Below are 109084 nucleotides of genomic sequence, written 5' to 3' on the forward strand. Positions count from 1 at the left end.
GGGCGTGTTTCGAAAGTGGCGTCGTCCGCCCGAAGGGCGGGCCCGGCGGCGTCTGGTGCGTGCGATCGCAAGGCGGAGGGTCGCCCCGATACTGGATGTATCGGGGCGATCCCGACAACGCGGCTGGGGGTGCCCCCTCTGGGGGAGTGCGTGCCAGGCGTCGCCGGGCAGACGGGACTTTCGAAACACGCCCTAGTCTCGCCGTCTCGTTCGGGCGCTGCCGTCATCGGTACGGAGCCGTGGAAGTGCCTTCCCCGCCCCGGGCTCCGGGCTCCGGGCGGAGGGCACTTCCTCGGTGCGGAGCATCGAGTCCAGGTCGCCGGGCAGGTCCATGCAGCCGTCCCCCGGGCCGTAGCGTGGGACAGCGGCGGCGACTCCTCGACCGTCCGGCTGACCACCCTTCCATCGTCAGGCGTCCCGGGATCTTCCCGAGCGGCCGGGGTCTCGCCCCGGCAACCGGGGAGGATCCGAAACTGTGGATGTTCCGAAACCTACGTATCGTGGCACTGGACACCGTCGTTGATCGACGTGGCTCCGCATTGCTTTCCGGCTGCCTGCGCCCGGCTCCGTGCGCGGCACACAGAAGGCGGTTTCCCCCATGAGCGCCCTCGAAGAGAAGAACAAGGCTGTCGTCCTCGACGCTTTCGACACTTTGTTCAACAAGCGGGACTACGCCGCGGCCGAACGTTTCTGGTCCCCCGGCTACATCCAGCACAGCGCCCATATCGCGCCCGGGCGGGACGGGCTCTTCGACCTCGTCAGGAGCCTTCCGCCGGACCTGAGACACGAGTACGAGCTGGTCATGGCCGAGGGCGACATGGTCATGGTGCGCGGCCGCTTCTCGGGACACGCTCGGGTCGCCCCGTGGGTCGCCGTCGACTTCCTCCGCGTCGAGGACGGCGTCCTGGCGGAACACTGGGACGTCATCGAGCAGGAAGCCACCCGCGAACAGTCCCTGAGCCACCTGCCGATGTACGGCGACCACTTCCCCGAGGAGCGCTGAGATGAGTACGTATCGAGTCGCGCAGGTCACCACCCCGAACGGCACGTTCGAAATGGCCGAGCGAGAGACGTCGCAGCTGGGCCCCCGCCAGGTCAGGATCGCCGTGGAGGCGTGCGGCGTCTGCCACAGCGATGCGATCTTCGTGGGCAACGGGCTGCCGGGCCTCTCGTTCCCCGAGGTGCCCGGGCACGAGATCGCCGGCCGCATCGAGGAACTGGGCGCAGCCGCTCAGGACCAGGGATGGCAGGTCGGCGACCGGGTCGCGGTCGGCTGGTTCGGCGGCAGCTGCGGGCACTGCAAGCCCTGCCGTGAGGGTGATTTCATCGTGTGCCGGAGCCTTCAGGTCCCGGGATGGACGTACGACGGGGGATTCGCCGAGAAGGTCGTCGCGCCCGTGGACGCGCTCGCCCGGATCCCCGACGCGCTCTCGGCGGTCGACGCGGGACCGCTGGCCTGCGCGGGCGTGACGGTCTTCAACGGGCTCCGGCGCAGCTCCGCGCGGCCGGGAGATCTGGTCGCGGTGCTCGGCCTCGGCGGCCTGGGACACCTGGGGGTGCAGTACGCGGCCGCCATGGGCTTCGAGACCGTGGGAATCGCGCGCGGCGCCGAGAAGGCCGACTTCGCCAAGCAGCTCGGCGCCCACCACTACATCGACAGCACCTCCGGCACTCCGACCGCCGAGGCGCTGCAGTCCCTCGGCGGCGCCAAGGTCGTCCTGGCCACCGCGGGCAACTCCGAGGCGATCACCTCCACCGTGTCCGGCCTGGCCCCCCGCGGTGAGCTCGTGGTCATCGGAGCCGACACCGAGCCGCTCGGGGTCACCCCGGCCCAGCTCCTGCTGAGCGGCTACGTCGTCCGGGGGCACCCGTCCGGCACCTCACAGGACGTGGAGGACACCATGGCCTTCAGCGCCCTGCACAACATCCGCCCGATGACCGAGACCGTGCCGCTGGACCGCGCGGACGAGGCCTATCAGAAGATGCTCGCCGGCAAGGCCCGCTTCCGGATGGTCCTCACCGTCGGCTGACGCCCGGATCGACTCGTCACGGCCACGGCCCTCCCGATCAGGCGGTGGAGCATGCCCGGGCGGCGGAGGGTCCGCCGACGTGCCGGCGGACCCTCATGAACGACCTGGGCTGAAATCAAAGACGATGGCACCCTGAAGCAGCGGTCGGACGAAATTCTTGAACGACTCGTGTGCCGGGTCATAGAATTCCGGATCGGTGACAATGGGTTTTCCCACGTAGTAATTCCGATCTCCTTCGGATGCGAACGTCACGATGTAGCCCTGCTGCATCCCTCTCCCCAGCCCCTCTCCGCTTGACTGGGTGCCTGACTCCAGAGACGTGATGTACGGTCTGCCGTGGCGGACCGCATCGGTTCTCAGGGAACGGAACCGCCTCATCGTCTCAGCCTGTTTCTTTGCGGATGTACCCGGCTTGAATTCGAAAAGAACAATGTGCTGAACCTTGCCCGGCTTGTAGTACGCGGCAGTGAATTTCTTGGGACCGACGCGCGACAATTCCTCGCGCAGAGCCTTCGCCGCATCCGTGTCGACCTGGCTCGTCGGAGCCGGAGCGGCCGCCACGGAAGAACTCGCCTCGCCGCCTGCCGCTTCGATGCGCGCCTTCGCACATCCTGTCAGCGCGGCCATGGAAACAGCACTCGCAACGAGGAACCGGACGGTCGCAGACCGGATTTTTGTCACCATGAATGACTCTCCACCACTCGGAATTCACTTGCGGAACAGATCAGGGCAGCCCTGCCGGAGCCGTGGCTCAGGGTCACCACAAGGCCTGCCCCGCCGGCCGGCACGGAACGGCGCTGATCGCCCGGATGCGGCCGGTCATTCACCTGGACGGACAACAGCCGCCCCTCCGGCTCGCACGGCCCGTACGCCCCTCGCGCGTGCTGCCTCCCGCTCACGCGCCGGCCTGCCCCGACCGTCGAACGCGACACAGTCCGAGTGGCGCCCGGAACACCGAGCGCCTGCCACCCCGCCCGTAGGACCACGTCCATACGGGGGGGAGCGCGCACGCCTTCCACCACCACCAGGAGAATCCACCGACGACGGCTGACGCGAGCCTTCAAGTCGCCTGGCCTTCAGGCCATGAGTCTGGATGTCGAGCTCCAGGAGCTGGCTGCCCAAGAGGGACTCCACTCGGATCTGCTGCACCGTCTCGTCCACCACCCCGGCGCGCGTCGTTGCGTAGCTCTGCGGCGGGATCTGCCCATGGAGCTGATCGAGGAAATCATCGCGCTGGGCTCGGCCCGAACTCTCGCCGCCAACTCGTCGTTGCCCGCCGGGGTGAGAGAGCGACTGGCCGGACTGCCTCAGGCTGAGGTTCGGGCGGCGCTCGCCGCCAATGCGTCCGATGACCCTCCCGGCCTCCTCGTCCGGCTCTCGGAGGATGCCGATCCCGTGGTGCGCGAGTTCCTGGCGATGAACGAGCAGCTGGAACCACACATCCTCGCAAGCCTGGCTGCGGATCCGGAACCGCGGGTGCGCGCGTCGGTCGTCCAGCATTGGCGAGATGCACCCGAGCAGGTCCTTCGGGCGTGGTTGACCGACCCGGAGCCTGAGATCAGAAGGGCAGCCGTCCACGCGTACGCTCCGCCGTCGGACCTTCTGCCGGGACTGTCGGCCGATCGTGCGACCCGTGCCGCTGCGGTTCGGTATGCAGAGCCGTCAGCGGACATGGCCACCGATCCGGAGTCGGAGGTCTGGGAAGCCCTTGCCGACCATCCGGCCCTGCCCATCAGCCTCCGTGATCACTTGGCCGAGGACCCGGACATTTTCGTCCGCAATGCCGTCGCAGCCCGCGCCGACACTCCGTCCGCCCTGCGCGACGACCTGGCGACCGCACTGGAGACGGACGACCCCCGACCGAGGTGGTTCCTGGCCTTCGCCCGGCAGCCCGACGTCTGCCCAGCACCAGCTCCCACTCCCGCAGCGCGCAGTCGTGAGCAGGCGGAAGAGCTTCTGGCCGGAGCCGGTCTGTAGCTGCTTGACCTTGCCGCTGGCGGCAGGGTTGAACGATGACCGGCATGAACAGCACCGCACCGCGCAGCAGCAGGGTCGTCGCCGTCACCGGGGCCGGCACCGGGATCGGCCGGGCCACCGCCCGCGCCTTCGCCGCGGAGGGCGCCCAGGTGATCGCGATCGGACGGCGCGCCGAACCGCTCGAGGAGACCGCTGCCGGGCATCACCGGATCACACCGTTGGCCGCCGACATCACTGCCGAGGGCGGGCCCGAACGCGTCGTCCAGGCCGTACTGGAGGCCCATGGCCGATTGGACGTGCTGGTCAACAATGCCGGCATCGTGCGCGGCGGCGTTCTCGGCATGCTGGCGCCGGAGATCATCGCGTCGCAGCTTGCCACCAACCTGATCGCCCCCATCCTGCTGACCCAAGCTGCGCTACCGGTCCTGAAGAGGGCGCACGGGACGATCGTCAACGTCAGTACGTCGGTAGGGCAGCGGGCCTGGCCTGGCAACTCGGTCTATGCCTCGACCAAGACCGCCCTGGAATCGCTGACCCGCAGCTGGGCGGTCGAACTGGCACCCCGCGGGATCCGGGTCGTGGCCGTCGCCCCGGGCGCGATCGACACTCCCATGGGCGAACATCAGGGCCTGACACCGGAGCGCATGGCCTCAGTGCGGGAATGGCAGTTGGCACAGACTCCGCTGGGCCGGATCGGCCGACCCGAGGAGGTGGCCTGGGCGATCACCCAGCTTGCTGCACCGGCGGCATCGTTCGTCACCGGCGTCGTGATCCCCGTCGACGGCGGCGCGGTCGTGGCGTGATAGGAGTGGGCCGGGAGGTGGAACGGGTGCAGATCGGCGAGCTGGCCAGGACGACCGGTACGACCGCGCGTGCGCTACGACACTATGAGCAGGCCGGGCTGCTCTCCTCCGAGCGGGCCTCCAACGGCTACCGCGTCTACGGGAAGGAGGCGATCGTGCGGGTGCGCAACATCCGCTACCTGCTGGCCGCCGGACTCACCCTCGACGACGTGCAGGTGTTCCTGCCCTGCCTGGACGGCGACGTGGCTGCCGCCGAGCCCTCGGACAAGGGGCTGCGGGTCGCGCTGGAGCGGCTGGCGGTCCTCAACGAACGCATCGCGGCCCAGACCGAGGCTCGCGACCGGCTGGAAGCCGCGCTCCGGCAGAAGACCAGTGACCGATTCCGTCGCACGGCCCAACCGGTTGCCTCATGACAGAAGTTGAAGAACCGACGGGGCACGATGAGACGCCTTGAGGTGTGAAGTGGCCGTGGCGGGCCGGAGAGGGGGCGGGGGTGACGCCACCATCCGGCCGCACCATGCCGGGTTGCCCCGGCGGCCGCGCCGTCCGCGCGATGGCCGACCGGACGTCAGATCCGAACGTCCACCAGTACCTTGCCGACCGCGCGGCTCTCGGCCGCTCGGTGGGCGTCGGCGGTGCGGTCGAGGGGAAAGCGGGTCAGCGGCAGGCCGTGTTCCTCGCCGACCGGCAGCGCGCCGTCGCGCACTGCGGCGGCGACGTCCTGGGCGGCCGCGGCACGTGCCTCGGGGCCGGCGAAGTAGAGGATCAGGAACTGGAAGCGTGCGTTGAGCACCATGTTCTGCAGTACGTCCAGTTCGACCGGGGTGCCGCCGTCGTTGGCGTAGGTCGAGATCGTGCCGCGTGTTCGCAGTACGGCAAGGTCGAGGGCGAGGTTCGCGCCGAGCGCCACCTCGGCAATGATGTCGACGCCGTCCGGGGTGATCTTGCGGATGTCGGCGGCCGGGTCGCCCTCGCGGTAGTTGATCACGTGGTGGGCTCCGGCGGCGGTGGCCAGCCGTGCTTTCTCCGGGCCGCTGACCGTGCTGATCACGGTGGCGCCGGCCCATCGGGCGAGCTGGATCACCGCGTGTCCGACCGCTCCGGCCCCGCCCGCGGCGAGCACCACCTTCCCGCGAAGTGCCCCGGGCCGTAGCCGGCTCGGCCCGTCCTCGGCGACGGTGAGCGCCCGGTGCGCGGTCAGCGCGGGGACGCCGAGTGAGGCGCCGATGTCGAAGCCGACCTCGTCGGGCAGCGGCACGGCCTGTTCGGCGGGCACGACGGTGAACTCGGCGGCGGTGCCGGTGGGCCGCCCGGCGGCGGCCATGAACAGCCAGACGCGCTGACCGACCCGGCTGTGGTCGATACCCTCACCGACGGCGTCGATCGTGCCGGCGCCGTCGAGGTGCGGGGTGACCTCGAAGAAGTGTTTGGGGTGGCCGGCACCGGAGCGCGCCTGCCAGTCGGTCGGGTTGACCCCGGACACGGCGACCCGTACGCGCACCTCGCCGGGGCCGGGTTCGGGCACGTCACGGTCGACGTACTGGAGAACGTCGGCAGCGCCGTTGTCGCGATAGATGATGGCCTTCATGATCCGTCCTCGGTGTCGGACAGCGCGGGGTTTCCCGGCGGGGCTCGGCGGTTCCTGGAGTGTTCGGCGTGGGCGCGGCCGTGAGCCGGGCCGCGTGGTTCCGGTCAGCCGATGGTGACGTCGCTGGAGCGGGACTCGATGCCGTCGAGGGTGGCGAGGGCCGCGGCGTCGAGGGTGATCTCGCCGACCGCGACGTTGGCTTCCAGGTGGGCGGCGTTGGCGGTGCCGGGGATGAGCAGCACGTTCGGGGCGTGGTGCAGCAGCCAGGCGAGGCCGACCTGGGAGGGGGTGACGCCCAGGGACTCGGCGACGGCGTGCACCGCCGGCTCGTCGGTTGCCTTGGGCAGGCTGGGGAAGGACCCGCCGAGCGGGAAGAACGGCACCCAGGCGATGCCCTCGGCCGCGCACAGCCGCAGCATGTCCTCGTCGTCGCGGGAGACGAGACTGTAGGCGTTCTGGACGCAGACGACGCCGACGGGCAGGGCGCGGCGCAGGCCGTCGAGGGTGACGCTGCTCAGGCCGATCGCGCCGATCTTGCCCTCGTCGCGCAGGGCGGTCATCACCGCGAGCTGGTCGTCGAGGTCGACGGCCTGGTCCCCCTCGGGGCGCAGCCCGGGGCCGGCGTCCAGGCGGCGCAGGTTGACGACCGCGAGCCGGTCGACGCCCAGGCTGCGCAGGTTGTCCTCGACGCTGGCGCGCAGCTGCTCGGGCCGCTGTGCCGGACGCAGCGGCAGGTGCCCGCCGGGGTTGGGGTCGGCCCCCACCTTCGTGACGACCAGGACATCGTCCTGGGGGCGCAGTGCCTCGCGGATCACGTCGTTGACGAATCCGAAGCCGTAGAACTCGGCGGTGTCCACGTGGTCGACGCCCAGCTCGACCGCGCGGCGCAGCAGCGCCACGGCCTCTTCGCGGCGGTCGTGCAGGCGCTCGAGCTGCATGGCGCCGTAGCCGATCCGGAAAACGGTGCGGGCGGCTAACGAAGCGGTCAGAGTGATCATGACGCTGTCTCCTCGGTCGGTGTCCGCAAGGCGGTGTACAGCAGTTCGGCCTGGTAGAGCGCCATGACCCGGTGGGCGATCGGGGTGGCGCGCTCCCTGGCTCGGTCCGGCTCGTGGTGTTGGAGCTTCACCAGCCAGGCCGTGACGCAGTCGTGCAGCATCGCGCGCATCCGGTCGGTCATGTCGACGACGATGGCGCGGATGTCCGGGTCGGTGGTCGCCTCGCCCCAGGTCTGCACGCCGACCCGGGCCTCGGCGGGGTCGATCGCGGCGATCAGGCGGGAGAGCAGTTCGTCGGGGTCGGGTGGTGCGTCGACCGCGGCGTACTGATCGAGGACGTCGGCGCGTTTGGCGAGCACCTCGCAGGCGGCGGCCCGGACCAGGTCGGCTTTGTTGCGGTAGTGCGCATAGATCGAGCCGGTCGAGAGGCCGGACTCGGCACTGATGTCGGCGATCGAGGTCCGTTCCAGGCCGTTGCGGCTGAAGCAGCGGACGGCGGCCTCGGCGATCTGCGTACGCCTGAGTTCCTTGCGCGCGTCGGTGAGCCGAGGCACCACACCTCCCACAAAAAGAATCGCAGCTCTATTTGCGGAGGACACTAACAGAATCACAGATCTGTCAGTGACGGGTGCCTCTCGCCTACGTCATGCCGGGCGCCGGACCTCGCCCAGAACCGGGCCGCATCCCGCGGCGCCCGCCCTGCGGCACGCAGCGTCACGCCCTCGCCCCGGCGCGCACGACCAGCACACCAGCCGCATCATCGATAAGCCATTCACCAGCATGAAGTAACAGGTGTTACGTCTAATGCAGAAGCAAGTGTCACATCAGTGTGGCTTGATGCGTACGATGGGCAGTGCGAAGGGGAGCAGCCCCAGTACCGGTCGCCGACACACTGGAACCCCGCGTCGGGTTCCCGGCGACCGGGCCCGCACGTGTGACGTGTGCGGGTGGGCGAGACCTTCGGCCCGTTGCCGACGACGTATGGCGTGTCGGCGGGGTCGAAGCTGCCGCCATCCCTTTTTCGCTCGGTCGTCTCGAAGCCCCGCCGGTGCGGGAAGGCGGAACGAGACTTGTGATCCATTTCGTATTGCTGATCGTCTGCGCGGTTGCGATCTATCTCTCCTGCGAGTGGTTCGTCAACGCCGTGGAGTGGCTGGGCGAGCGCCTGAACGTGGGGAGGATGGCGGTCGGCACGATCCTGGCCGCGTTCGGCACCGCGCTGCCCGAATCGGTGGTCACCCTCGTCGCCGTCACCACAGGCGCCACCGAGGAGGCCAAGAACATCGGTGTGGGCGCCGCGATGGGCGGCCCGCTGGCGCTGGCCACCGTCGCCTACGGCGTGACCGGCGCGATGCTGCTGCTCAAGCGCCGTCGGGAGCGGGTCGGCGTCCTCGCCACCACGGGAACGCCCCCCTCGGACCCGGACGTCTGCCTGGATGCCGAAAACGTTCTGGGCAGTGAGAAGGACATGAAGCGGCTGGCCAAGGACCAGAAGTGGTTCTTGCCGATCTTCGTCGTGAAGGTGGCGCTCGGCCTCGTCGCCTTCGCGTTCAAGCCCGCTCTGGGCCTGCTGTTCTTCGCCGCCTACGCGGTCTACTTCTGGCGCGAGATCCGCGGCGGCCAGGACGAGGACGGCGAAGAGGAAGAGCTGGAACCGCTGAAGTTCCAGCCCAAGGCGGCCTCCCCCACCACTTGGGCCGTCATCGCCCAGACACTCCTCACCCTCACAGTGATCTTCTTCGCCTCGCAGCTGTTCGTGAAGCAGCTCGACGCCATCGGCCCCATGATCGGTCTGTCCGCGTCCGTGACGGCCCTGCTGCTGTCCCCCATCGCCACCGAACTCCCCGAGATCATGAACGCGGTCATCTGGGTGCGCCAGGGAAAGACCCGGCTCGCCCTGGCCAACATCTCAGGCGCCATGATGATCCAGGCGACCGTCCCCTCGGGGCTGGGCCTGCTCTTCACGGAATGGCACTTCGACGGCGCGCTCCTGTGGTCCGGCCTGATCACCATCGCGGCGATCGTCTACCTGCTGCTCACCATGCGCGCACACAAGCTCACCCCCGCACGCCTCGCCGCCACGGCCGGCTTCTACGTGCTCTTCGCCCTCGGTCTGGTCCCCATCCTGAGCTGACGATCGCTCGCGCATATCCAGCGGCCTGGGACCGCAGCGGGCAGGGACTCAGGCGGCGTTCCACCGGTGGGGGCGGGCGCCGCGCCATTCGACCCACCGGGCGTTGTCCAGGACAGGGTCGGGGTCGTCGATGCCTGCGTTCTGCAGGAAGACGACCAGGTCGTGGTCGCTGTGAGCGGTGCCGAGGATCTCGTCCCGGCCGTTCGCGCGCACCGTCACCCTCCGCCCTCCCGAACGGGAAGGAGGGTGCACGACGATCGGTGCGCGTCTGATGACCATGACATCCGCCGAGTACCCCACCGGCGCACCCGACGCACCGGCGGTGCTTTTGGCCTGACCGCCATTTCGGCGACCAGGTCCGGCATCGAGGACAGCCCGTGGGACCGGTTCGGCATGAGGCCGGCGGACGCGGACCGCCGGTCCCGCAACGTCCCTTGGGCGAGTTCCAGGACTTCTGCTCGGTCCGGGATCGTGGGCCGGGGATGGCGCAAGCCATCGCCCGGCCGCCCGCGAACCCGTGGGCATCATGGGCACGAGGTCGCGGGCGGACCCGGCCGTGCCACCGGTGTGTCTCCGGTCCAGGGACCAGACGGTTACGGGGCAGCCTCGCGAAAGAGCGCCAGAAGAGCGCCTGCCGACGGGGAATCCGCATCGAAGAACTGCACAGCCAGGGCGAGCAGCACGGCATTGACGAGAGTCAGGGGCGGACCGCGACGGACCTGGCATCCTGCGGCCCTGCCCTGCTGGCCGGTGCCGCTCGGGCCATGGTCGACGCGCAACAGGAACGAGGCGCCCCACTGTCGAGGGAACTGGCGCAGCAACTCGTCACGCAGGGCCTGCTCGCCCTGGGCCGACTGATCGAGGGGGGGTCCGATGGGACGACGTCATCCGCCGGGTCGCCGTTCCAGGAGGCAACACAGCCACAGGCCTGGAAGCCGCCCGGAACCAACTCACCGAGGCCTGGCAGGCCGCCTTCGGAGCAACCACGGACAATGAGTCCGCCAAGCCCGCCCCACGACTGGGGCCACAGCAGAGTCAGGGACCGTCACAAGGGCCGACGATCACCTGACCGCAAACTCGCCCGACGACTACTGCAACGACCGCTCACCCCATCTGCCGTCGGCCCGGAGCTTCACGCTCCCCCGCCCGAGCCCAGGCGACGGCGTGTTCACGTGCGACGCCCCCGTCCAGGTGATCGAGTCCGAGATGGTGTGCGGTTCCGGCCGACAGCCCGTCCCGCCATGACGTGCGTTGCGACCGTGGCAGCCGCGGCCAACGCGAGGCCCTGCACGACGTCGCGGGGACGCGCCGGGCGCAGCACCCCGGCCCGCCGCAGCCGGCCACGGGCCCACAGCGTGAAGGGAATGACCACCACCGGGGAGGTGGCCGAGCCCGGCGTGTATCCGCGGACCACGGCGGCCTGCGCCAGATGCACCAGACCGTGCAGCCCAAATCCGTTGAGGGCCCCCTGGTAGAAGGCGGAGCGCCCGCCGGTGCGGTACCCGTCGGCCGCCGCCGCGGCCACCACGACGGCCATCCCGGCAACCGCGGTCGCGAACTCTCGCTCGTCGACGGACTCCAGGTGCCGCCATATCCGATCCGGTACCCACGGAAACCGTCCTCGCAGCCCGGGCACCTCGGAACGCGCCCACCGCGGCACCAAGACCACTTCCTCCGCATCGTGCACTGCCCACGCAGCCAGCAACCCGAAACTCACACCCGCACCGACGCCACCCTGCCCGCCCTCAAATCCCCTCATGGACAAGCAGTCTCTCAGCACACCCGCCCCCACGAACAAGACGCAGACAACCCGCCACGACGCGGGCGAAGCAGCCACGGACCCCGGCAGCATCACCGAGAGAGGAAGACAGCCGATCGCTTTGCCAAGTCCTGTGCGTGCACGGCAGTCAGCAAGACCACGGCGCCTTGGATCAAAGTCCCCCTGCTGTTGCTGATGAACTGGGCGATGGCGTCACCGGGCTCGGAGGCATCGACGGTCGACAACGTCCAGATGATCTATTCCAGCGGGTCGGTGATCGTAGGCGATCAGCGAGCGTAGGACGGTTTGTCCGATGGCGTCGTTGTGCCGGACCGCGGCGGTCGGCGCGAGGTTGCGTTGCATGCCGCGGGCTATGACCCCTCCGGGTGTGCGCCCTCGGTGCCGTTCGAGGTGAGGCTGTCCCTTGAAGGTCTCGTTGATCGATTCGATGACCTGCCGCAGCGGCTTGAACAGGGCTGCGCCAGGCCGTTCCCGTTCACCTTTACGGACCGACCGTAGCAACTGGACTCCACATTCGGACAGTTCGGGTTCGAAACCACGGCTGAAGCAGTTCTTGTCGCCGATGAGAGTCTGTCGGGGGCACTCTCGCAGAAGCTCGCATTCGGCAGCCAGGAGGTCGAGGAGGGTCTCGCGTTCGCCGGCCTTGGCCCCGGTCAGGACGAAGGCGATGGGCAGGCCTGAAGGGTGCACACCAGGTGCGGGCGCAGGCCCCGGAAAAGGCGGCTGTGGCTGGCGCAGCAGCCGTATTCGACCCAGCCTGCCAGGTCGGAGCGTTTGACGGTCTCGCGGGAGCGGCCGCATTCCACCGGGGTGGAGTGTCTTCAGTCGTCGCATAGAGTGCTGTCGCGAGGGTGTCCACATCGTTCGTCACAAAACGATCTTGGACGCCCTCGTTCTCGTCTCCGCGGGCACCCCTCGGACCACACCACCAGGAGGAACCGGTGTCACACCCCCAGCTGCTCACCCCCGAGGAGAAGCTCGCCGACGCGAAGAAGCAGCTCAGCCTCCCGCGTATCGTCGTGATCTGTGGCTCCACCCGCTTCATGACCGAGATGACCGAGGCCGATCTGCGGGAGACCAAAGCCGGAAGGATTGTCGTCAAACCGGGCTGTGACATGAAGTCGCCGCACGAACTTTGGTCCGATCCTGTCGAGGCCGAGGCGCTGAAGGTTCGACTCGGCGATCTGCACCGGGCGAAGATCCGGCTCGCTGACGAGGTGCTCGTGGTCGGCGACTACATCGGAGACAGCACCCGGGCCGAAATCGCCTACGCCCGGTCGCTGGGCAAGCCCGTGCGGTTCACGCACCCCGAAGTCGACCCTGACGCCTGACCGCCCGCTGCCACCCCGACGACCAGGGTCGGCAGTCCGCCGCACGACCGGAGATAAGCGGTTCCCGCCACGGATGAGAAAACACGTTGGCCGACTGCCGACGAGCTGCGAGGATGCATCGGTTCCCAGGTGGAGGACATTTGTTCGTTTTCTTGTGTGCGGGGTGCGGCGCCGAGTTGACCACTCCGCTGACTCCGGTCTCACTGCCGGTCCACGCCCGTCAGAAGTACGGGAACGGGGCCCAGCTCCCGGTGCTCATGCAGTCGGGGACGTTTGCCGTGGACCCGGACCCCTGGGGCGGGCCGTGGCGGATGTGGGACGAGATCGATCCGGCCGAGGCGGAGGCACGCGGCATCTACGCGCCGGTCCACGCCCTCTCCGACAGCACACCCGGGGCGAGTCTCATCGCACCCGGTGACATCCGTGGAACCCGACTGATTCCGGAGAAGCGCGGCGGTGCCTGCTGCGGCCTCGACGGAGCCGACGGGCCCAACATGGCCTGCGAGACCTGCGGCCTCCCCGTGGCGACCAGGGTCGACGACTGTTCGCTCTGGCAGGCGGTGCGGCTCAGCTCGGACGCCGTGCACCGCGTCGCCGTCGGCGGTATACACCCCGCCCCCCTGTCCTGGGCGGAGCTGGCAGAGAAGGGGGAGGGAACGCCCCCGTTCGAGCCGATCGCCGCGTGGGGAGGACGGATGGGTTCGTACCACTACTGGTCGTGGAGTCCGCAGTGGGAGGCGGCAGCCGGCCATGCGCTCGCCCACCTGCTGGTTGCCTCCCAAGGGCAGCCGGTGGGGGTCCCGGGCGGACTGGCCACGGACGTGTTCCAACGCGCACTCGACGCCCTGTTGCCCGCCGGCCCCCCGAAGCGGCGTGCCGCCCTGGCCGGACCCGGACAGCCCTCCCCGGACGCGGGCGTCGACATCCTCCTCGTACCGGTCCACCCCCAGACAGGTCGGACCTGGACCCCCACCGGCCCGACTGCGTCGGCATACCTGGTGCCCCTCCCGCTGGGGGTATGGCTGTGGCTGGTCTCTCCCCAGCCGTACTTGCCGGTTCCCGCGTCGGGCCGCATACCCCAGGACGTCCTCCGCGACGACCCGCTCCCGCTGCTCCCCAACCGCCTGATCCGGGCCGACCGGGAAATTTTCCAGCACACCTTGGTCCGGCTACCGGCCGTCCGCAGCCCGTGGCTGCGCCCGATCCTCGAAAGCCTCCCGCAGGGTGCCTCGGCCGGCCTCCTCTTCTGACGTTGTGGCGGTGACGTCGTCAAGATGAGGCCGGTTCCGGGGGGGCATCCATTGACGAGGTTGCTGCGGTACAGGATCTGGCCGAGACCGTGCCGGAGCGTACTGATGAGGTGGTCGGAGTCAGTGAAGGCGGTGTCGATCCGGCTACTGCGCCGCAGCATGGACCAGACGCCCTCGCCGGGGTCGAGGTCCGGTGCGTGGCAGGCTGCCGCACAGTTCGCTCACCGAGATCGCGTCGTACGGCGATTCCCGCGCGTGCGCGGCCCGTACAGCCGCATGAGCGCCAAGGAGAGCGTGGTCCGCGCCGTCTGGACGCCGATCGTCGGCCGTCTCATGCGCGAGCTCGACCGGCGAAGGCGCCACGGTGTGCCGGCTCCGGCAGGTCGGGCTCAGGCCCAGCCCGGCGTCGGGGGGAGCGGCCACACCGGCGGGGTCGGTAGCGGAACGTCCGACCGCAGCCGCGTGTCCGTGCCGCGTCCGGCGAGCCAGGCGAGGATGGAGCGGCCCGAGCCGGTGACTGTGGCGCCGGATGGAGCCAGGGTCCAGGCGCGATCGAGGTCGGTGGCCTGGATGCGGGCAACCGGGAAGTCGCGTGCCGTGAGCGTGGCGATGGTGTCGTCGAGCGCCCATGTGACGTAGCCGGAAGGCCAGTCGGCTGTGGTGTAACCCAAGTCCAGGTCGACGTGGTGCGTCTCGAGTTCGCGTCGGCAGCGCTGGAGCGTGAACCAGGCGGGGTGTCGCCACCCTGCGAGCGCGGTGACCAGGGTGAACCAGCGTTCGGTCGGCATGGCTTGTGCCTCGTCGAGCAGCCGGTCGAGGCTGCCGCGCAGGTCGGCGACGAGTTCACCGGCGGAGCGCTCGGCACCCTCGCGCAGCGCACGGTCCAGAGCGGCGGCGTCTGCCCGTGGGCCGGGCTCCGTGCCGGTGCGGGCCAGTGCCAGCAGCCACCGGTAGACGTCGGCGCCGCGGGCGAGATGGGTGACGACGTGGCCGCGGCTCCAGCCCGGCAGCGCCGACGGCTCACGGGCCCGGAGGTCGGTCAACGAGCCGAGGCCGGCGCAGACGCCCGCGCCAGAGGCCCGGATCTCGTCGAGGAGGAGATCGATTTCGGCGAGTGCGCTGTCGGTGGTCCCGGTCACGGCGGCTACCTTACGGTCGGCCGACGAACGCATGTGGCCGTCCTCAGGACGCGCCTTGAACGGCGCCGGTAGCCGGGCGGCCGGGCGACGAGCGGTGCGGGTGGCAGCCGCCTCGTCCGTCTCGCCGAAGCCGCCGGCCGGGGTCGGCGAGGTGGTGGGCGCCGCCGCGAGGTGGGCCGGTGCGTCCGGGAGATCGGTACGGGGCGGTCGACGCCGGGAGGTGCAGGCGACGCTCCGCTCCAGGAGCAGCCCCCGCTCACTCGGCGGGCTCGCGGTTGTAGAGCTTCTTCGCCCATAGACAGCCGCCCAGAGCGATCAGGGCGCACCAACCGAGGGCAAGGACTGCGCTGTTGTCGATCGGGGTGCCCATCAGCAGCCCGCGCAGGGTTTCGATGAACGGGGTGAACGGCTGGTACTCGGCGAACCATTTCAGCCCTCCCGGCATCGAGTCGGTGGGGACGAACCCGCTGCCCGTCATGGGCAGGATCATCAGCGGCGTCAGCATGTTGCTCGCGGTGGCGACGCTCTTGGCGACCATGGCCAGTGCGACCGACAGCCAGGTGAGCGCGAGGATGATCATGACGAGCACGCCGATCGCGCCGAGCCATTCGCCGAAGCCCGCGGTCGGCTCGAATCCCACCAGCAGCGCGACCCCGACGACGGCAGCGATACTCAGCAGGGTCTGGATCAGGCTGCCCAGCACATGACCGGTGAGCACCGAAACCCGGGCGATGGCCATGGTGCGGAACCGGGCGACGATGCCCTCGGTCATGTCGATGGCCACCGAGATCGCCGTGCCCTGGGCCGCGGTCGCCACGGTCATCAGGATGACGCCGGGGACGACGTAGTTCACATAGGCATCCCGGCCGCCTGAGGGCCCGCCGAGGCCGGCGCCGAGGATGCCGCCGAGAACGTAGACGAACAGCAGCAGGAAGACCACCGGAACCCCGGCGGCCGTCAGGATGAGCGTCGGGTAACGCAGCATGTGCCGTAATCGGCGGCGCAGCATGGTCGCCGAGTCGGCGAAGGCGTGGGAAGCAGTACGGGAAGCGCTGCTCATCGGGCGGACTCCTGTTCCGTGACCGGGTTGCCCGTCAGGGCGAAGAAGACGTCGTCGAGATCGGGGGTGCGGACCTGGAGTTCGTCCACGGTGAGCGCGGCGTGGTCGAGCCACTCCAGCAGTGCGCGCAACGCCCGGAGATCGCCCTGGCTGGGGATCTGCAGCGTGCGTGCCTCATCGTCGCGGGATGACACGTCCAGCGTCCGGGCCGCGTGGTCGTAACCGTCCGGGTCAGCGAACCGCAGGGTGATGTGGCCGCTGCCGACCTGCCGTTTGAGCTCCCTCGGCGAGCCCTCCGCGACCAGTTTTCCCTGGTACAGCACGGCGATTCGGTCGGCGAGCCGGTCGGCCTCCTCGAGGTACTGGGTAGTGAGGAAGATCGTGACGCCCTCGTCGGTCACCAGCCGGTGGATGATCTCCCACATGGTCCGCCTGCTGCGCGGATCCAGCCCGGTGGTCGGCTCGTCGAGGAAGATCACACGGGGCCGGCCGACCAGTGTCATCGCGAGATCCAGGCGGCGGCGCATCCCCCCTGAATATGTCGCCGCGGGCTTGCGGGCCGCGTCCACCAGATCGAACCGCGCCAGCAGGTCCGCGGCACGCTGCCGTCGTTCCCGGCGGGGCAGACGGTTCAGGTCGGCCATCAACAGCAGGTTCTCCTCGCCGGTGAGGAAGCCGTCCACTGCGGAGAACTGGCCGGTGACGCCGATCGCCGCACGGACCGCGTCCGGATCCCGGACCACGTCGTGGCCGGTGACCCGCATGTCGCCGGCGTCGGCGCGGATGAGCGTGGACAGGATCTGCACCATCGTGGTCTTGCCGGCGCCGTTCGGGCCGAGCAACGCGAAGACGGATCCCGCGGGGATATCGAGGTCGATGCCGTCGAGCACCACGTGGTCGCCGTACGACTTGCGTACCGCGGTCACCGCGACCGCGGATCGACCGGGATCGGTAGTCATGGGTTTCACTCCCGTTGGTGAGATCCGGCGCCGCGCGAGCACTTTTGCCACTCACTGAAAATAACGTTGCATTCACGAAAACGTCAATTATATCTGCGCGAAGCGACAGCATAATTGCAGGTAGATGCGCCAAATCGTTGCATGACTCATGTCGGCTAATGCAACAACGCGTGTTGCATTAAGGTAGCCTCGACGCCGACAGCGGAGGACGCCCGATGCCCGGTGCCAGACTCACCCTCCAGGACCGGCAGCAGATCGCCGTGGGACTGCGCGAGGAGCTGACCTACGCCGCTATCGGCCGCCGCATCGGGCGGCCGACCTCCACCGTCATCCGCGAAGTGACGCGCAACGGCGGGCCACGCGGCTACCACGCCGAGGCGGCCCACCGGGCCGGCACACGACACGCGCGCCCGCGCAGGACCTCTTCACCGACACTGCCACCAGGAGGAGCCGGCCCCGGCGGGCGCGATCCACGGCTCGCTGACGAGGTGGACGCGCAGAGCGTGGAACTGATGATCCAGGCCGGGCTCCCACAGATGATGGCCAGGGTGCTCGCCGCGTTGTTCACCACCGACGGCGGCAGCCTCACCTCCGCGGAACTCGTGCGACGCCTGCACGTCAGTCCTGCTTCCATCTCCAAGGCCGTCGGCTACCTGGAGACCCAGGCACTCGTCAAACGCGAACGCGACCCCCGCAGCCGCGCCGAACGCTACGCCATCGACGACGACGTAGCGTTTCGATCCATCATGGCCGGCGTGCGCAACCAACGGCAGATCGCCGAGGCTTGTGGGGTCGTAGCCCGGAAACTCGGCACCACCACCCCTGCCGGCGCGCGGCTGGAGAGCACGAGCCGGTTCCTCCTCCACGTCATCGACGACCTGGCCCGCTCAGCCCAGCACTGGCACCAGGTCTGCTCCGCTTCCCCGGAGACGTACGAGACTGACGGCTGAACAGGCCACGGACGTCTGCGGTCACCTGTCGGCGCGGGCGCACCGGAGCCTGACGGCAGGTCACCGGCCCCTTTTCGGAGCCGCGTTGTCAGTGGCGGGAGATACGTTCGAGGTCTTGGAACCGCCGTTGCACGACAGGAGTGGACGATGACCGAGAGCAGTGTGCTGCCCGCGCTCAGGGTGGTGCTGACGGACGTCAACGAGCGTGTGGTGGAGGCGTGGCGCGCCGCGTTCGCCGACACCCCCGGCATCGAGATCCGCAAGGGCTCGATCCTCGACGAGGACGTCGACGCCTGGGTCACCCCTACGAACTCCCGGGGCCGGATGGACGGCGGGGTCGACGCCGTCATCAAGCGGTACCTGGGGTCCGGCATACAGGTGCGCGTCCAGCGGGCGATCCGTGACCGGTTCGCCGGACCCATGCCGGTGGGCAGCGCGGTCTGCGTCCCGTCCGGCGCGACCGTCCCCCGGTACCTGATATCGACGCCCACGATGGTGCGGTCCTCGCAGAACGTGAGCGCCACGCTGAACGTGGCGCTGGCGTGCGCGGCCGCTTTCCAGGCCGTCCACCGGCAGAACCGGAAGAAGCCGGGCAGCATCCGGTCCGTGGCGCTGGTCGGGTTGGGGGCTCAGACCGGTCAGGTGCCGGCCCGGGTGTGCGCCAATCTGATGTGGACCGGCTACACGCTCTTCCACGACCACTGGTTCGAGGACGACGACGAGCTGCGCTCCACGATCGTCGCCCAGCTCCACGGGATCGAGAACGCGCCCGTCGACCAGCGGGTGCGTATCGTGCCGCCGGCAGCCGTCACGCCCGTCGCCCCCGCGTCGGCGCCCGCAACTGCCGCTCCCACTCCCTCCTCTCCTTCTGCCACGACGAGTGAAGGCGCCTCCGCCGTGACCGGACCGACGACCGGCGTCCCGGCTGCGGGCCAGCCGTCGCAGCCCCAGCCCGATGTGAACGACCCCCTCGCCCTGACCGAGCTCTTCGACGGCGGCGGGGAGGCCTGGCTCCCGTTGCTGAAGCCGGTCATCGAGGCGCAGCCGGACGCCGCGCGGTTCATCGGGAAGGGCCGCAGCCACGAGGTGGTCCCGGTCCGCGAGCTGACGTTCCAGGCGCTCAAGCCGAACCCGCCGCACAAGTGGAAGGTCGTGGCCTTCGGCCAGAACCCGTATCCGCGGCCGGAGAGCGCCACCGGCATAGCCATGTTCGACAACACCTTCAGCGACTGGAAGGACAGTCAGTTCGGCCGGGTCGTCAGCATCAGGTGCCTGATCAAGGCGGCGGCGATGTGGAAGTACGGCATCGCCAAGAAGACCCCGATCGCCGACGTGCGGGCGCTGCTGAAGAAGCAGGACACGGTCCAGCCGCCGGAGTGGTTCCAGGCGATGCTGACGCAGGGCGTGCTCCTGCTGAACGCGTCGCTGACCGCGAGCGGCGACGGCGCGATGGGGGCGGATCAGCACACGGCGTTCTGGCGGCCGGTCGCCGAGCGGATCGTCGAGGAGATCCTCAAGGCCAAGCAGGACGCGCCCGAGGAGGACCGCGGGGTCGTGTTCGCGTGGTGGGGGGCGCACGCGCGCAGCCTGAAGCGGGTCGTCCTGCGGCTCCAGCAGAAGTACCCGGACGTCGAGGTCCGCCACCTCGACCACGCGAACCCGGCGGCACAGGGCGACATCTTCTGCGAGGGCGACCACTTCGCCCAGGTCAACGACGCACTGGCCTCGGTGGGCGCCGACGGCATCGACTGGCTGCCGAGCAAGGGGTGGAACGAGACGGCGGCCGGCGCGGGCGGGGCGGACGGGGGTGTCGCGGCGCGCATGGGCGCGTTCATCGAGTCGACCATGAACCTGCACCAGCTGTATCTGGAGCGCCTCACCAGCGTCAAGGACGAGGGCCTGGTCCTGCCCGCGATCACCGGTGTCTTCGACACTCCGCTGATGGACTTCCAGGACGCCATCGCCCCGGCCTCCGCGGTGCTGTCCGGGCTCGCCGGGCACATCCAGCGCTCGCACGACTTCGGCAAGCGGCGTGCAGACCAGTCGGCCGGGGCCGGCGTGTCCGCCGACGCGATCGCCGCGCTCCACCTCTACACCTGTGAGTCAGCCTTCTACCGCGAGATCAACAGCGTTCTGCGCTCCCCCGACCGCACCAGGGTCACGCCCTACCTGCCGTACCTGCGGCTGCTGTTCTCGGCGGTCTCGGAGCTGCCGGCCTACACGCAGCCGCTGTGGCGCGGGGTGTCGCTGGACCTTCGGGCGCAGTACCCGGTGGGCCGTACGGTGACCTGGTGGGGCGTCTCCTCGTGCACCTCCGAGCTGAACGTGGCCAGGGCGTTCCTGGGCAGTCGCGGCAAGCGGACCCTCTTCGAGGTGACGCCGGCGCGGGCGGTCGGGATCAAGAGCTTCTCCGCCTTCACCGGCGAGGAGGAATACATCCTTACGCCGGGGACCCAGCTCAAGGTGACGGAGGTGAAGAGCGAGCCCCGCGGACTGTGCACGGTCCGGCTGAGCGAGGTCACGGACGCCGATCCCGTGGTGTCCTGAACCGCTCGGCGAGCGTTGCCGCTTCTGCCCACGAAGTCGACGCCCTGCATGGTGAGGTGCAGCCTCCGGTCAGGGACCAGGGTGAGGGCTTTCCCAGCGGGGCGAGGGCGACGGCCCGGTACTCGGCGGCTGGCTGGTGCGCATCGTCCTGCCCCTCGAAGGTGAGGTGCCAGGTGCAGAAGCGGCGGCCCACGCTCCAACCGGGCCGCCACCACCAGTGATTCCGCATGGTCTCGGTGTCCGGTGTCATGGTCGAAGTCTCGTCAGGCGGAACCGCCCTCTGGCGAGAGGGCGAGATGCCGGGGAGCCGAGTCGAGGCAAAAGGCTTCGATCGCGCCGCGCAGACCTGCCCCGGACCGCTGTTCGGGGTGGTCCCCAACAACGGTCCGCTGTTGAGGTTCGTTCGTTTCGCCGGCCTCATTGACCACGAATCGAACATGACGCCACACTGTCAGGCAACGTCCCTCAACCGGAATGTGAAGTCCGGACGCTGCTCGTTGTCTCACCTGCGAAGGCTTACGTCACTGATCACAGGCGTGGCGGAGGAAGGAAGAAACTCCTTGAGCGTCGTCTTCGAACCCCGGCGGGCGCGGCTTCCTCTCGTCGGCACTATGACAACGGTCTCCTCGAACGGGCCGCACTCACAGCCTGATCTCACGGCGCCAGGTCTTGGCGCCGCTTCGTGAGCCGGGCGCGACAGGGTCGCGGTACCCGGCGCTCAAGGAGCTTCCAGCCGGGCGCGATCGTGCACACCACCGGGCCCGGGTGCTGTCACCTTCCCTGGGCGGCACGGCAATCCAGGGTTGACATGGGGCGCCTCGTCATCGAGTAAACGGAGTTGACATGCCAAGTGCGGCGAAGATGCGACGTTTCAGATCCATGCGGCGGCAGGTGAGCACGGCCGTAGCGCTGTCACTTGCCACCGCGACGGCACTTGCCGGCGGCCCGGCCCTGGCCAGTCCCCTGTCTCCCCGGGATGCTTCCGACCAGCGCATTCCGACCATCACATCCGGTGACGCGCGTTTCGAAGTCCTGTCGCCCACGCTGATCCGCACTGAGTACGCGGGCGATGGGAAGTTCACCGACGAGCCCACCTTCAACGCGATAGGCCGCACGGGTTTCGCCCGGACCGCCTACTCGTCCCGCGTCTCCGACGGCTGGCTCACCATCAAGACCGACGCGACCGAATTACGCTACAGGGTCGGATCCGGACCGTTCGATACGGACAACCTCTCCGTGCGTGAGACCGCGGGCGACAGCCCGGTCACCGCTACCCCCTGGCAGCGACTGACCTGCTCGCTCGGCGCACTGTGTGAGGCTGAGAAACTCCAACTCGACGGCGTGTCCGTTGCCGAGGACCACAGCGGCCACACCGGCGCGGGCTTCGCAGCCGGCTTCGCGGGAACCGGCAGTTCGGCAAAGGCTGACATCGATGTCAGCAGCGCTGGGACGTACGACTTCGATGTGCGTTACGCCAACTCCGTCGGCGGCGACGGAAAGAACGAGACAAGGACGCTCTCCCTCACGGTGGATGGCGCCGCGCCGCAGAGGGTGTCCCTGCCGACCACGGCGAACTGGGACACCTGGAAGCTCGTCACCGCGCAGGTGGCGCTCAGCGCCGGTCGCCATACCGTGGCGCTCACCCGGACCGCTGCCGACTCCGGAAACGTCAACGTCGACAGCGTCGCCCTGGTCAACTCCAAGGACCCGTATCCCCCGGCTTCCACCACCGCCATCACCGGCTGTCTGCTCGGCACGAGTTGCGAGGCGGAAGCAGGGCGGGTCTCCGGCAGTGCCGTAAGCGCCGATGACCATCCGGGCTATGCAGGAAGCGGCTTCGTCGCCGAGATGAACCAAGGATCCGGCGTGACCACCCACCTGGTCGGGGTCCCCGAAAAGGGCACCTATACGCTGCGGATCCGTTACGCCAACGGCACCGGCGGAGACGGGCGGCACGAAACCCGTACCGCGTCCGTTTCGTCGGGTGGCACGAACGTCCCCCTGTCGCTCCCGGCGACGGACGACTGGAACGACTGGAAGACCGCGACGGCACGCGTCACGCTGAACGCAGGCCAGGACGACCTCAGCTTCAACTGCCCGGACACGGCGAGCTGCCACGTCAACCTGGACACCGTCTCCCTGGCGTCGGCCGACGTCCCTGCTCCGCAGCCGCATCTCGCACTCGGCGGCTACCGTCGCGGTCTGGACGGTGTGACCGGCAACGGCCCCGCTCCAGTCACCACGCCCGGTCTCCTGAACAAGGACGGCTGGTACCTGCTGGACGACACCTTGTCGGCGCTGTACGACACGGCGACGCAGAAGGTCACGCCCCGGCCCTCGCACGGCGGCAACCCCTACCAGGACGGCTATGTCTTCGGCTTCGGGCACAACTACAAGCAGGGCCTGAGGGACCTGGCGACCCTGACCGGCCCGTCCGCGTTGTTGCCGCAATGGGCCTACGGGGTCTGGTACTCGGAGTACATCGACCGCACGGCAGCCGACTACCAGAACACGATCTTGCCGGCCTTCAGATCCGAGGGCGTACCCCTGGATGTGCTGGTGACCGATACCGACTTCAAAGCGGTCAACGACTGGAGCGGGTGGGAGATCGACACGGCCAAGTTCCCCGATCCGAAAGGCTTTTTCGACTGGTCCGCCAGAGAGGGGCTGCACAACACGCTCAACGTGCACCCGAGCATCCTTGCCTCCGACCCCCAGTTCGCGCAGGCACAGGCAACCGCCAAGGGCAAGTTGACGAAGGGAGGTTGTGCTCCTGCCGCTTCGGTCCAGGGCAACTGCTACACCTTCGACTTCGGCGACCCCGACCAGCTCGAGGCGTACACGGACCTCCACCGCACCATGGACGAGCAGGGCAACGACTTCTGGTGGCTCGACTGGTGCTGCGACCAGTCGCAGGCAGCGCTGCCCGGGGTCACGCCGGACGCGTGGATCAACCAGCAGTACGCCTCTCTCACCGGCCAGAGCTCCGGCCGAGGCTTCGTGCTGTCCCGCGCCTACGGCTCACTCCAGGCCGGCGGCTACAGCGGCCAGCAAGGCCTGCCGACCGGACCGTGGGCCGACAAGCGCAGCACCGTCCACTTCACCGGTGACACCTCCTCGACCTGGGGCACCCTGAAGCTGGAAGTCGGCTACACCCCAGGCGAGTCCGCCGCGACCGGGCTGGCCGCCATCACCCACGACATCGGCGGTCACAACGACACGACGGGCCTCAAGGGCTCGGAGACCTACACCGACGCAGGCGGCACGCACAGCACGCACAAGCTGCCGGACGACCTGTACGCCCGCTGGGTCCAGTTCGGCACCTTCCAGCCGATCGACCGCCTGCACAGCAACCACAGCGACCGGCTGCCCTGGCAGTACGGGCCCCAAGCGCGGCAGTCGGCGGACAAGTTCCTCAACCTCCGTGAAAACCTGGTCCCTTACACCTACTCGCTGGCCGAGGAAGCCAACCGGACCGGCACTCCCATCGTCCGTCCCGCCTACCTGGAGTACCCGGACGAGCCGCAGGCGTACGCCACCGCCGGCAGCGAATACTTCTACGGCTCCGACATGCTGGTCGCCCCGGTCACGACAGCCGGGACGACGGCGACGACCTCGGTGTGGTTCCCGCCGGGCCAGTGGACCGACTACTTCACCGGAAAGACCTACCAGGGCGGCACCACACAGGAGATCACGACCGACCTGAACTCGATGCCCGTGTTCATGAAGGCCGGCGGAATCGTTCCGACCCGCACTCATGACGCCACCAGCAACGACAAGGCTCCGCCGACCCAGTTGACGCTGACCGTCGCCTCAGGCGCGTCGGGCGAATACACCCTCTACGAGGACGACGGCTCCCCCGCCGCCACGCACCACCAGGGCCACAGCGCCACCACGACCGTCCGATACGCCGAACACCGTGGGCGCCACACCGTCTCCATCAGCGCGGCGAAAGGCTCCTTCCGCGGCCAGGTGAAGAACCGGCAGTGGACGCTGTCCATACTCGGAGCCGCCCACATGCCGGCAAAGGTCACCACGCACGAGGGGCGACTCGCCCCGAGCCAGTACCACTGGGACGCCGACACGCGCGTCCTGACCCTCACCCTGCCCCAACGCACCGTGCGCACCCCGATCACCATCACCTACTAGGTGCCGCATCGAGCGACGTTCGCCTTGTCGTGACGCGCCGCCCGGACGGTGCTCCGGGCGACGCGTTGTGCGTCATCAACCCCTGTGCAGACTCGCGAAAAGGCCGGCTTCCCGGGCCATGGTTCAAGGCCCGGGAAGCTCAGGGGGTGGTGTTCTGGATGCGACGGCCGCGTCTGTCACGGGGGGCGAAGCTGTCGCCGTAGGGAGCCGTCGAGAGGAGGATCCGGTCGGCGCCCGTCGGCGACGGCATCCTGTCGTCGTAACCGTCGGCTTCGCCGCCGACCAGGCCGCGTAACTCCTCGCCGCCCTGCAGGCCGGTGCCGGCCCAGAACCAGTGCTTGGGTGCCCGCACGACCAGCGGGGCGGGCTCGGACAGGATGCCGTTGTACTGCACGCCCAGCGGGCCTTGCTCGGCACGACCGTGCTTCTCGCAGACCTGGGAGGTCGGCTCGAACCGTCCGCTGCGGTGGAAGGTGCGCCCGTACCGGGCGGCCTTGTACTCCAGCATCGCGACGAACGCGGACCAGCCGGCGTCATGCACGGACTTGGCCAGGCGCGTACGGGTGAGCCCGGGCGGTCTCACGAGCCCGCAGGGCGTCGTTGCGGACCACCCGCGCACCCGAACGCCCGGGCCGATGCGGAGCGCCGAGGACCGTTCGGGTACAGGCGGAAGCTGTACCTCAACTGCATGTCAATCACCGCACTGCGGTCCGCTTATGACTGAGCATCAGAATACTCGTACCGGTCGACAGAAGGAGGATGCGGCGGGGGGAACGCTCCGTATCAGATGCCTGTAGTGGATCTCGTGGACGCGGTAGCCTGCAGGACCGAGGTATCTCAATCGCCGGGGGACGGTTGCATGGACAGGTACGAACTTGTTCAGGAGGAGGGCGGGGCACCGGAGAGAGTGGTGTTACCGCAGGCCCCTGCGGTCGTCGGACCGCTCCCTGCGGAGTCGGATGACGTCGACTTCTGCGGCGACGCCCTGCTGTTGCTGACCGGACCCTTCTATCCCGGGTCCACGTCCCTCACGGACGTTCCCAGCTTCGCCGTACCGCTGGACGGCGCGCTCGATCCGCAGATGCGCCTGACGGTGGTGCAACGGTCCCTGGACCAATTCCTGCGTGGCTCGCTCACCTTCGGCAATCCCCCCGTCGACCTGCTCACGCACCTTGCCGGCTCCGACGCGTTCAACGCGCGGCTGACGACGATCGTGCAGGAGGCGACGCTGCTTCCCGTGGAACTGAGCGTCACCGGCGTTCTGTTCCCGGACGGCTACGGCTCGGTGGCCGTGCACATGCGCATCGCCGACGGGTGGTCCGAGGTACGGCGGAAGCAGCTCATCGACGGCTTCGGGCCGAAGGGCCGCGACGATGTCACCGCGCGCATCAGGGACGAGCTGCTGCCGGCCCTTGCCGCGGTGTCCGACCAATGCCGACAGGGGCCGCCGTGTCCCACCGTCCTGCCCTATTTCAACCTCGCCTACGCAGGGAGCACCACCCATCCGGCTCCGGGCCGGGCGACGCTCTCCCATTCCTTACGGCACCTGGTCTACCCCCGCTCCGCCGAGCCGATCCCCTCCGAATCGACGTGGCCCGAAGAGTTCTTCTACCCCGGGTACGCCTTCTTCCTGTTGGCCTCCCGGAACCCTCAAGACACGCTCGGCCAGCTCGAGCACCTGCTGGGTCAGCTGAACGTGCACTACGCCCGGCTGGAACGCTCCGCCGACGCCGCGGAACGGATCATCCGCGAGTCGGCCCTGGACGAAGACCCCGAACTGCTCGTCGGGCTGGAACGACGGCTTCGTGCCGACTATCAGGCGTTGGTACGGCCCACGTTCAGCTACGACTTCCACGTCCTCAAGCTGCGTGACAGCGTACTGAAGGCGTGGGAGACCGAGAAGGTGCGCGAACGCACCGACACCCTGCTCGCAATGGCGCGGTACGCGGTCGAACGCAAGCTGGAGCACGCGCAGATGCGCCGGGTGAAGCGAGTCAACCAGGCCGTGACGATCGTGGCTATCCTGAGTTTCGTCCAGTGCGTGGACGCAGCGGCCAGCTTGTGGTCGATGTTCTTCGGGTAGAGGGGGGATCGTGCCGGTGGACGTGCAGATCTGCGTCGCGGACGGACTGATCTACGACGGTCTCGACTACGCCGACCGGATCGAGCAACGACTTACCCGGGCCGGCCTGAGCTGTGGACGCCTGAACCTGCCGACCGAGGCGGCCGATCCTGCCGCGCGCATCCCCCGACCGAACCTCGCCTATGTGTTCACCGGAGGCCAGACCTCTGTGCACTCGGACGCCGCCTGGATGCGCGCGACCATCACGCTGGTGCGGGAGCTCATCGCGGACACGGGCAAGCGCGACGGGGGTACCGAGGCCGCGAGCCCGGGCCCCGCGGTGATCGGCGTATGCCTCGGCTCTCAGTTGATCGCCGAGGCACTGCGTCCGGATTCGATCATCGGCAGTTCGGGCATAGAGGTCGGCCTGACCCCGGTGAGCCGCACCGGTGACGGCACCCGCAGCAGGGGCGGCGACCACGGCATCGACGTCGTGCCGTCGTTTCACTATCAGGCCATCAGTCCGCGGATCGAGGAGGTCGACGGGGTACGCATCGAGTACCGCAACGACCACACCTCCGTCCAGGCACTCAGCTTCGGCGAGCGGGTTTTCGGCTGCCAGTTCCATCCCGAGCTGACGTCCGACGACGTACGCCGCCTGATCGACTTCAACAAGGACGTCATCACCGAGTGGAACGGGGACACGGCGGCCGCGCACCGATCCGTGGAGCAGTACCAACTGCACGACGACCTCTTCGAGCGCCTGGTGATCGACCGGATCACGCGCTGAGGCCGGCGAGGCACGCCGCGCCTCGGGGAGGGGCGCTCAGCAGTCGTCCCAGGAGGCTTCCTCGAGGATGTCGGGGTCGGTGACCCAGCCTGCGTTGAGGACGAGTCGGGAGGTTCGGTGCAGTGCGAGGAATCCGAAGGGGCGGTCGAAGCAGACGCTGATCTCGCGGGCCCGGAAGGGGTGGCGCGGGATGCCGCCGGCCATTCCCGAGAAGGCGGCGACAGCCGCGGAGCGGAAACCGCGTGCGCCGAACGTCGCCGTCATGGACTGTGCGGCAGCCTCGACAGCGAGCGGCTCGGCACTTATGCCGGGGAAGTGGCCTTGCGAGGCGTCCGTCGCCGTGCGCAGGCCGAACAGGTCGGGCTGGTCGAGCAGATCGTGGTGGGCTTTGACGGTGAACGGCACGGTGGTCACGTGGAGCCTGGGTTCGCCGTCGACGCTGGGCACGCGCGTCACGGACAGCCCGGGGCCCGGGGTGCCGTAAGGGAGGTGCTCGCCGGGGACCATTGCCCGGCGGTTGTGGAGTGCGCCCGCTGCGCCGGCCAGTACCTGGCCTGCCGTTGCGTCAGGTGTTCCGAGGTACAGGTGGACGTCGATGCCATGGGTACCGATGACCTGAAGTTCGGTGAGGGGGCCGGCTGCCGTTTCCGCGATGCCAACCCGGTTCAGGAGACTGGTGGTTCGGTACAGGCTGGCCAGGTCCCTGCCGTACCAGGGTCCGGCTCCGACTTCCATCGCGCCCGAAGTGAAGGGCCGGATCCAGTCGGTACGCAGGGTCAGGGCGCTGGCCAGCACCAGCAGAGTCCTGTCGTTCACAGGGACCGGCATCACGTCGACCTGCCCTTGGGTGCACTTGGCCGCCCATGCGTCGAGGTGCAACCGGTCGCTGACGGGGTCGCCGGTGAGCTGCCCGTGCACGTCGGCGGGCAGTCGGTCCGACCAGGCCGGCTCGACGGGCAGGGTGTCGCGGGTCCACAGACCCAGGGCCGTGCCCGGGCCACGCGTCGCCCCGAGGGTGGAGAGCAGCTCTCGTGCGGCCGCTGCGGCACCGTCTGCCGGGATGCCGAGTGCGTCCGAGAGTTCCTGCCGGGCGGGACCTGCGGCACCGTCGGCGAGGAGGCCGAGCAACGGCCACACCCCGGCTGCGGCAAATACCGTGCCGTCGTCGGGCAGGGTCGCGGCCCAACGCATGGTCAGTCCGTTGATGGCTTCGACTGTGCCGTGACTGGCCATGCCTGCCCTCTCGTCACTCCCGGATCCCCGCGAGAGCAGAACCCGGAAAGTACCGACTGGTGAACGAATTGAACGTCGCGACCCCCATCCCCACGACCCCATCGCATAGCTCCCCCGTCCCCGCACCGGCCGTCCATCGAGCAGCACCCGTGACACATCGCTACGAGCGACCTCGTCGAACGACTTGGTTCGAAGTGTTACTTCGCTTCCCAGGGCTCAATCATGTGAAGGGCGTCGGCTGCGGCCGGCGACAGCACGGCAGGCTGCAGGCCCGCTAGGGGGATCCAGGTCGCCGCGTCAGTCGAACCGTCGACCTCGGCGACCGTGGACGTCCCGGACTTGAGGTCCACCGCGTAGAACAGGGCGACAAGATTCCAGTTCACGCCGCGCCGTTGAACCGCGTACGTCCGGGCGTCGAGCAGTCGAGCGGCGGCGAGTTCGAGTCCTGTCTCCTCCCGGAGTTCACGGGCCAAGGCCTCCACCGGCTGCTCGCCCGGATCGACTCCCCCGCCCGGCAAGTGCCACAGCCCTGGAGTGAAGATCGGTGACGCGTCCGACAGACGAGCCAGCAGCAACCGCTCGTTCTCCACCGCGATGGCGTATGTCGAAACACGAGTCCGCGTACCGACGTCCACGATCTCCGCCCCTCCATGTCGACTGGCCTGAGGTGAAGCCCCGACCTCGCCAAGGCCCGACCCCCGCAGTCCGTCCCGGTGATCGGAAGATGTCTCCTAGACCTTCGAGTCCGCCTTCCAGTCGCGGGCGAGGAGCCCGAGCAGCACCTCGTCCAGGAACTCGCCCATCACCCAGGCCGAGGAGCGCAGCACGCCCTCGCGGACGAAGCCGTTGCGCTCGGCGGAGCGCAGCATCGCGGCGTTGTCCGACAGCGTCTCGACCTGCAGCCGGTGCAGGCCGCGCACGACGAATCCGTAGTGGCACAGCGTCGCGACCACGTCGGTGCCGTAGCCCTTGCCGCGGGAGGACGGCAGCAGCCCCAGCCCGATGTGCGCGGTCCGGTTGTGGTTGTCGATGCCCCACAGCGTCGCCGTGCCGACCAGTGTGCCGCCCTCCAGTTCCACCACGGAGAACCGGACGCTTCCCTCGTGCGTGTCGTCCACCACGAGCCGGGGATCCTGCGAGCCGGGCGTGATCGGGCGCCACGGCCCGGCCTCGGCCCGCGAGGAGTTGACGACGTCGTCGTAGAGCTCGGTCCGCAGGACTGGGATGTCGTCCTCGTGCCGGGCCCGCAGCCCGATCTTGTTGCCTCGAAGCATGTGAGCTTCCTATCCGACCGGGCCGGCCGGCGGCAAACCGATAAGGCACTTCAACGGCCGGCCGAAGAGACGACACCCACTGCTGAACGGCCTTCGACTTCCCGGACGCGGGCGCACAGGGATTCTGCCCCTGGCTCCTGTCACCGGTCCCAGCCGTACAGCAGTGGTCGATGTCGTTGTCAGTCGATGGCCTGGTAGAGCGTGGTCCAGAAGTCGTTCATGGCGCGCGGCGCGTCCGGGGTCGACAGTCCGACCTGGGTGAGCAGGACTCCGGTGAGCTGGTTGGTCCTGTCCGCGTAGGCGGTGGTGCCGCTTCCGCCGAACCAGCCGAACTGGCCGACGGGCGAGTAGTCGTCGCGCCGGGTGCGCACCTCCATCCCGAAGCCCCAGCCGCCGTGCGCCCCCTGGCCGCACGACAGGTGGGCGAGGTTGCTGAACATGGCTTCGCGGGCGGCCAGTTGGCCGGGCGAGAGTCGGTTGGTGGTCATCAGCTCGACGGCGGCCCGGGACAGGATCCGCTGACTGCCGTGCATCCCGTGGTTCAGCAGCATCTGGAAGTAGGCGTCGAAGTCGTCGACAGTGGAGACCAGTCCGCCGCCGGCGCCCTGGAACACCGGGGGCGCGCCGGCCCTCCCCCCTGCCGCTTCGTCCCACACGACGAACTCGCCGGTCTGCGGATCGGGTCCGTACAGGGGCGGCAGTCGGTCGATCTTGTCGGCGGGCACGTGGAAGGCGGTGTCCTTCATGCCCAGCGGATCGAGGACGCGTTCGCGCAGGAACGCCTCCAACGGCTGTCCGGTGACCCTGGAGACCAGCACGCCGGTCACCTCGTTGCTGAGGTCGTACTGCCACCGCACTCCGGGCTGGTACTGCAGCGGCAGCTCGCCCAGGCGGCGCATCCACTCGTCCGGCGCGGGCGCGGGCCCGGATGCCACGCTGTAGTCGAGACGCTCGAAGGTCGCGGCCCTGATCGGGGAAGCCATCGACTCGAAGTCCACTCCGAGCCCGAACGTGGAGGTGAGCAGGTCTCGTACGGTGATCGGCCGTTGCGCCGGCACGGTGTCGTCCAGCGGTCCGTCGGGCCGCTTCAGCACCTGCCGGTCGGCGAGTTCGGGCAGCCACTGATCCACGGGGTCGTCCAGCCGCAGCCGGCACTCGTCCAGCAGGACCATCGCCGCTGCCATCGTGACCGGTTTGGACGCGGACGCCATCCGGAAGATCGTGTCCCGGCGCATCGGCGCGCCACCGTCATGACGCATCGTCCCGATCGCTTCAACGTGCGTCCGGCCGCCGCGGCTGACCAGGGCGACAAGGCCGGGAATCTTCTTGGACTCGACGTGCCCCGCCAGCACTTCGCGCAGTCGGCGCAGTCCTGCGTCGGAGAAGCCGCTGTTGCTTGTTCCCATGATGAATCTCCTGTTTCTCCTGTGCGTTCTCAGAACAACCCCGTTGGCTGTCCGGGCCCTTGGAGCGGCCGTGCGGAGAGCCTGCAGCCCTGCCCCAGGGGCAAGGTCAACCCCTGCTCGGCACCAAGGAGTTGACCGGCCCCAAAGGCCGGCGTCCCGAGCCTCGTCAGCGGTAAGGGAAAGGGCTGGAACCGGTTCGCGCTATCCTCACTCCTGTGATCGTCCGGGCTTCCCGGCCGTCGCCGTAGCGGCCGGCGAGACCTCGGCCGCCCACGACCCGGAGGTGCGCCGAGCCGATGGCAGACGGGCTCACGATCGGCCAGGCGGCAGCGTTCGCCGGTGTCACGATCAAGACCGTGCGGCACTATCACCGGCTCGGCCTGGTCGCCGAGCCGGAACGTGACGGTTCCGGCTACCGCCGCTACCGCTCGGACGAACTGTTCCGGCTGGTCCAGGTCCGGACCCTGGCCGCAGCGGGCGTGCCGCTGGCCGAGATCGGCGACCTGCTCGACGCCGATCCCCGGACGTTCGCCGCCACCCTGGACGACATCCATCAGCAGCTCACCGAACGGATCGACGACCTGACCGCGCGCCGCGACAGGCTGCGCCGTCTGGACCACGGCGACCGGGCCCTGCTGCCCGACCGGGCCTGCGCGGTCCTGGACCGGCTCGCCGAACTCGGCTTCAGCCCCGACTACGTGGCCGGCCAACGAGAAGCCCTGGTGCTGACCCAGGCGCTGGTCCCGGAGATCTTCGACCAGTTCCTGACCCGGCTCGGACACTCCCTCGACGATCCCGAGTCCGTCGAACTGACCAAACAAGGCTGGGAAGCGAGGTCCTGGGACCCGGACGACCCGCGGATCGAGGAGCTGGCCTCCGCACTGGCCGACAAACTGCTCTCCGACCGCGAACTGCTGGCCACACCAACCGGATTCCACAACCAGCCCGACGCCGCCTCCCGCTACGCCGTGGTCAACCACCACCGCGAGGACCGGTCACCGTCCATCGCCCGGCTGAACACACTGATCGAAACGCATCTGCGCGCAGCCGGCATCGCCGTGCCGCACCGGTGACAGCCGCCCGGCGGACCCGGGCGCATCAAGGTCTCCGCCGAACCCGGAACGGTTCACTCCGTCTGGCCCCGGTCATGTGAAGCAGCAATCGGCCGGCGCTTCGGGCGACAATCGGCGATCTTGAGTGCCGCGGATGTTCACCGGAGGTGACGTCGCCGCTCGGCGGGATCGCCGCGCTGAAAACTGATGGGCCGAAGGTCTCTGCGTCGACATACTGAGAGCGGCTGTCCCGTCGCCGAAGGAGACGTGCCCATGGAGGAGCCGGCGTTCACCGTGCTGGTGACCGAATCCGGGAACGGGAGACAGGAGGCCCTGAAGGCAATCCGATCGGTGACCGGACTGAGCCTGTGGCGCAGCAAGCTTCTTCTGGGCAGCGTCCCTGCGGTGGTTCTGGAGGAAGCCCCGCTCGACACCGCCCTTATCGCGGTCCGGCGGCTGCGGGAGACCGGTGTGTCCGTAGCCGTGCGCTGTACTTGGTGCGACAGGACAGTGCCCCGCGACGAGACGCTGCGCGACCCAGCCCCCTGCGCGTCCCGCTACTGGCCGGCCGCTCATTGCCAGGCGAACTCTTTGACCGGCTGCGACTGCGAGTTCTGCAGCACCTACGGACCCACCGGCCTCACCCTCTGAGGCGCAGGGTGGCCGGTGGTCTTCGCTTGACGCCGAGTCCTCGTGGTCGCAGGAGGCCAGAGCGCGCATGAGCGGTCGGCGGCGCCCGAGGCCGGCTCCCCTCATCCGACCCGAGCCCTTGGAGCCGGTCGTCTAGGCTGGCGGGGTGACTGATGGACAGGAGCAGGTGCAGCCGTCCGGAGTGTGGGCCACGGCGGTGGGGGTGGCCAGGGTGCGGGCACTGGAGACCGAGCGGGAGAACGCGCTGTTCCGCGACCCACTGGCACAGGCCTTCGCCGCCGCCGGCGGCCTGTGGCCCTCCTCGCCACCGCTGCCCGATGGTGACGAGGCGGCGCGACGGCGTCGGCTGGCCGTGTCGTTCTCCATCGTCATCAGGACGAAGTTCCTCGACGACCTGTTGCAGCAGGCCTGTGCGTCCGGGATCCGGCAGGTCGTACTCCTCGGCGCCGGCATGGACAGCCGGGCCTTTCGGATGGACTGGCCCGAGAGCACCCGGCTGTTCGAGGTCGACACCGCAGCACCACTGGACTTCAAGGCATCGGTGCTGCGCCAGGAGCGGGCCGTGGCACGCTGCGAGCGGATCACCGTCCCCGTGGACCTGCGTGAGGACTGGCCGGCCGCGCTGGCCGCCGCAGGGCACGATGCGTCGGCGCCGACCGTGTGGATCGCCGAAGGACTGCTGATCTATCTGCCCCAGGAGGCGGTGGAACTGCTGCTGGCCCGGATCGGCGCGCAGTCGGCGCCAAGCAGCAGGATGGGGCTGACATTGGGCTCGCGCGGCGTGATCGAACGCTTCGGCGCGGACGCCGCGCCGGGATCGGCGGCGTCCATGTGGGTCTCGGAAATGTCCGACGACCCGGTGGGCTGGCTGGCCGGGCACGGCTGGGAGGCCGACAGTCACACCCTGCGCGAGCGCGCCGCCGCCTACGGCCGCCCGATCGACACCCCGCCGCAGCACCAGGAGCAGCCCGGCGGACTGATCTCGGCGGTCCGCCGCTAGAACGACTCCCGGCTCTCACGCATGGTGGCCGGTCCTTCCGCGTTTGTTCCGTCTCGATCGATCTGGTCCCGGGCGGTCGGACAGTGGGTGTTGTCCCGGTTGGGCCGGTCGGCGACGCCCGCTCCCCTGGCTGGTGCGCGGGCATGAGGGAACACCCCGGGTTCGGCACCGTGCCGGCGTCGTTGCCGGGCCACAGAATGCTCACGGTGCGGGAGCCGGCCGAACGCGCTGGGGTGACCGCGGACGAGGTCCGGGTGGTGCTCGCGGGGAAGAGCCCCCACAGAGGTGCTGCTCCGACGGCTTGCGCCCGCCCTGGGGTTCCACGCTGCCGATCTGTTCGTCCTCGCAGGACGGGCGGTCCCGGAGGACCTGGCGCCGCTGGATGGGCATGGCGAAGGCGCTTGCGTTCGTGACTCCCGCGTACCCGTCGGCGGCCACCTACGACGTGTTCGCCTCCGGGCGCAAGGAGTTGGCCCCCGCTTGGTGACGGACTCCGCTGCCCTGCTGGGGGTCGACGCCCGCGAACCGGCCTTGCTCACGGGCATTGACCGCGGAGCGCGAGGAGATCCTTCGAGAGCTCCGGGAAGCGGGTGAGGACCGGCCGCAGGAACTGCTGGGCCGTGACGTCCGGCTGGTGCCCCGGGGATTCGACGAAGGCGCTGGGCACTTCCTGTACTGGCTGGTCCGGCCCGCTCCCGAGCCGGAGGAGTGGACCGTCATCCTCGACGAGGGCCGCGGCCCGCTGTGGGAGGCGACTCCTGTCTCATGCAGCCACTTTCTTCTCGACGTGGTGGCCGGTACGACGACATCGGTCTGTTTCACCAAGCTCGACGGCATCGTCGACCCTGGTGACAGGACCCGCTTCGTACCCAATGCCGAGATCCTCGGCCGGGCCCAGGTTCACCGGCAAGGAACGAGAACGACTGGGCTCGCCACCGGGTACGACGAGACCGCCGCCTCCTGAGAGGCGGCGGCCAGTCTCACGTCGTTCCTGCTCCGGGCAAGATCCGTCTGAAATCGGGCCCTACCAGTCCCCACGGCCCCCGCGGTCACCGTAGTGGTCCCTGACCACCCGGAAGCTGCCCACGACGCCGCGGTGGATGTTGATGCCCCCGGTGTGGCCCGGGCGCACCCCGTTGCTGGAGCTGTAGGGTCCGACGGTGGCGACGGGAGCGCCGTTGTCGCAGACCGCGCCGCGGAAGACCTCGACGGTCCTACGGGACTCGTTGCGGACGTTCAGGCTCCATGCGCCCAGGCCGCTGACCACGGTGATGCAGCCGTCGGGGTATGCGGAGTACGACCGCTCGTTGATGAAGATGCGGCCCTCCTCTCCCCGGTACCCGCCGTTGCCCCCGCGGCCTCGGTTGCCCCTGTCGCCTCCGTTGCCCCTGTCTCCACCGCCGCCCTCGTCACCCTTGCTGTAGTTGCCGTTCTGCCCGTTGCCGCCGGCGGGCAGGTCGGCGACAGCCGGGGCCGCCTGAGGAGCCGGAGCCGCCTGGGCGGCCTGGGCCGCCTGAGGAACCGGAGCCACGTGGGGGGCCGGGGCGGAGGCGGCCGGAGCCGAGGCGGCCGAGGCGTAGGTGATGCCGGTCGCGGCCAGAGCTGCGGCGGCCGTAACGGTGGCGGTGACCGCCTTGGAACGAAGCTTCATGTCGCTGTCTCCTGTTGCAGGGATGCCGACCCGTCAGCCGACTCGTCACCGAACTTACCCATAGCCGTCATATCGGTCATATCGAAAGATCGGCAGGGTGACGCCAATCGGGGTATTTACGGCACTTTCCGAAGCCGACACGCAGTCACATCACCGCCACAAGCAGCAGATTGACCTACGATTAACCCCTTAGGGGGATCTTTGGGTGCTGACAGCCACTCGATACCGGCGTGTCGCTACGAGTGTGGCGCGGTGAGCCGTGATAGCGGGACGCTCGCTGTGCCGAAAGCCGCCGGCCCGGCCGACCGGCAGGAGACCACCCGGCAGCCGTGAACACACCCCCGAGGCACCTGCACGCACGGCCGGAGCCCGGACGCGCAGCCCCTGGCCCGACGGGCAAGCGGCACAAGGGACGGGCCCGGGCGCCGGGCAGGCAAAGGCCGGCGCACAGGACGCCGGGGCACATCGGGAGCGGGCCGGGGGTGGGGGCATCGCCGACGAGGCCGGCCAGAGCGTGCACTGCGCCGAGGCGGACTGCGACGGATTTCGCCGAGCCGGCCGACGGCTGTGGTGCGGCGTTCGCGTGGAGGCAGGTGGCGGCCCGCAGGGCGCCGTCCGGGCCGGCTCCCGTCCTCGGACACCGCAACGCCGACATCTTCATCAGCGCACTCGGCCACGACTCCTGCCCGACCCCGAGCAGCCCGACGGACACGGGTACCGGCGCGAACCGCTACCGGCGCTTCACATGATCAGGGCATTCTTGCAGTCCCGAGGAGATGGCGGCAGGCGCGTCGGAGGTGCACGGATGAGCGTGACGTGGGCGGCGACGGCACCGGAATCGGGACGGTTCCGCGAGGTTGGGAGATGCGTGGACGTCGGAGAGTTGACGCACCGCTTCCACGAACTGCGCTCCCTCGGCCAGGGATATCTCGAAGTCGGGCTGCCAGGAGGCGAGTTCCCCCTTCTGACGCTGGGCTTCCAAGGCGATCAAGCAGTCCTCCACCTGTTCGATGCCGCTGAAGGGGTTTCCCTGCTCGTCGGTGACGGCATCGCCTCGCCGGATGCCGTGGTCGACGTCCCGATCATGGATGACCTGGCTGCGTTCGGTGGCGACTTCGTCCTGTCGGTCGATCGCGCATGGGCCCACGTGCACACCTTCATCCGGACGGGGACGCATGAGGGACTGGGCGAGTGGTACGCGTTGTGACCATGGCACGATCAGCGATCCGCAGGCCGTGGTGTCACCGAGCACCCATGCGTGGCAGTCCACGTGGCGATGCAACAACCGTCACACCCCCGCGATCGAGCAGCTGATCTCGAACCGGCGGCCGATCAGCACCTGCCGGCGAACCCCGTCAGAGGTCGTCCGGCGGGGACAGGAGCCGGCTCTGCCGACAGAGACTTCGCCATTGCGTGGGGGTGGTGCCGTAGGTCTGGCGGAAACGGCGGGAGAAGAAGGCGGGGTTGGTGAAGCCCCAGCTGCGGGCGATGGTGTCGATGGTGCGGTGCGAGTGTCCGGGGGCTGCGAGGTCGGTGCGGGCGCCCTCGAGACGGCGACGGATGATCCACTTCTCGAGACTGACTCCGCCGTCCTCGCACAGCCGGTACAGCGTCCGCACGGAGGTGCTGTGCGCCCAGGCGATCCGCTGGGGGGTGAGGTCGGGTTCTCTCAGATGGGCGCGGGCGTAGGCCAGGACCCGGGTGAGGAGGGTCTCCCGCGCGACTGCCCGGCGGGTGGAGTCGTCGCCCGCGACCGACACCACCCAGGCTCGGACGAGTTCCACGGTGGCGGAGGCGAGGGCCTCGGCTTCGGGACCGGTGTTGATCTGGTCGGCGATGCGGTGCACGCCGAGAACGTGGTTGATCAGCAGCCGTCCGACGGGACTGTGCTCGAGGGTCGGGATGGATGTGCGGATCGTCCCTTCGGGCAGGCTGAGGCGTGCGGTGTTGAACATCAGGGCCAGCGTGCTGCCGAGGCCGGACCACCAGTACTCGTATCCGGCAGGCATGTGGTGCATGGTCGCGCTGTTCGGACCGATGCGCTGCCGGTGGCCGCCCCAGGCGAATCCGCCGGTCCCCTGACGGTGGATATTGATCGCGACGGTGTCCATCGCATCGCGCCGCGCCTGCCGGAGCGAGCGGGAGATACGCATGCCCGTGCCCTGGGTGTGGAAGAGCGTCAGCGGGCCGAGGTGCCAGAGCTCGAGTCGTTTCCAGACCGCTTCCTCGGTCGCCTCCTCCTGGACGGAGGAGACGCCGCCTTCACCGGCGGCCACCGCCTCGAAGGCAGCGATCCGGTCACCGACTCGTAGATCGTTCGTGTCGAGGACGAGCACTACGCCTCCTCTTCCGGGCAGCCCCAGGACGCGAGTGTCCGCCGTCCGGAGCGCTCCGGGCAAAGATGCATGCATGCAACACGGGCATGCGTACGCACACGTCCCCTGTGACCGGAGCTGTGGCACACAGGGGACAGGCTCCGGCAGGCAGGGCAAAGCCGACTGATGCCGCCCGTGCCAGGCTCCCGTGCAAGTCCTTCGCAACTACGGGGTGCGGCACGGAGGACGGGTCGATGCGACGGGTCAATGCGGCACCCCGGCTGTCAACGGGGAGAAGCCCATGCCCTTCGTCACCACATCCGACGACGCCCAGATCTACTACAAGGACTGGGGAACGGGCCGCCCCGTCGTCCTCAGCCACGGCTGGCCGCTGAACTCCGACAGCTGGGAGGCCCAGCAACTGTTCCTGGCTTCCCACGGCTACCGGGTCATCGCGCACGACCGGCGCGGCCACGGACGCTCCGCCCAGACGTGGAACGGCAACGACATGAACACCTACGCCGACGACCTGGCCACGCTCATCGACACCCTGGACCTGCGGGATGCCACCCTGGTCGGTTTCTCCACCAGTGGCGGCGAGGTCGCCCGCTACGTCGGCCGGCACGGCACCGCCCGGCTCGCCCAGGTCGTGCTCGTCTCCGCGGTCCCACCGTTCATGCTCAAGACCGATGACAACCCCGGCGGCGTCCCGATCGAGACCTTCGACGCGATCCGGGCCGGTTCGCTGGCCGACCGCTCATAGCTCTACCGCGACCTGGCCGACGGACCGTTCTTCGGCAACAACCGGCCTGGTGCCGACGTCTCCCCCGGCATCCGAGAGGCGTTCTGGCGCCAGGGCCTGCAGGCCGGGCACCGGGGCGCCTACGAGTGCATCGCGGCGTTCTCCGCGACCGACTTCCGCACCGACCTGGACGCCATCGACGTGCCCACGCTGGTCATCCACGGCGACGACGACCAGGTCGTGCCCTTCGAGGTCGGGGGCAAGGCGTCGGCGGCCCGCGTCAAGAACGCGACGCTGAAGGTCTACCCGGGCGCCCCGCACGGCATCACCGACACCCACAAGGAGCAGCTCGGCGCCGACCTGCTGGAGTTCCTCAAGTCCTGACGGAGCAACGTCCGCGTCCGCTCCCTGGGGGCGCCCGAGCACAGGAGCCCACACATGATCTTCAGCGGTCAGCGGCCCCGCCGCCGTACCGTCGACGCGTGCCTGCTCGCCGCCGTGCTCATGGCCGGCGTGGGCGGCACGGTTGCCCCCGTCTCCGCCACCACGGCACACTCGAGCGGCACCGAGCCGACCGTCGTCCTCGTCCACGGCGTCTTCGCCGACGCCTCCGGCTGGTACCCGACCATCGCCGCGCTGCAGAAGGCCGGCTACCCGGTCATCGCTGCGGCCAACCCGCTGCGCGACCTGGGCAGCGACTCGGCCTACGTCTCCAGCATCCTCGACAGCGTCCACGGCCCGGTCATCCTGGTGGGCCACTCCTACGGCGGCGAGGTCATCACCAACGCAGCCCGCGGCCACGCCGACGTCAAGGCCCTCGTCTACGTCGCCGCGTTCGCCCCCGACCAGGGCGAGAGTGCGCTGCAACTGGCCGGCAAGTTCCCCGGCAGCAAGCTGCCGGACGCTCTGGTCACCCGCGACCACCCGCTGCCGGACGGCAGCACCGGCCAGGACGGCTACATCGACCCCGCCAGGTTCCGCGAGGTGTTCGCCGCCGACCTGCCGTCCTCCCAGACCCGGCTGATGGCGGCCGCGCAACGTCCCGGCAGCGTGGGCGGGTTGGCGGGCCCCAGCGGTGCTCCCGCGTGGAAGGACCTGCCGTCCTGGTACGTCATCCCCACCGCGGACAACGTGATCCCGGCCGCCGTGCAGCGCTTCATGGCCGAACGCGCCCACAGCCGCACCGTCGAGGTCAAGGGCGCGTCCCACGCCGTGATGATGTCCCGTCCCGACATCGTGGTCCGCCAGATCCAGGCCGCCCACCAGGCAACTCGCTGAGGAGCACACCGATGCAACCCGACACCGTCGTTCTCGTCCACGGCTTCTGGGTGACACCGCGCGCCTGGGAAGGCTGGATCGCCCACTACCAGGACAGGGGCTTCAGGGTCATCGCCCCGCCCTATCCCGGCTTCGAGGCGGAGGTCGAGGCCCTCAACGCCGACCCGACCCCGATCGAGACCGTGACCGTCCCCGCCATCATCTCCAGCCTGGAGAAGCTCATCACCGGACTGGACCGACCGCCCGTCATCATGGGGCACTCCGCCGGCGGCGCGTTCACCCAGATCCTGCTCGACCACGGCTTCGGCGCCGCCGGAGTGGCGATCAACTCGGCGCCCACCGAAGGCGTGGCCGTCGTACCGCTGTCCCAGGTCCGCTCGACCTTCCCGGTGCTCAGGACGCCGGCCAACCGTCACCGCGCGGTCGGCTTCGACTACGACCACTGGCGCTACGCCTTCACCAACACGTTCCCCGAGGACCAGGCCCACGCCACCTACGAGCGCTACCACATCCCCGCCCCCGGAGGGATCGTCTGGGGCAGCGCCCTGGCCAACATCCACCCCGGCCACACCGACACCTACGTCGACTACCACAACACGAACCGGGCACCGCTGCTGTTCTGTTCGGGCGAGAACGACCATCTCATGCCGCCCAAGGTGCAGCAGTCCAACGCCAGGCACTACAAGGCCGACGGCACCGTCACGGAGGTCACGGTCTTCCCCGGCCGCTCCCATCTGATGCCCGCCCAGGACGGCTGGCAAGAGGTGGCCGACCACGCCCTGGACTGGGCCCTCGCCCACGCCTGACCGCACCCGAGGCCCGCGCCCGGGAGAGCGCCCTCCGGCCCGGGCCCGGGAAGGGAGCCTGCACATGAGCGAGCTGCGTATCACCCACATCGGCGGCCCGACCACCCTCATCGAGACGGGCGGCTGGCGACTGCTGACCGATCCCACCTTCGACCCGCCCGGGCAGCGCTACGGCTTCGGCTGGGGCACCGCCTCCCACAAGTCCGTCGGCCCCGCCCTCTCCGCACCCCACCTGCCGCCGATCGACGTCGTCCTGCTCAGCCATGACCAGCACGGCGACAACCTCGACCGCACCGGACGCGACGTCCTGCGCACCGCCCGGACCGTCCTGACCACCCCGGCCGGCGCCCGCCGCCTCGGCCGGGGAGCCCACGGCCTCGCCCCGTGGAACGCGACCCGTCTGCACGCCCCGCACCGCCCCACCATCACCGTCACCGCCACCCCGGCTCGCCACGGCCCACCCCTGTCCCGGCCCCTGACCGGACCGGTCACCGGCTTCGCCCTCACCTGGGAAGGCCAGCGGCACGGCGCACTGTGGATCTCCGGGGACACCGTCCTGTACGGCGGCCTGCGCGAGGTGGCCGAACGCCTGACCGTGGGCACCGCGCTGCTGCACGTCGGCGGTGTGCGCTTCCCGGTCACCGGACCGGTCCGGTACACCATGACCGCCGCCCAAGCCGTCCGCCTGTGCCGCCTGCTGCGACCGCGCACCGCCATCCCGGTCCATTACGAGGGCTGGCACCATTTCCGCGAAGGCCGCGACGCCGTCGAGTACGAACTCGCCCGCGCGCCCGCCGACATCCGCGACCGCTTCCGCTGGCTACCCACCGGAACCGCCACGGACATCAGCGCCTGACCCATGGCATGGCACAACCCCACATCGCCCTCACCCACGGTTCCGCCCCTCCCGAGCTCCCTCCCATGCGGCCTCCGGACGCTCCCCTGCCGTGAGCGGTCAGCGGGGCATTGCGGTGGGACACGAAGACCTCCGTGCGGTGCAGCCCTGGAGAGCTCCATCCCGCCGGAGGTCTTCGCCATGATCAAGCCCGCCGACTGTCGACAACGCCCGTGATCAATACGCCTGGACCGTGACGACGATCTTCTTTCCGACGTGGAGCCCCTTCTCGAGATGGCGGTGTGCCTCGACGACGTCGTCGAGGGTGAACACCTTGTCGATGGCGGGCCGCAGTGCACCGAGGCGTACACCGGCGTTCAGGAAGGCCGCCATGCGCCTGACCACGACGGCGTCGAGGGTGTGCTCGAAGCTCCGGTAGCTGAAGATCGTGAGCGGTGGGCCGCTCGGGAAGGGTGTGGGCCGGGGGTCCAGGAAGCCCGCGGCGACCAGAGTTCCGCCGGGGCGCGCCGCACCGAGAAGATTCTGCTGGCCGGGGCCCATGACGACGTCGAGGACGATGTCGGCACCGGTCCCGCCGGTGTGGTGGCGGACGGCTTCGGCGACGTCCATGCGGTCGGTGGCGATGACCGCGGCGGCGCCGGCGGCGAGCAGGTCGTCCGTCCTCGCGGTGTGCCGGGTGAGGGCGATGGGCACGGCGCCGATCTGGTTGGCGATCTGTATCGCCGCCCGGCCGACGCCGCCGGACGCGGCCGTGATGAGGACGTGGTCGCCGGGCCGCATCCCCGCCTTCTCGACGAGCGCGCCGTAGGCGGTGGAGTACGCGACCCAGACAGCCGCCGCCTCCGTGATTCCAAGCGCGGCCGGCCTGGCCACGACCTGGCTCGCGGGGAGCGTGGTGTATTCGGCGTAGCTGCCCCTGGCGCTCGCGTCCGGAACGGCCGCGAGGATGACGGGATCGCCGATCTCCAGCCCGGTGACCTCGGGGCCCAGAGCGTCGACGACACCGGTCCCTTCGACGCCGAGACGGGCGTGGGGCAGGGACACCGCCGCGGGCAAGGTACCGGAACGCATCATCTGGTCGAGCGGGTTGACGGCGAACGCCTCGATCCGGACCCGTACCTCGCCGACGGCCGGCTCGACGACCGGCTCCTCGACGACGTGCATGACATCCGGTCCGCCGAACTCGTCGAACACGACGACTCGTGGCATGGTGAATCCTCCGCATCTGGTGCTGGTTTCGTTTCCCGCGAAGGACGCTACGGAGCCGCGCGTTACCTCCTGGTACCTTCGAATGTCATGCAGAACGTGGCTGGACCAGCCTTCCTCGCCGACTGCCCCACCCGCCTGGCGGTCGAGATCATTTCCGACAAGTGGGCCGTGCTCGTGCTCTTCGGGCTCAGCCGACGCCCCCGCAGGCACGGTGAGCTCGTCGACCTCATCGGCGGCATCTCGCGCAAGGTCCTCACCCAGACGCTGCGCAGGCTGCAGCAGTACGGCCTGGTCGCACGCCACGCCGAAGCGCCGCGCCGGGTCGAGTACAGCCTCACCGACCTCGGTCGCACCCTCGTCGAGCCCATCGAGGTCCTGACGAACTGGGCGAGGGACTACGGCGGGGCCGTCCTCGACTTCCAGGAGGCGGCGCAAGCCGCTGCTTCTGCTCGGCCTCGCACCACGGGTTGATCTTGGCGATTCCGTCCACGACACCGCCGCGTGGGGCGACTTGAGCCAGGAGGGGCATCGTGCCTGTCCCGGCCCACCGAGGCATCGCCGGGCTCCGTCCGGCGCGTCGAGTCGAACGGCCGTGAGGGCCGGACACGAGAATCTGCTGAGGCCGTCCGGCCTCGTGATCAAGTGCTCTTCGCCGCCGGTGAACCGGCCGGACAGAGCATGCGGGCAGCCCTGTGCGCGGCGGCGTCCGACTGCCGGGGGAGGTCGTCGGTCACGCGGTCGCCCGGGGGCCGTGGACGTCACGTGGGGCTTGTAGCTGACGCCTTCGACGGCTTGATCAGGTCCGAGACGGAGTCCGTGTTCTTCTTCAGGGTGATCGGGTCGGCGAGCCCGGTCGGCTTCTGCTCGCGCATCACTGAATTCCGGTGGCGCACCGTGCAGAATCCTGCCGCGCACCGCCTCTGAAAACGCTGCCCCCGCGCAGATGTGGCGTTCTGATTTCCGGTGGTCCCGGGTGTCTCACAGGCAGTGAGGTCGTTGTGAAGGGCTGAGGCGACCGTAGCGGGTACTCGTCCGACGCCGCCGTACCGGGCGGGGAGAAGCGAGGGCACGAGCCATGATGTCATCAATGCCGGGCACCCGCCCGCAGTCGCGCAGCGTCCGCACGGACCTGCTCGGGATTTACCTCAACGACCATCTGGCAGGCGCCACGGCCGGAACCGAACGATCCCGGTTCATGGCCCGGTCGCATCGTGATGCGCCGTTCGGCGAATCTCTGCGCGTCCTCGCGGACGAGATCGCCGAGGACCGTGCGAGCCTGCTGCGGATCATGCGGAGCCTCGGCGTGCCGATACGCCGGTACAAGATCGTGGTGGCCGGGACGGCCGAGCGGGTGGGACGTCTGAAGAGCAATGGGCGCCTGTTCCGATCGTCGCCTCTGACCTTGGTGGTCGAACTTGAGGCGCTGCGGCTGGGCGTACAGGGCAAGGAACTGGGCTGGCGTTCGCTGCGCTCCCTGGCCGAGACGGACGGGCGTCTTGACGAGCGGGAGCTCGAGGGGCTGGTCGCGCGGGCCGAAAGGCAGGCGGGCACGCTGGAGGACTTGCGTGTGAGGGCAGTCCAGGACGTGTTGCCGGCCGGCTGAGGCGGCCGTGTTCCGGAGGCTGCGCGAGCGGCCGGGTGGGGAGGCGGCCGGCGGTTGCTGTTTCACCGCAGGGACGCGTGGTTCGGTCCGGGGCGTCCACGGCCCACGAGCCGTCGGCCGGCGGGTCGGACGGCACCATCGGGGAACTCGGGACGACGAGCCCGTTCAGATGAGCTGGACGGCAGTGGGAAGGGAACATGATGTCCAACCCCCAGCAGCCCGAGCAGCGGCGCAGCCGTAAGGGCGGAGCCACACCGCAGGACAGCGGCGAGCTCAAGGCACGTCACATCGAGGAGACGGGCGAGGGCCGCGCCCATGGCACGGACAAGGGAAACAAGGGCGGTGGCAAAGGTGGCGGTGTGCCCCCGGACCAGCGGCACGATCATCCCTGAAGCAGCGGGACGGCGTGACCGTCCGAGTGGCGACGAGGAGGAGCGTTATGCCTGCCGGATCGAGTTCCAAGCGGAAACGGCAGTACGAACACGTCAAGGAGAGTGCCCAGGACCGCGGCGAGTCCGCCGGACGGGCCGAGGAGATCGCCGCGCGGACGGTCAACAAGGAGCGGGCGAGGTCGGGCGAGTCGAAGACCGCGAGCAAGTCCTCGACCGGCGACCGTAAGTCGGCTTCCCAGCGCGGCGGGCAGCGCTCGCACAGCGGTGCCCGGGGACCGACCAAGGACCAGCTGTACGAGGAGGCCAAGAAGCGCAACATCGACGGCCGCTCGTCGATGAGCAAGAAGCAGTTGCAGAACGCTCTCGGTCGGTGAGCGGGTGAGCCGGATACGCGGCGCTATGTCGTTCGCCGTAGCCCATGCGAGAACAGGGCCGACCCGATAGCGCCGTGTCCGGGCGGGCCGCGCACCGAGCCGACCGGCCTCAGGTTTTCGGAGAAGGGGCCGAGACCGCGAGAGGGCCGGGGATGATGGCGGAGGAACCGGGGGCAGCGCTGGCCCTGTTTCTGGAGCGCTCGCATACCGTCTCCCCGCCGCAGCCACCGCAGCTGGTCGACGAGGCGGCCCGTCGCCTGGGACTGGCGTCGGCGGCCGTCCACCTGGCGGATGTGCAGGAGGACCAGCTGGAGTCCCTGCCTGGTGGAGCCCCTGCCTGGCACGGCCGGGAGCCAGGGCGAGGCGCCGCCCTGGCGGTCGAGGGAACGGTGGCCGGACGGGCGGGCCTACCGGACCGTGTCGCCGCAGCTGTCGTGCCGTCGGCCACTGGCCGTGTGGCTGACGCTGGTCGATGGCATCGCCCGGATCGGCGTGCTGCGCGTCACCGCCGGCCGGCTCACCCCCGCGCAGCCGGCCACGGTGGCCGCGCCGGCCATCGTCTCCAAGAACGGATTCAGCGACCTGTTCAGCCGCACCGCCCGCCGGCGCCCGATGACCACCGCAGCGGAGATGGTGTGGGCGTTCTTGCCGCCAGTCACCCTGGGCACCGGACAGATCACCTCCAACGCCGTGCTGGAGCCCGTCTACGAGTGATGGAGCCCGTCTACGAGATCGGCGGGGACGCCTTCGACCACGGCCTGGACGACGGACGTCTGCACCTGACCGTGGTCGGCGCGATGGGTGACGACCTGGCCGAATGGCACCCGGAGCCCGAGGACACCGGTACGGAGCTGTGAGGCAACCTCTCGACAGTGGAGTGGTGGCCGACACGGCTCGCTGCCTCGCCTGGGCGCAGGTCGTCGTGGGCCGGCCTGGGGGGCCGGAGGGACGCCGGCTGTGCCCCTCCGGTCCTGTGCTCCTCACCTCATCGTCTCCGAGCTGGTCATGTGTTGGGGCTTGCCGAGCTGATGTCGCCGAGCGCGGATCGCCGGTCGAGTTCCATGGCCAGGTCACCGATCGAGATCACGCCGACCGGGTCATCTCCTTCGACGACCGGGAGACGGCGAATGGCGTGCTGCCGCATCAACGCGACGGCGCGCTCGAGCTCGTCGTCGGGGGTGACGGTGATCGGCTCCTCGGTGCACAGATCCGCCACGGTCATCTGCTGCGGATCCGAGCCCTCGGCGAGCCCGCGCACCACCAGGTCCCGGTCGCTCACCAGCCCCAGCAGGTGCTCCTCCCGCGTGACCAGGACGACGCCGATGTCCTCGTCACGCATCAGCCGCGCCACATCCGTCACCAGCGCACCGGTCTCCACGGACACCGGCGTACCGGTCATGACGTCACGCACACACTGGACCATGTCGTGTCCTCTTTCCACAGGTATCGCGATGCCATCCCCCGCTGTCGGTCCGCCGAGTACCCGCGCGCCGCCGTGCGCACGCGACCAGCCTTCCGACGGCATGTCGTAAAGCCGTTTCGGGTCCATGGGACAGGGCTCCTCGTCCGGGGACGGGCCGGCAACCTTGCCCACGACATCCGCGCCGAACTGCAGGACGCCCTCGACCGGTACGGCCCCGACCGGATCCCCGGCACGCCGCCCGATCAAGACTCGGTCCGCCGCGGGGGGGGGACTGGCCGAGCGGGTTGGACGGCGATCTTTCGGCAGGAACGAAGGAACGGGGCCGGCGGCCCCCGGGCAGACCGGGACCGGGCAGCGCTGACACCGCGGGAAGAGCGGATCGGCCTCCTGCACCGACAGGGCCAGGCCGCCCTGTCGGCTGCGCCGTCCGCTCGCGCCTCCACCCGCCCCGGCCACCGACCGGGTGAGATTGGCGCGCCAGGATCGCTTCGCCGCCCCCGCAGGGGGATGACTGTCCCTCAGGGCGGGAACCCGCCCCGGCAACGACCACTGGAAGGCGGAGCAGGCAATGGGACACGGCGGAAACATCATCGAAGAACTGATGACCGACCACCGCGAGGTCGAGGAGATGTTCAGTCGGATCGAAGCCATGACCGGCAAGAGCCAGGAACTGCGTGACCTCGTGGACGAGGTCACCATCGAGCTCGTACGCCACTCGGTCGCCGAAGAGCAGTACCTGTACCCGGCAGTCCGGGAGCACGTCGAGGGCGGCGACCGGCTCGCGGACAAGGAACTCGCGGATCACGACCGGGTCGAGAAGATCCTCAAAGAACTGGAGAAGACGGACACCGATGCCCCCCAGCGGATGCAGCTGCTGCAGCTCCTCATGGACGAGGTGTCCAGCCACGTCCAGGACGAGGAGAACAACCTCTTCCCCAGGCTGCGTCAAGCCTGTTCGCCCGAGACGCTCGACGATCTGGGCGACAAGATCCGCCGGGCCAAGGCCATGGCCCCCACCCGCCCCCATCCCTCCGCACCCGACAGCCCGGCCATGAACAAGCTCCTCGCCCCCGGTGCCGGCCTCGTGGACCGGGCCCGCGACTTCGTCACCGGCCGCGGCAAATCCTGAAACCCCCGGTCTCCGGGGCCGTCGCCCCAGCCGACGGCCCCGGAGACCGGACAGCCCATGCCGTAGACCTCACCGCTCGGCATTCCTGAACCGGAACGGACCACGCGGAAAACCCAGCCGAACGGGTACTCGGACCGAGAACCGATCCCTGTCAGAGGAAGGCAGCGGTCACGATGGCCCGTCATTCGGTTCAGCAAGGCGTACTCGTCCTCACGGTGGACGACGACCCGGGCATCAGTGGCCGGACCGCGCTGTCCGATCAGACCGGCGATCTCGTGCTGGGGCACCGACCCGCTTCTCCCGTCGTCGTCCTCCGTGAACCAGCGGCCACCGACGCGGTGGTCGGCGTCGTCCTGCGCGCCCATCGTCTGTGCAGCCGACTGGGAGTGGTGATGTCCGTGACGACTCACAGCGCCCCCGTCCGACGCTCACTCGAGGCGAACGCCGACACGGACGGCACCCGTATGGTCATCTACGCCCGCGCCGACACCGCCATCGCCACCGCGGGCGTACTCACCGTCGTGGCGACACCGGCCGTCGCGCGGCCCTGACCCGCCCGGTCGATCCTGATCACCCCCCGGGGCCCGTTCCCGGTGCTTCCCCCTCCGTGCGGAGCCGCACCACGCGCAGCGTCCGCGGGAAGCACGCTCTGCGCGGCACCGGGATGCCGCGGACGACGACCGGTGGCCCCGGCCTCGAGCGCACCGGCGGCGAGGCGTGGCGGACGTGATGAACGACCGGTTCGCGATAGCGTCTTCGCAAAGTGGGCAGACATCAGCTTGTCCGCCATGTCGCTCTTCATCGCTTTCGCTGGGACCGGCGTGCGCCCTGTGCGGCTCGGTTTCCCGGACCGGCAGGCGGCGCGACCTCGGTGCGGCTTCCGGGCTCGGCCCGGTTGAGGAGGATCATGAGCGGACCGTTGCAGCGTCTCGCCGAGGCGCCCACGCCACTCCCAGCGCCGGCACCGACGGGGCGCCGACTGCTCGGCTGGCTCTCCACGACCGATCACAAGGTGATCGGTCGTCTGTACATGGTGACGGCGTTCTGCTTCTTCCTCCTCGCCGGGCTGTTCGCCCTCGCCATGCGTGCCGAGCTCACCCGTCCCGGCATGCAGTTGATGAACCAGCACGCCTACGACCAGCTCGTCACCATCCACGGCACGATCATGATGCTGCTGTTCGCGACCCCGATGTTCGCCGGGTTCACGAACGCCGTGATGCCGCTGCAGATCGGCGCCCCGGACGTGGCGTTCCCCCGCCTGAACGCACTGTCGTACTGGATGTACCTGTTCGGTGGACTGATGGTGGTCTCCGGGTTCCTGGTGCCGGGTGGTGCGGCCGCCTTCGGCTGGTTCGCCTACGCGCCGCTCAACAGCGCGTACTACTCCCCCGGCGCGGGCGGGGACCTGTGGGTGATGGGGCTGGTGGTCACCGGCGTGTCGACCACGCTCGGCGCGGTCAACTTCGTGACCACGATCCTGTGTCTGCGCGCCCCGGGCATGACCATGTTCCGGATGCCGATCTTCACCTGGAACGTGCTGTTCACATCGATCCTGGTGCTGCCCGCGTTCCCGGTGCTCACCGCCGCGCTGCTCGCTCTGGAGTCGGACCGGAAGTTCGGATCGCTGGTCTTCGCCTCGGCGAACGGCGGGGCCCTGCTGTGGCAGCACCTGTTCTGGTTCTTCGGGCATCCCGAGGTGTACATCGTCGCGCTGCCGTTCTTCGGCATCGTCTCCGAGATCATCCCGGTGTTCTCGCGCAAACCGATGTTCGGGTATCTGCCGATGATCGGGGCGACGATCGCGATCACCATGCTGTCGGCGGTGGTGTGGGCTCACCACATGTTCGCCACCGGAGCGGTGCTGCTGCCGTTCTTCTCGCTGATGTCGCTCCTGATCGCCGTGCCGACGGGGATCAAGTTCTTCGCCTGGCTCGGGACGATGCACCGGGGCTCGCTCTCCTTCGAGACCCCGATGCTGTGGTCGCTCGGCTTCATGGTGACGTTCCTGCTGGGCGGGCTGAGCGGGGTGCTCGTGGCGTCGCCGCCGATCGACTTCCACGTCACCGACTCGTACTTCGTCGTGGCGCACCTGCACTACGTGCTGTTCGGCACGGTGGTCTTCGCGATGTTCGCCGGGTTCTACTTCTGGTGGCCCAAGTTCACCGGCCGGATGCTGGACGAGCGGCTGGGGAAGTGGCACTTCTGGCTGCTCTTCCCGGGCTTCCAGACGACGTTCCTGGTGCAGCACTGGCTGGGTGCGGAGGGAATGCCCCGCCGGTACGCCGACTATCTCCCGGACGACGGGTTCACCCTGCTCAACACGGTGTCGTCGGCGGGCGCGTTCCTGCTCGGGGTCTCCACGCTGCCGTTCCTCTACAACGTCTGGTACACGGCCCACCACGGGCGACGGGTCCAGGAGGACGATCCGTGGGGCTTCGGCCGCGGGCTGGAGTGGGCGACCTCCTGCCCGCCGCCGCGGCACAACTTCGTGGCGCTGCCCCGGGTGCGCTCCGAGTCCCCGGCGTTCGACCTGCACCATCCCGAAGCCGCGCGGCTCGCGGAGAAGGAGGGACAGCGGTGAAGGCCGAGGCGATGCTCTTCGGCGGCGTGGCCGTCTTCTTCGGTGGTGCCGCCGCGCTCTACGGTGTGTGGTCGCACTTCGACCCGGCCGGAACGGCCGCGCTGATCGTGGCGTTCGGGATGGCCTCGCTGGTGTCGTTCTTCTGCGCGATGCAGTACGTACGCCGCGGGTCGCGTCCTCAGGACCGTACGGACGCCGAGGTGGCGGACTCCGGCGGGCCGCTGGAGTTCTTCCCGCCGCACAGCCTGTGGCCGGTGGTCACCGCGCTCGGGTTCGCCGTGGCGGCGACCGGGGTGGTGTTCGGGCTGTGGCTGTTCCTCATCGGGTTCGGTGTTCTGGCCCGGGGGATCGCCGGGCTGGTGTTCCAGTACGTGAATCGGGGAACCGGTCAGCAGGAGTGAGCGGCCGGCGCGGGGCGCCCGGCCGGAACGAGGTCACCGGGCGGTGATCGCTCTCGTAGCCGCCGGAGAGATTCTGCCGGACCTCTCCGGTCTCCTCGCCCTCGGTCAGCCGTTCCTGTTCCGCGTGCAGCAGGGCGCGGCACAGCGTGCGGGTGAGGAGGAAGGCGAGGACGGGGGCCACGATCAGGGCGGTCCGCAGGATCCAGGTCAGGGCGTTGACGGAGACCCGGAAGGTCTGCGCGGTGACGTCGTTGCCGCCGGCCAGCAGCAGCACCCCGTAAAAGGTGACGCCCGCCGCGCCGAGGCCGGTGCGCACCGGCCGTTCGCGGGGACGGTCGCACAGGTGCTGTTCCCGCCACCACTCCCCGGTCACCCGCTGTTCGACGAAGGGCCAGGCGTACAGGACGGCGAACAGCAGGCCGGGCAGGACGACGGCGGGCAGCAGCACGTTCCACATGAGGGTGTGGCCGGCCAGGTTCGTCTCCCAGGGCGGGACCAGGCGGAGCGCACCCTCGAGGAAGCCGACGTACCAGTCCGGCTGGGAGCCGGTGGAGGCCTGGTCCGGCCGGTAGGGGCCGTACACCCACACCGGGTTGATCTGCGCGATTCCGGCGAGCACGACCAGCAGCCCGGCCACGGTGAGGGACAGGCCGGTGGAGGAGGCCGTGAACTGGGGGTAGAGGGGTTTGCCGATGACGTTGGAGTCGCGGTGGCCCGGGCCGCGCCACTGGGTGTGCTTCAGGTGGAAGACCAGGATCAGATGCAGGGTGAGCAGGGCTACGAGCACGCCCGGCAGCAGCAGGATGTGCAGGCTGTAGAGCCGGGGCACGATGTCGTGGCCGGGGTACTGGGACCCGAACACGAACATGGCGAGGTAGGTGCCCGCCACCGGGATCGACAGCATGATCCCCTGGGCGATGCGCAGGCCGGTGCCGGAGAGCAGGTCGTCCGGGAGCGAGTAGCCCGCGAAGCCCTCCGCCAGGGAGATCATGAAAAGCGTGACGCCGATGACCCAGTTCAGCTCCCGGGGCCTGCGGAAGGCGCCGGTGAAGAAGACCCTCAGCAGATGGACGCCGATCGCGGCGATGAAGACCAGTGCGGCCCAGTGGTGGGTCTGCCGCATCAGCAGGCCGCCCCGCACGCCGAAGCTGATGTGGAGGGTGGAGTCGAAGGCTCCCGACATCAGGGCGCCGCGCAGGGGGACATAGGGGCCCGCGTAGACCACCTCGCCCATCTCGGGCCGGAAGAAGAACGTCAGCCACACGCCGGTCAGCAGCAGCACGATCAGGCTGTAGAGGGCGATCTCGCCGAGCAGGAAGGACCAGTGGTCGGGGAACGCCTTGCGCAGCAGCTGCCCGGCGCCGTCGTGGACGGGAAGCCGGGCGTCCACGGCGTTCACGAACCGCTCTCCCGGTGGACGGTCCTCGCTTTCCTTCACACCCTCCGCCGCAGGACTCACGAAGCGCCCACCTCTCGACCGTTCCCGCCTCCACGCTCCCGTCATCCGTTGCCCGGCAGGCGGGTGCCGACTGCCGGGCCGACGAGCGACACCCGTGTGCCCGGGCCACGGCACCCGAACGGCGGACGGGCGACGGCCCCTACGTGTTGGGCCGGGCCGCGCTGATCTCGCCCAGGACGGACGCGGCGTCGCGTTCCATCGCGAGGTCGCCCAACGCGAGGATGCCGACCGGCCGTTCGTCCTCGACGACCGGCAGACGTCGTACGGCGTGCTCGCGCATCAGCTGGACCGCGTGGTCGAGACTGTCGTCGGGAGTGATGGTGACCAGGTCCTCGCTGGCCGCCTGCATGACGGTGGTCCGGTCCGGGTCGACGCCCTCGGCGAACGCCCGCACCACCAGGTCACGGTCGCTGACCAGGCAGCGAAGGTGTCCCTCCTCGGTCACCAGGACCGCGCCGACGTCCTCGTCCCGCATCATCCGGGCCACGGCGGTCACCGATGCCTGCGGTTCGACGGTGACGAGGTCACAGGTCATGATGTCGCGTACGTGCTGGGCCATGACATGGCCCCTTTCTCGATGTCCGTCGGTACCTTTCCGCCGACCGGGTGCCCCTGGGACGTGTGGCTAACGCCGGTCCAGGTGGTAAATGTGGAAGGCGCGTCCGATGACCGGCTGGGCGACATTGCGCACCTTCACCCCGCCGCCGGTCATGCCGTGCTCGGTGCCCGAGTGGGCGTGGCCGTGGACGGCGAGGTCGGCGCCCGCCGTGTCGATGGCCTCGGCGAGCAGATAGCTGCCGAGGAACGGGTAGATCTCCAGAGGTTCGCCGGCCAGGGTGTCGGGCACGGGGGCGAAGTGGGTCAGGGCGATCCGCAGGTCGCACCTGTCTCGGGCGAGCTCTTCGAGGGCCGCGCGCAGCCCGTCGGCCCGGCGGCGCGAGTACCGTACGAACTCCTTCATCACCGGTTCGCCGAACTCGCCCGCGCACCGGCCCACGAACCCGCCGCCGAAGCCTTTGCTGCCCGCCACTCCGATCCGGGTGTCCCCGTCGGTCACGACCGTCGCCTCACCCTCCAGCACCCTGGCTCCGGCGCCCCTCAGGATCGCCGTCACCTCCTCCGGATGCCCGTCGTGGTGGTCGTGGTTGCCGAGGACCGCGACCACGGGCACGCCGATGCCCTCGATCTCCCGGGCGACCACCCGCGCCTCTTCGACGGTGCCGTGTCGGGTGAGGTCGCCGGCCAGCAGCAGGATGTCGGCGCATTCCGGCAGAGTCTCGAAGGCGGGGCGGAGCGCACCCCGGCTGTCGGGTCCCATGTGGATGTCGCCGACCGCCGCGACCCGGGTCATGTCAGTTCCTCCGGCTGGTCGGGCGGCGCGGTCCCGGCGACCACGATGTCGCAGTACACCTCCAGGCCCGCCAGCTCCTCTCGGGCGATACGGCGGATCTCGTCCCGGCATCCCGTGGACGGCACCGTCCCGGAGAGCAGGACCGTCCCGCCCCGGACCTCTGCCCTCACCCCCAGCTCGCCGCAGTTTCCCCCGGCCAGCCGCTCGCCGAGGCGGGCGAGGCGATACTCCGGGTTCTGCGGGTCCGGCGTCCCGGGGTTCATCGCTGCTCCTCTCCCGGCACCGGGTCGATGACGTCGAGCCGCTCCAGGAGATGGAGGAAGGCGCCGGGCATCGGCTCGTCCCCGCAGCGGCGCCGCACCTCCTGCCAGTCGACCTTCTCGCGCAGCGAACGGGCCACCGGCAGTACCGCCCCGAAGTCACAGTGGTGCTCGCAGAAGGCACTGCTCAGGCTCACCAGCAGATCGGTCGGTGCCAATACCGGCATGTGCACCGAGTCCACGGGAAGCTCCTGGGCACGGTTCAGCAGCTCGGCGGTGACCGGCCGGTGGGCCAGTTCGAAGATGATGTCGACGTCCTGGCCGAAGCAGGTGCTCTTCAGCAGCCAGTCCTCCGGCGGCACCCGCACGGCCAGCCCGGCCGCGCGCAGCGACTGTGCGACGGCTTCTGCGTCCTCGGGCAGGACGCAGAAGTCGGCGTCGTGCTGGAGCGTGGTGTCACCGCCGTGGGCGTACACCGCCACACTTCCGGCCAGCGCGAACGGATGCCCGGCCCGCTTCAGAACGGCGCCCACCTGTTTGGCGGCCTCCAGAATGGCCTGACTGTGGTCGGGCGGCAGCTGCCGTTCGACGGGCACCGACGCGGCCGCGTCGGACTCCTGGCAGGCCGCCCTTGGGACGGGCGCCCGCGCCGTGCCGCCCTGTCGGTCTGCCATCGAGGGCTCCCTTCGCGTGCGGCGGCCCGCAGTCCCGCAATTGCCCGGCGTACGCCACTTGGGCACCGAACAGCGGCCCCGGCGACCGGGTTCCCGGCCTTTCCGTGCGCACGTGTCGCCGGGGGACCGAACTCGGAGACCGGGTCTCGAAAATCCGTCTCTCCCGGTACCCCTCCTCGGGCAGGCGACACCATTCAGCCCCGCTCCGCCTGGGGCCGACGGGCCGTGTCGGCACCGCCCCGCGCCGGGCGGCTTCAGCGGTGTACCGGCGGCCTGTTCCAGTGCCGATGCGGCCGCTCCCCTCGCCATGCAGACGGCGTGCTCGTGTGCGTCCGGTTTCCGGTCGCCGTTCGGTGGGGTTCTTCCTGACCGTCACCGAGTTGCCGTTCGCGGCGACGGGAAACGGCACGGCGTTCCTCGCGGGCCACCCGGGCCCGGCTCAGGCAGGACGGCCGCTGTCCCTCGCTCGACCTGAACCGTTCAGGGCGCCGCCGGCCGCAGCCACGCCCCGGGCGTGCAGATACTCCAGTGCGTCGAGGACCACGGTGCGCCGGTACCAGGACCGCCAGTCGGCCAGGTCGGAGGCCAGGGTTCCCAGCGCGGTGGACTGCACGGCGGTCGTCCGGGAGCCGGGCCGGGCCGGGCCCAATGCGCGGTGATCACGCCCGTGCGCACGCCGCTGTCGGTGAGGGCGGGCACCGCGTACAGCGCGCGGGTGCCGTCGGCGTACGCCAGTCTGCCCTCCTCCGACTCGGCCAGGGCCGGGTCCGAGGCGACGTCGGCGACGAAGACCGGCTCCTTCCGGGCCCGGGCCTGTCGGCAGAGGGCCGGTGGACCGCTCACCCGGGCGACGTGGTCCCGGTAGGCGGAACCCAGACCGATGTGCCCCTCCAGGACCAGCGCGTCCTCCGCGCCCGGGTCCGTCAGGTGGACTTCCACGGCGTGCGCGTCCGTGAGCACCATCACGTCGTGGACCAGCGCGGCGAGGACCTGATGCCGGTGGTCGGGCCGGAGGTCCGGATCGGTCAGGAGACCGACGGGAGGCGGAGGGGTGTGCAGACGGCCGGGAAACCACCGGGCTCCGTTTCCGGGAGGCGGGGCGGCAGCCAGGGCCGAGGCGAGCACCCGCAGCGGTACGTTGTGGCGCTGGGAGGCCTCCCGCAACAGGTCGAAGGTCGAAGCGGGGTCCGTCAGACCGTACCGCTCCAGCAGTATCCCCTGGGCGATGCCGATGGTCGGCCCCGTGCGAAGCTTCGCCCGCAGGCCGAACACCTCGGTCTGCAGACCCTGCCCTGTCTCGGCAGCCCGCTGTGGGACCTGCCCGCCGGGCGTGAACGCCGTGCCGGGCAGGGCGGCCAGTACCGCGCTGAGCGTGGGATACACCAACAGGCCGGCCGACGACGAGAGCAGAAGCAGCTCGCGTACGTGCGGGGCGGTCGCCACCACCAGAACGGGCGCGTCGGCGAGAGGGCGCGTGGCGAGCGCCAGCACGCGGACGGCGGCCGCGCTGATCGACCGGAGACCGCTCAGATCCAGGACCAGACGCTGTCCGGTCCGTCCGGAGCGTTGCAGGTACGCCGCCAGGTCGTGGGAGAGCGCATCGGCGGCGAGCGAGTCGAGTTCGCCCGAGAGGCAGAGGATTTCAAGGTCGTCCGCCACCGGCCGAACGGTGAGTGTCGTCGCACCGGGCGACGGACCCGCAGCCTGCACAACCATGGGATGATCACACATCGCGGGCGGTCCTTTCGTGGGGATTTCCGCCGTTCCATGCGGCCGCCACCTATATTCTCCGCTTTCTTCTCCACTCGATCATCAGCGCGCGGGGCTCGCCTCGGTCGCGGACGATCACAGAACTCGACGCATGCCCGGGGCTCCCCGACCCGCGTTGGTTCGGTGACCGACAGCGAGATGGCTGCATCGACGCCATCAGGTGTGGTGTGGTCCGCGCGTACCGCGAAACCCGGGTGTCCGAGAGCGCCGATGAAGGCGATCTCGTCTCGCGGATCGGGGAGGACCCATGGCCCGGACAGCTGACGCCGTGTACCGGAGCATCCATGCGGAAGTCACCGGCCGGGCCGAGGACCTGTGGCGGGTGGCGACGGCGCTGCACGCCGATCCGGAACTCGCCTTCGCCGAGAGGCGCGCTGCCGAGCTGCTCGGCGGAGAACTGCGGCGCGCGGGTTTCCGGGTGCAGCCGGGCACGGCGGGCATGCCCACGGCGTTCGTGGCCCGTGCGGGGGCAAGCCGGCCGACGGTCGCCCTGCTGTTGGAGTACGACGCCCTGCCCGGGCTGGGCCATGCCTGCGGCCACAACCTGATCGCCGCCGCGGGCCTGGGAGCGGCGGTCGCCGCCCGTGCCGCGCTGCCCGTCGAAGTCGGTTCGGTGCTGGCCGTGGGCACCCCGGCCGAGGAAGGCGGCGGCGGGAAAGCGCTGGAGGCCGAGGCCGGAGTGTTCGACGACGTCGATGCCGCGCTCATGTTCCACCCCGGTGTCCACGACTGGGTACGCGCGCCTCTGACGGCGCAGGAGCAGTACCGGGTCGGCTTCCACGGGCGGGCCGCCCACCCCACGGGCAATCCCACGGAGGGCATCGACGCTCTGGCGGCCCTCGTCGAGTTGTTCAACGTGCTGTCCGCGCTGGGACGCCGACTGCCGGTGGCCTCGCACATCCAGGGCATCGTGACGCAGGGCGGTACGGCCACGAACCTGGTCCCCGCCTACGCGGAGGGCCTGTTCGGTCTCCGCGCCGCCACCACCTCGGCACTGGACCTCCTGGCCGGGCGGCTGGGCACCTGCGCCGCCGGCGTGGCCCAGGCCACGGGGACGACTGTCACCGTCGAACGGGCCACGGTCCGTTACGAGCACTTCCGTGACAACCTGCCGCTCTCCGACCGCTTCGCGGCGCACCTGGCCCGGGCGGGCATCGTCCTGACCCCGCCCGAGACGGGCGTGTACCTGGGCTCGTCCGACATCGGCAACGTCAGCGGTCGGGTGCCGGCCATCCACCCCTTCGTAGCGATCATGGACGAGGGCGGCTCCGACCACACCCCCGGGTTCGCCGCCGCTGCCGCGTCCGCACGTGCCCGGGACGTCCTCCTCGCGACCACGGAAGCTCTGGCCTGCACTGCCGCCGACGTCCTCGGCGACGCGACGCTGCGGGAGTCGGCGTGGAAGGCCCACGAGCCGGTCGGTGTCGGCGACCACTGAACTCCGTCCGACCGTCCCACCGTCTCGTCGGCCCGCTCCGCGCCCGGTTGTCGTCCTGGCCCCAGGGGTACCCGGCAGGCCCGTGGTCCCCAGCCCGGGCGAATCCTGCTGAGGAGGAAGGATGGACCACTCGCGAGTCCCCGTACTGGAGGCGCTGGCGGAGTTCCGGCGCCGAGGCGATGTAGTCTTCGGGCCGCCCGGCCACAGACAGGGCCGTGGCGTCGACCCGCGGGTGGCCGAGATCCTCGGCATCGACGTGTTCCGGTCCGACGTCCTGACCCTCAACGGGCTGGACGACCGGCGCCAGTCCCAGGGCGTACTCGGTCAGGCCCAGGAGCTGATGGCGGACGCGGTCGGTGCCACTCAGGCGTTCTTCTCCACCTGCGGCAGTTCCCTGTCGGTGAAGACGGCCATGCTCGCCGTCGCCGGCCCCGGCGAGAAGCTGCTGCTCTCCCGCAACGCCCACAAGTCCGTCATCGCCGGTGTCATCGTGAACGGTGTCGAGCCGATCTGGGTCCATCCCGAGTTCGACGGCGAACGGCACCTCGCCCACCCGCCGGAGCCCGACGACGTACGCGACCAGCTGCGTGAACACCCGGACGCCAAGGGGATGCTGCTGATCACCCCCACGGAATGGGGGACGTGCGCCGACATCCGCGGCGTGGCCCGGGTGTGCCACGAGTTCGGTGTCCCGCTGATCGTCGACGAGGCGTGGGGCGCCCATCTGCCGTTCCACCCCGACCTGCCGCCCTGGGGCATGGACGCCGAAGCGGATCTGGTCGTCACCAGCGTCCACAAGATGGGCAGCGCCGTCGAGCAGAGTTCCGTCTTCCATCTCCAGTACGACCGGGTGGCGCCCGAGGCCCTCGAACAGCGCGAGGACCTGCTGGGTACGACCAGTGCCTCCTCGTTGGTGTACGCCTCCCTCGACGGCTGGCGACGGCAGATGGTCGAGCAGGGGCACGAACTGCTGGATGCCGCGCTGCACCGCGCGGGCCGGATCCGCGAGACGGTCGCCGGCCTCCCCGGGCTGCGACCGATGGGACAGGAGGTCGTCGAGGAAGGCCGCGCCGCCTCCTTCGACCCGCTGAAGATCGTCATCGACGTACGGGAACTGGGCATCAGCGGTATGCAGGCCACCGAGTGGCTGCGGACCGAGCGGCACGTCGATGCCGGAGGCTCCGACACCTGCCGTATCAGCGCCTCCATCACCCACGCCGACGACGACGAGACGGAGAAGGTCCTCCTGGACGCCCTGCGGGCCCTCGTGGACGAGGCGGACTCCCTCGAACGCCGCCCACCGGTCCAGCTGCCCGCCCCCGGGGCCCTCGAACTCGAGCAGGCCATGCTGCCGCGCGAGGCGTTCTTCGGGCCGGCCGACCACGTTCCGGCGGAACAGGCGGCGGGCCGCATCGCCGCCGAGATGATCAGCCCGTACCCGCCGGGTGTCCCGGTGGTCGCGCCCGGCGAGGTGATCACCGAGGAGATCCTTCACTATCTGCGCACCGGTGTGGACCACGGCGTGCTCGTCCCCGACGCCTCGGACCCCTCGGTCCACATGCTGCGGGTCGTGGCGCGCACCTGAGAGCCGGCCCGGTCCGGACCCACGCCCGGGTCACCCGTGGCCCCGCTCCTCGGAGCCCGTCGGAGGCAGGGCCTCGTCCGGTACGACGTGCACCGCGGCCTCCTCGGCGCCCGCGGCGCCGCCGTCGATCCCCTTGTCCTCGGCGACCGCCTCCTCGGTCGTGTCCGGGTGCGCCCCCTCGTCCGGCGACACCAGCCGTCCGGCGCGGCGGTCACCGGCCTCGGGATCGCGCGGCTCGCCCTCGCCGCCGGGCAGGTCCCCGATCCCGTCACCCTCGGGTGCCGCCACGTCCGGGACCTCCTGACGCAGCCGCTCGTCGAGGGACTCGCCCTCGCGCTGCTCCGCCGCCGTCGTCCCTGTCCGGGTCACGCCCAGGGGCTTCTCGGGCGGCGAGTAGCCCTCGTCGAGGACATCGTCGTAGGTACGTTCGTCGACCGCGTCCTGGAGATCCAGCGGAGCGGCGTCCTCCTGCTCCTCGTTGCCGCCGACGGGCTGGTAGACGTCGTCCGCCATGTTCTCGTCGCTCATTTCCGAACCTCCTTCGTTCACCGGTGAACCCTGCCTACGCAGTACCGAGGACGGACCGGACCATGCCTCACTTCGACCACCGGAAACCCGGAGACATCCGTGCGTCCGGTCGGCATCGTCACGTTTGCGTCCCGGCACTTGCGGTCACTTGGTCCGCGCAGCACCCCTCTGGAAACGGGGGGTCGTACTCCGGCGCCTTCGGTAACCGCCGGAGACCGAATCCCGTCGCCGCGGGCGGCGGGCCTGCCGAGAGACGGAAGGCGCCACAGAAGTGATCACTCTGGGTGTCGAAGAAGAATATTTGCTGATCGACGCGGTCACCGGTCAGCTGTCCCCGTACGGGGACAAGGTGCGCGCAGTGGCGGGGTTGAAGCCCTTCGTGGCCGACCAGGAGCTCCACACGGAGTTGTCGCAGGCCCAGGTGGAAGCGGTCACGCCCGTCTGCGGCACGCTCGACGAGGTCGGCGGCCATCTGCTGCGGCTGCGGCACGCGGTCACCGCGGCGGCCGAATCGCTCGGCTGCCGGGTCCTGGCCAGCGGCACGCCCCCGTCGCACACCCGGTCCGTTCCGGTCACCGACTGCCCCCGCTACCGGGCCATGCAGCGACAGGCTCCGCAACTGGTGGCCGAGCAACTCGTCAACGGCATGCACATCCACGCCGCCGTGCCCGACCGGCCCACCGGCGTGCAGGTACTCAACCGGATCCGGCCCTGGTTGCCCGTGCTGACCGCGATGTCGGCCAATTCCCCCCTGTGGGAGGGCGAGGACACCGGCTTCGCCACCTGGCGCACCCTGATCTACGACCGGTGGCCGGTCAGCGGCGTTCCCCCTTCCTTCACCGATGACATCGACTACGACCGACGGGTCCAGCACCTGCTGGACAGCGGAGTCATCGCCGACACCGGCCAGCTCTACTGGCAGACCAGGCTGTCCGAGCGCTATCCGACGATCGAGATCCGCTGCTTCGACGTCCAGTTGCGTACCGACGAGGCCGTGATGTTCGCCGGTGTCGTGCGGGCCCTCGTGCAACGCACGATCTGGGACACCACCGGGGGCGAGCCGCAAGGGCAGCCCGATCCGGAACTGCTGGAGGCGGCGATGTGGCAGGCCGCCCGGCACGGACTTTCCGGCGATCTGATCGACCCGGACGGCCGGCGACGACGCGCCGGAGACGTGGTCTGCCACCTGATGCGCCACATCGGCCCGGCCCTGGAGGATGCGGGAGACGCGCGGGAGGTCAGGGCACTGGTGCACCGACTGCTTCAACTGGGCACCGGCGCGGACCGGCAGCGGCAGGCGCTGGCCCGGGGTGGTGTTTCCGAGGTCACCGACATGATCACCGGCATGAGCGGCTCCACCTGACCTGTGACAGGTGACGCGGCTGCCTCCACGCGTGCGGGACGGGCATGGCGGGAACTCGGCGGCCATGGACAACAAGCGCGGAAATCCGGGATCGTACGGGCGGGCAGCCGTGTTCGACGTGGACGGCACCCTTGTCGACAGCAACCATCTGCACGTGGTGACCTGGTGGGAGGCGTTCCGTCAGGCCGGCCACCGGGTACCGACGCAGGCGATCCACCGGGCGGTCGGGCTCGGTTCGGCGGATCTTGTCACCCATCTGCTCGGCGAGGAGGCGGCCGGTGCCGAAGCCGAGGACCTCAGCGACGCGCACACGACGCTCTACGCCCAGTACTTCGAGCGGCTGACCGCACTGCCCGGCGCGGCACGTCTTCTTCACCGTCTCGCCGACGACGGCTGGACGGTGGTCCTGGCCACGTCCGCCAGTGGCGAGGAACTGTCGGCGCTGCGCCGGGCGATCGACGCGGACGACGCCATCACGGCCACGGCGAGCGCCGACGACGTCACCGAGGGCAAACCGGCTCCCGAGCCCGTCGAACGGGCGCTGGAGCTGGCCGGCGTACCGGCGGAACACGCCGTGTTCGTAGGCGACACCGTGTGGGACATGCAGGCGGGCAGCCGTGCGAGCGTGCGGTGCGTGGCGCTGCTGTGCGGTGGCATTCCGCGTACGGACCTGGAGGAGGCCGGCGCCGACGCCGTCTTCGACGATCCCGCCGACCTGCTGGCCTCGCTGCCGAACAGCCCGCTCGTATGAATGCGTCGAGCCCTGTCGGGTCCCGGACGCCTGTGCTCATGACGGCCGGAGCACAGTGTGGTGGGGCCCTGCATGTTACAGGGGCCGTCGGCCGGGAAACCCGGGTCAAATGGCACGGACAGAGAGACGGCACGGGTACCAGGACGAGAGCGGCCCGGGCGACCGCGACGGCAAGGGCGTGCGCACCCCGGAGACGGGGCCGGACGAACAAGTGGAACGACGGGCCCCGGACAGCCCCACGGACCTGCCCGAGGGCTCGTGGGGCGCGGTGCTCAAAGGCACCTTGAAGGAGTTCCGGAGAGACGAGCTGACCGACCGGGCGGCGGCTCTGACCTACTACTCGATCCTGGCGCTGTTCCCCGCGCTGCTGGTGCTCGTCTCGCTGCTGGGCCTGGTGGGCCACTCGGCGATCCAGCAGGTGCTGGCCAACATCGACAAACTCGCCCCCGGCCCCGTGCAGGACATCCTCCGCCAGGCAGTGCAGCAGATGCAGGGCCAGTCGGGGCTCGGCTCGGTCATGGCCATCGTCGGTCTGGCGCTCGCGGTGTGGTCGGCCTCCGGTTTCGTCGCCGCGTTCATCCGCAGCGCGGATGCCGTCTACGACGTCCCCGAGGGCCGACCGCTGTGGAAGGTGATGCCGCTGCGTGTCGGGCTGACCGTGGTGCTGATGGTGCTGGCCGTGATCAGCGCGCTGATCGTGGTGTTCACCGGCGGTATCGCCCGGCAGGCAGGCACGGCCCTCGGGCTCGGCGACGCGGGCCTGACCGTATGGTCCATCGCGAAGTGGCCGGTGCTGGTGGTGCTGGTGACGGCCATGATCGCGCTTCTGTACTGGGCGGCGCCGAACGCGCGGGTCCGCGGCTTCCGCTGGATCACACCGGGCAGCTTCCTGGCCCTGCTGATCTGGCTGGCCGCCTCCGCCGGCTTCGCCGTGTACGTGGCGAACTTCGCCTCGTACAACAAGACGTACGGGACGCTCGGCGGCGTGATCGTCTTCCTGGTGTGGCTGTGGATCACCAACCTTGCCCTGCTGCTGGGCCTGGAGTTCGACGCGGAGCTGGCCCGCCGACGCGCCGTCGCCGGGGGGTACCCCGCCGACGCGGAACCGTACGTCCGCCCGCGCGACACCCGGGCGTGGGACGAGGAGGACCGCCGCCGCCTCGAATCCTGAGACGCCCGGCCTCGCGCCGGCGGCGTGCGGGGCGGCGGCGGAGCACCGGTTCCCGGTGCTCCGACGGGCACTCGACGGCCCACGCCGTACGGGCCGGGAGGCCGCGCCACGGGCACCGGACAGCTCCATGAGCGGTCCCGGGGCGAGAGGCCGTTCACCCCGACCCCGTGCCCGACCGGCCCTGTGATCACGGTCGGCGACGTCGTCGGCCGAGCGCGCCTGCGGTTCGGGTCCCCTCGGCTGCCGGAGACGGGCGGCGGCGGGAGCCATGGACCGCCCGAGAGTGGCGCCGGCGGGTGTCAGGAGACGTCGTCGTGGCGGAGGGTGAGGTCGAGCAGGCCGGGGAAGCGGGCGTCGAACTCTTCCCGCCGCAGCCGGTTGAGCCGCTTGGGCCCGTCGTCGCGCTGCTCCACCAGCCCGGCGGCGCGCAGCACGGAGAAGTGGTGGCTCTTGGCCGCCCGGCCGACGGGCACGTCGAAGTTGCTGCAGCTCAGGGACCAGTCGGGATGGTCGGCCAGGGTGCGTACCAGCTGGATGCGGACCGGGTCGGCGAGCGCCGTCAGCGCGGTCAGCAGGGGGACGTCGTCGGGGTGCGTGAGAACGGGTGCCGGGCGGTGGCTCCTGCCCGGGGTCTTGTCCGTCATCGCTCGCGCCTCCTGGCATTGCCCGTTGCAGAGTGTTCGATGGACATCATACAGTGCGAGTGTTTGCTTCCCGTCGAACACTCTCGGAGAGGTGGTCCTTCGTATGCGCGTGGTCGAGTTCCAGGAGTACGGCGGCCCCGACGTCCTGCGGGTCGTCGAGGCCGAAGTCCCCGAGCCCGGCGCCGGGCAGGTGACCGTCGACGTCGCCTGGGCGGGTGTCAACTTCGCCGACCTCAAGGCACGGGCCGAGGGGTACCGCGTCACCTCGCTCCCCCACCGCCCGGGCCTGGAGGTGTCCGGGCGCATCCGGACCGTCGGCGAGGGCGTGACCGCGCTGGAGGTGGGGCAGGAGGTCGCCGGGCTCGTGCAGGGCGGCGGATACGCCGACGTGGTCGTCGCCGAGGCGGCGGCCGTTTTCGCGCTGCCCGGCGGCATGGACCTGCGCACCGCGGCGACCATGCCGACGGTGCTGCCGACCGCGCACGCCCTGGTGCACGAGGTGGGCAGGCTGCGGGCCGGGGAGAGCGTCCTCGTGCAGGGCGCCGCCGGCGGTATCGGCACGGCGGTCGGGCAGTTGGCCCGCGCGGCGGGCGCCGGTGCCGTGTACGGGGTGACCTCCAGCAAGGCCAAGGCCGAATACGCCCGCGCGCACGGATACGACGACGTGTTCCCGGCCGACACCTTCGACCAGGACGTGCGCCGCGCCACCGGCGGCCGGGGCGTCGATCTGGTCCTCGACCCGGTCGGCGGAGACACCCTGCGCCGCGGACTGGACGCGTTGGCCGCCTTCGGACGCCTCGTCTCCTTCGGCAACGCGAGCGGCGCCGAGCCGTGGCAGGCCGGACAGGCCGACCTCGCCGTCCGCGGCCTGTCCGTCAGCGGCTTCTCCGTCCTGGCCCTGGCCGGTACGGCACCCGACGCGCTGCGCGAGCTGACGGCCCGCGCACTGCGCACCGTTGCCGAGGGGACCGTGTCCCTGCCCGTCACCGCGGAGTTCCCGCTGCGGGACGCGGCCGAGGCCCACCGCCTCATGGGCGGCCGCACCTCCACCGGAAAGCTCCTGCTGCGCGTCGCCTGAGACGAACGCGCCCCGCAGCCGCGGCGGGCGCGCGCTCCTGCCGTGGCCGGCAGCGCACGCCGGCTCCGGACGCCCCGCCCTGGCAGCACCCGTGTGCCGCTCTCCTCATGGGCGCCCAGAACTCCGACCACATGCACCGCCCACACGTATACACGCATCCGGCGGCCCAGCCGGATCGGCCCGGCATGCCTACAGAGCAGTCCGTTCCCCCGGACACCCTGGCCGGCTGGACCTAACCTGCGCCGGACCGGAACTGATCACCGAGAGCTGACGCACCCGCCTCGAACCGCCCGATCAAACGCGAGGGGCCTCGCATTCCAAGGGCGACCGCCACGGCGAGTCACGTTTCCTCCTCCAGCCTGATCGCTGCCTTCAGATCTTCGTGCGCCTTGCCGCACTTGCCTTCGCTCGCCTCCAGCATGGCGGCGGCGATCGCGTCCAGCTTGCGCTGGATGGCGTGCTCGGCCCGAAGCTCCGCGTTCTTCAACAGCGCCAGCAGAAGCAGGGTCACCGAGGTCATGCAGCTCCCGACGAACACCTGCCATTCCAGGCCGAACCCCGCGACATGGACGGCCACGAAAGCCACCACCAGCGCCAGACACAAGCCGAAGAACACCGGTGAGCTGGTGAAACGAGACGCCTCCTCCGCCAGCCGCTCGAACGTGCCGCGCTTGTCGCCGCCTCGGTCCACTGGATGCTGAAACACCATTGCCACCGCCGTCCTCACCTCGGCCAACCTGTCCGTGTCATCCCGAGCGACCCGTCCCTGATCTCGTGCCCAGCAGGCCGTGCCGCAAGCTCCGTAGGCCGTGGAGGACCGGCGGGGTCGCGCCTGCACCCACTCCCCTGCGGAAAGGGAGCAGGTCAGCTCGCCGGGTACGGCGCGGCCTTGAGCCGGCGCGCCAGGTGCGCGGCGTTCGCGGCGAGGGTCCTGGTCGTGGCTGCGGTCTTGTCGGGGGTCTCGTCGAGGTCCCGGTAGTCGGTGCCCTGCATGGCTTCTCCGACCCAGTAGGTGACGGCGTTCGGAGCGAGGGAGAACCCGACGTCGTTCAGGCCCTGGTAGAGGTCGGCGCCGACCTTGTGGGCGCCGTCCTCGTTGCCGACCACGCACACCGCTGCGACCTTGCCGTAGGTGAGCATGCGGCCCTCGTCGTCGCTCTCACCGAGCTCGGCGTCGAGCCGCTCCAGAACCCGCTGCGCGACGCTGGAGGGGTGCCCGAGCCAGATCGGCGTGGACAGCACGAGGATGTCGCAGGCCAGGATCGTGGCCCGGATCTCCGGCCACGCATCCCCCTCGCCCATGTCGGTCTCCACCCCTGGCTTGACGTCGTGATCGGCGACCCGGACGGTCTTCCCCGTCACGCCGAGCTCGGCGAGCGCGGCCAGGGTCTGCTCTGCCAGCAGTTGCGAGCTCGACGACGCCGGGGAGGGCGACAGGGTGCAGACCAGGGCGACAGCATGGAGCGGAGTGTCATTGCTGGGATTCATGGGGAGCGAGTGCCCGTATATCCGATGCAGCTACCGCACTCGGCACGACTGCTTCCCTTTGGCCGATCGGCAACGAGCATGTGCATGCGCAGCCGTTGTGGGAACCCCCTGATCATGGGTCTCAACCATGAGGAAGCACCTGTTCTGGACGCGGTCGCCCGCTATCACGAGGCGGACGAGCTGGGTTTCTCCCCGCCGGGACACAAACAGGCCCGTGGCGCGGACCCCCGCGCCCGTGCCGTCCTCGGCGACGCGGTGTACCTGGGGGACGTACTGGCGAATGGAGGGCTGGACGACCGGCTGGCCCGGCATGGAGTGCTGGAGCGGGCCGAGGAACTGATGGCCGATGCGGTGCACGCGCGGCACACGTTCTTCTCGACCTGCGGCAGCTCGCTCTCCGTCAAGGCGGCCATGCTGACCGTGACCCGCCCCGGACACCGTCTGCTGGTGGGCCGGGACGCCCACAAGTCGGTCGTGGCCGGGCTGATCCTGTCCGGTGTCGAGCCGGTCTGGGTCGAGCCGCAGTGGGACGCGGAGCGCCACCTCGCGCACCCGCCGTCGGCGGACGCCTACGACAAGGCGTTCACCGAACACCCCGATGCGGACGGCGCGCTGGTCACCAGCCCCACTCCGTACGGTACGGCCGCCGATCTGAGCACGATCGCGCAGGTCTGTCACCGCCGGAACAAGCCTTTGATCGTGGACGAGGCGTGGGGTGCGCATCTGCCCTTCCACGACGCGCTGCCGACCTGGGCGATGGACGCGGGGGCCGATGTCTGCGTGACCAGCATCCACAAGATGGGCAGCGGCCTGGAGCAGGGCTCCGTCTTCCATCTCCAGGGCGACCTGATCGACCCCGCCGAACTGTCTTCCCGCGCCGACCTGTTGGGCACCACCAGCCCCAACGTCCTGCTGTACGCGGGGATCGACGCCTGGCGCCGGCAAATGGTCCAACACGGTCCCGAACTCCTCGACCACGCACTGCAACTGGCGAAGCGCACCCGGGCCGCGATCGAGGAGATCGACGGCTTCCACGTCAACGACCCGGAGGACTTCTGCGGGCCCGGCCGGGCCGCCGGGTTCGATCCCCTGCCGGTCGTGATGGACATCGAAGCGCTGGGGACCACCGGCTACCGGGCCGCCGACTGGCTGCGCGAGCACCACCATCTCGACATGCACCTCTTCGACCACCGGCGGGTCAGCGCCCAGCTCACCCACGCCGACGACGACCGCACCGCCTCCCGCCTGCTCACCGCCCTGCGCGATCTCGCGGACCACGCCGACGCGTTGCGCGACGCACCGCGGGTCGCCGTGCCCTCGCCGGCCGAGCTGCGGACGGAACAGGCCCGGCTGCCCCGCGACGCCTACTTCGCACCCCACGAGGACGTTCCCCCGGCCAGGGCCGCAGGCCGGACAGCCGGCGAGATGATCACGCCGTATCCGCCCGGCATCCCCGCCGTGCTCCCCGGCGAACGCCTCACCGAGCCGGTCCTGCGCTACCTGACCAGCGGAGTGGCGGCAGGCATGTACCTGCCCGACGCAGCCGACAAGAGGCTGCGCACGATCCGGGTCGTCGCACAGGAATGACCCGTCCGCCTCGCCGGTCGGCAGTTCCTGCGACCGGAGCACCCACCCAGTGGTTCAGTCCGGAACGACGGAGTCGTCATGCGGGCGTGCGCCGGGCAGGTGGTACCGGGCGGCGATGAGGGCGGCGTCGATGTCCTGGGTGCCGGTCGAGACGCACAGGGTGTAGGCGACGTCGTCCATGCGTCGGCGGACCTCCTCGCTGCCGTCTTCAGCGTGCAGGATCCGCAACGTGTCGTACTGCTCGACCAGATTTTGCAGGATGACGGGGTGTGCCATGAGCATCGCGGGCCTCTTGGGGTGTGGGAACTACGCCAGAGCCACGACCATGCCGACCAGCCCCACGACGACCAGCAGGACCACAGCCATGATCAGTACGAGGGAGAGAGGCGCCCATGCCTTGGACGCCGGGGGCTCGTGCTGGGAGATCCCCATCGTGGTACTCCCCTCCCCCGGCGGGGTGGGCACGGGAGGCACTTTGCGGTCAGGGGAGGCAGTGCCGCGCTCTGACCAGGTGTGCGGGTGTGAGGTTGTCATGACGTACTCCCGTTGATCCGACGCGCAGAACCCGCAGCCGCGCCGTAGGCGTCCACCCCTCCTGAGGGTCCGGCGGCAGGATCGGCATGAGAAGACCTGCGGCCTACGGGTTCCCTGCCCACGTTGCTGCAATCGCAGGAACCACGCAATTCGTGGCAAGAGCCGCAAGCCACCTGAAGCAGTGCTCACACTTGAGCCGCGCACCGCACCGACAGTCAGCGCGCGCTCACTCCACACCGAAAATCAAACATGGGATCCAATCAAGGCATGGACGCGGGCCGCTCGCCGGTGCGGGACGGAGGGTCCATGTCTGACACCACCGTGCCGACGGGCGACCGGAACGGGGAAACGCCGGAAGCCCGCCGGGGCGGGGGCACGGGAATGCGCGCTCACACGAACCGTCGGGCGGAGACCCCCGGTCGGGCCGCCCCGCGAAGGCAGGGGCGGCCCGGGGGGCATTGGATGCCGTGTGCCCGGTGTCCGGCTCGAGAGGTGGACACGGGCTGCGGCTGTCGCAATTGGTCTGTACTGGGACCCCGGCCCGATTCCGGTGGGCCGAGGGTCCACAGTGTGCGGTCGGTGGCCGTCGACTACCAGTCCCCGCGGCCGCCGTCGTGGTAGTCCCTGACCACCCGGAAGCTGGCCACGACGCCGTGCTTGATGTGGATGGCACGGGTGCGGCCCGGGTGGACACCGTCGCTGGAGCTGCGCGGGCCGACGGTGGCGATGGGGGCGCCGTTGTCGCAGACCGCACCGCGGAAGACCTCGACGGTCCGCTTCGTGTCGTTGCGGACGTTCAGGCTCCGCGCGCCCAGGCCACTGACCACGGTGATGCAGTCGCCGGGGTGGGCGTAGTACGACCGCTCGTTGATCTCGATGCGGCCCTCGTAGTAGCGGTGGCCACCACCACCGCCGCCGCGGCCCTCGTCGCCCTTGCCCTCGTCGCCCTTGCTGTTGTCGTCGCCGTTGCCGTTGCCGCCGTCAGGCAGAGCGGCAACGGCCGGGGCCGCGTGGGGAACCTGGGGAGCGGCGGCCGGGGCGGAGGCGGCCGATGCGTAGGTGATACCCGTCGCGGCCAGAGCTGCGGCGGCCGAAACGGCGGCAGTGACCGCTGTGGAACGAAGCTTCATGTCGCTATCTCCTGTTTCAGGAATGCCGGCCCGTCAGCCGGCTCGCAAATGAAACTTACTCATAGCCGTCATATCAGTCATATTGAAAGACCGGCAGGGAGCGCCAAACGGGGTATTCGCGACCCCACCTCGGAAGTTGATGTGCAGTCATATCGCCACTATGAAAAGCAGATTGACCTACGATTAGCCCTTTTGATGGATCTTCTCGCGACCACTCACTACTCGATATCAGCGTGTCGCTATGGATGTGACGGGGTGAATCGTGCTAGCAGCGGTGAGCGGACCCTCGCGGGGCACGTCTGCGCGACGACTGGCTCCCTGGTCTCCCACCACGTCGGCGCATCGACCGGACCCCCTACGCGGTGCCACCGAGGCATGGTCTGTCTGCCGGCCCAGGCCGGGACGATATCGAAGGGGCGCTTGCGAAGGCTCTCGCACCCTTCGAGTACTACTAACGATCCCACCGCCTTCCCCGGTGACCAGTACGCAGAAGCGATGTTCGCCGTCTACCGCGCCCAGCCGCTGATCGCGGCGTACCTCGACCACCCCTTCAGCCTCGACCTGGGCTACCTGGGCTTCATCGGCGACGACGATCCTGAGGAGCACCCCGTCATCGGCTACGAGGGCACCCGTACCGAGTACATCCGAGGTCTCACGTCGAGAAGAACACCGAACACGGATGTGCTCACTCCGGACGGCTGGTGGCTGGAGGTCTTCGAGCACGGCATGGAGGCCGTCCACGCCTTCTGTGAGCCCGCGCTGTGCCCGCACGACTCTTCGCTGCCCGACGCGTTGCCGGGCAGCGAAACGTATCTCTCGAACCTTCCGGGCGACACGATCCTCGTCCGGGTCCACTGTCACTGCTGACGCGACTCGTCGGGCGCCGGATACAGCGGCCTTTCAGACGCGGGGGGCGGACTTGCTGTCCCGGCCGAGCACCACGGCTGTCCGACCGGCATCCAGCCCGTCGGCTTCGACCCCCGTCGCGGCAGCCATGAAAGGTCTTGACGACGTCCGTCGGCCGGCAGGGCGATGTGCGGGCTGTCCTGGAGGTCGTCCCTCAGGACGCTTGCTCGAAGGCGAGGTCACTGGCCAGCACCGCGGCGCCGGTCACACCGGCGCGCGGTCCCAGCTCGGACAGCACGACGGGCAGGTTCCTGGTCGCGAGCGGCAGCGACCGGTGGTACACGACGCTGCGGATCTCGGCGAGCAGGACGTGGCCGAGCTGGGCGAGCCCGCCGCCGATCACGATCATCGAGGGGTTGGCGAAGCTGACCAGACCGGCGAGCACGCCGCCGACGTGGCGCCCGCCCTCACGGATGAGCTGGATGCACGCCGCGTCCCCCTCCGACGCCACCTCGGCCACATCCTTCGCGGTGACCGTGCCGGAGGCGGCCAGCCGCTCGGCCAGCGCCGGGGACCGGTGCGTGCGGGCGGCCGCGGTCGCCTCGCGGACGAGTGCGGCGCCGCTGAACAGCGCCTCGAGGCAGCCGACGTTGCCGCAGGAACAGACCGGCCCCCGCGCGTCGACCTGGATGTGCCCGATGTCGCCGGCGCAGCCGTCGGTCCCGCGGTAGACGTTCCCCTCCTGGTAGATGCCGCACCCGATCCCGGTTCCGATCTTGACGAACAGGAAGTCGTCGACCGAGTGCGCCGCACCGCCCTGGCGCTCGCCCACCGCCATGATGTTCGCGTCGTTGTCGACGACAGCGGGGCAGCCGTGCTCACGGGTGAGGTACTCGCGCACGGGGAAGCGGTCCCAGCCCGGCATGATCGGCGGCGACACCGGTACCCCGTCACGGAAGCTCACGGGACCGGGTACTCCGATGCCGACCGCGGTGAGCCGCTCGTAGGCCCCCTCGGCGCGGGCCTTGGCGAGCAACTCGTCGACCCGGCGGAGGATCGCCTTGGGCCCGGAGCGGAGGTCGGCGGACTCCTGGTACGCCGCGACCTGCTCCAGCCGGCCGTTGGTCACCTCGACGTCGATCGAGGTCACGCCCAGATCGATGGAGGCGAAGCGCAGATCAGGGTTCAGTTCGACGAGCGTGGAACGGCGGCCGCCCCGGGACGTGGCCGCTCCTGCTTCGGCGGCGTAGCCCGTCGCGATCAGACGCTCCAGTTCGGCGAGCAGTCGCCGTCGCGACACCTCGAGTCGGTCGCCCAGTTCGGCACGTGACAACGCGCCTTCGTCGCGCAGCAGCCGCAGCAGTTCGGCGTGCAGCGGTTGTGGGCTTCGCACGGGGTCCCCTCTGACGCGTTCATATCAGCGCCTGCTGCGCCTTGCCTTTCACGATAATGACTTTCTTCTGAAGCGGTCCATACTTTTCGGTCGCACCGGTGGCCGGAACTTTTGATTCAAAGCGCGAAAGCTCGGGACGGAATGTGTCGGCGGGCGTCCCGCTCCCGCCGCGACGGCCACTGGGCACGTGGCCGCCGCGACGCGAGCGGGACGGAGTGCCGGCGGGTGTCAGCCGCGCAGTGCCGTCATGCCTGCCGCGCTGATCCTGGAGAAGCGCAGGGACTGGCCCGGGTCCGAGTTACCACCCGGGGCGTTGTCCTGCTCGTAGTTCGCGTTGTAGTGCCCCTTGGCGCCGACGCCCTGGTAGAAACTGGTGTAGTCGATGTCGCTGCGGGGGTCGCCGAACGGGATGAAGTTGTAGCCGTTGCCGACACCGGGCGCCTCGCCGGTGGCGTCGCCGTCCTTGGCGTGGAAGAGCTGGTAGCGCTGCGGCTGCTTGGCGACCTGGGCGGCCGGGTCGAAGATGTCCTCGACGCGGTTGCCCTCCCAGTCGTAGCGCCACCGCCACTGGTGCTGGGCGACGTGCGCCCAGTACACGTCCATCTCGATGACGCACAGGGCCGGGTCGGTGACGTCGAGATAGTGCTGCATGAGGCGCTTGCCCGACTCGCCGCGAACCTGCGTGGGCGCGATCGGCCTGCCGGTCACACGGTCCTGGGTCACGGTGACCATCGGACCGTCCTGCAGGAAGTTGTACGCCGGCGAGTGGTTGTGGGTGTAGAGGCGGATGCCCCACTGCCGACTGATCGTGTTCAGCGCTTCCCACTTCTCGCCGGCGACGGTCCACGGCTCGATGTTGCGGTTGCCCGAGTTCGTCGGGTCGTTGCCGGTGCCCATGAACGGCGTGCCCAGGATCGCCGCGAACTCCAGCTCGGTCTGCAGCCGTTCGTAGTCCTGCGTGGTCATGGTGCCGCCGGAGCTGTTCGGGCCGTACCACGTGTTGGGGATGAATCCGTGGTTGCCGATGGCCTCCAGGCCGTAGGCGTCGAGGAAGCCGCGCAGGGTGCGCGCGTACGCCAGGTACGCCGCCCGGGACTGCGGTGTGGTGACACCACCGGGCGCCGGGTTGGGCACGTCGCCGCCGGGGTTCGCGGCGTTCTGGCCGTAGCCGGCGAACTCGATCTGCTTGAAGCCGGACTTCGCGAGGAACTCGAACAGTTCCGCCCAGCCGCCGGGCAGCGGTACGAGCGGGCCGAGGTCGGTGGGGTCCTTCGGGAAGTTCGGGCCGCCCAGGTAGCCCATGGTGGGGGCGACGCCGAGCGACCTGCTCGCCGCGATGCCGACCCGGGTGGGCACGTCGCGCTGGCTGTAGGTGATCGTGCCCAGCTTGCCGGCGGGGATGAGCCGACCGTTGGCCGCGCTCGCCTGGGCCGGCGTGAACACGGAGGCAGGGCCGATCGGGCTGAACGCCGCCGCCACCGCCGCGCCCGCGCCGACCATGAAGCGGCGTCGGTTGGGGTCGTTCTTGAAAGCCATGGTGGTCTCTCTTCTCGAAGTGGCTGTACCGGATCGGGGCCGGGGGCGCCGCAGTGGGTGTGCGGCGCCCCCGGCCGCGGGATGGTGCTAGGGAGCGCTCACTCCTTGTCCGCCGAACTCGGCCCAGTTGAGGTTGAAGAGGTTGGCGCCGGTCTGGCCGCCCGTGACCGACCGGAACACGAGGTAGACCTTGTGCTTGCCGCCCGGGTCGGTGATCGGGAACTTCTGGCTCTCCCAGTTCGCCGTGGCACCGGTCGACGTGAGGTTCGCCGTGGTGAGAAGCGGTCCGCCGACCGAGTCGAGGTGGACCTCGACGGCTGCCGTCGGACTGCCCGCGGGAACCTGCGTCGACGTGCTCGCCACCCGGAACGTCAGCGAGTCGATGCCGTGCAGGTCGAACGGTCCGTTCAGGGCGAGGTAGTCGCCGTGGCCGAGGCTGCCGCGGTGCTGGCTGCCGCCGGCCGGGTCGTTCGTCGTGGCGACGTTGGTGCCGGACTGGTCGAGGGCGAACTCGACCTCCTGGCGCTTCTGCCGGACCTGGTTCTGGGCGACCGTCGTCAGCGCCGGAACGCCGCCGGGACCGCCGCGGTCGGTGTAGGAGGCGCTGACGACACCGAACACGTTGCCGCCGTGCGACACGTCGTCGGGATCGGTCGACAGCACACCCGAGCAGCCGTGGACGGACTGCTCCGCGTGGCCGTGGGTGTCGTGGCCGAGGACGAACGTCACCTCGACGCGGCTGCAGTCGATCGTGCCGTCCTCCGGGTCGGTGACCGTCACCGAGAACGGGATGTCGTCACCGAAGGAGAACAGGCCGCCGTCGACCGGTGAGTCGACCTTCACGACGGGCGCGGTGTTGCCGACCGTGATGGTCGTGTTCGCCGAGGCGGACTTGCCGCTGGAGTCGAACACCGTCAGCTTCGCGGTGTACTGCCCGGGTGTCGTGTAGGTGTACTGCGGGTCGGGGTCGACGGAGTCGACGGTGCCGTCACCGTTGAAGTCCCACTCGAACCGGATCGAGTCGGCCGCGTCGGGGTCGCGCGAACCGGCGCTGGAGAAGTTCACGTTCAGCGGTGCCGAACCGTTCGTCGGCGTGGCCGTGAGCTTCGGGATCGGTGCGCGCTGGCCCTTGACGTAGTCCCACCGGTACAGGCCGGCGTCGGGGTTGCTGTTGAAGAAGCCGTCGCCGTAGGCGAGCAGGTAGAAGTGCCCCTGTCCGTCGAACTGGAGGTCCATCGGGTTGTCGCACTCGAACGGCTTGCTCGTGTCCGGGACCCGCTGGGCGTTGAGTCCGGCGCAGTCGAGCACGTCGTTGATCTTGAATACCCGGTTCTCGGAGTCCAGGCGGACCTCCTTGACGGTGTCCCGGGTGAACTCGCCGGTGAAGACCGCGTTGTCGTAGTACGGCGGCAGCTTCGTCCGGTCCGGGTTGTCCGGGTCGTAGTGGTACTTGGCCGCGCCGTGCGGGCCGACACCGCCGGTGCCGAGCTCGGGGAACAGTCGCGGGCACGTGGTGGCGCCGGAGCCGTTGTAGTACGCGGCGCACGGCGTACCGATCGGGTTGTCGGCCCGGTTCTCGGGCGTGAACGAGTACCAGATGTCCGGGTCGGTGACCGGCGGAGCGTATTCCAGACCGGGCTCGACGCTGGGCCCGCCGGTGAGGTTCCACCTGGAGTCGTTCTGCGGTCCGCGGTTGGGGTTGTCGCACTCGAACGCCTTCGCCGGGCTGTCCAGCGGCGTCGAGGTGTTGAAGTTCCAGCGGTAGTACGGCAGGTCCTGGCTCACGCACATCGGCCAGCCGTAGTTCGCCGGCTTGCGCACGATCTCCATCCGGCCGGTGCCGGCGGGTCCGCGGAAGTTCTGCGGGGTCTGCGAGTCGGGCGAGTAGTCGGTGACGTAGGCCACGTCGTTCTCGTCGACCTGGATCCGGAACGGGTTGCGGAAGCCCATCGCGTAGATCTCCGGACGGGTCTTGTCCTTGCCGACCGGGAAGAGGTTGCCCGAGGGCACCGTGTAGGCGCCGCCGAACTCGTTCTGGTCGCCGGCGGCGATGGCGCCGTCCTTGACCGAGATGCGCAGGACCTTGCCGCGAAGGTCATTGGTGTTCTGCGCCGAGCGGCGGGCGTCGACGAACGGGGCGTTGTACTGCCCGGTCGTGGTCAGCATGTCGTTGAAGGGAGAGAAGCCCCCGGAGTTGCCGCCGCCGGACGGGGTGTCGTCGCCGGTGGTCAGCCACAGGTTGTTGTGCTTGTCGAAGTCGATGTCACCCGCGACGTGGCAGCAGGCACCGCGGTTGACCGGGACCCGCATGATCTCCTGCTCGGACCCGACGTCGAGGTGCGCCGGCTTGTCCCCGTCGGCGTCGACGAACTTGAACCGGGAGAGCTGGAAGTACCCGACCCAGGGATCCCAGACGGACGGCGAGGCCCCGGTGGTCGGCGCGTCCGCCGTCGGAGTGGTCTGCGTGACGACCTCACCGGTCGACAGCTTCACGTCCTTCACGGTGGGGGGCGCGTAGTAGAGGTAGACCCAGTGGTTGTTCTTGAAGTCGTTGTCGATCCCCGGCCCGTACATGCCGTCTTCGCTGTTCGTGTAGACCGGGATCTGGGCCAGCACGGTGGTCTTGTTCGACTTCGAGTCGTGCAGGCGGATGCTGCCGCGACGGTCGGTCTGCAGGGTCCGGCCGTCGGGGAGGACGTCGAAGCCGATCGGCTCGTTCAGGTTCGGCGGCGTCGCCACGGCCGTCTGCTGGTAGTTGGACAGCACGGTCGCGCCGCAGTCGGAGTACACCGGGTCGGCCTGGCCGGCCGCCCACTTGATCGCGCCACCGAGGTGTGAGCGCATGTCCTTCTCGCCGAAGCTGTCGGCGGTGTTGCCGAGCGCGGTGTAGAACGAGCGGCCGCCCTCCCAGTCCTTGCACCAGGTGACCGGGTGGTCGTAGCCCATCTTGCCGCCGCTGATGCCGGTGAGGTCTCCGCCCCACGACTGCTTCTTGAAGGCGTCCTCGACGACGGTGGCGAGGACGTGGCTCTTGCCTCGCACGTTGGACTTGAAGTTGTACCAGTCGTCGGTGTGGGTCCAGTACTCCGGCAGCTTCTTCGACGCCTCGTGGACGCGGTCGGCGACCTTGATGGTGCCGGGCTGCACACCGGTCCGGCCAAAGGAGCGGGTGCCGATGGCGTCGGACAGGAAGGTCCAGTCGGGCTGGGCCTCGATCGCGGAGCCGATGCCGACGAAGCCGCCGCCCGCGCGGTAGTACGCCTCGAAGGCGTCCTGCTGAGCGGTGGTGAGCACGTCGCCGCTGGTGTTGAGGAAGACGACGGCGCGGTACTGCTTGAGGTGCTCCGCGTCGAACTTGCGGGCGTCGTCGGTCACTTGGACCGCGAACCGGAGCTGGTTGCCCAACTGTCTTATGGCGCTCACACCGGCGTCGGTGACCGCCGGGTCGGCGTCCGTGGATTTCGTGAAGACCAGGACTCTGTACTGGTTGCCGGAGTTCTCCGGTACCGCGGCGTCCGGTGGGGACGCCGCGGCCGCGGGGACGGACGCTGACGCCAGACCGATGAGCATGCTGCCCAGGAGTGCGAGCAGCGCGCCGAACACGGTGAGACGGCGGCGAAGGGCCATGCGCATGGAACCTCCTCAGGGGTACGCGAGACCAACGGGCCGTCGTGCGGAGGCGGCCCGGCCGGGAAGGGTGCGGATATGCGCCGGAATATTCAGAACAAGGCGGACAGATGACCGATCGCAGCGGTACGGGCGGGACGGGGACGACGTGACGGCAGGTGCGTGTACTACGCCGAGCTGCGCGTCAGTGCCCACCGGGACTGCTGGTGAGCGACTGGCTCGGTCCAAGTTCCTGCGGATCGTATAGCCGCGAATCGCACCAAAGATAGAGTCCGTTGCGCGAAAGTTTCACTCAAAGGTCCATAACTTCTGCTCAAGCAGGCAAAAGTCCGCTGATGACGAGAGGAACTCCCCTGCTCAGCCCGCGCTCCCCGGCGGCACGTCACCGACGTGGCGACGATCAAGCTCTCGACACGGGCCCGGGAGAGTGCTGCGTTCGCTGCCGATCCGCGAAGCGGGAGCAGGAACAGGAGCAGGCCACCCTCCCGTTGGCGGCAGCGCCGCTCCGCGGGAGTCGGCGACGCCGGAACTGCCCGGCACCGGGCGCATCACGGTTCTGGATCGCTTTCCGTACCGGAGCCACATGGCGTCACATGATCCGCAATCATGACGGGTCGCGTCCGGCGACCTCGTCCAGGACCTGAGGCACCATCACATCGTCTCTGGTGGTCACCGAGTGGGTCCGTGTTCCAGCGCGGGTCGGGAAGGCACGCCTTGCCACAGGACCAGGCCGCATGAACCACCACGACACGCCGCCGGAAGAGCCCAGCGAGCACCTTCGCTTCTGGGCTCACCTGAGCGCACTGGAGCAGGTCACCGACGCCGACGAGGCCGACCGGGTCAGGGAAGTCCTCACCGATCCCGACCAGGCCATGGCCCAGTCCGCCGTCGTACGGCACATCGACCGCCGAGCCACCGAACTCCACCCCGGGCCTGCCTACGAGCCCTGGGCCGAGAGGATGACTCAGGTCACCACGCGCCACCCCTTCCTGACCCGGCGCCTGCGCGAGTGGTCCCTGTTCCGAGCCGTCACACTGGGCCGGCCGTGGAATCCGGACGGCTTGCTCGAGGCATCCAACTGGCTCCAGCTCAAAACGACCGAGACGTCGGACGCCACCGCACTCGAGATCCTCGCCGACGGCGGCCGCACCAAGCGGATCCGCAACGCCGCCCGGACCCGCCTCAAGCGGCAGAACCGGACAGGGACGAGAGACACTTGACTTCCTCTCCCCTCCTGAAGGAAGGGGATTCTAAGGCTCGCGCCGTAGGGGTTTCTGCTTCATCGCCGACTGCCCGCCCGGAGTGCTCCGTTGAGGTCTTACGCCGGCTCCACAGACAGACGCCGTCAGCCCGACGGCCAGGATGTTCTTCGCCGCGTTCACGTCCCGGGCGTGGGTCGTCCCGCAGTCACACGTCCACACGCGGACATTCAGCGGCATCCTGTCCTGCAAGCTGCCGCAGGCGGAGCACAGCTTGGAGGACGGGAACCAGCGATCGATCGCGATCACTTCGCGGCCGTACCACCGAGCCTTGTACTCCAGCATGCTCCGCAACTCCGACCACGCCGCATCGCTGATAGCGCGTGCCGGGCTGCCGTTCTTCACCATGTTCCGAACCGCGAGGTCCTCGATCACGATCGTTTGGTTCTCACGAACGAGCCGAGTGGTGAGCTTGTGCAGATGGTCACGCCTGCGGTCAGTGATGCGGGCGTAGACCTTGGCGACCTTCCGGCGGGCCTCGGCCCGGTTCGCTCCGTCGCCCTTGGCCTTGCGGGCGAGCTGTCGCCGGGCCTTCGCGAGGCGGGCGCGATCGCGGCGCTCGTGCCGGGGGTCGGCGACCTTCTCGCCGGTCGAAAGGGTCAGCAGGTGGCCGAGCCCGACGTCGATACCGACGGCCGCGCCGGTGGCGGGCAGCGGTCGGACGGACGGTCCTCGCACAGCAGGGACACAAACCAGCGTCCGGCCGCGTCCTGCGACACGGTCACCGTGGACGGCAACACGCCCTCGGGCAGCCAGCGGGACCACACGATGTCGAGCGGCTCCGTCATCTTCGCCAGGGTCAGCTGGCCGTCCCGGAACCGGAACGCGCTGGTGGTGTACTCCGCCGACTTCCGCGACTTCTTGCGCGACTTGAAACGTGGATACCTGGCGCGTTTGCCGAAGAAGTTCGTGAACGCCGTCTGCAGGTGCCGAAGGGCCTGTTGGAGCGGGACCGAGGAGACGTCGTTGAGGTAGGCGAGTTCCTCCGTCTTCTTCCATGCAGTCAGCATCGCCGACGTCTGGTTGTAGTTCACCCGCTCCTGCCGCGCCCACGCTTGGGTGCGCGCCGCAAGAGCGAGGTTGTAGACCTTCCGCACGCAGCCGAACGTACGCGACAGCTCGACTGCCTGCGCATCGGTCGGATAGAAACGGTATTTGAACGCCCGCTTCACGTGGGTGGCCTCTTCACGCCTCACATGATGTTTCGTCAGCTTGTGAAGGGATGCCGGTAGCTGGGGTGGACGCCGGTCCGCCCTGGCGGCGAACCGACTTTCCCTGCCCCGCTACGCGGGAGCTTCGATTCCTCCCTGGCCTGAAGGCCGGGGTATCCACGAAGGAAGGCCCCGATGACCGAGCCGATCGCCGGATGGATCTGGGGCCGCAACCTGCGCGCCTTCCTGGAGTTGCTGTCCCGCTACGTCGAATACGCCTTCGACGAAACGGACTGGGAGATTGTCGAAGCCGGTGTTCAGGACACCGACGACGAAGCGCCGAACGGCTGGTACTCGTATCCCTTGGCCGGCACGAGGGCCACTCTCGAAGTCGTCCTTGCTCAAGCCATCGGCGGCGAGGAAATCTCCGTCAGCATCACAGGAGCCGGGACACCTGAGCTTCAGTTCCGCACAGACACACTCCTGGCCGCCTTCTCCAGCGTCTGACCACCGGCCTGTTCGACTGGATCGGAGCACCACCCGCAGCCACTTGACGGCTTGGACGCCCGAGGTGTCTGTGCGGCCTGAGCATGGGTGGAGATCGCCGAGGCGGCCCCACGCAGTTGATGCGGCGCTCGGCCCTCGGCCCGGCGCTGGTGTTCGCCGCCTTCAGCGCCGCCCGGACCGCTCTCGCGCCCTGCATCACCGGCCCGGCCTACCGCCTGGGCACCCCAGCCGTCGGCGTGCTCGCCCTGGCGGGGGCGGCCGGCGTGTTCGCCACCCCGATCGCCGGGGCGCCGTGTCGACCGCGTGCCCGTCTCAACACCGCATACATGACCTGCGCGTTCCTTGGCTGCGGTGCGGGCTCCTGGCTGGACGTGCGCGTGTACTCCGCCTTCGGCTCGAACGGCGTCTGCGGCCTGGTCATGCTGCCGGCCGGCCTCGCCCTGCTCCGGCACGCGCTGCCCGCCCGCCGGCCCCCGGCCGCGGAAGCGGAGCGGGCCCCCAACCCCGCTGCGGGCCCGCACGGCGTCCCCGCGACCCGCTCACCCCCAGGGAGGGCGAGGCGCCCGCGCCGCACCTGCGCAACGCCGCCTCCCTGCCGTCCTGCGGGTAGGGCGGCCACCGGACCCGGCCGGTCACCCGCAGCCGAGAACGAATCACCCGGGCGACCGGTCGAGATCATCCGTCACGGACCGCCGGCCACCCCGGTCAGGGAGGCGGGAAGAGCGGCCGCGAGGATGTCCGCCATGATGCCGATCACCCACCTCGACCTGGCCGGTTTCTCCGAACGCGAGCCCGGCGTATGGACCGACGAGCAGGGTCTGGTCCTTTCCCTGCACCACTTCGAGCTCGTACCCGACCTGCCGGCCCCGCTCGACCAGCCGGAGCGACTGCGGCGCGGGCTCACGGAGTTCACCGCCGAGGCCGGTGCGGGACTGATCGAGGTCGTGGTCGGCGAGATCGACACCGTCCCGGCCGTACGGCAGTTCGCCAAGGTGCGCCTGCCCGACCGACCGGGACAGGTCTTCCTCGGGTCCTGGACCGTACCCAGGGACCGGTGCAGCGCCGTACTCAAGATCCAGGCTGCGGAAAGTGGGATGACCGGCCTGCGTGAAGCCGTGGTCCTCGACCGGATCGGTCCCGCCGACTACTTCAAGCCGCATCCGTACGCGCCGGACCTCGAGGTCCCGCTGCCGTACCACGTCGCCGACCACGAGGAGTGGGACGAGCAGTTCCCGACCCACCCGCTGTCCATGATCCGCACCGCCCTCCGACGGATCACCCCGACCGTCGTCCTGGACGACGCCTTCAAGGCCCTCCCGCCGTTCGACGCCGCGCAGCCGAAGCCGGTGGCGCCCACCCGCCGACGCTGGTTCCGTCGGGGCCGCTGAGCACACGTCGAGTGGCGCTCGGTGAGGGACGATGCTCCGGACACTTGCGCCCGGACCGGATACCTGGCCGATCCCTACGAGCCGGGCTGCGGACAAGACAAAAGCCGTCCGGGGCGGTCCGTTGAAGGACCGCCCCGCACGGCTCGGGTCACGTGGTGGGTCAGCCCGCGGTGGCCGGGGCGGGGGTGTTCTGGTCGGTGCCCTCGGGGGCCGCGTCGGGCTTGGCGGCGGAGTCGAAGCCGCGCAGCGGGACGTGGCGGATGAAGACGGCGATCAGCAGTCCGGCGGCGGCCACGGCCGCGCCCCAGGCGAAGACCGCGCCGACGCCGTCGGTGACGGCCTGCTGGAACACGTGCTGCACCGTCTCCGGCAGGCTCTTCAGGACCTGCGGCGTCATCTGGGCGACCTCGAACCGGCCGCCGGACGCGCCGGCCGTGGCGTCCATGTGGGAGGTGACGCTGTCGGTGAGGGTGGTGGCGTAGAGCGAGCCCAGCAGGGAGACGCCGACGGAGCCGCCCATGTTGCGCAGGAAGGTCGCGGCGCCGGTGGCGGCGCCGATGTCACGCAGCGGGGCGTTGTTCTGGGCGATGAGCATGGTGCTCTGCATCAGGCAGCCCATGCCGGCGCCGAGCACCACCATGTAGAGCGAGGTGGCGGCGCGGCTGGTGTCGATGTCCATGGTGGCGAACAGCGCCAGACCGGCAGCCATCAGGACGGTGCCGACGATCGGCAGAGCGCGGTAGCGCCCGGTGCGGCTGATCACGGCACCGCCGGCCAGCGACACGGCCATGGACGACAGCATCATCGGCATGAGCAGCAGGCCGCTGTTGGTGGCGGAGGAGCCCTGGACGAACTGCTGGAACTGCGGCAGGAAGGTCACCCCGCCGAACATGGCGAAGCCGACGATGAAGCTGAGGGCACCGGCGAGCGAGAAGTTGCGGTTGTTGAAGACCGCGAGCGGCATGATCGGCTCGGCGGCGCGGCGCTCGACGATCACGAAGGCGACGAAGGCCAGCACGGTCGCCACGGCCAGACCGATGATCGTGGCCGAGCCCCACTCGTACTCGTTGCCGCCCCAGCTGGTGATCAGTACGAGGGTGCTGATCCAGGTGGTGAGCAGAGCCGCGCCGGTCCAGTCGATGCGCGCCTTGCCGGTGCCGCGGGACAGCTTGGCCAGGGTGAACCAGCACACCGCGAGGGCTGCGATGCCCAGCGGCAGGTTGACGTAGAAGGCCCAACGCCAGTTCAGGTGGTCGGTGATGAAGCCGCCGGCCAGCGGGCCGCCGATCATGGCGACGGGCATGACGGCCATCAGCACGCCCTGGTACTTGCCCCGCTCACGCGGCGGCACGATCTCGGCCATGACCGCCATCACGCCGACCATCAGGCCACCGGCGCCCAGGCCCTGCAGGGCGCGGAAGCCGACCAGCTCACCCATGTTCTGCGACATGCCGCAGAGCACGGAGCCGATGAGGAAGATCACGATCGACGAGAGGAAGGTCACCCGGCGGCCGAGGAGGTCGCCGAGCTTGCCCCATATCGGCGTGGCCGCGGTCGACGCCAGGATGTAGCCGGTGGTCACCCACGCCAGGTGGTTCAGCCCGCCCAGGTCACCCACGATGGTGGGCAGCGCGGGAGCGACGATCATGTTGTCGAGCATGGCCAGCAACATCGCGATGACGAGGCCGCTCATGGTCACCATGATCTCACGGTGGGTGAACCTGGGCGGCGCCTCCTCCTCGGCGGTCTTCGTCGCTGTCGACTCCATGGCACGGCCTCTCTTCGAACGGTCACTGCAACAGCTGCGAGCAGCCCACGCCGACGGGCGCCCCGGTCCACATGGCGCATGGACGGCGGGAGCGCCGGAATAAGGGGGAATCTGCTCCAGGCACGGCCGCGTACAGCGAGGCCGATGCGGAGTTCGATGGACACTCCACTTACCTGTCGTTAAGTAAATTACTTGCCGGACGGTAAGCTTGCAAGCTGACCCCGGGGACGAGAGAAGGCGGACATCGATGGCGGCAGGCACAGGGCATCGGCGCGGCAGCGACACCAAGGCCGAGATCCGCAACGTGGCCATGGAACTGTTCACCGAGCAGGGGTACGAGGCCACCTCTCTGCGGGAGATCGCCGAGCGGCTGGGGGTCACCAAGGCGGCTCTCTACTACCACTTCACCAGCAAAGAGGACATCGTCGTCTCGCTCTTCGCCGAGCACCTGGCCACCTTCGACGAACTGATCGCCTGGGCCCGGACCCAGACCCCGGGCCCGCAACTCGTCTCACAGGCCATCGACCGGATGATCGACATGGCGTCCGAGCGGGGATCGCGGATGGTGCGGTTCGCCCTGGCCAACCAGCGCGTGATCAAGGACCTGCACCCTGGTCACCAGAGCGTCCACGAGCGGATGAACACCCTGTTCGACGCGCTCACCGACCCGGGCGCGTCCGTCGAGGAGGCGCTGCGCATCCGCATGGCCCTGCTCAGCGTCAATTTCACCTACTTCGCCGCCCAAGGCCTCGACGCCTCCGACGCGGAGGTCACCGTCGCCGCCCGGAACATCGCGCACCTGCTGAACCCCGTGACCGCCGACGCTCCGGTGGAAGCCGCCCCGGCCACGCAGCCGACCGCCGGGACTCCGGCCACCGGCTGATCCGAAGACGGAGTACGACTTCGTCTGCTCGGTGACCACGATCCATCACATGGACTTCGAGGCGGCCCTCGTCCGCATGCGTGAGCTGTTGCGGCCTGGCGGCACGTTGGTGGTGGTCGGTCTGGCCCGCGAGGCGAGCGTGGCGGAGTGGGCGTCGTTGATCGCGGCTGCCCCGATCGTGCGGATCACGAAGGTGCTGCGTCGCGCGTGGTCCGCAGGGCATGCCGGTCGCCGACCCGCAGATGAGCCATGGGCAGGTGCGGGCTGCCGCCCGGCGGCTGCTGCCCGGTGTGCGCTACCGCCGGCATGCGCTGCGCCGGTACTCGCTGACCTGGGAGAAGCCCGTCAACTGATCCGACGTCGATGGCCGTTTGCCCCGTCCGAGGCGGTCCGAACGTCAAGTGATCCTCTGCGGCGGTTACCCCTGATTCCGCAGGAGTGGCGCGGAGCCCGGGGCCCGCGCGGCCACGCACCCGGACTTCCCGCTCAGTGCCATCGCCGAGGAACTCCGGTACAGCCACGGCAGCCTCGACGCGTTCGCCGGCGACGACAGCATCGACGTGCGGACCGTCTTCTCATCGTCGTACGAAGCCCTGTCCGCGCCTGCCGCGCGCCTGTTCCGGCTGCTGAGTCTGCACGCCGACCCGGACATCTCCACACCCGCCGTGGCCGCCCTCGCCGGGCTTGCCCGACGGGAGGTCCGCGGCCCGCTCGTCGAGCTGACCCGCGCCCATCTATTCACCGAGCACTTTCCCGGCCGCTACACCCTGCACGACCTGCTGCGCGGGCACGCCGCCGAGCGTGTCCAGGCCGAGGAGAGCCCGCGGGACCGGGAAGCGGCGGTGGAGCGGCTGCTGTCCTGGTACCTGCACACCGCGGACGCGGCCTACCCGCTGATCAGTCCGAGACGAGGCGATCGACCACTACCACCGGGCCATGACCATCTACCGGAGCTCGGGGACGCGGAGGGCAGGCTGCGGGCCGTGGGCAACCTGGGCGACGCCTATCCGCACGCCGGCCGGTACGCCAAGGCCGTCGAGTACAGCCGCCGGGCCTGACGCTGGACCGGAAGGTCGGCGACATCTGGGGCGAGGGCATCGCGCTGAGCAACCTGGGCGACGCCTACCAGCGACTCGGCCGGTACGACGGCGCCGTCCGCTGCCTGGAGCAGGCGCTGACCGTCCTGCGCACCGGCGGCAACCGGTGGGTCGAGGGGGACGCCCCCGACGTGCTCGGCACGGTCCACCATCGGCTGGGCGCACCTGACCGCGCGGTCGACCACTACGAGCGGGCCCTCGCGACCCACCGGGACATCGGCAACCGGTGGGGAGAGGGGCACACCCCGGGCCATTTCGGCGACGTCCAGCTGGCCGCGGGCGACCCGGAGGCGGCCGGCGGCAGCTGGCGCCAAGCCCTCGCGATCTTCACGGAGTTCGATCATCCGGACGCCGAGAAGATCGAGGAGAAGCTGAACTCCCTGCGGCTCACGCCCCGGTAGCCCCGGCCGGCTCGAACCCCGCAGGCAGCGGGAACAGTGGCAGCAGCGCGGCGGGCGGCGGAGCCGCGGGAAGTTCCGGGGCAGGAGCGCCGGGCTGTGCCCGCTGTCCGGGGCGCGACGCGGGGCCTTCCGCGTCCGGCCCGGTCCTGCGCCGGCTCATGAGACCGCGCGGCCCGAGCCGCGCACGACCGTACGGGGCGGGCCGGTCGTACGGCTCGGGTGGCGTGGACGACGACGTGGGCATGGGGATCCTCCCCGGCTCTACGGCCGGTCACCGAGACCGGTCACGACCGCACAACGGCTCCCGGCCACCAGACGGTTCAACCGGACACGCGGACCTGGCCTCACTGCCTCGGTGTGTAAGTCCGGGTTTCGGCCTCATCGCCGAACGCCGCTTCCCCCAGTCAGAACGTGATCGCTCCGGCATGGCGGCAGGCTGCCACAGCCGCCGCGTCGGAGTCTCGCGAGTATCCGCACAGCATTTGGCACCGCGCCCACGGCCATATACGGGACTGCTCTCAAGGGCTGTCACGTAACCGCTCGTCATGAAACCGGCCAGGGTGCGGAAACTGCGTAGCTGCCGAGTTCGCGGCGCCGGTATCGTCCGGTCTCCCGACCCGCGCCGTACCGGCGGCCTACATTCAGTGAGCGATGCAGATGACCAGCCAGCAAGCGACGACGACCCTGTGGCGCCCCACCGGCCCCAAGGAGCTGGATCTGGTTCGGGAGCTGAACTGGCGTGCCTGGCCGCCCCGGCTGCCCGAGCAGCCGATCTTCTACCCGGTCCTCAACGAGGACTACGCGGTCAAGATCGCACGGGACTGGAACGTGAAGCACGATGGCGCCGGCTTCGTCACTCGTTTTGACGTCGAGTCGGATTACTTGAGCAGGTATCCCGTCCAGCAGGCCGGCGGGCGTACGATCCTCGAGCTGTGGGTTCCGGCCGAGGAGCTGGACGACTTCAACGCCCACATCGTCGGCGAGATCCAAGTGGTCCACGAGTTCCACTGAGGAGGGCCGGGGCTGAGTACGGGTACTCATGACACCGTGTGCCGCGCGGGTGACTCTTGCCGCATGAACGCGGATCCCGAGCGCACGCGTCGCCTCGTGGCCATCGCCGTGGCCCTGGCGGTGGTCGAGACGGCAGCTCTTGCTCTGATCTGGCTGTCCTGGGCCGCGACCTACTGGTCGTTCGATCCGCAGGACTACGGCGTGCCGCCGGGTCCCTACCTGCGGGAGGGCGCGTTCGTGGCGGTCGCCGCCCTGGTCGCCTCGGTCGTGGGCGCGGTCCGTCAGGCACACGTGATCACCATCACCCAGATCGTGACGGTCGTCGTCATCTGCGGGATTCTGAGCGGCGCGAAGGTCGCCGGTGAACGCGCCTACGAGACCTCCTATCGCAATGCCTGCATCTCAGGCCTGCGCTGCGGCACCGCTCCGTCGGCGCCATGAGCCGTCACCGGCCTTGACGCCGTGACGTCGGATGATCTCTGCGCTGCTCCCGTACCGGATGATGGGGATGACATGACGGAACGCGAGGTCAGGAGCTTCCATGGTGAAGCGGGTTCACCAACCGCGTGAGGACGCGGAGTTCGATTTCATCCTCAGGACGAGTGCGGACCCGGTCCTCGCCTACTTCACCGGCGCATGGCCCAAGGCCATCGAGCCCTCGCGGGCGATGGACCTCGTCATGGGTGACATCGCCGAGGCGTACGCGGGCCGTCTGACGGTCGTCCGCACCGACATCACGCGCTGCCCGCGGACGACCAGCCGGTACGAGATCACCGGTGCCCCGTCCTGCGTCCTGCTCAAGGGAGGAGAAGCGGTGGCACACGGTACGGGACTCATGACTGTCGCCGAGACACGGCGGTTCCTCGACGGCCGCCTCTGATCGATCACCGGCAGTGCGGGCATGACGCCTGGGTGTCCGGCAGGGCGGGGCAGGCCGCCCTCCCCCCGGCTGGGTCCTGAGGGAGAGGCCCCCTCCGGCAGTGGGATGATCGAAGCATGGGGCGAGAGCGGACCGAGCCGGCCCCGACGCCGCCGACCACGACGCGTGGCCGGCGTACCCGTGACGGCCTGATCCGTGCCGGGCGGGAGGTCCTGGAGCAGCAGGGATGGTCCGCGTTCAGTCCCGAAGCGGTGGCACAGGCGGCAGGCGTCTCGTACGGGACGTTCCATACGTACTTCGAGTCCCGGGACGACCTGCTGCATCATGTCGTCCGGTCGGTCGCGGGCGAGATGCCGGCCGTGCCGCCCGGCAGTACAAGGACCAGATCCTGGCCGAGGAGATCCGTGAGGTCCACGGCGAATCCGGCGGCGCCTACGGCTCCCCGCGCATAACGGCCGAGCTCCGTGAGAAAGGACGGCGGGTCGACGAAAAGCGCATCGCCCGGATCATGCGGACGTTCTCCATCACCGGCATCCGCCTGCGCAGACGCGTGCGCACCACCGTCCCGGCCCCGGCAGCCGCACAGGCTCCAGACCTGTTCCAGCGGGACTTCACCGCCCCCGCGCCGGGGCGCACATACATGGGCGACATCACCTGTCTCCCGCTCGCAGGCGGGAAGTTCCTCTATCTCGCGACCGTGCTGGACTGCTTCAGCCGCAAGGTCGTCGGCTGGTCCATCGTCGACCACATGCGCACCGGTCTGGTCACCGACGCCCTGCGGATGGCAGCCTCGACCCGCGGCCGCACGGACGGCGCCGTGTTCCACTCCGACCACGGAGCCCAGTACGGCTCCAGGGCCTTCGCCGACCTCTGCGACCAACTCGGGGTCACCAGGTCCATGGGCGTGGTCGGCACCAGCGCGGACAACGTGGCCTGCAAAAGCTTTCACGCCTCCCTGAAACGCGAGACCCTCCAAGGCGCCCGCGACTACGGCGACGCCACCACCTGCAGAAGAACGGTCTTCGCCTGGCTGACGCGCTACAACGCCCGCCGTCGGCACTCCGCCGACGGCCACCTCAGCCCCGACGAATACGAACGCCGACACCGCGTCACTGAACTCACGCTCGCCGCGTGATCAAAGACGCGTGTCCACCATCACGGGGGAAGGCCCATGTCGGCGCCGGGCCCCATGGCTGAATTCAATGGCGTTGCACTCGATGGGACACCAGCCGGCTCCTGCCAGACCGAGCAGGCGAGGGGGCGGCCCGGTCCACGGTAGTGGGCGAGTTCACGAAGGGTGCGGACCCGCGTGCTGATCCTCGCCCGGACGATGTCGAGAGCGCCGTCGACGCCGGACCGGCCGTACGGACGACCGCGCCGCGCTGATCGCCCCGCGCTCCTCCGCCGGCGAACCGATCAGGAACTGTCCGAGGAGCCGACCCACGAGGCCTACGCACGGCTGCGCAAGGGCGTCCGGCAGATGCTGCGCCACCACGAGGCACACATCGAATTCGTGGCGCCGCCCAGGACCGGACGGCCGCTGCCCGGCGAGGTCGCCTACGCGACACGGGCCATGACTCTCACCATCGGGACTCGACGGGCCGGCGGATCCGGGCCCGCGCGCACTGCCGTGACCGTCGCCGAGGCACAGCCGTTCATCGAGGCACGGCTAGCACAACTGCGTTCCGTGGTAAGGGGGTTCAGACGATCGGCCAGATTTCAACCTTGTGGGCCCGTGCCGCTCGCGCATCAATGGGACCCAGGATCCGACGGTCCGTCAGATCCGGCGCCCCGCGGTGTGACCGCACCCACCCGGACGGGGTCGCTTCCCACATGGCATTCCCTCGTAGCGGGAAGGAAGCTCGATCCCATGAAGCGATTAGCCTCAGGTGCGGCACTCACGGCCGGAATCCTGGCCGCCACGGCGCTGGCCTTCGCCCCCTCCGCGGCCGCGGCCGTCACCCCCGGTTCGGCCACCATCACCGCGAGCTGCGGCCTCTTCGGCGGCGGCGCGGCCACACTGACCGCGACCCAGGTCAGCGGCACCTCGGCCACCGTCACCCTCAGCTCCACTGGCATCACCACCCCGCTGGCACTCTCGGCGAACTCCATCAACTCCACGCTCACCATGACCAACTCCACCGGCGCCAACCGGGTCTTCAGCGGAACGGTGAACCCGGCCATGCCCGCCGGCGGGGCGGTCACCGTCGGTCCGCTCCCCGGGACCGTGGCCGTCGGCGACAGCCTGGACTTCTACAAGGGCTCGCTGAAGATGGTCATCTTCGGCATCACCGTGACCTGTACGTCGAGCGCCGCCCAGTCGCCGGGACCCTTCGTCTTCAGCTGAGCGGCTGAAGGTCGAGCGCTTCGTCCGTTCCTGATGCGGTGGGGACCGGTGGACTTCATGGTCCGTCCGGTCTCCACGGCATCTCAAGCTCCCCGGCGGGCTCTTGACCGGCGGCCGCCCGGCCGGTCGGGTCGGTGCGCTCCGGTCACCTCCGCCAGTAGAGGTGGTGCACGACGCCGCTCGCGCTGGGCACGGCCTCGTGCTGGAACCGGTCCTCCAGTTCGCCGGGTGAGTCCCAGAGCGGGAGCCCGGAGCCGAGTTCCACCGGTGCGACCGCCACGTGCAGGGTGTCGACGAGGTCGGCGTCCAGGAACTGGCGGACGGTGGTGACCCCGCCGCCGAGCCGGACGTCCTGGCCCTGTGCAGCCTCCTTCGCCTGTTCGAGAATCTTTTCCGGGGTGCCCTCGACGAAGTGGAAGGTGGTGTCGGAGAGCGTGATCGACGGGCGGCCGTGGTGGGTCATGACGAACACGGGGGTGCGGAACGGGGGCTCGTCGCCCCACCAGCCCTGCCAGTCGTGGTCCTGCCAGGGCCCGCGCTGGGGGCCGAACTTGTTGCGTCCCATGATCTCGGCGCCGATGTTGCGGGGGAAGTCCCGGGTGAAGTAGTCGTCGAGGCCGCGGCTGCCGCCGGGGTCGGTCCGGTTGGGCCAGCTGGCCGTGGCGCCGGCCCAGGAGAACAGTCGTTCGGGACGGGGAAGGCCGAAGGGTTCCTCCAGGCTCTGGTCCCCTCCGGGACCGCAGGCGATCCCGTCCCGCGAGACGCAGAAGTTCATCACTCTCAGCAGCTGATCCGCCATGTTTCCTCGTTCTGGTCCTGGCCCGTGCCCCGTACGGCGACGGGCCCCACATCAGGACGTCGAACGAGGTGTTGCCGGATCGACAGTGCGCGGCGACTCTTCCCGGAAGTCCTCCTCCGAACGCCGCCGCGGCGGTGCCGTCACCCGTTCCGGTCTCCCGGGGTGGGCTGTGGCACCGCCGCGGCGGCGGGGTGGGGCAGGACCGGTCACTTGATGCCGGTCGTGGCGATTCCCTGGACGATCTGTCGCTGGAAGACCAGGAAGACCGCGATGAGCGGGATGAAGCCGAGGACGGAGGAGGCCATGATCTCGGCGTACTGGGGGCTGGTGGGGTCCACGAGGGAGGCGAGGCCCACCGGGATGGTCTGGGACCTGGTCTGGCTCAGGACCAGCAGCGGCCAAAGGAAGGAGTTCCAGGAGCTGATGAAGGTCAGGATCGCGACCGTGGACACCGCGGGACGGCAGATCGGCATGCAGACGCCGGCGTAGACCCGCCACCAGCTCGCGCCGTCGATACGGGCCGCCTCGATCAGCGCCGTGGGGATGCCGCGGAAGAAGGAGTGGAAGACGAACACCGAGATCGGTGCCGCGACCGACGGCAGGACCAGGGCCCAGAACGTGCCGAGCAGGTGGAACGACCGGTACTCGATGAACTGGGGCAGCACCAGCGCCTCGGTCGGCAGCATCAGGCCGGCCGTGACGACGGCCATGACCAGGGCACGGCCGCGGAAGCGCAGGAAGGCCAGGGCGAATCCGGCCATCGAGCAGAAGGCCACGGTGAAGATCACGGCGAGCACCGAGATCACCAGGCTGTTGAGGTACCAGGTGCCGATCGGGTGGTTGTCCCAGGCGGTCGAGTACGCCTTCAGCGACCAGCCGCCGTCGAAGATCGACGTGGGGCTCTGGGTGATGGCGGCGTCGTCGCGCAGCGAGGTGATCAGCGCCCAGACGAAGGGCACCAGCCAGATCAGCGCGAACAGGGTCAGGCACACGGCGCAGAGCCGGTTGAAGAGTCTGGCGCCGTTGACCGCGCCGGTCGGTTCGGCGAGCTGCGGCTGGGTGATGGTGGTCATGGGTCCTCCGCTCAGGCCGCGCTGCTGGTCGCGCGACGGCGCCGCAGCCCGTACCAGGCCGCCGAGATCGCGACGATGATGACGAAATACACCATGGTGGCGGCAGCGCCGTAGCCACCCCGGTAGGCGGTGAAGCCGGTGTCGTAGATGTACTCGATGACCGGCCGGGTCGATTGGTTCGGTCCGCCGCCGAGCAGCTGGTAGATCTGGTCGAAGACCTTCAGCGAGGCGAGGATCTGCAGGATCAGCACCAGACTGGTGGTCCTGCCGAGCAGCGGGATCGTGATGTGGCGGATCTGCTGCCAGGGGCTCGCGCCGTCGATCGCGGCCGCTTCGTAGACGTCGGCGGGGACGTCCTGGATCGCGGCGGTGTAGAGGACGAAGTTGAAGCCGAACGTCCACCACACGGTCATCAGCACGACGGCGGTCCAGCCGCCCGAGGTGCTGCCGATGAAGTCCGGCACGGGCAGTCCGACGGCGTCGAACACCTTGGGTATGAGGCCGATCTGCGGGGTGTACATCCACAGGAAGACCAGGGTGACCACGGAGGACGGCACGACGTACGGCACGAAGAACGCGATGCGGTAGAAGAGCCGGCCGCGGCGTATGCGCGAGGCCAGGATGGCGACGGCCAGGGCGAGGATCACCAGCGGTGGTGTGGTCAGCAGGGTGAAGAGCACCGAGTGCCACAGGCTCTCCCAGAAGAGGGAGTCGGTGAGCACCTCGCGGTAGTTCGACAGGCCGACGAAGTCCCCGAGGCCGCTCTTGACGGTGGTGGTGTTGAAGAAGCTCAGCACCACGCCGACGAGCAGCGGGCCGACGAGGAACAGCAGGTAGACGACGAGGAAGGGGGCGGAGAGCAGCCGGCCCGCCCGGCGTTCGGAGGGGGTGGGCCGGTCGGCGGCGAGTGCCGTGGGTGCTGCGGCGGGTGCCGGTCGCGTCGAGACGACGGTCGTCATGGTGACTGCCTCCTACTTCATCGTGACCGGCGGTCGGGACGTGGTGTACCGCTTGAGGGCGGAGCGCATCGCGCCCGCCATGCCCTTGGGCGAGATCCGCCCGGCGAGCGCCTCGATGACCGTTCCGCCGATGACGCCCTGGAAGTCCGAGCCGGCGCCGGTGTACCAGGCGACCGGGTCGTACTGGGCGTTGAAGGCGGCGTCCACGTAGTTGCGCTGGGGCGCCAGGTCGAGGAACGCCTTGCTCTTCTGCGTCGGCAGCCAGGCGGGGATGTGGCCGCCCTCGGCCCACACGGCGCTGCTGTCGAGCAGGCTCTTGACGAACTTCGACGCGTTGCGGGTGCGGGTCGCGTCGCCGCGGTCGTTGCGCGGCAGGATCAGCGCGTGCGAGTCGGCGTACGCCACCGGCTTGTCGCCGAGCAGCGCCGGGAACGGCACGACGTCGAACTTCAGGTTCTTGACCGACCGGTACGACGGGATCTGCCACTCGCCGTCGAAGAGGAAGCCGGCCTTGCCCGTGCTGAAGAGGGCGTTGGCGCCGGCACCGGTGAGGTTCTTCGGCATCAGGTTCGGGCCGGTCAGGCTCTGCATGAAGGCGACCGTCTCCTGCATCGCCTCGTCGTCGATGGCGATCTTCGTGCCGGAGTCGGTGACGATCGGGCCGGCCAGGCCGGAGTAGACCATGCTGAAGAAGCGCCAGGCCGTGGAGGGGTCGGCGGTGATCGACATGACCGCGCCGTACTGGGCGCCGCCCGCGTCCTTCATCGCCTTCACCGCGGCGACGAAGTCCTCCTTGCCCTTGAGGGCCACGAGTCCGTCGCCGGCGGAGTTCAGCAGGCCCGCCTTGCGGGCGATGTCGACGTTGTAATAGAGGACGAAGGGGTGCGTGTCCAGCGGGACCGCGTACACCTTTCCGTCCACGGTGGCCTTCTTCCAGGCCGCCGGGGTGAACTTGTCCTCGGTGACACCCAGCTCCCCGAGCGGGGTGTCCTCGACCGGCTGCAGCAGGCCGGAGGCGGCCAGCAGCGGAAGCCGCGAGAGATGGGTGATGCCGACGTCCGGCGGGGTGCCGCTCGCGGTGGCCAGTGCCAGCTTCGTGTAGTACGGATTGCCCCAGCCCAGGATGGTCGCGTCGACCGTCGTTCCCGGGTTGGCCTTCTGGAACGCCTTCTCCATCAGCACCATGTTGGCGCCGTCACCACCGGTGAAGAGGTTCCAGAAGACGACATCCGCCGTGTTCGGCTGCGAGCCCGTGAGGCCGGACGCGAGCGGGGAGGAACACGCCGCGAGCCCTCCGGTCAGGGCAAGGCCACCACCGAGGGCAAGAAACCGCCGGCGCGCCATCGCTCCGCTCATAGGGGTATTCACCTCGTTAAATCGATGTGAACTCGATGGCGCAGACCCTCGCACACGTTTTGCAACGATGCAATAGATCGTCGGGAAGAAGTCCGCCAGGCTGTTGCCGCGACCCCGCCCAGCCCCTGCCGCACCCCGTCCGGTCCCGCTCACCACGGCACAGGGCGTGGTTCCGGGGCCGCGCACGTACCGCGCCGCACCGGCCGGAGCTCGGACCACACCACCTCACACCTTCACAGAACGGGCATCGTCAGGACGCGTGCGCGCCCGGCGCGACGCGTCGCCGCACCCACCCTGCACCCGCCGTGCCGTCGCCCGCCGCGACCGGCGTCACATCGCCCGCGCCGGACCCCGGCTCACTCCCGCACGGTCTCGCGGCGCGAGGATTCCCGTACGACCAGCCGGTACGGCGTGGGTTCCTGGGGCGCCGCCGCCACCGCTCCCGCCTGCGCTTCCTCGCTCGAAGCGACCTCCTCGGAGGCCGCGCGGGACTGGATCTGCTCCTCCAGCAGGGCCAGCGCGCGCTCGGCGATGGCGTCGAGGTCGGGGGCGATCGAGGTGAGCGGCGGGTGGGTGTAGGCCGACTCCTGGATGGCGTCGATCCCGACGACGGCGACCTGCTCGGGCACCCGCACCCCGGACGCGTCCAGGGCCCGCAGCGCGCCCACGGCAAGCGCGTCGTTGAAGGCGAAGATGGCGTCGGGCAGCGGACCGTCGCCCTCCAGCAGCTCCCGCACGGCCGCGTAGCCCTGGTCCCTGGTCCAGTCGTCGACCGGTACGACCAGCCAGTTCACCCGCCGCACCCGGGCCGCGGACATCGCCTGCTCGTACCCCTCGGTGCGCTGGCGGCCGTTCTCGCTGCCGTTGCGGCCGAGCGCGACGATCCAGCGGCAGCCCTGCTCCAGCAGGTGCTCGACCGCCGTGCGGGCCGCGGCCACATTGTCGATGCCGACCCGCGGGAACTGGTCACCGACACTGTGCTCACCCAGCATGACCAGCGGAAAGTCCGGCTTCTTGGCGGCGACGTCACTCGCCGGCAGGGCCAGGGCGCTCAGCAGCACCCCGTCGGCGACATTGGTCAGACCGCCCTCGATGATCCGCCGCTCCACCTCGCTGTCGCCCGCGGTCGACTCGACGAGGACCGTGATGCCGCGCCGGCCGGCGGCCCGGATGACGGCCTGGGCCAGCTCGGCGAAGTAGGGCTCGGCGACGAACGGCACCGCCAGCGCGATGAAGCCGGTGCGGCCCGAGCGCAGGCCGCGGGCCAGGTAGTCCATGCGGTAGCCCAGCTCGTCGAGCGAGCGCTGCACCTTGGCGCGGGTGTCGGGGCTGACGTGCGAGTAGCCGCTGACCACGTTCGACACCGTGCGCACCGACACTCCGGCGTGCTCGGCCACGTCCCGCATCCGCACTCTGGCCACTGGGGCCTCCTTCCCGTCGTGTCGGCACTCGGAGACGGCCGGGTGGCCCCGATCGGGCGGCCGACAGGATCTCAGAGTCTGCCGCACCGCGGAGCCCCGACTCATCGTCCCATCCCATCAAGGTCTTGCATCGATGCAAACGATCACTCATGATGACAGGGCTTCGATCGTAGAAACGCGCCCATGCCGGGAATTCCGGAAAAGGGCAGGAGGAGGATCCGTGAGGGCGAGCGAGCAGGACGGGACGTATCCGAGGCCGATCCTGCGCCGGGAGCGGTGGCACAGCCTCGACGGCGTCTGGGAGTTCGGGTACGACGACGCCCGCGAGGGCGAGCGCGACGCGTGGTTCTCCGAGGAGGCGCCAGGCGCGTTCGACCGGGAGATCACTGTCCCGTTCCCGCCCGAGGCCCCCGCCTCCGGCATCGGCGAGACCACGCCGCACGCGGTGGTCTGGTACCGCCGCCGCATCCCCCACCACGTCCTCGCCGTCAGCGGCGGCGACCGGGCACTGGTGCACTTCGGAGCCGTCGACCACCGGGCCAGGGTCTGGCTGGACGGCCGCCTGGTGGCCGAGCACGCGGGCGGCCAGACACCGTTCACCGCCGACGTGACCGACGCACTGCGCCCCGGCGCCACCGAGCACGTGCTCGTCGTGCGCGCCGAGGACGACCCGGCCGACCTGGCCCAGCCGCGCGGCAAGCAGGACTGGCAGGACCGGCCGCACGCGGTCTGGTACGAGCGCACCACCGGCATCTGGCAGACCGTGTGGACCGAGACCGTCGCCGCCCAGCACCTCACCGACCTGGCCTGGATCCCCGACCCGGCGCGCGGCGTCGAGGCCGAGATCACCCTCGCCGCGGTGCCGGCCGCCCCGGTGACCGTCGAGATCGTCCTGAGCCACGACGGCGAGACCCTCGCCGAGTCCGCCACCCCGGTCCGCACTCCCCGCAGCCGCATCGACCTCGTCGTCCCCGCCCTGCGCAACGGCATCGACCGCGAGGACCTGCTGTGGAGCCCCGAGCGGCCCACGCTGATCGACGCCCGGGTCACCGTCCGCGACGCCGCCACCTCCGAGGTGCTCGACACCGTCGACAGCTACGTCGGCCTGCGCAGCGCCGGCGTCGGCCGGGGTGCCTTCCTGCTCAACGACCGCCCCTACTACGTGCGTTCGGTCCTCAACCAGGGCTACCGCCCCGACACCCTGATCGCCAACTCCGGCACCGCCGAACTGCGCCGCGAGGTCGAACTCATCAAGGCGATGGGCTTCAACGCCGTCCGCATCCACCAGAAGGCCGAGGACCCGCGCTTCCTGTACTGGGCCGACCGGCTCGGCCTGCTGGTGTGGGGCGAGACCGGAGCCGCGTACGAGTACGGCACCGAGGCCGTGGAACTGCTCACCCGCGAATGGCTTGACATGGTGCGGCGCGACCGCAGCCACCCCTCGATCGTCACCTGGGTCCCGGTCAACGAGAGCTGGGGCTGCTCCGACATGGCGAACGACCCGGCGCAGCGGGCCTACACGGTCGCCCTCGCCAACCTGACCCGCGCCCTCGACCCGACCCGACCGGTCATGTCCAACGAGGGCTGGGAGCACACCGACAGCGACATCATGGGCGTGCACGACTACTCCTCGGACCCCGAACTGCTCACCCGGCGCTACGGCGGCACCGAAGGATTCGAGGCACTGCTCGCCTCACCGGGCCCCGCCGGACGCGTCCTCTCCCTCGACGCACGCCAGACGGAGCGCTTCCGCACCGGTGAAGCCCCGCTGATGGTCACCGAGTTCGGCGGTCTGTCCGTGGGCGCCGAGGAGGACGAGTTCTCCTACACGCGCACCAGTTCCGGCACGCAGTACGCCGCCCTGCTCGGCGACATCTTCGGGGTGCTGCACAAGAGCCCGATCGTCGCGGGCTTCTGCTACACACAGTTCATGGACACCGCCCAGGAGACCAACGGCCTCCTCTACCCGGACGGTTCACCGAAGCTGCCGCTGGAGACGATCCACCGCATCGTCACCGGCACCGAGCCCACCCCCGAACCGAAGCCCGGCTCCCCGGCCCCGGACGACCAGGTGCAGTGACCCGCGGCGTTGTCGACACGGCGCATCGGCGGACGGGGGCCGGGCGCCGTGCGGCAGCGACGATGACCCCGGGTGAGAGGGAGAACCGCTGCCGAGGCCGGGACGGTCATCGTTCCTGAACACCGTTTCCGGAACCCATGGTTGGCCGGCCGGCCGGGTACCCGCCGGAGTGACTCCCGCGGTGGTGGTGCCGGAACCACCTCGTCTTCGGTGTTCAGGCCCAGCGACGGCGGACACCTCGGCGGGCAGGATGCATTGCGTCGGCGCACGAGCCGGCAGGCATCCACACACCCACGGGGGACACCCATGACCGAAACCTTCGCACGACGTCTGACCGGCGTCACCGGCATCGCCGCCGCGGCCGCCTTCATCGTCGAAGTGCCCCTGTACTTCGTCTACTCGGGTCCACCGCCGGACGCGAACGTGCTGAGCCGACTGCTGATCGGGATCGTCGCTCTCGCCTGCCTGGTCGTGTTCGTGACCGCCTTGCGGGAACTGGTCAAACAGGCGAACCCGGCGTACGAGTGGGCGGCGACGATCGCCTTCGCAGCTGGGTTGGTGTACGCGACGATCACACTGGTCTCCAGCGGTCTGGAAGCGGGCGCGGTCATCGCCGCCGACCACCCGATCGACCCGACGATCGAGGTCAGCGGCACCTACATCCTCTACGGATCCATCTCCCGCCTGATGCTGGCGCTGTTCCTGACCGCGGTGGGCCACACCCTCTCGCGCACGAAGCTGCTGCCCCGGTGGACCGGCCGGTCGGCCTACGCCCTCGCCGGCGTCAACCTCGCCTTCGTGCCCTCCCTGTTCTTCGGCAACACCCCCGCGCACTTCTACGCCGCCAACGGCTGGGGCACCACCGCCCTGATGGGAGCCCTCCTCAGCTACTGGCTGCTGGCGCTGGGCGTCTCCACGTACCGCAGCAGCACACGAACCGCGCCCACTCCGACACCGGTCGACCACCTCTGACCGACCCGCAGCGGCCGGTTGCGGGGCCTGCCCGACACGGGCCGGCCCCGCTTACGTCGCACCTCGTACGGCTCTGCTCGACGGCTCATGACGCCGAGTGGCCTGTGGGCGCCGACCGGAAGCGCTGCGGGACGTTCTCCGTCCAGCGCCCCGGGGTCACGCCTTGGCCGGGCCGCCACCAGGCTCCTTGACGATGCGATCGCCGACCGCGATCGACTTCCACAGCCCACGGTCGATGCGCACCTTCGTGAACTGGCCGTCCGCACGCCGCACCTTGACGAAGTGATACATGTTCGCGCCGTCGAGCATGCCCCGCGACTTGTCCTCGACGATGCCTTCCCAGGCGTCGTCCGGTCCTGATTTGTGAGATTTGAACATGCGGCAAGCCTACGGAGGCCGACAGGCGTGGTGCAGTGCCGAGAAGCACGAACACCGCAGTACAGATGTCCCACGAAGTGCCTCACAAAAGTCCTGGGCAGCGCAACGACGACGGTCCTCAGGGGGAACGGAACCAGCAGACACGACACGATGCGGGCCGAGCGTCCCACGGGCGCGGCACCGTGCGTGGCCGCTGACACGGAGAACCTCCAGCGGCAGAGCTCGGGCTCCGCCTGCTCGTGGCCTGAGTCCGACGACGCGTATTCGCTTGCCGTACGCCCTCGCTCCGCGCGAGAGACCTGCGCGAGAGCTGCCGGCCGGTCGGGACCGCACATGGCAAAGGCAAGGAGAGTCCTCTCCTTGCCTCTCTTAACTTATAGCGCACTGGGGGGCTTGCCGCAAGGCCCTGGTCTCGGCGCACAATCGTCGGCCTGCGCCGCGATCCGCGCCGGTGCGGGCGTGTGTGCCGCCCGAGTGGCGGAGCGGCCGGACGAGTAGTCGGCGGGAAGGCAATCAGGGATGAGGACGTGCTCGACAAGAGGTTCGACAAGGCGGGAGGCGCCGGTGAGCCGATCGGCCATCGTGGTACGGCGGATCGCCGCTGCCCGGGAGGTGTCACGGTGACCGAGCAGTACGGACAGTACGGGCAGTACGTACGAGATCTTCACGAGGTCGACGAGACGCAGGTCGCGGTCGTCGGCGGCAAGGGCGCGCAGTTGGGCGGGCTGGCGCGGATCGAGGACGCCGGCGTGCCGGACGGCTTCTGCGTGACGACGGACGCCTTTCGGCGGATCATGGCGGCGGCGCCGTCGATCGACGGCCTGATCGACGGGTTGTCCCGCGTGGCCCCGGACGACCGGGAGACGATCCGGACGCTCAGCGCGCAGATCCGCCGGGCCATCGAGGAGATCGCCGTACCCGGTGATCTCGCGGCGGAGATCACCGGCGCACTCGCCCGGTTCGGTGAACGGTCCGCGTACGCCGTCCGGTCCAGCGCGACGGCGGAGGACCTGCCCACGGCCTCCTTCGCCGGGCAGCAGGACACGTACCTGAACGTCGTGGGGGCGACGGAGATCCTCCGGCACGTCAGCCGGTGCTGGGCCTCGCTGTTCACGGAGCGGGCCGTGACCTACCGCCGGCGCAACGGCATCGACGACCGTACGGTCCACATGGCGGTGGTCGTACAGCGGATGGTCTTCCCCGAAGCGTCCGGGATCCTGTTCACGGCCGACCCCGTCACCGGCGACCGGAAGGTCTCCACCGTGGACGCCGGCTTCGGCCTCGGCGAGGCCCTGGTCTCGGGTCTGGTGAACCCGGACGTCTTCAAGGTGCGCGACGGCGAAGTCGTCGCCAGGACGATCTCGGCCAAGCAGCTCGCCGTGCAGGCCGTTCCGGCCGGGGGTACGCGAGAGGTGACCGTCGAGGCGCAACGGCAGGAGCGGCCGGCGCTGACGGATGCTCAGGTCGTCCGGCTCGTACGGCTCGGGCGGCGGATCGAGGCGCACTTCGGGCGTCCGCAGGACATCGAATGGTGTCTGGCGGACGACGGTTTCCGGATCGTGCAGAGCCGGCCGATCACGACGCTGTTCCCCGTCCCCGAGAGCACGGACCAGGAGACGCACGTGTACGTCTCGGTCGGTCATCAGCAGATGATGACCGACCCCATGAAGCCGCTGGGCCTGTCCATGTGGCGGCTGACGGCCATGGTGGCGATGCACGAGGCCGGCGGGAGACTGTTCGTCGACGTCGCCCCGCGTCTGGCCTCGCCCGCAAGCCGCGCCGCCCTGCTGGAGGTCATGGGCCGGGGAGATCCGCTGGTGCGGGACGCCCTGGAAACGGTCCTCGGTCACGAGGAATTCGTCCCCTCACCCCTGGAGGCGGACCCCGGCGCACAGCCGGTCGACGACGTGTCCACCCCGCCCGAGGCCGATCCGGCGATCGTCTCCGAGCTCGTCGAACGCAGCCGGGCCTCGGTCGCGGCCCTGGAACGCGACATCCGGTCGAAGACGGGACCGGCGCTGTTCGACTTCCTGCTGGAGGCCTTCGAGGAGCACAAGCGGGTCCTCGGTGATCCGCTGAACATGCAGGCGATCATGGCAGGCATGGAGGCCACCTGGTGGCTCAACGACAAGCTGTGGGAGTGGCTGGGCGAGAAGAACGCGGCTGACACGCTGACGCTGTCCGCACCGGACAACATCACGTCGGAGATGGGACTGGAACTGCTCGACGTCGCGGACGTGATCCGACCGCACACCGAGGTGGTGGCGTTCCTGCGGGGCGTTCGCGTCGAGGACGAGGACTTCCTGGACGACCTGGTGAAGTTCGAGGGCGGGACGGAGGCGCGCGACGCCATCGAGGGCTACCTCGACCGGTACGGAATGCGCTGCGTCGGCGAGATCGACATCACGAGGCCGCGGTGGAGCGAGCACCCCACCACGCTCGTGCCCGTGATCCTCGACAACGTCAGGAACTTCGAGCCGGGCGCGGCCGAGCGGCGTTTCGAGCAGGGACGGCGAAAGGCCGCGCAGAAGGAAGCGGAGGTGCTGGCGCGGCTGCGGGCCCTGCCGGACGGGGACCGGAGGGCCGACGCGACCAAGCGGATGATCGACCAGGTCAGGGCGTTCGCCGGATACCGGGAGTATCCGAAGTACGGCATCGTCTGCCGTACCTTCCTCTACAAGCGGGCTCTGCTGGAGGAGGCCGCGCGGCTCGTGCGGGCCGGTGTGCTCGCCGAGCCGGAGGACGTCTTCTACCTCTCGTTCCAGGAGTTCCACGACGTCGTACGCACGGACCGGGTGGACGACCGGCTCGTACGGCAGCGCAAGGAGGAGTTCCGCTCGTACCACGCGCTCACGCCGCCCCGGGTGCTGACCTCGGACGGTGAGGCCGTCACCGGGGCCTACCGGCGCGACGACGTGCCGGACGGCGCCCTGATCGGCCTGCCCGTCTCCGCCGGGACGGTCGAAGGCAGGGCCCGCGTCATCCTCGACATGGCGGAGGCCGATCTCGAGGCGGGCGACATCCTGGTCACGCCCTTCACGGACCCCAGCTGGTCACCGCTGTTCGTCGCCGTCGCGGGCCTGGTGACGGAGGTGGGCGGTCTGATGACCCACGGGGCGGTCATCGCCCGCGAGTACGGCCTGCCGGCCGTCGTGGGCGTGGAGGGGGCCACCCGGCTGATCCGGGACGGGCAGCGCATCCGCGTGCACGGCTCGGACGGGTACATCGAGATCCTGTCGTCAACTTGACCCGGCCCCAAAGGGCCGGGCTTGGAGGTAGTGCCCAGCCGGCTGCTGGGTCGGGCTCCGGACACGGCGGCTGGACCGTCGTACCAGGCGGCCCTTGCACCGGCGGCGATGTCGGCATCGCCGCCGGTGGACAACGCGCTCAGCTCATCCATGCGGGCCACCGGTCGGCGAACCGCCGGATCAGCGGGAGGAATTCCGGCCGCGCGGAGCCGTCCGGCTCTGCGGTACAACTCGGGCCGCTCGACGTCGAGCAGATAGCGCATCGCGGGCCCCGGGGCAGCGGTACGAGTGCGCAGGACCTCGATCTGATCGGCATCCAAGCGGCGGTCCAGCACACGCTCACCGTCCGGACCGGCGCCGCCCATCGCCCGTAGCGCATCGAGCAGCGCGGCGGCTGTCGGAACTTGACGTGCCGACAGCTCATCACTCGGGCGCACCAGTTGCTCAGGACACGAGAGCAGCCATTGACGCCTGCACACCGGCCAAGTGGTCCCGGACCAGACGCGTCCGGTCGGCCCCGGCCTCGGGGCAGGCGGCGATGGTGTCCAGGGCCGGCCCCGGACCGCGGAGCGCGAGCACCTGATACAGCCCGGTGTATTCCCTGTGCCCTCCCGTGGTGCGCCGGGAGGGGCCGAGCAGACCGATGGTGTCCCAGTGGTTCGGCGTCCGTACGGTCAGCCGCCGGCCTCGGCAGGACGGCCCACCTTCCAGGTTGCACAAGCAGTCATGGAACAACGATGCATCCTCACGCCGTGTGGGGTTCAAGGCGTCGAACCTCGAACTCGACACCAGCACGGCGGAGCCCGCGCGCACTCGCCGACGCCTTGCCCAACGAGCTTGCGGAGCAGAGGACTTGAGGTCTTCCCTTTCGATCACCGGGCCCGCCATGATGTCCGCATGGGGCGTGTGGAGCGGGTGCAGCGGGTGCGGCGACTGTCCAGTGCATGGCGCTGGCCTCTGGGCGGCCTCGTGGTCTCCGTGGTGGGCGCCTTGTTCGTGCCGATCGGGACGCTGCTCTGGGTGCACCTCTGCGTGGCCGCGGGCGCGATCATCACACTCGTGCGTATGGCGCACCGCGAGATTCCCTTCCCGATCGCCGTGGCACAGTGGCGGCTCGGTGGGGATCACCCCGAAGTGCTGCGCGCCCGGGTGATGTCGGCGGCGATGGCACTGCAGCAGGGGCAGGCGGGCCTGGCGGTGCACCGCCTGGAGCGTGCGCTGCCGGACCTGGTCCGCGTGCTGGGGCCGGATCACCCCGACACCCTCTCGGCCCGGAGCCTGAATCTCCAGATACGGGGTGCGCTCGGTGGCCTGCCGGACCGGCTCACCGCGTCGGCGGACCTGATCAAGGAACTCACCCGGGTCCTGGGGCCCGGGCACCCCGACACACTGGCCGCGCTCTACTGCCGTGCCGAATGGCTCTCCCAGGACGGCCGCACCGACGAGGCCGAGGCAGCCTTCGGCGACGTCGTCACCACAGCGACCGAGAACGTCGGCCCCGACAGCGACATCACCCTCATCGCGCGCAGTTCCCTGACGATCCTGCGCCACGAACGGGCCGACGCCACACCCGCGGACGCGGCCGCCGCAGTCGACGAACTGGCCGCGGTCGTCGACGCCATGGAGCGCGCGCTCGGCCCCGGCAACCCGACGACCGCCTCCACACGCCGCCTGCTCAGCCAGTGGAGAAGCACGCACGCCGACCCGAGGCTTCCCCCGGGCGACTGACTCGACAACTCACACCAGGACTCTCGTCGCCGAGCCGGATCGGTCGGCCGCTTCGACGAGGTCGACGATCTTGCGCCGGAACGGCTGATCACGCCCCGTGCCGGGCGTGCCGCCCCTGGTGCGGTCTCTTTCGTATTTCCGCCACATGTCGGCGGAACCGCCAACCTCGGAGCGGTCTGTTCCGCATGGAACCGCCCGGTTTCACACTTGCCTCTCCGACAACGCCGCCGGATTCACGAAAGGCCGCACCACGATGCCCGCATTCAGCGATGGGACACCGGAGACCGGGCTGCCCGCCGGCTCCACCTTGACCACGGACGTCGTGGTCGTGGGCTCAGGTCCCGCAGGGGCCAGCGCCGCACTCATGCTGGCGACGCTCGGCGTCGACACCGTCATGATCACGAAGTACCGGTGGACGGCCAACACGCCCCGCGCCCACATCACCAACCAGCGCACGATGGAGGTCTTCCGCGACCTCGGCATAGAGACGCAGGTGCTCGCCGACGCCACCGAACACTCCCTGGTCGGCGACACCGTGTTCTGCACCAGCATCGTCGGCGAGGAGATCGGCCGGATCCGCACCTGGGGCACCCGTCCCGACCGGGAGGGCGACTACCGCCTGGCGTCCCCCTGCCTCACCGTCGACATCCCGCAGACGTACCTCGAGCCGATCCTGGTCCGCAACGCGGCGCAGCGCGGCGCCCAGACCCGGTTCTCCACCGAGTACCTCTCCCACACCCAGGACGCCGACGGCGTCACCGTGCGCGTACTGGACCGGCTCACCGGTCAGGAGTACGACATCCGCGCCAAGTACCTGATCGGAGCCGACGGCGCCCGCTCCAGGGTCGCCGCGGACATCGGACTGCCCTTCGAGGGCGCCATGGACATCGCCGGATCGATGAACATCACGTTCAAGGCCGACATCACCCCGTACGTCGCGCACCGGCCCTCGGTCCTGTACTGGGTGATCCAGCCGGGCTCGAACGTCGGCGGCATCGGCGCCGGGCTCGTACGCATGGTGCGCCCGTGGAACGAATGGCTGATCGTGTGGGGCTACGACATCGCCGAGGAACCCCCGGTCGTCGACGAGGCCGCCGCCGTGCAGATCGTGCGGAACCTCCTCGGTGTCCCCGACCTGGAGGTGGAGATCACCGGCACCAGCCTGTGGGGCAACAACGAGATGTACGCGACCCGGCTGCACCAGGGGCGGGTGTTCTGCGCCGGCGACGCCGTCCACCGTCACCCGCCGAGCAACGGCCTGGGCTCCAACACCTCCGTCCAGGACTCCTACAACCTCGCGTGGAAGATCGCGGCCGTCCTCGAGGGGCACGCGGCCCCCTCGCTCCTGGACACCTACAGCGCCGAACGCGCACCGGTCGCGGAGCGGATCGTCAAGCGGGCCAACAAGTCCAGCCGGGAGTTCGTCGACATCTTCGCGGCGCTCGGCGTGCTCGACGCGAAGGGCGAGGCCGAGATGGCGGCCGCGATCGAGGAGCGCAAGGCCAACACTCCGGCCGGTGCGGCCAAGAGGGCCGCGCTGGTGCGCGCGATGGAGCTGAAGAACTACGAGTTCAACGCGCACGGCGTCGAACTCGGCCAGCACTACACCTCCGCGGCCGTCGCCCCGGACGGCAGCGAGCTCCCCGCCCCGGCCCGTGACGCCGACCTCTACTACGAGATGTCCACCGTCCCCGGCGCGCACCTGCCGCACGCCTGGGTCGGCGACAGCACGCACCGCCACGCCCTCATGGACCTGGCACCCTACGACCGCTGGACGCTGCTGACCGGCATCGCGGGCGAGGCGTGGAAGGACGCGGCCGCGAAGGTCGGCGAGGAGCTGGGCATCCCGCTCACCTGCGTCGTCATCGGCCCGGGCCGCGATGTGAGCGACCTCTACTACGACTGGGCCGAGCTGCGCGAGACCGACGAGAGCGGTGTGCTGCTGGTGCGGCCCGACAAGCACATCGCCTGGCGGGCGACGAGTCTGCCCGACGATCCTGAGACGCGGCTGCGGCGTGCGCTGCTGTCGGTCCTGGGAAGGGAGGAGCACTGATGCGTTTCGTCCACGACACCCTGCCCCAGCGGGTGCGTTTCGCCTCCGGCGCCGCGGCGGAGAGTCTTGCCGCCGAGATCGGTCTGCTCGGCGGCGAGCGGGTGATGGTCATCGCGGCCCCGTCGCAGAAGGACCTCGCGGAACGCATCACCGCCGGTCTGCCGGTCGCGGTCCGCCACGACGACGTCACCATGCACGTCCCCGTCGAGACCGCGGAGCGCGCACGCGCCGTGGCCGCATCCCACGGGGCCGACGTTCTGGTCAGCATCGGCGGCGGCTCCGCGACCGGGCTCGCCAAGGCGGTCGCGCTGAGCACCGGACTGCCGATCGTCGCCGTCCCCACCACCTACGCGGGCTCCGAGGCGACCCCGATGTGGGGGCTGACCGAGGGTTCCGTCAAGAGCACCGGCACCGACCCCAAGGTCCTTCCGCGCACCGTCGTCTACGACGCTGCGCTGACGCTCGGACTGCCCGTGGAGCTGAGTGTCGCCTCCGGACTGAACGCGCTGGCGCACTGCGTGGACTCGCTGTGGGCCCCGCGGACCGACCCCCTCAACCAGGCCCTGGCCGTCGAAGGCGTCCGGGCACTGCGCGCCGGCCTGCCGCGGGTGGTGGCGCGGCCGGACGGACTGGAGGGCCGGGAACAGGCGCTCTACGGCGCCTACCTGGCGGCCGCGGCCTTCGCCTCCGCCGGCTCCGGACTGCACCACAAGATCTGCCACGTCCTGGGCGGCATGTTCAACCTGCCGCACGCCCAGACGCACGCCGTCGTCCTGGCCCATGTCCTCGCCTTCAACACCCCCTTCGTCCCGGAGACCGGGCAGCGCCTCGCCGTCGCCCTCGACGCCCCCACCGCCGACGAGGGACTGGCCCGGCTGCGCGACCGGCTGCGTGCGCCCCGCTCCCTGCGGGACCTCGGGATGCCGTCGGACGGCATCGCCCGGGCGGCCGAGGCAGTCGTCGCCGCCGCTCCGGCGGGCAACCCGCGACCCGTCACACCACAGGCCGTCACAGCGCTGATCGAGGCCGCCTGGGAAGGAGCCGACCCCCGATGACGCACACACCCGACGCAGCCGTCCCGGTCCAGCAGCAGGACCGCGAAGCCGACGTCGTCCGCCAGGTGATGCAGTCCTTCGAGTCCTGCACCGATCCACGACTGCGCCAGGTCCTCCAGTCCCTGGTCCACCACCTGCACGCGTTCGTGCGGGACGTGCGCCTGACCGAGGCGGAGTGGAACGAGGGGATCGAGTTCCTCACCCGGGCCGGGCACATCACCGACGAACGGCGTCAGGAGTTCATCCTGCTCTCCGACGTCCTCGGTGTGTCCATGCAGACGGTCGCCGTGAACAACGAGGCGTACGGCGGCGCCACCGAGGCCACCGTCTTCGGGCCGTTCTTCGTCGACAACAGCCCCGAGATCGCCCAGGGCGGCGATTGCTCCTTCGGCGCCGCCGGAGAGCCGTGCTGGGTGGAGGGCACCGTCACCGACGCCGACGGGAAACCCGTGGCCGGGGCGCGGATCGAGGTGTGGGAGGCCGACGAGGACGGCTTCTACGACACGCAGTACGGCGACGACCGGCTCGCGGCCCGGGCGCACCTGTTCAGCGACGCCGACGGCGGCTACCGCTTCTGGGCGCTGACCCCGACGCCGTATCCGATCCCCCACGACGGGCCGGTCGGAGCACTCCTCGCGGCCACGGGCCGCTCACCGATGCGGGCGTCGCACCTGCACTTCATGGTCGGTGCCCCCGGTCTGCGCACTCTGGTGACCCACATCTTCGTCCGCGGTGACGAGCTGCTGGACCGCGACGCCGTGTTCGGGGTGAAGGAATCCCTCGTCAAGGATTTCGACACCCAGCCGCCCGGCACGCCGACGCCCGACGGACGCGATCTTCAGGGCCGGCCCTGGTCCCGGGTGCGCTTCGACATCGTGCTGGCACCGGACGGCACCTGAGACACGACGCCGGCCCCGCCCGCTGCGCGGGGCCGGGGTCACGTCTGCGTACGGGCCTCGCGCAGGACGTCCGATGCCCGCACCCCGTAGCGTTCCCTGAACCGGTGGGAGAAGTGGGTGACCGAGCCGAAGCCGCAGCGGACCGCGGTCTCGGCGACCGTCGTCTCCCCTCCCCCGGCCAGCAGGGCGTGGGCCAGTTCGAGCCGGCGGCCGAGCAGGTGCCGGGGCACGCTCGAACCGCTCGCGGAGAACACCCGTGACAGATGCCGCTCGCTGATGCCCACACCGCGGGCGATGCTCCGCGCGGACAGGCCGGCCTCCCCCAGATGCCGGTCGATGTACACCTTGGCGACCGCCAGGTGGACCGAGGCGAGCGCGGGCAGGCGGCCGGTCACGATACTGCTGAGCAGTTCGAGCAGGGTGTTCTCGTCGACGGTGTCGGCAGCCCCGGGACGCAGGGCCTGGCCGGCCAGTCGTGCGAACGTCTTCGCCTGGACAGAGCCGTCGTTCACGTCGAGGACGACGGGCCGGTCCAGCGTCTTTGGTCCCCCGATGTCCTGCCACACCGAACGGGGGATCTTGACCGCCAGCTCCTCCAGGCCCCCGGAGAAGCCCCGGACGAAGGGCCGGTCGGCGTCACAGACGATCAGCTGTCCCGGGCGGAGCAGTTGAACTCCGTCGTCGTGATAGAAGAACGCCTCGTCCGCCAGGTTCAGATAGCAGGCCATCGCCTCGGACGGCATGCGTCGGATCACCGCCGAAGGGCGCTCCACGATGTGCGGGCTGCCGATGACCCGCGCGACATGGATCCGGGGCAGCTGCAGATTGATCTCCGTGGCGTCCAGCGGCACTTCCCCCAGGGAGCGGCACCGCAGTCCGATCAGCGCTGTGGCGTTGTGCTGCTCCCACAGAGCGACGCGCTGGGCCTCGGGAAGGTTCAGCGTGCTGAAGCTCACCGGTTCTGCCATGCTTCCGGCCCTCATGTCCTCAGGAGACTGATTCTCGCGCCCACTATTTCATTTTTCAACCATATTGGCGGGAGACCGCCCGGACAAGCCGCCCCGCCTCCCCGCTCCCGGCGCAGGCGGGAGCGGGGCTCCGGGGACACCCGGCCGGCACAGGACGGGCCGTGACGCACCGCGCGTCAGGCGTTCTTGATCGCCGAGATGTCGAAGTGCAGCTTGATCTTGTCCGAGACCAGGACGCCGCCGGTCTCCAGGGCGGCGTTCCAGGTC

At 69.8% G+C, this 109084-nt stretch carries 100 protein-coding genes and 8 pseudogenes; 61 read left to right on the top strand and 47 right to left on the bottom strand.

Features of this window, described 5'->3' with window-relative positions; translation table 11 throughout:
• Nucleotides 1-598: 598 nt before the first annotated feature.
• Both ACZ60B_RS25660 and ACZ60B_RS25665 read left to right on the top strand, forming a co-directional pair.
• Nucleotides 599-1003 carry a nuclear transport factor 2 family protein gene (locus ACZ60B_RS25660; RefSeq protein WP_469390767.1) on the top strand — a complete coding sequence of 135 codons (405 nt, stop codon included), beginning with the start codon at nucleotides 599-601 and terminating at the stop codon, nucleotides 1001-1003.
• 1 nt (nucleotide 1004) lies between these two features.
• Nucleotides 1005-2030, top strand: a complete 1026-nt coding sequence (locus tag ACZ60B_RS25665) for an alcohol dehydrogenase (protein WP_469390769.1) — start codon at nucleotides 1005-1007, stop codon at nucleotides 2028-2030.
• 93 nt (nucleotides 2031-2123) lie between these two features.
• Here the strand turns inward: ACZ60B_RS25665 and ACZ60B_RS25670 are convergent, their stop codons facing one another.
• On the bottom strand, nucleotides 2124-2714 hold the full coding sequence (locus tag ACZ60B_RS25670) for a Dabb family protein (RefSeq protein WP_469390771.1): 591 nt from the start codon (nucleotides 2712-2714) through the stop codon (nucleotides 2124-2126).
• A gap of 522 nt (nucleotides 2715-3236) precedes the next feature.
• On the opposite strand from ACZ60B_RS25670, the gene ACZ60B_RS25675 reads away from it, so the two are divergent.
• Genes ACZ60B_RS25675 through ACZ60B_RS25685 form a run of 3 tightly spaced genes read left to right on the top strand, consistent with a single transcriptional unit; the run spans nucleotide 3237 to nucleotide 5223 of the window.
• Complete coding sequence (locus tag ACZ60B_RS25675; RefSeq protein WP_469390773.1) at nucleotides 3237-4007, top strand: hypothetical protein; 771 nt, start codon at nucleotides 3237-3239, stop codon at nucleotides 4005-4007.
• Nucleotides 4008-4042: 35 nt separating this feature from the next.
• Nucleotides 4043-4810, top strand: coding sequence for an SDR family NAD(P)-dependent oxidoreductase (locus ACZ60B_RS25680; protein ID WP_469390775.1), 768 nt, complete (start codon nucleotides 4043-4045; stop codon nucleotides 4808-4810).
• 26 nt (nucleotides 4811-4836) lie between these two features.
• Nucleotides 4837-5223: a MerR family transcriptional regulator gene (locus tag ACZ60B_RS25685; protein WP_469390959.1), complete on the top strand. Its 387-nt coding sequence runs from the start codon at nucleotides 4837-4839 to the stop codon at nucleotides 5221-5223.
• 155 nt (nucleotides 5224-5378) lie between these two features.
• On the opposite strand, the gene ACZ60B_RS25690 is transcribed toward ACZ60B_RS25685, so the two are convergent.
• The 3 genes from ACZ60B_RS25690 to ACZ60B_RS25700 form a co-directional block, all read right to left on the bottom strand.
• Entirely contained in the window at nucleotides 5379-6398 is a 1020-nt protein-coding gene (locus tag ACZ60B_RS25690) for an NADPH:quinone reductase (protein ID WP_469390778.1), read from the bottom strand.
• Between the two features lie 104 nt (nucleotides 6399-6502).
• A complete protein-coding gene (locus ACZ60B_RS25695; RefSeq protein WP_469390780.1) occupies nucleotides 6503-7396 on the bottom strand; it encodes an aldo/keto reductase in 894 nt (297 codons plus the stop codon).
• Complete coding sequence (locus ACZ60B_RS25700; RefSeq protein WP_469390782.1) at nucleotides 7393-7950, bottom strand: TetR/AcrR family transcriptional regulator; 558 nt, start codon at nucleotides 7948-7950, stop codon at nucleotides 7393-7395. Before ACZ60B_RS25700 ends, ACZ60B_RS25695 begins: the two co-directional genes overlap by 4 nt.
• 518 nt (nucleotides 7951-8468) lie before the next feature.
• Between ACZ60B_RS25700 and ACZ60B_RS25705 the strand changes: the two genes are divergently transcribed.
• Complete coding sequence (locus tag ACZ60B_RS25705; protein WP_469390784.1) at nucleotides 8469-9530, top strand: sodium:calcium antiporter; 1062 nt, start codon at nucleotides 8469-8471, stop codon at nucleotides 9528-9530.
• A 48-nt stretch (nucleotides 9531-9578) separates the two neighbouring features.
• On the opposite strand, the gene ACZ60B_RS25710 is transcribed toward ACZ60B_RS25705, so the two are convergent.
• A complete protein-coding gene (locus ACZ60B_RS25710) occupies nucleotides 9579-9803 on the bottom strand; it encodes a hypothetical protein (RefSeq protein ID WP_469390961.1) in 225 nt (74 codons plus the stop codon).
• 209 nt (nucleotides 9804-10012) lie between these two features.
• Between ACZ60B_RS25710 and ACZ60B_RS25715 the strand changes: the two are divergent.
• Nucleotides 10013-10384: pseudogene (locus tag ACZ60B_RS25715) on the top strand (pyrroline-5-carboxylate reductase dimerization domain-containing protein); the annotation flags it as partial.
• A 314-nt stretch (nucleotides 10385-10698) separates the two neighbouring features.
• Here the strand turns inward: ACZ60B_RS25715 and ACZ60B_RS25720 are convergent.
• On the bottom strand, nucleotides 10699-11289 hold the full coding sequence (locus ACZ60B_RS25720) for an HXXEE domain-containing protein (protein ID WP_469390786.1): 591 nt from the start codon (nucleotides 11287-11289) through the stop codon (nucleotides 10699-10701).
• 273 nt (nucleotides 11290-11562) lie between these two features.
• Nucleotides 11563-12125 (bottom strand): annotated as a pseudogene (locus ACZ60B_RS25725) (transposase); the annotation flags it as partial.
• A 126-nt stretch (nucleotides 12126-12251) separates the two neighbouring features.
• On the opposite strand from ACZ60B_RS25725, the gene ACZ60B_RS25730 reads away from it, so the two are divergent.
• Nucleotides 12252-12641, top strand: coding sequence for a hypothetical protein (locus tag ACZ60B_RS25730; protein WP_469390788.1), 390 nt, complete (start codon nucleotides 12252-12254; stop codon nucleotides 12639-12641).
• A 140-nt stretch (nucleotides 12642-12781) separates the two neighbouring features.
• On the top strand, nucleotides 12782-13891 hold the full coding sequence (locus tag ACZ60B_RS25735; RefSeq protein ID WP_469390790.1) for a hypothetical protein: 1110 nt from the start codon (nucleotides 12782-12784) through the stop codon (nucleotides 13889-13891).
• A gap of 389 nt (nucleotides 13892-14280) precedes the next feature.
• Here the strand turns inward: ACZ60B_RS25735 and ACZ60B_RS25740 are convergent, their stop codons facing one another.
• The 3 genes from ACZ60B_RS25740 to ACZ60B_RS25750 all read right to left on the bottom strand — a co-directional run bounded on the left by ACZ60B_RS25740 (nucleotide 14281) and on the right by ACZ60B_RS25750 (nucleotide 17049).
• A complete protein-coding gene (locus ACZ60B_RS25740) occupies nucleotides 14281-15030 on the bottom strand; it encodes a maleylpyruvate isomerase family mycothiol-dependent enzyme (protein WP_469390792.1) in 750 nt (249 codons plus the stop codon).
• A 256-nt stretch (nucleotides 15031-15286) separates the two neighbouring features.
• On the bottom strand, nucleotides 15287-16090 hold the full coding sequence (locus tag ACZ60B_RS25745) for an ABC transporter permease (protein WP_469390794.1): 804 nt from the start codon (nucleotides 16088-16090) through the stop codon (nucleotides 15287-15289).
• On the bottom strand, nucleotides 16087-17049 hold the full coding sequence (locus ACZ60B_RS25750; RefSeq protein ID WP_469390796.1) for an ATP-binding cassette domain-containing protein: 963 nt from the start codon (nucleotides 17047-17049) through the stop codon (nucleotides 16087-16089). Before ACZ60B_RS25750 ends, ACZ60B_RS25745 begins: the two co-directional genes overlap by 4 nt.
• Before the next feature lie 215 nt (nucleotides 17050-17264).
• Here ACZ60B_RS25750 and ACZ60B_RS25755 point away from each other — a divergent pair, with 215 nt between their 5' ends.
• Nucleotides 17265-17999 carry a GbsR/MarR family transcriptional regulator gene (locus tag ACZ60B_RS25755; protein ID WP_469390798.1) on the top strand — a complete coding sequence of 245 codons (735 nt, stop codon included), beginning with the start codon at nucleotides 17265-17267 and terminating at the stop codon, nucleotides 17997-17999.
• 147 nt (nucleotides 18000-18146) lie between these two features.
• On the top strand, nucleotides 18147-20546 hold the full coding sequence (locus ACZ60B_RS25760; RefSeq protein WP_469390800.1) for an ADP-ribosyltransferase domain-containing protein: 2400 nt from the start codon (nucleotides 18147-18149) through the stop codon (nucleotides 20544-20546).
• A 22-nt stretch (nucleotides 20547-20568) separates the two neighbouring features.
• Here ACZ60B_RS25760 and ACZ60B_RS25765 read toward each other — a convergent pair.
• Nucleotides 20569-20775 (bottom strand): annotated as a pseudogene (locus ACZ60B_RS25765) (2'-5' RNA ligase family protein); the annotation flags it as partial.
• Between the two features lie 722 nt (nucleotides 20776-21497).
• Between ACZ60B_RS25765 and ACZ60B_RS25770 the strand changes: the two are divergent.
• On the top strand, nucleotides 21498-24695 hold the full coding sequence (locus ACZ60B_RS25770; protein ID WP_469390963.1) for a TIM-barrel domain-containing protein: 3198 nt from the start codon (nucleotides 21498-21500) through the stop codon (nucleotides 24693-24695).
• A 139-nt stretch (nucleotides 24696-24834) separates the two neighbouring features.
• Here ACZ60B_RS25770 and ACZ60B_RS25775 read toward each other — a convergent pair.
• Nucleotides 24835-25266 (bottom strand): annotated as a pseudogene (locus ACZ60B_RS25775) (N,N-dimethylformamidase beta subunit family domain-containing protein); the annotation flags it as partial.
• Between the two features lie 288 nt (nucleotides 25267-25554).
• Between ACZ60B_RS25775 and ACZ60B_RS25780 the strand changes: the two are divergent.
• Nucleotides 25555-26778, top strand: a complete 1224-nt coding sequence (locus ACZ60B_RS25780; RefSeq protein WP_469390802.1) for a hypothetical protein — start codon at nucleotides 25555-25557, stop codon at nucleotides 26776-26778.
• A 10-nt stretch (nucleotides 26779-26788) separates the two neighbouring features.
• Nucleotides 26789-27547, top strand: a complete 759-nt coding sequence (locus tag ACZ60B_RS25785) for a type 1 glutamine amidotransferase (RefSeq protein ID WP_469390804.1) — start codon at nucleotides 26789-26791, stop codon at nucleotides 27545-27547.
• A gap of 36 nt (nucleotides 27548-27583) precedes the next feature.
• Here the strand turns inward: ACZ60B_RS25785 and ACZ60B_RS25790 are convergent, their stop codons facing one another.
• From ACZ60B_RS25790 to ACZ60B_RS25805, 4 genes are all read right to left on the bottom strand, one after another.
• Nucleotides 27584-28780, bottom strand: a complete 1197-nt coding sequence (locus ACZ60B_RS25790; RefSeq protein WP_469390806.1) for a serpin family protein — start codon at nucleotides 28778-28780, stop codon at nucleotides 27584-27586.
• Between the two features lie 197 nt (nucleotides 28781-28977).
• Nucleotides 28978-29415: an NUDIX domain-containing protein gene (locus tag ACZ60B_RS25795; RefSeq protein ID WP_469390808.1), complete on the bottom strand. Its 438-nt coding sequence runs from the start codon at nucleotides 29413-29415 to the stop codon at nucleotides 28978-28980.
• Nucleotides 29416-29511: 96 nt separating this feature from the next.
• A complete protein-coding gene (locus tag ACZ60B_RS25800) occupies nucleotides 29512-30054 on the bottom strand; it encodes a GNAT family N-acetyltransferase (protein ID WP_469390810.1) in 543 nt (180 codons plus the stop codon).
• Between the two features lie 179 nt (nucleotides 30055-30233).
• A complete protein-coding gene (locus ACZ60B_RS25805; protein WP_469390812.1) occupies nucleotides 30234-31460 on the bottom strand; it encodes a serine hydrolase domain-containing protein in 1227 nt (408 codons plus the stop codon).
• Between the two features lie 296 nt (nucleotides 31461-31756).
• Between ACZ60B_RS25805 and ACZ60B_RS25810 the strand changes: the two genes are divergently transcribed.
• From ACZ60B_RS25810 to ACZ60B_RS25825, 4 genes are all read left to right on the top strand, one after another.
• Complete coding sequence (locus ACZ60B_RS25810; protein ID WP_469390814.1) at nucleotides 31757-32533, top strand: MerR family transcriptional regulator; 777 nt, start codon at nucleotides 31757-31759, stop codon at nucleotides 32531-32533.
• A gap of 252 nt (nucleotides 32534-32785) precedes the next feature.
• Nucleotides 32786-33163 (top strand): ribosomal protein L7/L12, encoded by a 378-nt coding sequence (locus ACZ60B_RS25815; RefSeq protein ID WP_469390817.1) that lies wholly within the window; start codon nucleotides 32786-32788, stop codon nucleotides 33161-33163.
• Nucleotides 33164-33308: 145 nt separating this feature from the next.
• On the top strand, nucleotides 33309-34163 hold the full coding sequence (locus ACZ60B_RS25820) for a class I SAM-dependent methyltransferase (RefSeq protein ID WP_469390819.1): 855 nt from the start codon (nucleotides 33309-33311) through the stop codon (nucleotides 34161-34163).
• Nucleotides 34164-34707: 544 nt separating this feature from the next.
• Nucleotides 34708-35127, top strand: a complete 420-nt coding sequence (locus ACZ60B_RS25825; protein ID WP_469390821.1) for a hypothetical protein — start codon at nucleotides 34708-34710, stop codon at nucleotides 35125-35127.
• Between the two features lie 60 nt (nucleotides 35128-35187).
• Here the strand turns inward: ACZ60B_RS25825 and ACZ60B_RS25830 are convergent, their stop codons facing one another.
• Nucleotides 35188-35814, bottom strand: a complete 627-nt coding sequence (locus ACZ60B_RS25830) for a hypothetical protein (protein WP_469390823.1) — start codon at nucleotides 35812-35814, stop codon at nucleotides 35188-35190.
• Between the two features lie 868 nt (nucleotides 35815-36682).
• Between ACZ60B_RS25830 and ACZ60B_RS25835 the strand changes: the two genes are divergently transcribed.
• Nucleotides 36683-37021, top strand: coding sequence for a hypothetical protein (locus ACZ60B_RS25835; RefSeq protein ID WP_469390825.1), 339 nt, complete (start codon nucleotides 36683-36685; stop codon nucleotides 37019-37021).
• Nucleotides 37022-37169: 148 nt separating this feature from the next.
• Here ACZ60B_RS25835 and ACZ60B_RS25840 read toward each other — a convergent pair whose 3' ends face one another.
• On the bottom strand, nucleotides 37170-38150 hold the full coding sequence (locus ACZ60B_RS25840; protein ID WP_469390827.1) for a helix-turn-helix domain-containing protein: 981 nt from the start codon (nucleotides 38148-38150) through the stop codon (nucleotides 37170-37172).
• A 280-nt stretch (nucleotides 38151-38430) separates the two neighbouring features.
• On the opposite strand from ACZ60B_RS25840, the pseudogene ACZ60B_RS25845 reads away from it, so the two are divergent.
• The 4 genes and pseudogenes from ACZ60B_RS25845 to ACZ60B_RS25860 all read left to right on the top strand — a co-directional run bounded on the left by ACZ60B_RS25845 (nucleotide 38431) and on the right by ACZ60B_RS25860 (nucleotide 41811).
• Nucleotides 38431-39255, top strand: a pseudogene (locus tag ACZ60B_RS25845) (alpha/beta fold hydrolase).
• Between the two features lie 54 nt (nucleotides 39256-39309).
• Nucleotides 39310-40149: an alpha/beta fold hydrolase gene (locus ACZ60B_RS25850; protein ID WP_469390829.1), complete on the top strand. Its 840-nt coding sequence runs from the start codon at nucleotides 39310-39312 to the stop codon at nucleotides 40147-40149.
• Between the two features lie 11 nt (nucleotides 40150-40160).
• Nucleotides 40161-40955 carry an alpha/beta hydrolase gene (locus ACZ60B_RS25855; protein ID WP_469390831.1) on the top strand — a complete coding sequence of 265 codons (795 nt, stop codon included), beginning with the start codon at nucleotides 40161-40163 and terminating at the stop codon, nucleotides 40953-40955.
• A gap of 64 nt (nucleotides 40956-41019) precedes the next feature.
• Nucleotides 41020-41811, top strand: a complete 792-nt coding sequence (locus ACZ60B_RS25860; RefSeq protein WP_469390833.1) for an MBL fold metallo-hydrolase — start codon at nucleotides 41020-41022, stop codon at nucleotides 41809-41811.
• A gap of 216 nt (nucleotides 41812-42027) precedes the next feature.
• Here the strand turns inward: ACZ60B_RS25860 and ACZ60B_RS25865 are convergent, their stop codons facing one another.
• Nucleotides 42028-43020: a zinc-dependent alcohol dehydrogenase family protein gene (locus ACZ60B_RS25865; RefSeq protein WP_469390835.1), complete on the bottom strand. Its 993-nt coding sequence runs from the start codon at nucleotides 43018-43020 to the stop codon at nucleotides 42028-42030.
• 87 nt (nucleotides 43021-43107) lie between these two features.
• On the opposite strand from ACZ60B_RS25865, the gene ACZ60B_RS25870 reads away from it, so the two are divergent.
• The 6 genes from ACZ60B_RS25870 to ACZ60B_RS25895 all read left to right on the top strand — a co-directional run bounded on the left by ACZ60B_RS25870 (nucleotide 43108) and on the right by ACZ60B_RS25895 (nucleotide 46246).
• A complete protein-coding gene (locus tag ACZ60B_RS25870) occupies nucleotides 43108-43491 on the top strand; it encodes a winged helix-turn-helix transcriptional regulator (RefSeq protein WP_469390837.1) in 384 nt (127 codons plus the stop codon).
• A 616-nt stretch (nucleotides 43492-44107) separates the two neighbouring features.
• The gene (locus ACZ60B_RS25875; protein ID WP_469390839.1) at nucleotides 44108-44623 is read left to right on the top strand and encodes a hypothetical protein; all 516 of its coding nucleotides are present in this window, start codon (nucleotides 44108-44110) and stop codon (nucleotides 44621-44623) included.
• 197 nt (nucleotides 44624-44820) lie between these two features.
• Complete coding sequence (locus ACZ60B_RS25880) at nucleotides 44821-45015, top strand: hypothetical protein (RefSeq protein ID WP_469390841.1); 195 nt, start codon at nucleotides 44821-44823, stop codon at nucleotides 45013-45015.
• Nucleotides 45016-45062: 47 nt separating this feature from the next.
• Entirely contained in the window at nucleotides 45063-45389 is a 327-nt protein-coding gene (locus ACZ60B_RS25885) for a plasmid stabilization protein (RefSeq protein WP_469390843.1), read from the top strand.
• A 324-nt stretch (nucleotides 45390-45713) separates the two neighbouring features.
• Complete coding sequence (locus ACZ60B_RS25890; RefSeq protein ID WP_469390845.1) at nucleotides 45714-46103, top strand: hypothetical protein; 390 nt, start codon at nucleotides 45714-45716, stop codon at nucleotides 46101-46103.
• Nucleotides 46100-46246, top strand: coding sequence for a hypothetical protein (locus ACZ60B_RS25895; RefSeq protein WP_469390847.1), 147 nt, complete (start codon nucleotides 46100-46102; stop codon nucleotides 46244-46246). Before ACZ60B_RS25890 ends, ACZ60B_RS25895 begins: the two co-directional genes overlap by 4 nt.
• A gap of 146 nt (nucleotides 46247-46392) precedes the next feature.
• Here the strand turns inward: ACZ60B_RS25895 and ACZ60B_RS25900 are convergent, their stop codons facing one another.
• A complete protein-coding gene (locus ACZ60B_RS25900) occupies nucleotides 46393-46938 on the bottom strand; it encodes a CBS domain-containing protein (RefSeq protein ID WP_469390849.1) in 546 nt (181 codons plus the stop codon).
• Between the two features lie 442 nt (nucleotides 46939-47380).
• Between ACZ60B_RS25900 and ACZ60B_RS25905 the strand changes: the two genes are divergently transcribed.
• The 4 genes from ACZ60B_RS25905 to ACZ60B_RS25920 all read left to right on the top strand — a co-directional run bounded on the left by ACZ60B_RS25905 (nucleotide 47381) and on the right by ACZ60B_RS25920 (nucleotide 50923).
• Entirely contained in the window at nucleotides 47381-47941 is a 561-nt protein-coding gene (locus tag ACZ60B_RS25905) for a hemerythrin domain-containing protein (protein ID WP_469390851.1), read from the top strand.
• A 173-nt stretch (nucleotides 47942-48114) separates the two neighbouring features.
• Entirely contained in the window at nucleotides 48115-48492 is a 378-nt protein-coding gene (locus ACZ60B_RS25910; protein WP_469390853.1) for a hypothetical protein, read from the top strand.
• Between the two features lie 356 nt (nucleotides 48493-48848).
• Nucleotides 48849-50522: an aa3-type cytochrome oxidase subunit I gene (ctaD, locus tag ACZ60B_RS25915; protein WP_469390855.1), complete on the top strand. Its 1674-nt coding sequence runs from the start codon at nucleotides 48849-48851 to the stop codon at nucleotides 50520-50522.
• The gene (locus tag ACZ60B_RS25920; protein ID WP_469390857.1) at nucleotides 50519-50923 is read left to right on the top strand and encodes a cytochrome c oxidase subunit 4; all 405 of its coding nucleotides are present in this window, start codon (nucleotides 50519-50521) and stop codon (nucleotides 50921-50923) included. The genes ctaD and ACZ60B_RS25920 overlap by 4 nt, the downstream gene beginning before the upstream one ends.
• Here the strand turns inward: ACZ60B_RS25920 and qcrB are convergent.
• The 6 genes from qcrB to ACZ60B_RS25950 form a co-directional block, all read right to left on the bottom strand.
• Nucleotides 50841-52427 carry a cytochrome bc1 complex cytochrome b subunit gene (gene qcrB, locus ACZ60B_RS25925; protein WP_469390859.1) on the bottom strand — a complete coding sequence of 529 codons (1587 nt, stop codon included), beginning with the start codon at nucleotides 52425-52427 and terminating at the stop codon, nucleotides 50841-50843. The two genes, ACZ60B_RS25920 and qcrB, sit on opposite strands and share 83 nt — an antisense overlap.
• Before the next feature lie 94 nt (nucleotides 52428-52521).
• Nucleotides 52522-52941 (bottom strand): CBS domain-containing protein, encoded by a 420-nt coding sequence (locus ACZ60B_RS25930; RefSeq protein WP_469390861.1) that lies wholly within the window; start codon nucleotides 52939-52941, stop codon nucleotides 52522-52524.
• Nucleotides 52942-53007: 66 nt separating this feature from the next.
• The gene (locus ACZ60B_RS25935) at nucleotides 53008-53733 is read right to left on the bottom strand and encodes a metallophosphoesterase family protein (RefSeq protein WP_469390863.1); all 726 of its coding nucleotides are present in this window, start codon (nucleotides 53731-53733) and stop codon (nucleotides 53008-53010) included.
• Entirely contained in the window at nucleotides 53730-53996 is a 267-nt protein-coding gene (locus ACZ60B_RS25940; RefSeq protein ID WP_469390865.1) for a BON domain-containing protein, read from the bottom strand. Before ACZ60B_RS25940 ends, ACZ60B_RS25935 begins: the two co-directional genes overlap by 4 nt.
• Nucleotides 53993-54667 (bottom strand): nucleotidyltransferase family protein, encoded by a 675-nt coding sequence (locus tag ACZ60B_RS25945; protein ID WP_469390867.1) that lies wholly within the window; start codon nucleotides 54665-54667, stop codon nucleotides 53993-53995. Before ACZ60B_RS25945 ends, ACZ60B_RS25940 begins: the two co-directional genes overlap by 4 nt.
• A 480-nt stretch (nucleotides 54668-55147) precedes the next feature.
• Nucleotides 55148-56326 (bottom strand): ANTAR domain-containing protein, encoded by a 1179-nt coding sequence (locus ACZ60B_RS25950; protein ID WP_469390869.1) that lies wholly within the window; start codon nucleotides 56324-56326, stop codon nucleotides 55148-55150.
• Between the two features lie 358 nt (nucleotides 56327-56684).
• Here ACZ60B_RS25950 and ACZ60B_RS25955 point away from each other — a divergent pair, with 358 nt between their 5' ends.
• Nucleotides 56685-57875: an amidohydrolase gene (locus tag ACZ60B_RS25955; protein WP_469390871.1), complete on the top strand. Its 1191-nt coding sequence runs from the start codon at nucleotides 56685-56687 to the stop codon at nucleotides 57873-57875.
• Between the two features lie 121 nt (nucleotides 57876-57996).
• On the top strand, nucleotides 57997-59460 hold the full coding sequence (locus ACZ60B_RS25960) for an aminotransferase class I/II-fold pyridoxal phosphate-dependent enzyme (RefSeq protein ID WP_469390873.1): 1464 nt from the start codon (nucleotides 57997-57999) through the stop codon (nucleotides 59458-59460).
• Nucleotides 59461-59490: 30 nt separating this feature from the next.
• Here the strand turns inward: ACZ60B_RS25960 and ACZ60B_RS25965 are convergent, their stop codons facing one another.
• Nucleotides 59491-59988 (bottom strand): DUF5709 domain-containing protein, encoded by a 498-nt coding sequence (locus tag ACZ60B_RS25965; RefSeq protein WP_469390875.1) that lies wholly within the window; start codon nucleotides 59986-59988, stop codon nucleotides 59491-59493.
• Between the two features lie 271 nt (nucleotides 59989-60259).
• On the opposite strand from ACZ60B_RS25965, the gene ACZ60B_RS25970 reads away from it, so the two are divergent.
• The 3 genes from ACZ60B_RS25970 (at nucleotide 60260) to ACZ60B_RS25980 (ending at nucleotide 63273) form a co-directional block, all read left to right on the top strand.
• Nucleotides 60260-61351 (top strand): carboxylate-amine ligase, encoded by a 1092-nt coding sequence (locus ACZ60B_RS25970; RefSeq protein WP_469390877.1) that lies wholly within the window; start codon nucleotides 60260-60262, stop codon nucleotides 61349-61351.
• Nucleotides 61352-61415: 64 nt separating this feature from the next.
• Nucleotides 61416-62102, top strand: coding sequence for an HAD family hydrolase (locus tag ACZ60B_RS25975; RefSeq protein ID WP_469390879.1), 687 nt, complete (start codon nucleotides 61416-61418; stop codon nucleotides 62100-62102).
• A 109-nt stretch (nucleotides 62103-62211) separates the two neighbouring features.
• Nucleotides 62212-63273 (top strand): YihY/virulence factor BrkB family protein, encoded by a 1062-nt coding sequence (locus tag ACZ60B_RS25980; RefSeq protein WP_469390881.1) that lies wholly within the window; start codon nucleotides 62212-62214, stop codon nucleotides 63271-63273.
• A gap of 299 nt (nucleotides 63274-63572) precedes the next feature.
• Here the strand turns inward: ACZ60B_RS25980 and ACZ60B_RS25985 are convergent, their stop codons facing one another.
• Nucleotides 63573-63917: an ArsR/SmtB family transcription factor gene (locus ACZ60B_RS25985; RefSeq protein WP_469390883.1), complete on the bottom strand. Its 345-nt coding sequence runs from the start codon at nucleotides 63915-63917 to the stop codon at nucleotides 63573-63575.
• A gap of 103 nt (nucleotides 63918-64020) precedes the next feature.
• Between ACZ60B_RS25985 and ACZ60B_RS25990 the strand changes: the two genes are divergently transcribed.
• Nucleotides 64021-64995 carry a quinone oxidoreductase family protein gene (locus ACZ60B_RS25990; protein ID WP_469390885.1) on the top strand — a complete coding sequence of 325 codons (975 nt, stop codon included), beginning with the start codon at nucleotides 64021-64023 and terminating at the stop codon, nucleotides 64993-64995.
• 340 nt (nucleotides 64996-65335) lie between these two features.
• Here the strand turns inward: ACZ60B_RS25990 and ACZ60B_RS25995 are convergent, their stop codons facing one another.
• Together ACZ60B_RS25995 and ACZ60B_RS26000 are read right to left on the bottom strand one after the other, a co-directional pair.
• Entirely contained in the window at nucleotides 65336-65704 is a 369-nt protein-coding gene (locus tag ACZ60B_RS25995) for a low affinity iron permease family protein (RefSeq protein ID WP_469390965.1), read from the bottom strand.
• Nucleotides 65705-65859: 155 nt separating this feature from the next.
• Nucleotides 65860-66483, bottom strand: coding sequence for a flavodoxin family protein (locus tag ACZ60B_RS26000; RefSeq protein ID WP_469390887.1), 624 nt, complete (start codon nucleotides 66481-66483; stop codon nucleotides 65860-65862).
• 114 nt (nucleotides 66484-66597) lie between these two features.
• On the opposite strand from ACZ60B_RS26000, the gene ACZ60B_RS26005 reads away from it, so the two are divergent.
• Entirely contained in the window at nucleotides 66598-68070 is a 1473-nt protein-coding gene (locus ACZ60B_RS26005) for an aminotransferase class I/II-fold pyridoxal phosphate-dependent enzyme (RefSeq protein ID WP_469390888.1), read from the top strand.
• Between the two features lie 54 nt (nucleotides 68071-68124).
• On the opposite strand, the gene ACZ60B_RS26010 is transcribed toward ACZ60B_RS26005, so the two are convergent.
• From ACZ60B_RS26010 to ACZ60B_RS26020, 3 genes are all read right to left on the bottom strand, one after another.
• Nucleotides 68125-68352, bottom strand: coding sequence for a DUF5133 domain-containing protein (locus ACZ60B_RS26010; protein WP_469390890.1), 228 nt, complete (start codon nucleotides 68350-68352; stop codon nucleotides 68125-68127).
• 24 nt (nucleotides 68353-68376) lie between these two features.
• Nucleotides 68377-68604 carry a DUF6480 family protein gene (locus tag ACZ60B_RS26015; protein ID WP_469390892.1) on the bottom strand — a complete coding sequence of 76 codons (228 nt, stop codon included), beginning with the start codon at nucleotides 68602-68604 and terminating at the stop codon, nucleotides 68377-68379.
• Nucleotides 68605-69194: 590 nt separating this feature from the next.
• Nucleotides 69195-69734 carry a hypothetical protein gene (locus tag ACZ60B_RS26020; RefSeq protein ID WP_469390894.1) on the bottom strand — a complete coding sequence of 180 codons (540 nt, stop codon included), beginning with the start codon at nucleotides 69732-69734 and terminating at the stop codon, nucleotides 69195-69197.
• A gap of 495 nt (nucleotides 69735-70229) precedes the next feature.
• Here ACZ60B_RS26020 and ACZ60B_RS26025 point away from each other — a divergent pair, with 495 nt between their 5' ends.
• Nucleotides 70230-70601, top strand: a complete 372-nt coding sequence (locus tag ACZ60B_RS26025) for a hypothetical protein (RefSeq protein WP_469390897.1) — start codon at nucleotides 70230-70232, stop codon at nucleotides 70599-70601.
• Between the two features lie 193 nt (nucleotides 70602-70794).
• Here the strand turns inward: ACZ60B_RS26025 and ACZ60B_RS26030 are convergent, their stop codons facing one another.
• The 3 genes from ACZ60B_RS26030 to ACZ60B_RS26040 form a co-directional block, all read right to left on the bottom strand.
• Nucleotides 70795-71973, bottom strand: a complete 1179-nt coding sequence (locus tag ACZ60B_RS26030) for an ROK family transcriptional regulator (protein WP_469390899.1) — start codon at nucleotides 71971-71973, stop codon at nucleotides 70795-70797.
• Nucleotides 71974-72201: 228 nt separating this feature from the next.
• A complete protein-coding gene (locus ACZ60B_RS26035; RefSeq protein WP_469390901.1) occupies nucleotides 72202-73509 on the bottom strand; it encodes a sugar phosphate isomerase/epimerase family protein in 1308 nt (435 codons plus the stop codon).
• Nucleotides 73510-73596: 87 nt separating this feature from the next.
• Complete coding sequence (locus ACZ60B_RS26040) at nucleotides 73597-77142, bottom strand: ThuA domain-containing protein (protein WP_469390903.1); 3546 nt, start codon at nucleotides 77140-77142, stop codon at nucleotides 73597-73599.
• Between the two features lie 728 nt (nucleotides 77143-77870).
• On the opposite strand from ACZ60B_RS26040, the gene ACZ60B_RS26045 reads away from it, so the two are divergent.
• Nucleotides 77871-78356, top strand: a complete 486-nt coding sequence (locus tag ACZ60B_RS26045) for a hypothetical protein (protein WP_469390905.1) — start codon at nucleotides 77871-77873, stop codon at nucleotides 78354-78356.
• 30 nt (nucleotides 78357-78386) lie between these two features.
• Here the strand turns inward: ACZ60B_RS26045 and ACZ60B_RS26050 are convergent.
• A pseudogene (locus tag ACZ60B_RS26050) lies at nucleotides 78387-79567 on the bottom strand (RNA-guided endonuclease InsQ/TnpB family protein).
• A gap of 174 nt (nucleotides 79568-79741) precedes the next feature.
• On the opposite strand from ACZ60B_RS26050, the gene ACZ60B_RS26055 reads away from it, so the two are divergent.
• Both ACZ60B_RS26055 and ACZ60B_RS26060 read left to right on the top strand, forming a co-directional pair.
• A complete protein-coding gene (locus tag ACZ60B_RS26055) occupies nucleotides 79742-80053 on the top strand; it encodes a hypothetical protein (protein WP_469390907.1) in 312 nt (103 codons plus the stop codon).
• A gap of 743 nt (nucleotides 80054-80796) precedes the next feature.
• Nucleotides 80797-81441, top strand: coding sequence for a hypothetical protein (locus ACZ60B_RS26060; protein WP_469390909.1), 645 nt, complete (start codon nucleotides 80797-80799; stop codon nucleotides 81439-81441).
• Between the two features lie 160 nt (nucleotides 81442-81601).
• Here the strand turns inward: ACZ60B_RS26060 and ACZ60B_RS26065 are convergent, their stop codons facing one another.
• On the bottom strand, nucleotides 81602-83209 hold the full coding sequence (locus ACZ60B_RS26065) for an MDR family MFS transporter (protein WP_469390911.1): 1608 nt from the start codon (nucleotides 83207-83209) through the stop codon (nucleotides 81602-81604).
• A 247-nt stretch (nucleotides 83210-83456) separates the two neighbouring features.
• Here ACZ60B_RS26065 and ACZ60B_RS26070 point away from each other — a divergent pair, with 247 nt between their 5' ends.
• Nucleotides 83457-84092 carry a TetR/AcrR family transcriptional regulator gene (locus tag ACZ60B_RS26070; RefSeq protein WP_469390913.1) on the top strand — a complete coding sequence of 212 codons (636 nt, stop codon included), beginning with the start codon at nucleotides 83457-83459 and terminating at the stop codon, nucleotides 84090-84092.
• A gap of 45 nt (nucleotides 84093-84137) precedes the next feature.
• Here the strand turns inward: ACZ60B_RS26070 and ACZ60B_RS26075 are convergent, their stop codons facing one another.
• Complete coding sequence (locus tag ACZ60B_RS26075) at nucleotides 84138-84281, bottom strand: hypothetical protein (protein ID WP_469390915.1); 144 nt, start codon at nucleotides 84279-84281, stop codon at nucleotides 84138-84140.
• 32 nt (nucleotides 84282-84313) lie between these two features.
• Between ACZ60B_RS26075 and ACZ60B_RS26080 the strand changes: the two genes are divergently transcribed.
• The 9 genes and pseudogenes from ACZ60B_RS26080 (at nucleotide 84314) to ACZ60B_RS26120 (ending at nucleotide 89828) form a co-directional block, all read left to right on the top strand.
• A complete protein-coding gene (locus ACZ60B_RS26080; protein ID WP_469390917.1) occupies nucleotides 84314-84445 on the top strand; it encodes a hypothetical protein in 132 nt (43 codons plus the stop codon).
• A 207-nt stretch (nucleotides 84446-84652) separates the two neighbouring features.
• Nucleotides 84653-85150: a hypothetical protein gene (locus ACZ60B_RS26085; RefSeq protein WP_469390919.1), complete on the top strand. Its 498-nt coding sequence runs from the start codon at nucleotides 84653-84655 to the stop codon at nucleotides 85148-85150.
• Nucleotides 85151-85203: 53 nt separating this feature from the next.
• Nucleotides 85204-85590 carry a tetratricopeptide repeat protein gene (locus tag ACZ60B_RS26090; RefSeq protein ID WP_469390967.1) on the top strand — a complete coding sequence of 129 codons (387 nt, stop codon included), beginning with the start codon at nucleotides 85204-85206 and terminating at the stop codon, nucleotides 85588-85590.
• Between the two features lie 657 nt (nucleotides 85591-86247).
• Nucleotides 86248-86601, top strand: coding sequence for a hypothetical protein (locus ACZ60B_RS26095; RefSeq protein WP_469390922.1), 354 nt, complete (start codon nucleotides 86248-86250; stop codon nucleotides 86599-86601).
• A gap of 63 nt (nucleotides 86602-86664) precedes the next feature.
• Nucleotides 86665-87042, top strand: coding sequence for a DUF6234 family protein (locus ACZ60B_RS26100; protein ID WP_469390924.1), 378 nt, complete (start codon nucleotides 86665-86667; stop codon nucleotides 87040-87042).
• A 100-nt stretch (nucleotides 87043-87142) separates the two neighbouring features.
• Entirely contained in the window at nucleotides 87143-87481 is a 339-nt protein-coding gene (locus tag ACZ60B_RS26105; RefSeq protein WP_469390926.1) for a thioredoxin family protein, read from the top strand.
• A 116-nt stretch (nucleotides 87482-87597) separates the two neighbouring features.
• A pseudogene (locus tag ACZ60B_RS26110) lies at nucleotides 87598-87795 on the top strand (helix-turn-helix domain-containing protein); the annotation flags it as partial.
• On the top strand, nucleotides 87708-88616 hold the full coding sequence (locus tag ACZ60B_RS26115) for an IS3 family transposase (protein ID WP_469390928.1): 909 nt from the start codon (nucleotides 87708-87710) through the stop codon (nucleotides 88614-88616). The pseudogene ACZ60B_RS26110 and the gene ACZ60B_RS26115, both read left to right, overlap by 88 nt.
• 735 nt (nucleotides 88617-89351) lie before the next feature.
• On the top strand, nucleotides 89352-89828 hold the full coding sequence (locus ACZ60B_RS26120) for a hypothetical protein (RefSeq protein WP_469390931.1): 477 nt from the start codon (nucleotides 89352-89354) through the stop codon (nucleotides 89826-89828).
• A gap of 145 nt (nucleotides 89829-89973) precedes the next feature.
• On the opposite strand, the gene ACZ60B_RS26125 is transcribed toward ACZ60B_RS26120, so the two are convergent.
• From ACZ60B_RS26125 to ACZ60B_RS26145, 5 genes are all read right to left on the bottom strand, one after another.
• The gene (locus ACZ60B_RS26125; protein ID WP_469390933.1) at nucleotides 89974-90627 is read right to left on the bottom strand and encodes a dihydrofolate reductase family protein; all 654 of its coding nucleotides are present in this window, start codon (nucleotides 90625-90627) and stop codon (nucleotides 89974-89976) included.
• A 206-nt stretch (nucleotides 90628-90833) separates the two neighbouring features.
• Nucleotides 90834-91700: a carbohydrate ABC transporter permease gene (locus tag ACZ60B_RS26130; RefSeq protein ID WP_469390935.1), complete on the bottom strand. Its 867-nt coding sequence runs from the start codon at nucleotides 91698-91700 to the stop codon at nucleotides 90834-90836.
• A gap of 11 nt (nucleotides 91701-91711) precedes the next feature.
• Nucleotides 91712-92659, bottom strand: a complete 948-nt coding sequence (locus ACZ60B_RS26135) for a carbohydrate ABC transporter permease (protein WP_469390937.1) — start codon at nucleotides 92657-92659, stop codon at nucleotides 91712-91714.
• A gap of 12 nt (nucleotides 92660-92671) precedes the next feature.
• The gene (locus ACZ60B_RS26140) at nucleotides 92672-94015 is read right to left on the bottom strand and encodes an extracellular solute-binding protein (RefSeq protein WP_469390939.1); all 1344 of its coding nucleotides are present in this window, start codon (nucleotides 94013-94015) and stop codon (nucleotides 92672-92674) included.
• Between the two features lie 356 nt (nucleotides 94016-94371).
• On the bottom strand, nucleotides 94372-95436 hold the full coding sequence (locus ACZ60B_RS26145; RefSeq protein WP_469390941.1) for a LacI family DNA-binding transcriptional regulator: 1065 nt from the start codon (nucleotides 95434-95436) through the stop codon (nucleotides 94372-94374).
• 220 nt (nucleotides 95437-95656) lie between these two features.
• Here ACZ60B_RS26145 and ACZ60B_RS26150 point away from each other — a divergent pair, with 220 nt between their 5' ends.
• Both ACZ60B_RS26150 and ACZ60B_RS26155 read left to right on the top strand, forming a co-directional pair.
• On the top strand, nucleotides 95657-97516 hold the full coding sequence (locus ACZ60B_RS26150) for a glycoside hydrolase family 2 protein (RefSeq protein WP_469390943.1): 1860 nt from the start codon (nucleotides 95657-95659) through the stop codon (nucleotides 97514-97516).
• A gap of 306 nt (nucleotides 97517-97822) precedes the next feature.
• Complete coding sequence (locus ACZ60B_RS26155; RefSeq protein WP_469390945.1) at nucleotides 97823-98488, top strand: hypothetical protein; 666 nt, start codon at nucleotides 97823-97825, stop codon at nucleotides 98486-98488.
• A gap of 156 nt (nucleotides 98489-98644) precedes the next feature.
• On the opposite strand, the gene ACZ60B_RS26160 is transcribed toward ACZ60B_RS26155, so the two are convergent.
• The gene (locus ACZ60B_RS26160; RefSeq protein WP_469390947.1) at nucleotides 98645-98866 is read right to left on the bottom strand and encodes a DUF7489 domain-containing protein; all 222 of its coding nucleotides are present in this window, start codon (nucleotides 98864-98866) and stop codon (nucleotides 98645-98647) included.
• A gap of 620 nt (nucleotides 98867-99486) precedes the next feature.
• On the opposite strand from ACZ60B_RS26160, the gene rph reads away from it, so the two are divergent.
• The 5 genes from rph (at nucleotide 99487) to ACZ60B_RS26185 (ending at nucleotide 107849) form a co-directional block, all read left to right on the top strand.
• Nucleotides 99487-102114 carry a rifamycin-inactivating phosphotransferase gene (rph, locus tag ACZ60B_RS26165; RefSeq protein WP_469390969.1) on the top strand — a complete coding sequence of 876 codons (2628 nt, stop codon included), beginning with the start codon at nucleotides 99487-99489 and terminating at the stop codon, nucleotides 102112-102114.
• An 897-nt stretch (nucleotides 102115-103011) separates the two neighbouring features.
• Nucleotides 103012-103842: a tetratricopeptide repeat protein gene (locus ACZ60B_RS26170; protein ID WP_469390949.1), complete on the top strand. Its 831-nt coding sequence runs from the start codon at nucleotides 103012-103014 to the stop codon at nucleotides 103840-103842.
• Between the two features lie 253 nt (nucleotides 103843-104095).
• Entirely contained in the window at nucleotides 104096-105895 is a 1800-nt protein-coding gene (locus ACZ60B_RS26175; protein ID WP_469390951.1) for an FAD-dependent oxidoreductase, read from the top strand.
• Entirely contained in the window at nucleotides 105895-106950 is a 1056-nt protein-coding gene (locus ACZ60B_RS26180; RefSeq protein WP_469390953.1) for a maleylacetate reductase, read from the top strand. The genes ACZ60B_RS26175 and ACZ60B_RS26180 overlap by 1 nt, the downstream gene beginning before the upstream one ends.
• The gene (locus tag ACZ60B_RS26185) at nucleotides 106947-107849 is read left to right on the top strand and encodes an intradiol ring-cleavage dioxygenase (protein WP_469390955.1); all 903 of its coding nucleotides are present in this window, start codon (nucleotides 106947-106949) and stop codon (nucleotides 107847-107849) included. Before ACZ60B_RS26180 ends, ACZ60B_RS26185 begins: the two co-directional genes overlap by 4 nt.
• Nucleotides 107850-107887: 38 nt before the next feature.
• On the opposite strand, the gene ACZ60B_RS26190 is transcribed toward ACZ60B_RS26185, so the two are convergent.
• Complete coding sequence (locus ACZ60B_RS26190; protein WP_469390957.1) at nucleotides 107888-108817, bottom strand: helix-turn-helix domain-containing protein; 930 nt, start codon at nucleotides 108815-108817, stop codon at nucleotides 107888-107890.
• Nucleotides 108818-108993: 176 nt separating this feature from the next.
• Nucleotides 108994-109084 (bottom strand): annotated as a pseudogene (locus tag ACZ60B_RS26195) (YceI family protein); the annotation flags it as partial.

This window comes from Streptomyces sp. NPDC104096, assembly GCF_055584385.1.

Coding starts and splice junctions, on each gene's coding strand:
- ACZ60B_RS26175 (WP_469390951.1), top strand. CDS start 104,096: ATGCCCGCATTCAGCGATGGGACACCGGAGACCGGGCTGCCCGCCGGC.
- qcrB (WP_469390859.1), bottom strand. CDS start 52,427: ATGACGGGAGCGTGGAGGCGGGAACGGTCGAGAGGTGGGCGCTTCGTG.
- ACZ60B_RS25885 (WP_469390843.1), top strand. CDS start 45,063: ATGCCTGCCGGATCGAGTTCCAAGCGGAAACGGCAGTACGAACACGTC.
- ACZ60B_RS25980 (WP_469390881.1), top strand. CDS start 62,212: ATGGCACGGACAGAGAGACGGCACGGGTACCAGGACGAGAGCGGCCCG.
- ACZ60B_RS25745 (WP_469390794.1), bottom strand. CDS start 16,090: ATGAGCAGCGCTTCCCGTACTGCTTCCCACGCCTTCGCCGACTCGGCG.
- ACZ60B_RS25690 (WP_469390778.1), bottom strand. CDS start 6,398: ATGAAGGCCATCATCTATCGCGACAACGGCGCTGCCGACGTTCTCCAG.
- ACZ60B_RS26180 (WP_469390953.1), top strand. CDS start 105,895: ATGCGTTTCGTCCACGACACCCTGCCCCAGCGGGTGCGTTTCGCCTCC.
- ACZ60B_RS26185 (WP_469390955.1), top strand. CDS start 106,947: ATGACGCACACACCCGACGCAGCCGTCCCGGTCCAGCAGCAGGACCGC.
- ACZ60B_RS25855 (WP_469390831.1), top strand. CDS start 40,161: ATGCAACCCGACACCGTCGTTCTCGTCCACGGCTTCTGGGTGACACCG.
- ACZ60B_RS26025 (WP_469390897.1), top strand. CDS start 70,230: ATGTTCGCCGTCTACCGCGCCCAGCCGCTGATCGCGGCGTACCTCGAC.
- ACZ60B_RS25955 (WP_469390871.1), top strand. CDS start 56,685: ATGGCCCGGACAGCTGACGCCGTGTACCGGAGCATCCATGCGGAAGTC.
- ctaD (WP_469390855.1), top strand. CDS start 48,849: ATGAGCGGACCGTTGCAGCGTCTCGCCGAGGCGCCCACGCCACTCCCA.
- ACZ60B_RS25900 (WP_469390849.1), bottom strand. CDS start 46,938: ATGGACCCGAAACGGCTTTACGACATGCCGTCGGAAGGCTGGTCGCGT.
- ACZ60B_RS25830 (WP_469390823.1), bottom strand. CDS start 35,814: ATGAAGCTTCGTTCCAAGGCGGTCACCGCCACCGTTACGGCCGCCGCA.
- ACZ60B_RS25680 (WP_469390775.1), top strand. CDS start 4,043: ATGACCGGCATGAACAGCACCGCACCGCGCAGCAGCAGGGTCGTCGCC.
- ACZ60B_RS26160 (WP_469390947.1), bottom strand. CDS start 98,866: ATGTTCAAATCTCACAAATCAGGACCGGACGACGCCTGGGAAGGCATC.
- ACZ60B_RS26135 (WP_469390937.1), bottom strand. CDS start 92,659: ATGACGACCGTCGTCTCGACGCGACCGGCACCCGCCGCAGCACCCACG.
- ACZ60B_RS26000 (WP_469390887.1), bottom strand. CDS start 66,483: ATGAATCCCAGCAATGACACTCCGCTCCATGCTGTCGCCCTGGTCTGC.
- ACZ60B_RS26055 (WP_469390907.1), top strand. CDS start 79,742: ATGACCGAGCCGATCGCCGGATGGATCTGGGGCCGCAACCTGCGCGCC.
- ACZ60B_RS25965 (WP_469390875.1), bottom strand. CDS start 59,988: ATGAGCGACGAGAACATGGCGGACGACGTCTACCAGCCCGTCGGCGGC.
- ACZ60B_RS26040 (WP_469390903.1), bottom strand. CDS start 77,142: ATGCGCATGGCCCTTCGCCGCCGTCTCACCGTGTTCGGCGCGCTGCTC.
- ACZ60B_RS25880 (WP_469390841.1), top strand. CDS start 44,821: ATGATGTCCAACCCCCAGCAGCCCGAGCAGCGGCGCAGCCGTAAGGGC.
- ACZ60B_RS26065 (WP_469390911.1), bottom strand. CDS start 83,209: ATGGAGTCGACAGCGACGAAGACCGCCGAGGAGGAGGCGCCGCCCAGG.
- ACZ60B_RS25865 (WP_469390835.1), bottom strand. CDS start 43,020: ATGCCACGAGTCGTCGTGTTCGACGAGTTCGGCGGACCGGATGTCATG.
- ACZ60B_RS26035 (WP_469390901.1), bottom strand. CDS start 73,509: ATGGCTTTCAAGAACGACCCCAACCGACGCCGCTTCATGGTCGGCGCG.
- ACZ60B_RS26170 (WP_469390949.1), top strand. CDS start 103,012: ATGGGGCGTGTGGAGCGGGTGCAGCGGGTGCGGCGACTGTCCAGTGCA.
- ACZ60B_RS25995 (WP_469390965.1), bottom strand. CDS start 65,704: ATGGTGTTTCAGCATCCAGTGGACCGAGGCGGCGACAAGCGCGGCACG.
- ACZ60B_RS26100 (WP_469390924.1), top strand. CDS start 86,665: ATGAACGCGGATCCCGAGCGCACGCGTCGCCTCGTGGCCATCGCCGTG.
- ACZ60B_RS25800 (WP_469390810.1), bottom strand. CDS start 30,054: ATGCTTCGAGGCAACAAGATCGGGCTGCGGGCCCGGCACGAGGACGAC.
- ACZ60B_RS26190 (WP_469390957.1), bottom strand. CDS start 108,817: ATGGCAGAACCGGTGAGCTTCAGCACGCTGAACCTTCCCGAGGCCCAG.
- ACZ60B_RS25945 (WP_469390867.1), bottom strand. CDS start 54,667: ATGGCAGACCGACAGGGCGGCACGGCGCGGGCGCCCGTCCCAAGGGCG.
- ACZ60B_RS26080 (WP_469390917.1), top strand. CDS start 84,314: ATGCCGGTCGCCGACCCGCAGATGAGCCATGGGCAGGTGCGGGCTGCC.
- ACZ60B_RS25990 (WP_469390885.1), top strand. CDS start 64,021: ATGCGCGTGGTCGAGTTCCAGGAGTACGGCGGCCCCGACGTCCTGCGG.
- ACZ60B_RS25695 (WP_469390780.1), bottom strand. CDS start 7,396: ATGATCACTCTGACCGCTTCGTTAGCCGCCCGCACCGTTTTCCGGATC.
- ACZ60B_RS26120 (WP_469390931.1), top strand. CDS start 89,352: ATGAAGCGATTAGCCTCAGGTGCGGCACTCACGGCCGGAATCCTGGCC.
- ACZ60B_RS25815 (WP_469390817.1), top strand. CDS start 32,786: ATGGAGGAGCCGGCGTTCACCGTGCTGGTGACCGAATCCGGGAACGGG.
- ACZ60B_RS25905 (WP_469390851.1), top strand. CDS start 47,381: ATGGGACACGGCGGAAACATCATCGAAGAACTGATGACCGACCACCGC.
- ACZ60B_RS26105 (WP_469390926.1), top strand. CDS start 87,143: ATGGTGAAGCGGGTTCACCAACCGCGTGAGGACGCGGAGTTCGATTTC.
- ACZ60B_RS25805 (WP_469390812.1), bottom strand. CDS start 31,460: ATGGGAACAAGCAACAGCGGCTTCTCCGACGCAGGACTGCGCCGACTG.
- ACZ60B_RS26060 (WP_469390909.1), top strand. CDS start 80,797: ATGATGCCGATCACCCACCTCGACCTGGCCGGTTTCTCCGAACGCGAG.
- ACZ60B_RS25675 (WP_469390773.1), top strand. CDS start 3,237: ATGGAGCTGATCGAGGAAATCATCGCGCTGGGCTCGGCCCGAACTCTC.
- ACZ60B_RS25975 (WP_469390879.1), top strand. CDS start 61,416: ATGGACAACAAGCGCGGAAATCCGGGATCGTACGGGCGGGCAGCCGTG.
- ACZ60B_RS26095 (WP_469390922.1), top strand. CDS start 86,248: ATGACCAGCCAGCAAGCGACGACGACCCTGTGGCGCCCCACCGGCCCC.
- ACZ60B_RS26130 (WP_469390935.1), bottom strand. CDS start 91,700: ATGACCACCATCACCCAGCCGCAGCTCGCCGAACCGACCGGCGCGGTC.
- ACZ60B_RS25670 (WP_469390771.1), bottom strand. CDS start 2,714: ATGGTGACAAAAATCCGGTCTGCGACCGTCCGGTTCCTCGTTGCGAGT.
- ACZ60B_RS25780 (WP_469390802.1), top strand. CDS start 25,555: ATGGACAGGTACGAACTTGTTCAGGAGGAGGGCGGGGCACCGGAGAGA.
- ACZ60B_RS25720 (WP_469390786.1), bottom strand. CDS start 11,289: ATGAGGGGATTTGAGGGCGGGCAGGGTGGCGTCGGTGCGGGTGTGAGT.
- ACZ60B_RS25760 (WP_469390800.1), top strand. CDS start 18,147: ATGACCGAGAGCAGTGTGCTGCCCGCGCTCAGGGTGGTGCTGACGGAC.
- ACZ60B_RS26155 (WP_469390945.1), top strand. CDS start 97,823: ATGACCGAAACCTTCGCACGACGTCTGACCGGCGTCACCGGCATCGCC.
- ACZ60B_RS25910 (WP_469390853.1), top strand. CDS start 48,115: ATGGCCCGTCATTCGGTTCAGCAAGGCGTACTCGTCCTCACGGTGGAC.
- ACZ60B_RS25985 (WP_469390883.1), bottom strand. CDS start 63,917: ATGACGGACAAGACCCCGGGCAGGAGCCACCGCCCGGCACCCGTTCTC.
- ACZ60B_RS25935 (WP_469390863.1), bottom strand. CDS start 53,733: ATGACCCGGGTCGCGGCGGTCGGCGACATCCACATGGGACCCGACAGC.
- ACZ60B_RS26115 (WP_469390928.1), top strand. CDS start 87,708: ATGGTCCGCGTTCAGTCCCGAAGCGGTGGCACAGGCGGCAGGCGTCTC.
- ACZ60B_RS25755 (WP_469390798.1), top strand. CDS start 17,265: ATGCCCGGTGCCAGACTCACCCTCCAGGACCGGCAGCAGATCGCCGTG.
- ACZ60B_RS25930 (WP_469390861.1), bottom strand. CDS start 52,941: ATGGCCCAGCACGTACGCGACATCATGACCTGTGACCTCGTCACCGTC.
- ACZ60B_RS26010 (WP_469390890.1), bottom strand. CDS start 68,352: ATGCTCATGGCACACCCCGTCATCCTGCAAAATCTGGTCGAGCAGTAC.
- ACZ60B_RS26125 (WP_469390933.1), bottom strand. CDS start 90,627: ATGGCGGATCAGCTGCTGAGAGTGATGAACTTCTGCGTCTCGCGGGAC.
- ACZ60B_RS25850 (WP_469390829.1), top strand. CDS start 39,310: ATGATCTTCAGCGGTCAGCGGCCCCGCCGCCGTACCGTCGACGCGTGC.
- ACZ60B_RS26015 (WP_469390892.1), bottom strand. CDS start 68,604: ATGACAACCTCACACCCGCACACCTGGTCAGAGCGCGGCACTGCCTCC.
- ACZ60B_RS26045 (WP_469390905.1), top strand. CDS start 77,871: ATGAACCACCACGACACGCCGCCGGAAGAGCCCAGCGAGCACCTTCGC.
- ACZ60B_RS25960 (WP_469390873.1), top strand. CDS start 57,997: ATGGACCACTCGCGAGTCCCCGTACTGGAGGCGCTGGCGGAGTTCCGG.
- ACZ60B_RS26020 (WP_469390894.1), bottom strand. CDS start 69,734: ATGAAGCTTCGTTCCACAGCGGTCACTGCCGCCGTTTCGGCCGCCGCA.
- ACZ60B_RS26005 (WP_469390888.1), top strand. CDS start 66,598: ATGGGTCTCAACCATGAGGAAGCACCTGTTCTGGACGCGGTCGCCCGC.
- ACZ60B_RS25790 (WP_469390806.1), bottom strand. CDS start 28,780: ATGGCCAGTCACGGCACAGTCGAAGCCATCAACGGACTGACCATGCGT.
- ACZ60B_RS25870 (WP_469390837.1), top strand. CDS start 43,108: ATGCAGAACGTGGCTGGACCAGCCTTCCTCGCCGACTGCCCCACCCGC.
- ACZ60B_RS26140 (WP_469390939.1), bottom strand. CDS start 94,015: ATGAGCGGAGCGATGGCGCGCCGGCGGTTTCTTGCCCTCGGTGGTGGC.
- ACZ60B_RS25665 (WP_469390769.1), top strand. CDS start 1,005: ATGAGTACGTATCGAGTCGCGCAGGTCACCACCCCGAACGGCACGTTC.
- ACZ60B_RS25875 (WP_469390839.1), top strand. CDS start 44,108: ATGCCGGGCACCCGCCCGCAGTCGCGCAGCGTCCGCACGGACCTGCTC.
- ACZ60B_RS26070 (WP_469390913.1), top strand. CDS start 83,457: ATGGCGGCAGGCACAGGGCATCGGCGCGGCAGCGACACCAAGGCCGAG.
- ACZ60B_RS25660 (WP_469390767.1), top strand. CDS start 599: ATGAGCGCCCTCGAAGAGAAGAACAAGGCTGTCGTCCTCGACGCTTTC.
- ACZ60B_RS25810 (WP_469390814.1), top strand. CDS start 31,757: ATGGCAGACGGGCTCACGATCGGCCAGGCGGCAGCGTTCGCCGGTGTC.
- ACZ60B_RS25940 (WP_469390865.1), bottom strand. CDS start 53,996: ATGAACCCCGGGACGCCGGACCCGCAGAACCCGGAGTATCGCCTCGCC.
- ACZ60B_RS25860 (WP_469390833.1), top strand. CDS start 41,020: ATGAGCGAGCTGCGTATCACCCACATCGGCGGCCCGACCACCCTCATC.
- ACZ60B_RS25750 (WP_469390796.1), bottom strand. CDS start 17,049: ATGACTACCGATCCCGGTCGATCCGCGGTCGCGGTGACCGCGGTACGC.